This window comes from Burkholderia sp. 22PA0099, from assembly GCF_047497165.1.
Lineage (GTDB): Bacteria > Pseudomonadota > Gammaproteobacteria > Burkholderiales > Burkholderiaceae > Burkholderia.
The window spans coordinates 3,089,429-3,204,771 of the sequence record NZ_CP163164.1 but is presented as its reverse complement, the minus strand read 5'-3'; the positions used below and the strand labels follow the sequence as shown (position 1 = coordinate 3,204,771).

The following is a 115,343-nucleotide window of genomic DNA, read 5'->3' as shown; positions in this document are numbered from 1 at the left end:
CCGCGCGCTGTTCACGCGGCGGCTCGGCGATGCGATCGAGCACGCGCAACCCGCGCGCGGCGGCGTGGCCGTGATGTTCATCGATCTCGACCGCTTCAAGGACATCAACGACACGTTCGGCCACCATGCCGGCGACGGGCTGCTGCGTTCGGTGTCGCGGCGGCTGATGCAATCGGTGCGCGGCGGCGACACCGTGAGCCGGCTCGGCGGCGACGAGTTCACCGTGCTGCTGACCGGCGCCGGCACCGCCGCCGACGTGCAGCGTCTGATCGACGAACGGCTGCTGCCGCTGATGCGCGAGCCGCACAGCATCGGCGGCATGACGCTGCAGGTGGCGTGCAGCATCGGCATCGCGATGTATCCCGACGATGGCGAGGATATCGAAACGCTGATGCAGAACGCCGACGCCGCCATGTACCGCGCGAAGTCGAGCGGGCGCAACCTCGTCAAGTTCTTCTCGCGCGAGATGGCCGAGAACACGCGCCACCGGCTCGAACTCGAAACGCATTTGGGGCAGGCCGTGGAGAACGGCGAGCTGTGGCTGGCCTATCAGCCGTGCGTGCAGGCCGAAACCGGCGAACTGTTGAGCGTGGAGGCGCTGCTGCGCTGGCAGCATCCGCATCTCGGCACCGTACCGCCGGGCAAGTTCATCCCGATCGCCGAGGAGACGCGGCTGATCGTGCCGATCGGCGCGTGGGTGATCGACGAGGTATGCCGCCAGATCGCGAGCTGGCGCGCGGACGGGCTGCCGGAGTTGCGCGTGTCGCTGAATTTGTCGGTGGTGCAGTTACGCGACGATCCGCAACTCGTCAACCGGCTGCGCGAGAGCCTGGCCCGGCACGCCGTGGATGCCGGCAGCCTCGAACTCGAGATCACCGAGACGGTGCTGATGGAAAGCGTCGACCGCTATCTGGATGTGGTCAAGGCAATTCGGGAGATCGGCGTGAAGCTCTCGCTCGACGATTTCGGCACCGGCTATTCGAGCCTCAGCTATCTGCATCGTTTTCCGCTCGACCGGCTCAAGATCGATCGCGCGTTCGTCAACGGGCGGCTCGATGCGCTGGCCGATATCGCCGTGATCCGCGCGATCGTCGAATTGGGTCACGAGCTGGGCTTGCGCGTGGTGGCCGAAGGCGTCGAACAGGCCGAGGAGGCCAGCGCGCTTAAGCGCATTGGTTGCGACGAGTTGCAGGGCTTTCTGTATGCGCAGCCGTTGCGGCCCGAGGGGCTGGCGCCGTGGATGCTGGCGCGCGATGCGGCCTGCGTGGGGGAGGCGGTTTAGGGCCGCGTTGCATCCCAAGATAGAGGAATCGATTGGCTGGGAGACGACGAAGCATCTTTTCGTTGGGGGCGACAGCCTTGAGATCCTCGATCTGCTTCAGAAGCCATGCCATGGGAAAGTTCGGCTAGTCCACATCGACTGCGATCGGAAGGTGAAATATCTCTGCGAGTTCCGAAGAGGATTCAAGATCTAAACCGTTCCATGGCGCTACAATCCCGATCCGGCTGTCGGGGTGCACGATTGCCGAGCGGTCAATTCGATATGTGAAACCAAGAGCAAGCTTGAATCGAGAGGGCGTTCATTGTGCTCTTTGTGTTATGCCAATTTCATGAGATTTCTTGCCATGAATTACTATAAATCCAATGCGGTTTACAAAGAACTCGAGCAATCCGACAATCATCCGTTCGTGTGGGTTTCTGGAAATGCGTGGATGCTTGTGTATGCCAACGAATGGTCGGTGCCCCGATTAATGGTTCTGGCTCATGGCGCGTCGTGGGAGCCGGAGCCGATGGCAATGCGTGTCTGCGACGCAATCGCCACTTCGGCAGGCTTGCCGGTCATCCGAGTCGAATTCGACGATACGGCCGATTCGATTGACGACGTGCGTTACGCCAACAGCCTTGGCGGTCAGGCAACCACGCTCTCCCTCGTCGATCTGAAGGCGCAATTCCATGCGTTCGGCCTCCCAGTCACAAGTGGTGCATGCGGGAAAAGCGTCAACGACTCCAGCAGCAGCGCCTACCACAATTGGCAACGCGACAATCTTGGCGCAATCAAGGTCACCGATATCGATCTTGTAAGAATAAATAGCACCGGGATGCCGCGCGAGATCATTGAGCTCAAGCGCTCCTATATTCCGCTAGACCAATGGTCGCCATTCTCGAACGACTTCGTGAACTTCAACGTTCTCCACCATGTCGCAAGACGGGCAGTTTTGCGGTTCACTATCGCGTACAACGTTCGACAAACCAATCCTTTTCGGGACGACGCATCGTGGCTTTCGCTTTTCGACTACCCGACTCCAGGTCGCCCTGAATCCCTTGGGCAGTTCGCATTCGGAGATTTCGTATGGGGGAAATACTGAAATCAAGTATCGGGATGGGGGCTTTGGCGGTGTCGATTTCGACGCCGCGATTCACCCCCCCACCTCCGGCACATACCCCGCCACCGCCTCCTCATACAACGCCCCCATCGTCACCGCCGCCGCAATCCCCGCCTCATCACGCTCCCCGGTCAACATCCCCCAGCGCCGGTACTGCGCCATGAACCACATCCCATCCTCGGCCAACGGCCGATTCGTCTTGCCGCCATCATGAAACCGCACCGGCGCAGGCGTTTCCGCAAACGGCCCCACGCCATAGTCACCCAACAACCGAGGCAGAATCTGCGAAACCGGCACCCCAAGCGCATCGGGTTCCGACAGCCACTCGGCCGCCCGCGCGCGATTGCCCGGCAGATCGAGCCATGCACAGGCATCCACCAGCGTGCGAATCAACGCCCGCGCCGTGTTCGGATACAGCGCCGCGAATTCGCGCCGGCACGCCAGCGCCTTCTCGGGGTGATCGCGCCACACCTCGCTGGTCGCGGCCACGGTGCGGCCCGCGCCTTGCGCCTCGGCCACGGCGTTCCACGGTTCGCCCACACAGAAACCATCCAGTTCGCCGCACGCGAGCGCGTCGGCCATCCCCGGCGGCGGAATCACGATGCTGCGGATGTCGTGCAACGGGTCTACCCCATGCGCGGCCAGCCACGCATACAACCACATAGCATGAGTGCCGGTCGGAAACGTCTGCGCGAACACCGGCTTGCGGCCGAGCGTGGCGAGCGCGGCGCGCAGATCGCCGCCAGCGTGCCACGCATCGGCGAGCCGGTTCGAGAACGTGATGGCCTGCCCGTTGCGGTTCAGCACCGACAGCACGGCCAGGTCGGCGCGCGGCCCGCCGATGCCGAGCTGCACGCCATACACAAGGCCGTAGAGCGCATGCGCGGCGTCGATCTCGCCCATCAGCAGCTTGTCGCGGATGCTGGCCCACGACGGCTGGCGCTCCAGCGTCAGCGCAAGGCCATGCCGTTCGCCGAGCTTCAGGCGTTGCGCGACGACCAGCGGCGCGGCGTCGCTCAAGGCGACGAAGCCGAGCCGTACTTCGTGGCGTTCGGGCGGCGGAAAAGTCGGTTGGTTCATGCTTCACCATCGGGATTGCGTGATGCGACGAGCAGCTGACGCGCCGCTTCGACGATCTTGATGCCCTGATCCATCGCGCTACGGCGCAGCGTGGCATAGGCATCGTGTTCGGAGAGCCGGCGCGTTTCCATCAGCAGGCGCTTGGCGCGGTCGATCAGCTTGCGGTCGGCCAGTTCGTTCTCGACCTCGGCCAGCCGGCGGCGCAACGCTTCGTCGTGCGAAAAGCGCGCGAGCGCGACCTCGATGATCGGCGCGAGCCGCTCGGCCGACAAACCCTCGACAAGATAGGCGCTGACGCCGGCGCCCACGGCCGCGCGGATCAACTGCTGATCCGAATCGGGGCTGAACATCAGCACCGGGCGCGGTGCACGCGCGTGCATCACGGCCAGTTGTTCGAGCGTGTCGCGCGACGGCGATTCGGTATCGATGATGACGACGTCGGGCCGCTCCTTCTCGACCACGGCGGGCAGCCGCGCCGGCGTGGCGACCTCGTCGAGCATCTCGTAGTGGAGCCGCGCAAGCGTGTCGCGCAACTCGCCGATCGGCTTGTCCGTATCGGTGACGAGCAGCACGCGCAGCGGGCGGGTGGCGTCGTTCAGTCCCATGAGGCGTGCGCGGAGTGAAGCCGCGCCGGCGACGGCGCGTGAAACCGGGCGAACCGCGCCGCACAGCACATGGCGAAAGCGGCGAACGCGGCGAGGGCGACGAAACGAAACTCAGGCCGCATCGGACAGCGCCCCCGGAGCCTGCGTTCCGAGCGATCGTTGCGCATCGACGGCAACCGGCGGCAGCATCGCCAGCGCCTCGCCGATCGCCTGCCCGACGAGGATCACGGCCGGGCTGCCGAGCCCGGCCTCGACGGGGTCGCTGGCGAGTGCGGCCAGCGCACCCGTCCAGTGACGTGCCCGCGCGGTGCCGGCCCATTCGACGACGGCGGCCGGCGTGGCGGGGTCGAGCGCGGCGAGCAGCCCGGCGGCCACGCTGGTGATACGGCTCATGCCCATGTAGACGACCAGCGTGGTGCCGCTGGCCGCGAGCGCGGCCCAATCGGGCTCGCCGTGATCCTGCAGATGCGCGGTGACGAACGTGACGCCCTGGCAATGGCGGCGATGCGTGAGCGAGACGCCGAGTTCGGCGGCGGCCGCGAAGCCCGACGAAATGCCGTTGATGATCTCGATGCGAATGCCGGCCGCATGCAGCGCGCTCAATTCCTCGCCGGCTCGGCCGAACAGCAGCGCGTCGCCGCCCTTGACGCGCACCACCTGCAAGCCGCGCAGCGCATAACGGCGCATCAGCTTCTCGATGAACGCTTGCGGCGTGGAGCGGCAGCCGCCGCGCTTGCCGACGCGCACGATGCGCGCCTGCGGGGCCAGCTCGGCGACGGCGGGATCGACGAGGTCGTCGATCAGCACCACGTCGGCGGCGGCCAGCGCGCGGGCCGCCTTGATCGTCAGGAGATCGGGGTCGCCGGGGCCGGCGCCGAGCAGCGTGACCTTGCCAGTGGGGTTCGTCATGTTCGTATTGCGTTCCAGTGAGGCGCACGACGCGGCGCGCGCCGCCGGAACCGCACGGCGTCGCGCGCCGGCCATGCGGCCGGGCGTTGGGGACGCCATTGTCCGGAGAGGCCGCTGCGTTGCCGCGCGGCCCGAATCGTCGGTATTGCGGGCGCCGACATCGTTGCCGGCGCGTGCTCTTTATTGCAATAAGCGCGCCAGCTCGATCGGGCTGGCCGATGCGCCGCCTTTCGCCATGGCGCGCCACACCGCGCAGCCCCATCCGAGCGAGGCCGCGCGGCATGCCCGGCATCGTGCAAGCGGGCCGCCGTCGCTTCGCCTCGACGTGCATCCGCACCCGCTTGCGGTGCATCGCCGCCGCACGCGCACAGTGCTGCGTCGCACCAAGTCTGTGCGACGGTGCGTCACGACGCGACGCACCGCGATCGCGCCTCGACCGGCAAAATCGCCGCAAACCCTTGCCAGCGTTCAATCACTCCGTTCTGGCACGGCGCTTGCAATGCAGGGTCGAGCGCATCAACGGCGATGTGCTCCGCAATACGGCATCACTGCAACACCGAATACTGAGCGGCCCGGCAACGGGCTTTCTGGGCAACGGCGTCCTGTGCATCCGGTCTTTCGACCGGGTTCTCAGGGCGCCGTTTTCGTTTTTGGGTTACCCACATGATCAACAAGGCCACCCGCATCGACCTGTTCAGCCTGCGCACCGTGCAGATGCGCGCGTTCCATCTGACCTGGATGGCGTTCTTCGTCTGCTTCTTCGCGTGGTTCGCCTGCGCGCCGCTGATGCCGCTGATCGCCAGGCAGTTCCACCTGAATGCCGGCCAGGTCGCCGACATCAATATCGCGGCCGTGGCCGCGACCATCCTGGTGCGCCTGCTGGTCGGGCCGCTGTGCGACCGCTTCGGCCCGCGACGCGTCTATACCGGCCTGCTGGTGCTCGGCGCGATTCCGGTGATCGCGGTGGCGTTCAGCCACGACTACTGGACGTTCCTGATCTGCCGCCTCGGCATCGGCGCGGTGGGCGCGAGCTTCGTGATCACGCAGTACCACACCTCGGTGATGTTCGCGCCGAACGTGGTGGGCACGGCCAACGCCACCACCGCGGGCTGGGGCAATGCCGGCGCGGGCGCGGCGCAGGCGCTGGTGCCGCTGCTGGTGTCGGCCGCGCTGATGCTCGGCTTCGGCGACGGCTCGGCCTGGCGCGCGGCGCTGGTGGTGCCGGGCATCGCGATGCTGCTGATGGCGGTGGTCTACTGGCGCGGCACGCAGGACACGCCGCGCGGCGACGTGCTGGCGCTGCGCGCGCAAGGCGAAACCGTGGAGAGCGGCAAGAAGGGCGGCTGGGGCAGCTTCGTCGCGGCCTCGCGCAACTACCGCGTGTGGATGCTGGCGATCACCTACGCCGCCTGCTTCGGCGTGGAAGTGTTCATCCACAACATCGCGTCGCTGTACTACGTCAATCACTTCCAGTTGTCGCTGAAGGATGCGGGCTTCGCGGCCGGCATCTTCGGCTTGCTCGCGCTGTTCGCGCGGGCGCTCGGCGGCGTGCTGTCGGACCGCTTCGCGGCGCGTCGCGGCCTGGCCGTGCGCTCGCTGCTGCTGGCGGTGCTGATCGCCGGCGAAGGCCTCGGCCTGCTGGCGTTCGCCCATGCGGGGCAGGTGGGCACGGCGGTGCTGGCGATGGTGGCGTTCGGCCTGTTCACGCACATGGCCTGCGGCGCGACCTACGCGCTGGTGCCGTTCATCGATCGCAATTCGCTGGGCGGCGTGGCGGGCATCGTCGGCGCAGGCGGCAACGTGGGCGCGGTGGCGGCCGGCTTCCTGATGAAGGGCGTGGGCGACGTGCAGACCACGCTGTCGGTGCTCGGCGCGGTGGTGCTGGTCACCTCGCTCTGCGCGATCGCGGTGCGCTTCAGCGCCGAACACATGGCCCGCGAGGCGGCGCTGCGCGCCAGCGCGCTGGCCGCGAACGCCGTCAACTGATCCGGGCTTACGGGAGAACCCATCATGAACATCGTCGTCATCGGTCACGGGATGGTCGGCCACAAGCTGCTCGAATGCCTCGCCGCGCAGGCTCACGCCACCGCACCGCGCGTCACGGTGCTCTGCGAGGAGCCGCGCCCGGCCTACGATCGCGTGCATCTGTCGGCCTTCTTCTCGGGCAAGTCGGCGGACGAGCTGTCGCTGGTCGCGCCGGGCTTCTTCGAGGCGCATCCGCATCTCGCGCTGCGCCTGGGCACGGCCGCCGCCTCGATCGACCGCGCCGCGCGCACGGTCACGCTGGCCGACGGCGAAACGCTCGGCTACGACAAGCTGGTGTTCGCGACCGGCTCGTCGCCGTTCGTGCCGCCGGTGCCGGGCCGCGAGCGCGACGATTGCTTCGTCTACCGCACCATCGAGGATCTGCTCGCGATGCAGGCATGCGGCGCGCGCGCCAGCTCGGGCGTGGTGGTGGGCGGCGGCCTGCTCGGCCTCGAATGCGCGAAGGCGCTGCGCGACATGGGCCTCGACACGCACGTGGTGGAATTCGCGCCGCGCCTGATGGCGGTGCAGGTGGACGACGGCGGCGGCAGCATGCTGCGCGGCCGCATCGAGGCGCTCGGCGTGCAGGTGCATACCGGCAAGAACACGCTGGAGATCGTCGATGGCGAGGCGGGCACGCATCGCATGAAGTTCGCCGACGGCACGCACCTCGACACCGACATGATCGTGTTCTCGGCCGGCATCCGCCCGCGCGATCAACTGGCGCGCGACTGCGGCCTGGAAATCGGCCCGCGCGGCGGCGTGGCGATCGACAGCGCCTGCCGCACCAGCGATCCGGATATTTACGCGATCGGCGAATGCGCGGCCTGGAACGGCCAGACCTTTGGCCTGGTCGCGCCGGGCTACGACATGGCGCGCGTGGTGGCCGCGCAACTGGCGGGCGGCGACGGCACGTTCGCCGGCGCGGACATGAGCACCAAGCTCAAGCTGATGGGCGTGGACGTGGCCAGCATCGGCGACGCGCACGCGAAAACGCCGGGCTGCCGCGTGGTGCAGTACGCGGACGGCCGGCGCGAGGTCTACAAGAAGCTGGTGACCTCGGCCGACGGCAAGCAGTTGCTCGGCGCGGTGCTGGTGGGCGACGCGGCCGAGTACGGCACGTTGCTGCAAATGATGCTGAACGCGATCGAGCTGCCGGCCGAGCCGGAAACGCTGATCCTGCCGCAATCGGACGGCGCGGCCAAGCCGGGCCTGGGTGTCGACATGCTGCCGGCCGGAGCGCAGATCTGCTCGTGCAACAACGTCTCGAAGGGCCAGCTGTGCGAGGCCGTGGCGAACGGCGCGACCAGCATCGGCGCGCTGAAGAGTTGCACCGGCGCGGGCACCTCGTGCGGCGGCTGCGTGCCGCTCGTCACGCAGGTCATGAAGGCCGAGATGAAGAAGCAGGGCCTGGCCGTCAACAACCATCTGTGCGAGCACTTCGCGTATTCGCGCCAGGAGCTGTATCACCTGATCCGCGTGGAAGGCATCCGCAGCTTCGGCGAACTGCTCGCGAAATACGGCACGGGCCTTGGCTGCGACATCTGCAAGCCGACCGCCGCCTCGATCCTGGCCTCGTGCTGGAACGAGTTCGTGCTGAAGACGGAACACGCGAGCCTGCAGGATTCGAACGACTACTACCTCGCCAATATCCAGCGCGACGGCACCTATTCGGTGGTGCCGCGCATGCCGGGCGGCGAGGTCACGCCGGAAGGGCTGATCGCGGTCGGGCAGGTGGCGAAGAAGTACAAGCTCTACACCAAGATCACGGGCGGCCAGCGCGTGGACCTGTTCGGCGCGCGCGTCGAGCAACTGCCGCTGATCTGGGAAGAGCTGATCGAGGCCGGCTTCGAATCGGGCCACGCCTACGGCAAATCGCTGCGCACCGTGAAATCGTGCGTGGGCTCGACCTGGTGCCGGTTCGGCGTGGGCGATTCGGTGGGCCTCGCGATCGATCTGGAGAACCGCTACAAGGGCCTGCGCGCGCCGCACAAGATCAAGTTCGGCGTGTCGGGCTGCACGCGCGAGTGCGCCGAGGCGCAGGGCAAGGACATCGGCGTGATCGCCACCGAGAAGGGCTGGAACCTGTACGTGTGCGGCAACGGCGGCATGAAGCCGCGCCACGCCGAGCTGCTGGCCTCGGATCTCGACCGCGACACGCTGATCCGCTACATCGACCGCGTGCTGATGTTCTACGTGCGCACCGCCGACCGGCTGCAACGCACCAGCACCTGGCGCGACAACCTCGAAGGCGGCCTCGATTACCTGATCGACGTGGTCGTCAACGACACGCTCGGCCTCGGCGAAGAACTCGAAGCGCAGATGGCCCACGTGGTCGCCACCTACGAATGCGAATGGAAGAAGGCCGTGACCGATCCCGCCACGCGCCGCCGCTTCCGTCACTTCGTCAACAGCGAATCGGCCGACGCGACCATCGCGTTCGTCGAGGAGCGCGGGCAGATCCGCCCGGCCAACGAGGCCGAACGCGCCGCCGCCGCGCTGGAAGCGGCCGCCGCTGCCGCAGTCGAACCCGCGACGGCCTGAGCGCCGCAGCACGCCTGACCCGAATCGAGGAATACGCAATGCAAACCCAATCGACCCCGACGTCCCCCGCCGCGAACTGGACGCCCGTTTGCCCGCTGCACGACATCGTGCCGAACACCGGCGTGTGCGCGCTCGTGAACGGCGGCCAGGTCGCCGTGTTCCGCGTGGAAGGCCGCGACGGCGCGACCGGCATCTACGCGATCGACAACATCGATCCGCTGTCGCGCGCCGCGATCCTGTCGCGCGGCCTGGTGGGCAGCCTCGGCGAGCGCGTGGTGGTGGCCTCGCCGCTGTTCAAGCAGCACTTCGACCTGCGCACCGGCGAATGCGTCGAGGCGCCGGAGAAATCGGTGGCCGTCTACGCCTCGCGCGTCGAGGACGGCTTCGTGTGGGTCGGCACGGCCTGACCCGCGACGCCATCGTTACGGAGTGCGCATGACCAGCACAGGCGGCACGAGCGTCAAGACGGTTTGCCCGTATTGCGGCGTGGGTTGCGGGATGGTGCTGCACGTCGAGGCGGGCGAGGTGGTCAAGGTGTCGGGCGACACCGAGCACCCGTCCAACTTCGGCCGGCTGTGCACCAAGGGCTCGTCGGCGCACGTCGCGCTGCGTCACGCGGGGCGGCTCGAAACGGCCTACCTGCGAGAGGCGCGCGAGCACGATCCGGCGCCGCTCGCGATGGACGACGCGATCCGCGAAACCGCGCGCCGCCTGCGCACGCTGCTCGATGCGCACGGCCCGGACGCGCTGTCGTTCTACGTGTCGGGGCAGATGTCGATCGAGGCGCAATACCTCGTCAACAAGCTCGCGAAGGGCTATATCCGCACCTCGCACGTCGAATCGAATTCGCGGCTCTGCATGGCGAGCGCGGGCAGCGGCTACAAGCTCTCGCTGGGCGCGGACGGCCCGCCCGGCTCGTACCAGGATTTCGATCGCGCGAACCTGTTCTTCGTGATCGGCGCGAACATGGCCGACTGCCATCCGATCCTGTTCCTGCGCATGATGGATCGCGTCAAGGCCGGCGCGAAGCTGATCGTGGTCGACCCTCGCCGCAACACCACCGCCGACAAGGCCTCGCTGTTCCTGCAGATCAAGCCCGGCACCGATCTCGCGCTGCTCAACGGCCTGCTGCATCTGCTGCACGCGAATGGCCGCACCGATGCCGCGTTCATCGACGCGCACACCGAAGGCTGGGACGCGATGCCGGCGTTCCTCGCCGACTACACGCCGGAGAAGGTCGCCGCGATCACCGGCTTGCCCGAGGACGAGATCCGCCGCGCCGCGCAGATGATCGGCGACGCGCCGGACTGGATGAGCAGCTGGACCATGGGCCTGAACCAGAGCACGCGCGGCACCTGGCACACCAACGCGATCTGCAACCTGCACCTGGCGACCGGCGCGATCTGCCGCCCCGGCAGCGGGCCGTTCTCGCTGACCGGCCAGCCGAACGCGATGGGCGGGCGCGAGATGGGCTACATGGGGCCGGGCCTGCCGGGCCAGCGCAGTCTGCTCGACGCGTCCGACCGCGCCTTCGTGGAATCCATCTGGCAACTGCCGGCCGACACCTTGCGCCCCGAGGGCGGCGGCGGCACCGTCGACATGTTCAAGCAGATGGCGGCCGGCGAGATCAAGGCCTGCTGGATCATCTGCACCAACCCGGTGGCGACCATGGCGAACCGCGCCAACGCGATCGCCGGCCTGCAGGCGGCCGAGCTGGTGATCGCGCAGGACGCGTTCCTCGACACCGAAACCAACCGCTACGCCGACATCCTGCTGCCGGGCGCGCTGTGGGCCGAGGCCGACGGCGTGATGATCAACTCCGAGCGCAACCTCACGCTCACGCAGCAGGCCATCGCGCCGCCCGGCGACGCGCGCGCCGATTGGGCGATCGTGGCCGCCGTGGCGCGCGAGATGGGTTTTCGCGAGGCGTTCGACTACACGTCGGCCGAGCAGGTGTTCGACGAGATCGTGCGTTTCTCGAACCCGAAGACGGGCTACGACCTGCGCGGCGCGAGCCATCGCGCGCTGCGCGCCACGCCGATCCAGTGGCCGTGTCCGCCCGAGGACGCCAACGACCGCCATCCCGTTCGCTACCGCAACGACGGCGTCAGCCAGCCGCTGCTGACGCACGAGGACGGCACCACGCCCGCGCTCGCGTTCCCCACGCCGAGCGGCCGGGCGCGGTTCTTCGCGCGCCCGCACGGCGACGCGGCGGACCTGCCCGACGCCGAATTCCCGATCGTGCTGAACACCGGCCGCCTGCAGCACCAGTGGCACACCATGACCAAGACCGGCAAGGTGGCGATGCTCAACAAGCTGAACCCCAAGCCGTTCGTCGAGGTGCATCCCGAGGATGCGGCGGCGCTCGGCATCGCCGCCGACGACAGCGTCGAGCTGCGCTCGCGGCGTGGCCGCGCGGTGCTGCCGGCGGTGGTGACCGACCGCGTGCAGCCGGGCGCGGCGTTCGCGCCGATGCACTGGAACGACGTGTACGGCGAGGCGCTGTGCGTGAACGCGCTGACCAGCGACGCCGTCGATCCCGTTTCGCTGCAACCCGAACTGAAGTTCTGCGCGGTCTCGCTGACCCGCGTGGACACCGCGCCGCCGCCCCTGCCGCCCGAGGCCGGCGGCGCGGCCCCTGAACCGAACCCGCAGGCCGCGCGCGAAGGCGCGACGGCCACGCACCAGGAATCGACCATGTCAGCCGCTCTCGATACGTTTTCGGCCGCGCTCGGCCTGCACGACCTCGCCGCGCCGCGTCTCAGCGACGCCGAACGCGTCTACGTGGCCGGCTTCGTCAGCGGGCTGCGCGCCGCGCCGGCCGACGGCGTGCCGGTGCTGCCGGCTAGCGCGCCGTGCGCGCCCGCCACGCGGCTGTGGCTCGACGGCATGCTGGCCGGGCTGTACAGCCGCGCGCCGCGCGCCGGCGCGCCTGTGTTGCCGGGCGTCGCCGGTGCCGCGGCCCTGGCGGATGGCGCGGCCGACGCCCACGATGCGGCGGCCGGCGTGCGGATCGTCCACGCGCGGCCCAAGGTCGTGCTGCTGTGGGCCTCGCAGACGGGCAACATCGAATCGCTGACCGAGCTGTACGCCACGCTGCTGATGAACGCCGGTTTCGAGATCCGCATCGCCTGCATGGCCGACGCCACGCCGGCCGTGTTTGCGAACGCGCAATACGCACTGCTGATGACCAGCACGTTCGGCGACGGCGACGCGCCCGACAACGGCGCGGCGTTCTGGGACGCGCTGTCGGCGGCCGGCGCGCCGCGCCTCGACGGCCTGCGCTTCGCCGTGCTCGCGTTCGGCGATCGCAACTACGACGCGTTCTGCGGCCACGGCCGCCGGCTCGATGCGCGCCTGGCCGAACTGGGCGGCGAGCGGCTGGCCGAGCGTGTGGATTGCGACGCGGAATTCCAGCCGGCCGCCGATAGCTGGCTCGAACGCACCATCGCGCGGATCAAGCGTGTCGACGCCGCGCTGCACGCCGTGCCCGACGGCGGTGCGATCCCGTCGCTGCTGCCGACCAAGGCGCGGCCCGCCGCGTCGCGGCTGGTGTCGAACCTGAAGCTGAACCAGCCCGGCGCCTCGAAGGACACGCGCTACCTGTCGCTGTCCGCTGAGGGCGCAGCGCTCGAATACGAAGCCGGCGACGCGCTCGGCATCTGGCCGACCAACTGCCCGGCGGTGGTGGACGAACTGCTGGCGCTGACCAAGCTGTCGGCCGACACGCCGGTGGCGGTGGCCGGCGTGGGCGACGTGCGGCTGGCCGATGCGCTCGGCAAGCATCTCGACATCACGCGCCCGCACCCTGATGCGCTTGCGCTGATCGCCGAGCGCAGCCGCAACGGCGCGCTCAAGTCGCTGCTGGCCGACGAGCGCAAGGGCGATCTCAAGAACTGGCTCTGGGGCCAGCAACTGGCCGATGTCCTGCACGAATTCCCGGTGGATCTGTCGGCTGCCGACCTGGTCGGCATGCTCAAGCGAATCCAGCCGCGCCTGTATTCGATCGCATCGAGCCCGGCCGCGCATCGCGACGAAGTGCACCTGACCGTGTCGGCGGTGCGTTACAGCAACGGCCGCCGCGACCGCAAGGGCGTGGCCTCGACGTTCCTGGCCGACCGCGCGACCGACGGCGGCGTGCCGGTGTTCGTGCAGAAATCGGCGCATTTCCGCCCGCCCGCGCATGGCGAGACGCCGATCGTGATGGTCGGCCCCGGCACCGGCATCGCGCCGTTCCGCGGCTTCCTGCACGAGCGGCGCGCGCGCGGCGCGAGCGGGCGCAATTGGCTGTTCTTCGGCGAGCAGCATGCGGCCACCGATTTCTACTATCGCGACGAGCTGACCGCGATGCGCGACGACGGTTTTTTGACCGAACTCGACGTGGCGTTTTCGCGCGACCAGGAGGAGAAGGTCTACGTGCAGGACCGCATGCGCGAGCGCGGTGCCGAGCTGTGGTCGTGGCTCGATGCGGGGGCGCATTTTTACGTGTGTGGAGATGCGTCGCGGATGGCGAAGGATGTCGATGCGGCGCTGAAGGCGGTGGTGGCCGCGCACGGCGGGATGGACGAGGCGCAGGCGGGTGAGTATGTGGCGAGGATGGCGAAGGAGCGTAGGTATTTGCGTGACGTGTATTGAGTGGGGCGGGGGAGCCCTTGATTTTGTAGTCCACCTATCAAACAACATCCAATCGCCGAATTGGGCGGCGAGGCGCTGGCGCTGAAAGCGGCAATGCGCCGCAGCACGCCCAGCTCGGCGACCTGCTGCGCAACGTCGTGCGACATCGACGCGGACCGCCCACGCGGGCCTGGCGACGGCCAAACGTGCTACCGGTAATACCTCTATAAAGCGCAACGGGAAATCACCCGGCCTGCCGCTGATCCAATCGCTGACAACCCATGAACTTCGCCGACGGGCGGCTCGATGCCGAATCGCTCGCCGAGATGCCGTTGTCGCGCCCGCCAGAAATTCAGAAACATCCAATTTTCATCAGCCCCCACTTTTTATACACTCGCGACGACTTGAAATAAGACGCGCAACTGCAATGGATGCGCAAATAAAGGGAGACGATGAGCACTTGCAGCCGGCACGGGCAGTTATCAGGGGGCATGTCACGGGAATCCAATCATAGGGTCGAGCGTCGTCGGCGCGCTGCGCGCAACGCGCTGAAGGCAATGTCCAGCGTTCTGATGGTCATCTCGGCGACGGCTGCCAACGCGTCGAGTCTGGCGAGTCTCGCCAGCGAGGCGCTCGCTCACGATGCCGCGTTCAAAAGTGCCGAGGCGGCCTGGCGGGCGGGCATCGAAAAAGCGCCCCAGGGGCGAGCGGGGATGCTGCCGCAAGTTGGCATCCAGCAGGTTCTCTATCGCAATGGCATCAGGATTCCAGGGCAGACCATCCCCGGCTATTCGACCAACGGCTTCACGCTCACGTTGAATCAGCCTCTCTTCAACTGGGCTGCGTGGGAAAACTGGCAGCAAGGCCAGCTCCTCGCGATGGATGCCGATCTTGCGTTGGCACAAGCGAAGCAGGACCTGCTGCTTCGCGTTGCTCAAGCCTATCTGGCCGCACTGAATGCGCAGGACGACTTTGCGCTCGCCATCGGCCACCGCAAGGCCGTCGCGGAGCAACTGGCGCTCGCGAAGCGCCGCTTCGCGCTGGGCGATGCGACCATCGTGGATACCAACGAGGCACTGGCCAGCTTCGATGCCGCACGGGCCGATGAAGTCGCTGCGCAAACGCAACGCGATACCCGCTACGCGGCGCTCGAGAAGATGGTCGGCCATCCTGTCGACAGGGTAGATGGATGGCGCGACGACGCGCGTTTGCCACCCGTGTCTCCCGCGGACCTGCAACCGTGGATGGACACGGCCGCCACCGCCGACTACGGGGTGCGTCGAAAATTGATCGCGATCCAGCTCGCCAGCCGGGAGCGGAACAAGGCGCGCGCCGGCGACTATCCCACCGTCGCGCTGGTCGGCAACGCCAGCAACGGCAACGCGGCGTATATCAACGGCCAGACGAACTTCTACACGGGCGCGAACCGGGGCAGCTCCGGCTACATCGGCATCCAGATCTCGTTGCCGCTGACCGACGGCCTGATGACCCGCAGCAAGATTCGCGAAGCGCTCGCGCTGGAAGACAAGGCTCGCGACGATCTCGACGACGCCCAACGCAGCGCCCGACTGACGGCCCACGACGCCTATCTGGGCGTTACGCGAGGTTTGGCGCAGACGGAAGCGCTGGCGAGCGCGGTGCGCTCGGCCACCGTCGCGTGGCGCTCCAATCAAACCGGCTACCGGGTCGGCGTTCGCGTGAACGCCGATGTGCTCGACGCGGGAGACAAACGCTACCGGGCACAGCGCGACCTGGCGCGCGCCCGTGCGGAAACGCTCGCCCAAGCGCTGAAGCTGAAAGCGAGTACCGCCGATCTGAGCGAGGCCGACCTTGCCGCCCTCGACGCACTGCTGATCGAGCCCACGCCCGCTGCTGCACGGAGCCTCGGTGCATCGGGAGCACATTGATGTATCCACTCGTCAAACGCCATCTGCTGATCGCAGCCGCATTCGGTATCGCGTCGAATCTGTTGCTGCTGACGCCGACCCTCTATCTGCTCCAGGTGTATGACCGCGTGCTGCCGAGCCAGAGCATTCAAACGCTGCTGATGCTGATGGCCTTCATGGCGATCGCACTCGGGATGAACCTGGGTGTCGATCTCGCCCGCAGCCGGATCTTGTCGGACCTGGGCGTGCAGATCGGCAACCGGCTTGAAGCACTTGCGTTGCAGGCGCAAATTGCCGCTCACGCTCATCGGCAGCCTTCACGCGCCATCGCGAGCCAGGGCGATATCAATACGCTGCGGGCGTTTCTCGCGGGGTCCGGTGTCATCGCGTTTTTCGATGCGCCGTGGCTGGTGGTCTACGTGGTCGTCATCGGCTTGTTTCACTGGTCGCTGGCGCTGATTGCGGTGATCAGCGCGCTGTTGTTGATTGGCGTCGCGCTGGTCAACGACCGGCTCACGCGCAAGGGCATCGAGTCTTATCTCGCGCGGCAGCGGGAGACGGACTCGTTTTACCAACAGCTCATTCGCAATGCCGAAGTCATGACCGTGCTGGGCATGGCGGATAACCTGGTGGGCGCCTGGGATGCGCGCAAGCGCGACTACATCGCCGCGCAGCGCGACGTGTCGGATCGCAGCGCGTTCTACCGCGACCTGACCAAAGGGCTGCGGCAGGCGATTCAGGTGATCACGATGGCTGCGGGCGCGTGGCTCGTGATTGCGGGCCATGCGACACCGGGCGTGATGCTTGCCACGACCATCCTGCTCGGCAAGGCGCTGGCGCCGATCGAACAATTGATCGGCAACTGGAAGCAGGCCGGCGAACTGCGTGAGGCGTGGCCTCGTCTGGAGGCGCTGCTCGCCGCTCAGGCCGAGGCGGAACCGATCGCGCTGCCACCACCGACGGGTGAAATCCGGGTCGAACAGATCGCGTTCAGTGTGCCGTCGCGAACGCCGGGCCTGGGAAGGCTGCTGCTGCGCGGCATCCATTTCACGCTGGCTGCGGGCCAGACCTTGGTGATCACGGGGCCCAGCGCGTCCGGCAAGTCGACGTTGCTGCGAGTCATCGCCGGGCTCTGGCGCCCGCAGGCGGGTGCGGTGCGGCTCGACGGCGCCGACGTGGCGCAGTGGCCTCGATCTTCCTTGGGCCGGTATCTCGGGTATGTGCCGCAAGACGTCGAGTTGTTCGCGGGCACCGTCGCGGAAAACATCGCGCGAACTGCCAAGCCCCTCCCGCTCGATTCGGCCGCAATCGTCCGGGCCGCCCAGCGGGCGGAGGTCCACGACATGATCTTGAATCTCCCCGACGGTTACGAGACGCCGATCGGCGACGCCGGGGAACGGTTGTCCGGCGGACAACGTCAGCGCATCGCCCTCGCGCGCGCCTTGTACGGGGAGCCCGCCGTGCTGCTGCTGGATGAACCCAACGCGAGCCTGGACACGCGGGGCGAAGCCGCGCTCGAGCGCGTGCTGCGCCGGCTGAAGGCCGATGGGATGACCCTCATCGCGGTGACCCACCGGCCGTCACTGCTCGCGCTGGCCGACCGAATCCTGAGGCTGAAGGATGGGCAAATGGAACAGGTCGACACCCCGTCCAGACCAGAGAAGGTCGACAGCGGCTCGCGCCCAGGGGCCGGCCAGACCGACGACGCCAGCGGCGTGCCGCCCGATATCGATCTTGCTGCGATGCGGGCGAGCCGATCCACGCTGCAGGCGGTCCAGGTACCGACGCTTGAATCGACGACGGAAGGCAAGCGATGAGAACGTTCGTGTCCTTGCATCGCGTGAGCGAAACCCTGAAGCGCTGGTGGCCTGATTCCGGCGTATCCAACGAACGCGTGCTGCCGCTGCCGCGCCGGTTGATCGGCTTGGGTGTGGCTGGTGTCGTCGTGGGCTTGGGTTTGATGTGGGGGTGGGCCGCGCTCGCGCCGCTTTCCGGTGCCGTCGTCGCGGAGGGCTCGGTGCGCACCGAAGGCGAACGCAAGACGGTGCAGCATCTGGAAGGCGGGATCGTGAAACAGATCCTGGTCCGCGATGGTGACCGCGTGACGGCCGGCCAGGTGCTGATTGTGCTGGACAACGTCGGCCCGGCGTCCGAACTGTCCGCGTTGCAGGCGCAATCCGATGCGGAACAGGCGAAGATCGCGCGACTGTCGGCCGAGCGCGAACTGAACGATACCGTGACGTTTCCGGCTGCGCTCGAAAGCCAGCGCAACCATTCGCGCATCGCCGAATTGCTGGCGCGCGAATCCTCGCTTTTCATCGCGCGCCGGCGTGCGTTCGTCGACCAGAGCGCGATGCTGCGCACCGAGCTGGCTCAGACCCGCCAGGAAATCGCCATCAGTTCGCAACTGATTCAGACGATGAACCGCAGTTACGACATGGCGCGTCAGCAGCGGAGGACCAACGAAACCTTGCAGCGGGAGGGGTTCGTCGCTCAAACGAAGGTGCTCGACTTGCAGCGGACCGAGGCCGACGCACTCTCGCGCGTCCAGTCCGGCGCCGCCGATTTGAGCCGCGCGAAACAGCGGCAGACCGATCTCGAACTTCGCATTGCCGGGCTGCGTCACGACTACGTGAAGGCGGCCGACGACGAACTCAAGGACGCCACCGCGCGCGCGGTTCAGATCGGTGAGCGGCTTTTGCCGGCCCGCGATCAGTCGGCCCGAACCCGCGTGAGCGCGCCGGTCGCGGGGGTGATTGTCGGCCTGAAGGTGCACACGATCGGCGCGGTGATCGCGCCGCGAGAACCGATTGTCGATGTCGTGCCCGACGGCGCGCCGCTGATCGTGGAAGCGAACATCCGGCCGGACGATGTTCGCGAGATCGCGCCAGGAAGCCATGCGGACGTTCGCTTGACGGCCTACAACTCGCGCACCACGCCGATGCTCGACGGCAAGCTTACCTACATTTCCGCGGATGCCCTGACCGACAGCGACAAGCGCACGCGTTTCTACGTGGTGCGGGTCGAGGTGCCGGCGCAAGCACTGGCGAAAGCCAACCGGCTTGCCAAAGAACCGATCGCACTTGGGCCAGGGCTTCGGACCGAGGTGTATATCCGCACGCATGCGCGTTCGGCATTTGATTATCTGCTTGAGCCGGTCAGGGATGGGATTCGTAAATCGATGCGGGATTAACTTGGCGACCCAATGCCGGGACGTGGATTTCGTATTTGCAGGATGGCGATCGGGACTAAATCGATTTTAAAGCTGGTTGCCATGCATTCAGGAGCTTGGATCAACGTTCCAGCCCGGTTGTTAAACGCTGTTTTCGTGAGGAGCAATACCGATGAAAGCCATGACAGTAGCCGCAGTGGCGACCGCCACCGTGGCAAGCAACATAAGTTACGCGCAGCCGGCGCCGGTGTTCCACATGCCGACCGCATTGCCGGGGAGTTTGCGTTATTTTCAACCGGAAGATGCGCCGCAGATGAAGCCTGCATTGACGAGTCATTTGAATTCTGCGCAGCAAACGAGCCCACCGGAAAACCAGTCTATTTCTTCGAAAGGCGGAAAAGGGGTGGCGCGGATGATATCCAAGCCGAAAACTCCCATTGAATTTGTTCGGAATTTTAAGGTCATTTTTGACAATGATCTCCTGTTGCAAGATGCGTTCTACGCCGAGGTAAATTTAAAAGATATTTTTAATCTAGAGAGTTTGAAAGTTAGTAACAGAATCGATGGCTCTGGGAAAAGTATCTCGATAGTTGGGCGCGTATCCGAAGAAATTTTCCCGAGAATAAAAGCATCCGAATTTTTCGGTGGATCGACTTCAGGGGCGGATTTTGTTGGTGGAAGGACTGACCAATTAGAGTCAATCAGAGGTGGTTTGAACTTTGGAATGTACGAAGGCGGCCCGGATTTTGATGCTGCGATGAAAATATTTGGAAAAAGATTTTTTCTTGTTCCGCCTCAGCCATCTCCGCATGGCGGCCCTAGCGCAGCGACGGCCTCTCATGGAAACGAAACGTGGAAGTTTGAGCAGGTAGACGAACGAACGGATAGGGCAATTACCATCGGTTTTAACCCCGCTGGAAGTCTTTCCAGTGTTCTTATTCAAGTCAAAAAAACTAAAAAATAAGGTCGTGAGGAGCAATGCCGATGAAAGCCATGAAAGTAGCCGCAGTGGCGACCGCCACCGTGGTAAGCAACATAAGTTATGCGCAGCCGGCACCGGCGTTGGATATGCCGGCGACGTTGCCGGGAAGGCTTCATTTTGTGCAACCGGAGGATGCGCCGCAGATGATTCCGGCATTAACGAGCCATTTGAATTCTGTACAGCAAACGAGTTCGCCGGCAAATCAGTCTGTTTCTCAGAAGGGCGGAGAACGGGGGGCGCAGATGATATCGAGACCGAAAAATCCTACCGAGTTTGCTGAGAACCTCAAGGTGATTTTTGACGGCGATCTCCTGCTGCAGGATGCGTTCTATACCGACGCCAATCTGAAAGATGTTTTTAATCTGGAAGAAGTCAGCATATTCGATGATGCCGACAGTGGGGAGCGTCAGATTTCGATTATGGCCAGCGTTCCCGCAGCAGCGATTCCAAGAGTAAAAGTGTCGGAATCCGTGGGAGAGTCGATAGCTGGCGCGAATTTTGTGGGTGGGAAAAAATTCCTTAAAAATGGTTCAATTTCTGCGGGATTGAATTTTTCCCTTTATGGCGAAGGGCCGGATTTTGGTGCGACCGAAAAAATATTCGCCGAGAAATTTGTTCGTCTTCCGGACGAGCCATCTCCCCATGGCGGCCCGCCTGCTGCTACGGCCCCACATGGAAACGAAACATGGAAATACCGGCAGGTAGGCTGTCAAATGGAAAAGGAAGTGATCATCGGTTTCAATCCGGCTGGTGTGCTTTCCAGCGTCCTTATTGAGATCAAGAAAAATAATAATCAGGGTTGTGAAAAATGACGGTGGCTCTTAATGAAAAGCGCGTTCGGCTTTCGATTATCTGCTTGAGCCGGTCAGGGATGGGATTCGTAAATCGATGCGGGATTAGGTGGGTGGTGAGGTGCGGGAAAGCGGATTGATTTGCCGCCGGGTGGCAGCTGAGATTCGAGCGGTTCGGTAAGAGAGGTTTTTTAATCGATTCGGGGCGGATTCTATTAGCTCCGTAGCCTGGTTGTTAAACGCTGTTTTTGAGAGGAACAAGACCGATGAAAGCCTTGACAGCAGCCGCAGTGGCGACCGCCACCGTGGCAAGCAATATAAGTTACGCGCAGCCGGCGCCGGTGTTCCACATGCCGACCGCATTGCCGGGGAGTTTGCGTTATTTGCAACCGGAAGATGCGCCGCAGACGGCTCCTGCTTTAACGAGCCATCTAAATTCCGCACGGCAAGTCGTTTCGCCGACAAACCAGTCCGTTTCCCCGCAAGGCGGAAAAGAGGTAACGCAAATGATACCCAGGCCGAAAACTCCCGTCGAGTTTGCTAAAAATCTCAAGGTTATTTTTGACAGCGATCTCCTGCTGCAGGATAAGTTCTATACCGAAACCAATCTGAAAAATATTTTCAACCTAGAAGAGGTGAGCATATCCGATGACGTTGATGGCGGGGTGCACCATATTTTGATTATGGGTAGCGTGCCAGATTCGATAATTTCAAGAAGAAAAGTATCAGAGGATTTCGGTGGAACGGTTCCCGGAGCTCAGTTTGTGGGAGGGAGAAAAGTTCATTCGTCGGGATTTTTTTCCGCAGCGCTGAATTTTAACCTTGATAAAGATGGGCCGAATTTTGATGACGCGATAAACATATTCGCGAAAAAATTTATACGTCTCCCGCCCCAGCTATTTTCCCACGGCGGCCCGGCTAAAGCGACAGAGCCTCACGGAAACGAAAACTGGAGATACCAGCAAGTAGACGATAAGGGGTGCAAGATCATAACCATCAGTTTTGATCCGACCGGCAACCTTTCCAATATTGTCATTGAACTCAATAATAATTAAATGTGGTGGAAAAAATGACGATTGCTCTCGGAAATAATGCTCTTAAAAAATTGGCTAAAGGATTTGGTCTAAATTCTGCGAAGTATAACGCGATTGTTGCGGCAGCAGAAAAATCACCGTTCCTGGCTGACGAACTGAATACCTATGGAAATCACGATGACTGGTATTTCAAAACTGGAAAAGAAAATTATGGGGTGTATACTGATTTTTCTAAAAAGACTATTTTTTTCGACCCTGCGTGGAACGAATCGGAAACCTTATTCGTAACTACGCTCGCGCATGAACTCGGACATGCATTACTACCGGGTGGGATAGGTGGTTCGCTCGCATTGAGTCCTGATCAAGCCGTCGCAAATGGCTTGACCAATGAAGGGGTGGCGCTGCTTTCCGAATACATCGTTGCCTTTCAGTTGGGGTTGACCGGTGGCGCGGCCGGTCACATGCATTCTGACTTATTCGACAGTCGATTGACGCTGCAACTGAATAAACTAGCGCAGTCGGCCGGCATCGACGTCAAAAATATAACGTGGGGATCCGCAACTGCTCAGATACTTACCAATCCAGGCACGGCATTTGTTGATGCTGCGGGCAAGTACTATGGAATGCTGCCGCCGTCCATTGCCAAACACCTGACATATACACAGTACTATGCGGATTGCTGGATTCTCCAGCAATCCGGCATGGACGCGAATCTCGTCGACTGGCAGAAGGTCCAGGGCGACATGATCACGTACACCAACTCCACGGTTGATGGCCAGCCGGTATTCACGATTGATACAAAAGCCATTCCGCTGCTGAACGGCGGATGGGTCATGGTAAATGGCGAGCTTTCGTTGAAAGGCACAGTGACGACGTCCCTGTTCGATCCCGACGGTCAAATCCAGGAGCAAGCAAAATTCGATCACACCGGGTTCAAACTCCAGGACGTATTTTTTGGAGCCGATGGCAAGGAAACCCAGCGCTACGATTTCCGGCCCGACAATAGCCACACGAAGTACGACTTCAGCCCCGATGGCTCGCAGACTGCGACGCTGTATGGCGTGAATGGCAAGATCAACGAATACGCGAAGTTCAACGCCGCAGGCTTTAAGACGCTGGACACCTTCTATGGCGCCGACGGCAAGGCCACGCAACAATACAACTTCAACCTCGACGCGAGCTATACGAAGTACGACTTTGCCACCGATGGTTCTCAGACAGCGACGCTGTACGGTCCGACCGGCCAGATGACCGAGTATGCGAATTTCAATGCAAGCGGCTTCAAGACGCTCGATACCTTCTACGGCGCGAACGGCAAGGTCACGCAGCAATACAACGTCAACCTCGACAACAGCTACACGAAGTACGACTTCGCCATTGATGGCACCCAGACAGCGACGCTGTACGGCACGACCGGCCAGATGACCGAGTATGCGAAGTTCAATGCCGACGGCTTCAAGACGTTCGATACCTTCTACGGCACGAATGGCAAGGCCACGCAGCAATACAACTTCAACCTCGACAACAGCTACACGAAGCACGACTTCGCCGCCGATGGCACTCAGACAGCAACGCTGTACGGCACGACCGGCCAGATAACCGAGTACGCGAAGTTCAATGCCAACGGTTTCAAGACGTTCGATACGTTCTACGGCGCGAACGGCAAGGCCACGCAGCAATTCAGCTTCAACCTCGACAACAGCTACACGAAGTACGACTTCGCCATTGATGGCACCCAGACCGCGACGCTATACGGCACGAGCGGCCAGATGACCGAATATGCGAAGTTCAATACCAACGGCTTCAAGACGCTCGATACCTTTTACGGCACGAATGGCAAGGCCACGCAGCAGTACAACTTCAATCTGGACAACAGCTACACGAAGTACGACTTCGCCGCCGATGGCACCCAGACAGCGACGCTGTACGGCACGACCGGCCAGATGACCGAGTACGCGAAGTTCAATGCCAGCGGCGTCAAGACGCTCGATACCTTCTACGGTGCCGACGGCAAGGCCACGCAGCAATACGACTTCAACCTCGACAACAGCTACACGAAGTACGATTTCGCTGCCGATGGCTCACAAACCGCGACGCTGTTCGGCGTCAATGGCCAGGCCACCGAGCATGCGAAGTTCAATACCGCCGGTGTCAAGACGCAGGATATCTTCTTCGGCGCAGATGGAAAAGCGAACAAGCAAATCGACTTCAATGCTGACGGCAGCTACGCCTCTCACGTATTTAATAGCGACGGCTCGCAATTTGGAGCGTTGTTTGGAGCGAATGGACAGATGACCGAATATGCAACCTTCAACACCAGCGGCTTCAAGACACGGGATATCTTTTACTCGAACGGAACGGCGACGAAACTGTACGACTTCGCGGTCGATAATAGCTTTATCGCACATACGTTCGACGGGGCGGAGGAAATGGTCGCGCTTTTTGGTGTCAATCATATCGTCTACGACTATTATCAATATTCGTCAGGAAAGCTGTTTGAGCGTGATTTCTTTGATGGCCTTGGGCGTCAGATCGAAGCTGATCGATTTAGCACGAGAACGGGCAACCTTACGGGGTTCTCAAAGTTCTCGTACAACAACGATGGTTCATATAACGCCAAGAATTATGATTCGTCTGGGTATCTGACAGCGAGTTCCAAATACACTGGCGACGGACACTTGATCCAAAACAATGCCATCTATATTCCTGGCGGCAGTGGCTTCCCCGTTGCCCACGCGATTTGGAGTTTTCAAGTCTAATCGCGTCAATGCGTTTGAAGAAGGCATGTCTCGGGCTGAACGCTGACCTGTGTTGAAGGTCGATCGGCTTACACCGGTAAATCGCATCCCCGAGGCGAGGTGGGCGGGCGGCGCGGTGCTTGTCGTCTGACAGGCACCGCGCCCCGTTTCACATTCACCGCGTAAACGTATCCCCAAGCACCACGCCCTCACGGCGCGGATCAGTCCCACCTTGCAGCAACGCCACGCCGTTCTGCTGAATCCGCAGCACGGTGTTCACGCCGCTGGCCTGCGCAGACGTCGACACGGTGTGACCCAGCGCCTTCAGCCCCACGAGCAGCGCATCGTTCGCACCGCCGTTGCTGGTGTCGACGTTCGGATGCTCGCCGCCGACCGTGGTGGTCGGGCTGTTGCTCGCGCCGAAATCGATCAGCCCGGCCGACTGCTGCGCGTCGAGGCCCCAGTCGAGCGTGCCGACCAGCGTCTTGAGCACGTACTGCGGGATCGTGCCGCCGCCCGGCGAGCCGGTCGCCATCAGGAAATCCCCCTTCGAGCCGTCCGCCGCGACCTTGAACACGATGGTCGGCGCCATCGAGCTGCGCGGGCGCTTGCCCGGCTGCACGCGGTTCGCCACCAGCGCGCCGCCGGTATCGGTGGGGCTGGCCGAGAAGTCGGTCAACTGGTTGTTGAGCAGGAAGCCGTGGGTCATGTGGAACGACCCCATGCTCGATTCGACCGTGGTGGTCGCGCTCAACACGCTGCCGTCGCCGTCGACGATGGTGAACTGGTTGGTGCCGTGCTCGATCAACGTGGTGTCCACGCCGAGCGGGATCGCGCCGAGGTCGCCGGGCAGCGCGGTGCCCATGCTCTTGGCGGTGCTGATCAGGGCCGCGCGCTGCTTCAGGTACGGCTTGTTCAGCATCGTGTCGGCGCTGCCGCCGGGCAGCGGGATGAAATCGGTGTCGGCCACGTACTTGTCGCGGTCGGCGTAGGCGAGCCGCTCGGCTTCGGTGATCAGGTGCACGGCCTGCACGCCCGGTTTGCCGCCCTCGAGATCGAGCGCCGTCGGCCCCATCGATTTCAGGTCGAAGTTCTCGAGGATGCCGAGCGCCGAGGCCACCGCGATGCCGCCCGAGGACGGCGGCGGCATGCCGCATACCCAATACGCGCCGCGATAGGTCGTGCAGATCGCGTCGCGGCGCTTGGCCTGATAGGCGGCGAGGTCGGCCAGCGTGGTCTTGCCCGGGGTGATCTTCGAGCCGTCCGCGCCGGTGGTGGTGGCGATCTTCGCGACGATGTCCTGTGCGATCGCACCCGTGTAAAGCGCGTTCGCGCCGTTTTGCGACATCTGCGTGAGCGCATCGGCATAGGCCGGGTTCTTCAGCACGGTGCCGAGCGCCTTCGGCGTGCCGTCGGCGTTCAGAAAGTAGGCGGCGGCCTCGGCGTCGCGCTTCAGGCTCGCGGTGTTGCCCGAGATCGCGGCGGCCAGCCGCCCGCCGATCGGGAAGCCGTTGGTGGCCAGCGAGATCGCATCGCCGAACAGGTCGCGCCATGGCAGCTTGCCGTGGTCGCGCTGCAGCAATTCGATCAGGCGCGGCACGCCGATGGTACCGATCGAGCGGCCGCTGGCGCGTGCGCTCGGCACCGGGACGGTCTGGTCGCTGGTGTCGTCCACGTAGCGCAGGTAGTTTTCTGTCGCGGCGGCGGGCGCGGTTTCACGGCCGTCGTAGGCTTGCAGCGTCTTGGCGCGGCCGTCGTAGTAGAGCAGCACGCCGCCCGACCCGAGCCCCGTGGCTTCCGGCACGGTCAGCCCGAGCACGGCCTGCACGGCCACCGCCGCGTCGGCCGCCGAGCCGCCCTTGCGCAGCACCGCACAGCCGGCCGCGCTCGCATAGGCGTTCGAGGTGGTGACCAGGTAGGTTTTCGCGACGATCGGCTTGAGCCCCTTGCGATAGCCCGAGGCCGGCTCCGGCAGCGACGGGTCACCGGGCTGGTTCGAGCCGACCACCGAGGTCGAGCCGCTGCTGTCGATCGCGAGGCAGGTGGTGTCGGTGGAAGTGGTTTGGGACGGCGCCGGCGCGGCGGTTTCGGTGTCGCCGCCGCAGGCGCTCATCAACGCGGCGGCCAACACGGCGGACACGTACGGCAGAAGTTTGGGAGGGGTCATCGGTTCGCGGTAGGAAATATCGTTGGAATGGCGCGTGTTCGCCGTGGCAATCGGCCTCACACGCGAATCGATCCTTACCGGAAATATTTCAATTTGCAATCGGGCAGTTTTCCGTATTCCAACATGGGCTTACGGATGCGACACGATTTTTGCGATGGCTTGGCCCGCCGCCGATAGATGAATGCGTGGCACCGCACGGTGCGCGTTTTGGCCTCGCGTTAAACGATGTTGAGCACTAAATATCGCGTGAATCCGGCAATGCAGTTTTGCAGGGCGGCTCATCTATGCGTGCAGGGGCCTCTGCGATACTGCCCGGCGTGTCCTGCCCTCGGCCCGCTGTCGCAAGCCGCCAGGCCACGCGCCGCTTCCGAGACACCCCGCCGCGGCGCCGCTCGACGCGATACCAATACACCCCCGTTCGAATCTCGCCATGTCCACATCCCGAATCCACGCAGAATCCCTGCGCTCGCTGGTGCGCACCGCCGATGAAGCCGCCGCGCTGATCGCCCCGAACATGACCGTCGCCATGAGCGGCTTCACCGGTTCCGGCTACCCGAAGGCCGTGCCGACCGCACTCGCCACGCGCATCTCGGCCGCGCACGCACGCGGCGAGGATTTCCGGATCAACGTGCTGACCGGCGCCTCCACCGCGCCCGAACTCGACGGCGCGCTGGCCAAGGCCGACGGCATCTCGATGCGCCTGCCGTATCAATCGGACCCGATCCTGCGCGAGAAGATCAACGCCGGCGAGCTCGACTATCAGGACATCCACCTGAGCCACGTCGCCCAATACGCGTGGTTCGGCCTGTTCGGCGAAATCGACGTGGCGGTGGTGGAGGTGGCCGGCATTCGCGAGGACGGCTTGTTGATTCCGTCCGCTTCGGTCGGCAACAACAAGACCTGGCTCGATCAGGCCAAGAAGGTGATCCTCGAAGTCAATTCGCGCCAGCCGCTCGGCCTCGACGGTATGCACGATATCTATTACGGCACCGCGCTGCCGCCGAACCGCAAGCCGATTCCGCTGGTGTCGGCCGACGACCGCATCGGCGAGCCGTACCTGCGTTGCGCGGCCGAGAAGATCATCGCGATCGTGGAAACCGACGCGCCCGACCGCAGCAACGCGTTCAACGCTCCGGACGACGCCTCGAAGCTGATCGCGAGCCACCTGATCGATTTCCTGCGCCACGAAATCGGCCGCGGCCGCCTGCCGGCCAACCTGCTGCCGCTGCAATCGGGCGTGGGCAACATCACGAACGCCGTGCTGGCCGGGCTGGGCGAGGGTGGCTTCACGAACCTGAGCGCCTACACCGAGGTCATTCAGGACGGCATGCTCGACCTGCTCGCGAACGGCACGCTGAGCTTCGCCTCGGCCACGGCGCTTTCGTTGAGCCCCGACGCCGTGAAGCGCTTCGCCGACGATATCGCGCTGTTCCGCTCGAAGATCCTGCTGCGCCCGCAGGAGATCAGCAATCACCCCGAACTCGTGCGCCGCCTCGGCTGCATCGCGATGAACGGGATGATCGAAGCCGATATCTACGGCAACGTGAATTCCACGCACGTGATGGGCACGAAGATCCAGAACGGCATTGGCGGTTCGGGCGACTTCGCGCGCAATGGTTATTTGTCCTGCTTCATGTCGGCCAGCACGGCCAAGGGCGGCACGATTTCTCGGATCGTGCCGATGGCCAGCCACGTGGACCACACCGAGCACGACGTGGGCGTGGTGGTGACCGAGCAGGGCCTGGCCGACGTGCGCGGGCTGTCGCCGCGCCAGCGCGCGCGCAAGATCATCGACACCTGCGCGCACCCGGATTTCCGCCCGATGCTGGCCGATTACTTCGAGCGCGCGAGCCGCGAGAGCTTCGGCAAGCACACGCCGCACTTGCTCGGCGAGGCGCTGTCGTGGCACGAGCGCTTCGTGCGCACCGGCACGATGAAGCCGTAAGGCTGGCAGACCGCCGGAACCCCGGGCGGACGGCGCAATGCCGTTCGCCAGCGGGCCGGCTCCATCGGCAAAAGGCCGCCGCGCAACCTGAAGGTTGCGGGCGGCCTTTGCGTTTATTCGCTGCCGGTTTCGAGCGCTTCGCCCGTTTCGTCTTCGGCACGCTGCGCGCCGCGATACGCCGTGACGTGACGCGCGTGCCGTGCCGGCTCACCAATCACGAACGCGCGCCGCCGCAACGCGCCGCTGCCGCGCGAGGCCGCGGCGGTGGCCGCCGAGATGCGCCAGCCGGCGCTCGGCTCAACGGGCCGCATGATGGGCCAGATGCTGGCGAATCAGCGCCAGGTAGTGATCGCCGACCGAGTGATCGGTGGCGGCGCGGCGCGCGGGCCGCTGGATCGTGACCGGCGGGCGCAGGCCGAGATAACGGCACAGTGCCGATACGTAAGGCTTACGCGTGCGCCCGAGCTGGTGGAGCGCCCGTGCGACGCGTTCGTCGCCGGCCTGGCTGCGCAGCCACGCAAGGATCTGGCGATCGGTATCGTTGACGATTCGAACCCGATGTTCCATTGCTCACCTCGATACTGGTTATCAGTACAGTGCTGTAAATATATCCAGTATTTTGAGGCGACACAACCCGGAACAAACGGGGGCGGATGAAACTGGCCGAACGGCCGATCCCGCACCCTCGGCGAGCCGCCCGAGCGCCGCGCAAAGCCTTGCCGCACGCGGCAAACCGCAGGTGCGGCAGCCCCGGGCGGTTGCCAATTCGGGCGGCACCTAATATCATTCGCGCGTTGCAAATAAGAATCATTATCGCGATGAGGCGCCGGCAAGGCGGCAGTAGGCCGGGCGGCGCGGCCGGCAAACGAGAGCGGTTCGCACCGGTCCGGCATCGCGGTAGGCTGTGCCGCAGGCCCGTTCGGCGGGCGTCGGCCGGCTCCTGTTCGCCGGCGTCGCCACCCACGCCGCGCCGGCTCGCATCACACACCCGAGGAACTACCGATGACTGGCGACAAGCGCGGCACCCCGCGCGAACATTACGGCGGCACCTTGCTGCAATTGCTTCGGCCGTACCTGCCGATCACGCTCGGCGCGACGCTGCTGGGCATCGCGGGCGGCCTTTGCACGGCCTGGCTGCTGTCGGTGATCAATGCCAGCCTGCATGCGCCGGGCGGCCTCGGCGAGAAAACCGCCGTTACCTTCGTCGCACTCTGCGTGATCACGCTGCTGTGCAACGGCATCGCCGGGATCGGCAACAGCGTGACGGGCCAGCGCATCATCGCCGCGCTGCGCAAGGACATTTCGGCGCGCATCGTGTGCGCGCCGGTGGCCGAGCTCGAACGCTACAAAACCCACCGTCTGCTCTCGACGCTGAACAGCGACGTGGAAACCGTCAGCGCGATGACCTTCAGCTTCCCGAACGTCGCTGTCGCAGCGGCGGTGGCGGCGGGCTGCGTGGCCTACATGCTGGTGCTGTCGGTGCCGCTGTTCCTGATCGCGCTGGTGGCGATCGTGATCGGCGCGTTGATCAACCAGTACGCCAGCCTCAAGTGGGGGCAGTACTACCGGGGCGTGCGCGGCGCGCAGGACGAGCTGCAGAAGCAATACCGCGCGATCACCGAGGGCGCGAAGGAGTTGCGCATCAACCGCGACCGCCGCCAGCGCGTGTTCGGCACGCGCCTGGCCGGCGCGGCCGACGAGGTGGCCGAACTGAAGATCAAGGCGATGCGGCTGTATTACGGCGCGAGCGCGTCGGTCACCACGCTGTTCTTCGTCGTGATCGGTGTGCTGCTGCTGTTGCAGCAGCGTCTGGGCGTGTCGCCGGAAGTGGTCAGCGGTTTCGTGATCGTGCTGCTCTACGTGCGCGGTCCGGTGGAAACGCTGGCAAGCAGCCTGCCGGCGTTGAGCCAGGCGCGCATCTCGTTCCAGCGCATCGCCGAACTGACGGCGCAATTCGCGAATCGCGAAGCGCGGCTGCTCGACGGCACGCCGCCCGCGCCGTTCGCCGACCTGCGCGAGATCGAACTGCGTCAGGCCGCCTGGGAATTCCCGCCGGTCGGCGGCCAGCCGCCGTTCCGGCTTGGGCCCATCGACCTGAAGATCGAACGCGGCGACATGGTGTTCGTGATCGGTGAAAACGGCAGCGGCAAGACCACGCTGATCAAGCTGCTGCTGGGGCTGTACGAAGCCGGGCAGGGCCAGTTGCTGCTGAACGGCGAGCCGGTGCCGGCCGAGCGCATGGATGCCTACCGCCAGCTCTATTCGGCGGTGTTCGCCGATTACCACCTGTTCGAGGATCTGGTGGTGCACGACGCGGCGCTGATCGCACGCGCGCAGGCCTACCTGGAGCAACTGGAGATCGCGCACAAGGTCAGGATCGAGAACGGCGTGTTCTCGACCATCGATCTGTCCACGGGCCAGCGCAAGCGGCTCGCGCTGGTGCACGCGATGCTCGAACAGCGCCCGGTGATGATGTTCGACGAATGGGCGGCCGACCAGGACCCGACGTTCCGCCGCGTGTTCTACACGGTGTTCCTGCCGGAACTGAAGCGCCAGGGCAAGACGCTGATCGTGGTGTCGCACGACGACCGTTATTTCCACGTCGCCGATCGCGTGATCCGTATTGAGCGCGGCCAGATCATCCAGTCGTCGAAGGGTTCGGAGTTCGTCTACGAGGATCGCGGCACGGCGGCCGAGCGCCTCGAAGGCGTGGCGGCCGTCGAAGGCGGCGCACGCGCGCACTGACCCAAGCGAAACGGCCCGCCGGGGTGACCGGGCGGGCCGTGGCTTTATGGTGCGAACCGGGCCGCGCCTGCGGCTCCGGTCATCAGTCGAAAACGATCAGATCGATGCGCGGCCGAGCCACTCGCGCACATGGTTCGCGCGCGACGGGCGCGGCGGCGGCGCATCCTGCGAGGCCGGCGTGCCGACCATCAGGAAGCCGAGCAGGCGGTCGGTCGGCTCGAAATCGAGCGCGAGCGGCAGCTTTGGATCGTAGGCGTCGTCGCCGGTGATCCAGAACGCGCCGTAGCCCAGTGCGTGGCAGGCGTTCAGCAGGTTCATGGTGGCAGCGCCCGTCGAGAGCAACTGTTCGACTTCCGGAATGCCCGCATCGTCGCGGATCGCCACGGCCACCGCGATGATCAGCGGCGCGGCCTGCGCGGCGTTGCCGCGTGCTTCGAGATCGGCCGGCGACAGTTGCGGCTCGCGGGCCGCGGCCAGCTCGATCAATACCTCGGCCAGCTCGATGCGAGCTTCGTCGCGGATCAGCGCGAAACGCCACGGACGCAGTTGCGCATGGTCGGGCGCGCGCATCGCGGTGTCGAGGATCAGGTCGAGTTCGTGGCCGCCCGGCGCGGGCTCGGTCAGGCCGTAGTGCGATTGACGCGACAGCAGCGTGTCGATGAAGGCAAGGCCGGGGTTCGATGCGGTGGTGTTCATGCTGGCTCCGTTGGGCAAGATCGCAACATGATGCGCAAGTGTTGCGATTTGTGCAAATGATTCTCATTCGCATTTTTGTCGGTTATTGTGGCGAGGGTGCGCGTGGCGCCATGCGCCGGCCGTTTCAGTGCGGGCGGCCGGTCATCTCCGAACCTTCGACAATTTGCCTATGCCGACGCAGGTACTCGAACAATTGCAGGGAGCAGGCCTGCGCGCGACCTTGCCGCGCGTGAAGGTGCTGGAATTCTTCGCGGCGGCCCGCCCGCGCCATGTCAGCGCCGAGGATGTGTATCGGCATCTGGTGGCCGAGAAGATCGATATCGGGCTCGCCACGGTGTACCGCGTGCTGTCGCAGTTCGTCGAGGCCGGCATCCTGACGAGCGGCACGCTCGATTCGAATCGTCATGTCTACGAACTGAACGACGGCAAGCGGCACGACCACATCATCTGCCTGAGCTGCGGCCAGGTGGACGAGTTTTCGGACCCGCTGATCGACGGCCGCGAGAAGGCGGCGGCCGACGCGCTCGGCTATCTGCTGACCGGCCATCACCTCGTGCTGCACGGCTATTGCGCGCAGTGCCGGCCGAAGCCGAGGCCGGTGCTGGCGGGCGAGGCCGCGTGGGACGGTGCGGACGATCTCGACGCGGCTCGGCACGAGTGATACGGCGCGGCTGGGACGGCGCGGCCGATAGGCACGACGGATTACGGCCCGCCACGAGCAATACGGCACGGCTGGGACGGTGCAGCCGACAGGCATGCCGGATCGCGACCCGGCACGATCAATACGGCACGGCTTGAGCGGTGCAGCCGATACGCCAACGCGGATACGGCACAGCTACTGCCGCCAGCCACGGCGCAGGCCGCGCGAATGCGACATCGTTGCGACCACAACGAAGCGCACGGCCTGCCCGCCGCGTCACCGCCGCGCCTCGCATGTCCGGCATGTCTGGCGAGGCACCACAACAATCGACGTCGATCGACGTGTTCCGAATCGGGGGTAGGGCGAAGTTGGCCGGTCCGGCGTTCCTTCACGGTGCGCCCGGGATCGACGGGATCGCGTTCGCATGCCGGCGCTTCGCAATCGACATCACCGGCTCCGGGCCGCATGTCGCGCGGCGAGGGCGTTGCGCGGCGGCTGGCTCCGAGCCTCAAGCAATGGATTGAACAGCATGGTGTTTTCAGTTTCGACGAAGTGGCGCGCAGCAGCCGGCCGATCCCGCCGGACGTGGCGCGCAGGCATCACGGCGCTTGCGGCGGCGGTCGGCCTTGCCGGTGCGCTGGGCCAGGCAGGGTGCGCCGCGCCGGGTTCGACCACGCCGCAGGCGGCCGCCTCAACCGCCTCAACCGCCCAGGCCGGCAAGGACACGGTGCTGATCCGGCGCACGGCCGATGGCATTCCACACATCGAGGCCGCCGACTGGCAGGCGCTCGGCTACGGATACGGCTACGCGCAGGCGAGCGACAACCTCTGCACGATGGCCGAGGCGTTCGTGACCTATCGCGGCGACCGCTCCCGGTATTTCGGCGCGAGCGCCAAGCCGGCCACGCGCTCCACGCTCGGCGCGCCGAGCAATCTCGATTCCGATTTCTTCTTCCGGCTGGTCGATTCGGCCGGCACCATCGAGCGCTACCGCCACAGCCAGCCCGACGCGCTGCAACGGATGATTCGCGGCTTCGCGGCCGGCTACGACCGCTATCTCGACGAAGTGCGCGCGGGCGATGCGCCGGGCCGGCATCTGGCCTGCCGCAACGCACCGTGGCTGTCGTCGATTACGGACGCCGACATCTATCGGCGCCTCTACGCGGCGAACCTGGCCGGCGGCGAGGCGCATTTCGTGTCGGCGATCGCGAGCGCGCATCCGCCCTCGGCCGACGCGCCGCTGCGTGCGGACGGCAGCACGCGCGCCAACCCGGCCAGCCACTCGACGAACGCGCATGCCGAGGTGGCCACGGCCAACCCGGCCAGCCACCCGCCCAGCGCGCATGCCGAGGCCGCCACGGCCAACCCGGCCAGCCACTCGACGAACGCGCACGCCGAGGCGGCCACGGCCAACCCGCCCAGCCACTCGACCAACGCGCATGCCGAGGCGGCCACCGCCAACCGGGCCAGCCACCCGACGAACACGCATGCCGATGCCGCCACCGCCAACTCGCTCGCCGCGCTCGATCCCGACGCGCTGCACGTCGGCGGCCATTACGGCATCGGCAGCAACGCGCTCGCGTTCGGTCGCGACGCCACGGGCGGCGCGTCGATCCTGTTCGGCAATCCGCACTGGTTCTGGAGCGGCCCGGACCGCTTCTATCAGGCGCAACTGACGATTCCCGGCAAGCTGAACGTGGGCGGCGCGTCGTTCCTCGGCGTGCCGGTGATCATGATCGGCTACAACGACGAGATCGCCTGGACCCACACCGTGTCCGGCGCGCGACGCTTCGGCCTGTTCCAGTTGAAGCTGGCCGCCGACGACCCCACCGCGTATTGGGTGGACGGCCAGCGCGAAACGATGCGCCGCGTGCCGCTGACGGTGTCGGTGCGCAAGCCCGACGGCACGCTGGCCACCGTCGCGCGCACGCTCTATGCGACGCGTTACGGGCCGGTGGTGGATCTCTCCGGGTGGTCGCCGAAGCTGGCCTGGACGCACACCCAGGCCTTCGCGATTCGCGACGCCAACAGCAGCAACGATCGCATCTTCCGCACCTTTCTCGATTTCGGCCGCGCGCGTTCGCTGCCCGATTTCATCGCCACGCAGAAGGCGTCCGCCGCGATGCCGTGGGTCAACACGCTGGCGATCGGCCGTCGCGATCCGCAAGTCTGGTTCGCCGATATCGGCAACGTGCCCGACGTGCCCGATGCGCTGGCCGACCGCTGCACGCCGCCGATCGGCAAGGCGGTGGACGCGAGGCTGCCCGGCGTGCCGTTCCTGGATGGTTCGCGCGGCGAATGCGACTGGCAGCGCAGCGGCGCGTCGGCGCAGGCCGGATCGCTGCCGGCTGCCGCGATGCCGGGCCTGCTGCGGCGCGATTTCGTCGCGAACATGAACAACAGCTACTGGCTCGCCAATCCTGCCGAGCCGCTGACGGGCTTCCCGCGCGTGATGGGCACAGGCGTCGCGCCGCTCGACATGCGCGCGCGGCTCGGGCTGGCGCTGGCCGAGCGCACCGCGCCGGGCGAAGAACTGCGGCCGGGTCAAGTGCGCACGCGGCTGACGGCAACCGACGTGCAACGCTTCACACTCGACGGCGACACGCTCGGCGCCACGCTGTTCAAGCGGCCGGTGCTCGATCGCGTGTGCGCGAGCGGGCGCTTGCGTGTGGACCGCGATCCGCTGACGGGGCAGGTGTTCCATCCGGCGCGCATGGCCGACACGGCCGAGGCCTGCCGCACGCTGCGCGCCTGGAACGGCGTGGCCGACCGCGACGCGCGCGGCGTTTATTTATGGGATCAGTTCTGGGCGCGCGCCGAGAAGATCGACGCGGCGAAGCTGTACGCGAAGCCGTTCGACCCGGCCGATCCGCAGAACACGCCGGCCGGCTTGCGCGCCGACGAACCGGCCGTCGCGCAGGCGTTCGGCGCGGCGATCCTGGCCGTGACCGACGCGGGCTACGCGCTCGACGCCACGCGCGGCGAAACGCTCTACCTGACGCGCAACGGCGAACCGGTGCCGTTGTACGGCGGCTGCGCGGGCGTCGGCTATTTCGCGTCGATCTGCGATTACGGCAAGCGCCGCGCGCGCGACCCGATCTCGGCCGACACGATCGGCGGCAACAGCTATCTGCAGGTGGTGACGTTCGGCGCGCAGGGCGCGGAGGCCCATACGCTGCTCGCGCATTCGGAATCGGACGATCCAGCGTCGCCGCACTTCGCCGACGGCACGCGCCGCTACGCCGAGCGGCGCTGGCTGCGCATGCCGTTCGAGGCGGGGGAGATCGCGGCGGACCCGGCGTTGACGGTGACGCGGTTGGTGATGCCGATCGAGCGCGATGGGGTGCACGAAAGCCAGGTCGGCCGATAGCGCAACGAAGGGCCGGCCGCGCGAGATGCGCAACCGGCCCGCCTCGCGGCCTAGATCACCAGCCGCGAATGCCCGATCCCGCCGCCTTTTTCCACGCGGATCTGCGTGGCGATGCGATCCTTGAGCCCCTCGACGTGGCTGATCACGCCGATCATCTTGCCGCTCGCATTCAACGCGTCGAGCGCATCGAGCGCAATCTCCAGCGTATCGGCGTCGAGCGTGCCGAAGCCTTCGTCGAGAAACACCGAATCGATCGAGGTCTTGTGGCTGACCAGGTCGGACAGCGCCAGCGCGAGCGCCAGGCTGACCAGGAAGCTCTCGCCCCCCGACAGCGTGCGCGTGTCGCGCGTGACGTCGGCCTGCCAGAGATCGACGATCTCCAGTTCGAGTTCGCCGCTGGCCTTGCGCCGCAGCAGGTAGCGCGCGTGCAGGCGGTCGAGATGGCGGTTCGCCAGCATCAGCAGATGGTCGAGCGTCAAACCCTGCGCGAACTTCCGGAACTTGTCGCCCCTGGCCGAGCCGATCAGCGCGTCGAGGTGCTGCCAGACGTCGGTGTCGCGCGCCTGCGCCTCGATCTGCGCGAACAGGGCCTGCTGGTTGCGGCGCAGCGTGTCGTCGCGGTTGAGCCGCTCGCGCTGGCCGCCCAGGTTGCCGTTCAGTTCGGCGGTTTGCGTGTTGATCGCCTCGATCTGCATGGTCAGTTCGTCGAGCGACAACTCCGATTGCGCCGATTGCGCGGTCAGCGCCGTCAGTTTCTCCTGTGCCGATTGCACCAGCGTTTGCGCGGTTTGCCGTGCCTGCTCGGCGGTTTGCTTCAGCGCTTGCAGGCGCTTGCGCTCGTCGGGCGGCAGCAGGGCGGCGAGGAACGCCGGCAGGTCGGCGAACGGGCTGGCGGCCAGCGCGGCGCGCCATTGCGTGTCGGCTTCGGTGAGCGTGGTGCGCTGCTGGGTCTGGAGGCCGTCGAGCTGGCCGATGCGGCCTTCCAGTTGGCTCAGTTCCTGGGTCAGCGTATCGATACGATTCGTGCAGGCCGACAGTGCCTGCGCGGGATCGCCGTCCGGCGCGGTATCGGCTTCTTCCTCGGATAAGGGCGTATCGGCGTCGCGATGCTGCGCTTCGAGCGCTTGCAGGCGCGCTTGCCAGTGTGTCAGCACCGCCGCTGCGGCCTCGCAGTGCGCGCGCTGCTCGATGCGGCCTTGCGTCAGCGTTTGCACGCGCTGCTGCGTGGTTTGCCACGCCTGCCATTCATCGACACGAGCGGCCAGCCAGGTTTCGGCCTCGGCGGGCAGCCCGGTGGCGTCGAACCCGGCTTCGACGATCGCGGCCACTCGCGCGGCATCGTCATGTTCCAGCGCGGTGCGTTGCGCCTTCAGCTCGTTGTCGATTTCGGTCTGGCGTTCGACGGTGCTCGCGATCGTCTGCTCGATGGCGGCCTGCAGCGTTCGGGCGCGGTGCCAGGCCTCGATGGATTCGGCGTCGGTCTTGCGCAGGCGTGCCAGCGTGTCCTCGGCTTCCTCGATGACGTTGAGCGTCTGCTTGAGTTGTGCCGACGCCCGATCGGCCGCCACGCGGCCCGCTTCGAGGCGGCCGGCATGTGCCCAATCGTCCGGGCCGATCGCTTCGCCGTCGAGCGTGGCCGCGAGTTCGCGCCAGTCGCGCAGGCCTTGATCGATCTGCGTGGCGAGCCGCGTCAGGCGTTCCTGCGATTGCTTCTGCGTCGCGCCTTGGGCCGCCAGTTCGCTGGTCAACGCGTTGATCTGCTGGTTGGCCGTGCGGATGTCCTCATCCAGCGCACGCAAGCTTCGCGCGGTGGCCGACACGTCGATCGCGCCATACGCGCCGATCGCCGGATGCGCGTGCGAGCCGCACAGCGGGCAGGCCTCGCCGGGCTGCAAGCGCTCTCGATGCTCGCTCAGGCTGCGGATGACCTGCTCCTGTTCGAGCAGCTTCTGCTTGTCGGCTGCTTGCTCCTTGAGCTTGGCGAGCGCGGTTTGCTGGCTGGTCAGGCGCGTGCCGTGGGCCGCGATGTCGGCGTCGAGCTGCTTCAGTTGCGCGACGAGCGCGTCGCGTTCGGTGGCGCGCTCGCGCAGGGCCGCCGCGCGCGTGTCGAGATCCTTCCACGCCGTGACGCTCTGATGCGCGGTTTGCCAGCGCTGCCGCCATTCGGGCAGCGAGCGGCCGTCGAGACGCGTTTGCTGCGCATCGTGCAGCGTCGCGATGCGCGCGGCCGAATCGGTGCGGGCCTTGTCGGCCAGCGCGACGGCTTCGGCCTGGCGCGTCAGCCTGGCACGTTCGTCCACGAGCTTGCGCGCGAGTTCGCCGGCAGCTTTCTCGCGTTGACCGATACCGGCCACGGCCTGCCCGCGATGCGCGAATTGCTGCCGCCAGATGCCGATCCGTTCGCCGAGCACGGCGTGATGGCGCAGCGCCTCGGCGCGTTCGTTCAACTGCTGGAGCTGGGCGTCGAGCGCGCCGAGCTTGCGCTGCGCGTCGTCGCTGACACGCGCGGCCAACCGCACCGCGAGCCGGTGTTCGGCGCCATGCCGGGCGGCGCGGGCCGTCTGGCGGGTGCGCTGTTCGGCCAGTTGCGCGACGGTTTGCCGGCAGGTGGCATCGGCCCGTTGCAGCGCGTCGTGCAACGGACGCAGCAGTTCGGCCGGCTCGCTCGCCGCCAGCCGCGCCAGTTCGTCGGCCGCCGCGTCGAGCGCGGCGACGGCCTTCTCCAGCCCGGCCTGAGCCTGCTGCGCGGCCTGTTGCGCCGCCGTCAGATCGACACGCCATTGGCGCTGCACCTGCAGCGTCTTCAGTTGCTTGCCGAGCGCGTCGAGCTGCACGGCCAGCGCCGTCATTTCGCGCTGCATCGCCTCGCGCTGCTCGGCGTTCAGCAGATCCATGCCGTCGGCCTGTGCGCGCAGGGTCTTGAGGATGTCGCGGGCTGCCGCCGCGCGTTCGTAGACGCGCCGCGAAATCTCGCCGTAGATCTCCGTGCCGGTCAATTCCTCCAGCAACTCGGCGCGGTCGTTCGACGGCGCGTTCAGGAACACGGCGAAGCCGCCCTGCGCCAGCAGCATCGAGCGCGTGAAGCGCGCGAAATCGAGCCGGGTGATCTCGGCCACCAGCCGCAGCTTCTCGGCGATCTGGCTGCTCAGGATGGTGCCGTCGCCTTTCGCCAGTTCGACCTTGGGCTGCTGGAGCGCGCCATCCACCTTGTTGCGCGCGCGATGCTGGCTCCAGAACGCCCGATAGACCTGGCCCTTCACCTCGAATTCGACTTCGGCGAAACAGTCGGACGTGTGGCGCGTCATGATGTCGTTGACCGACGCGGACACGGTCTTCAGGCGTGGTGTTTCGTGATACAGCGCCAGGCAGATCGCGTCGAGCAGCGTGGATTTGCCCGCGCCGGTCGGGCCGGTGATCGCGAACAGCCCGTGGTCGGAAAACGGCGGCTTGGTGAAATCGATGAACCATTCGCCCTTCAGCGAATTGAGGTTCTTCAGGCGCAGCGTGCGGATCTTCATGCGTCGTGCTCCCCGGTGGCGGCGACGATTTCCCGGTAGCGCTCGGTCAGCGACGCGCGCAGGTCGTCGGGCAGCGTTTCCTGGCCGAGGCGGCGCGCGAATACATCGAGCGGATCGAGTTCGTCGAGCGTGACGCCGGTTTCAGCCGTCAACTGCGCGGCCGTGTTGGTGCGCTCGCGGCGAATCCGCAGCACTTCGATCGGCAGGCCTTCCGCGAGCGCCTGGATGCGCGCGGGCAGATCGGACAGGTAGTCGTCCTCGGTCACGGTCACTTCCACCCACACCGGCTGCTCCGGCGTCGCGCCTTCGGCGAGGCGCGGCAGCGTGTCGGCCAGCGCTTTCAGGTTGCCGTTCAGCGTGGCCAGCCGCCGGAATACCGGCACCGGCACGGGCGTGACCGCGCGCAGCCCGGTGTCGTCGAGTTCGACCAGCAGCATTTCCTTTTGCTGGGCCGCCTCGTCGAAACTCAGCGCGATCGGCGAGCCGCTGTAGCGGATATGTTCCAGGCCGCCCACCTTCTGCGGACGATGGATATGCCCGAGCGCCAGGTAATCGACCGGCGGGAACGCCGCGGTCGGGAACGCCTCGAGCGTGCCGACGTAGATCTCGCGCACCGATTCGGTGGCGCTGGCGCCCACCGTCGTCAGATGGCCGGTGGCGATCAGCGGCAGGCGGCGGCCGGTTTCCTCGTGCAGCGCGTCGCGCACCGCCTCGGCCGCGTCGTAGCAGGCCTGGTAGTACGCCTGGATCGACGCCATCAATTGCTGGCGCTTCTCGTCGGCCGTTTGGCCGGCTTCGCTCAGGGTGACGTCGCGCGGGCGGATGAACGGGATCGCGCACACCACGCAGCCGGGCACGCCGGCCTTGTCGTCAGCCGTGCCGCGGCGCAGCGGCAGCACGCGCACCTGATCCTCGGGCACGTCGGCGTGCGGCACCACGGTGGCCGACAGGCGCGCGAGCAGGGCGCTGCTTTCGCGCAAGGTGGCGACCGAATCGTGATTGCCGCCGAGCAGCAGCAGCGCCACGCCGGCTTCGTGCATTCGTACCACGAGCTGGCTGTACAGCTCGCGCGCGTAGCTGGGCGGCGTGCCGGTGTCGAAGATATCGCCGGCGATGACGACGGCGTCGACGGCCAGTTCCTGGACGCGCAGCATGAGCCAGTCGATCAGCGCCTGATGTTCGGCTTGACGGCTCTTGCCCATGAAGCTCTGGCCCAGATGCCAATCGGAAGTGTGGAGAAGACGCATGACGATGAGTGAGGGCGGGGTGCCGACGGTGCACAGCGGCGATGGCCGCCGTGGGGAGGGCGGTTTGGCGAAAGCGCCTAGTATAAAGCGCCGCCTTCAATATCGAGATGGGATGGGGCGGGATGAGAGAGGGGTGCGCCGGCCGGAGTGGGCGGCCGGCGCACGAGGCCCGCAGGGAGCGCGGGCGGCTGAGGTGAATCCGGCGCGCGTCGAGTGATCGAACATCTCGAACGCCTCGAGCGCGGCTTGGAAGCGAGCCGCTTAGAAGCGGTGACGCACGCCGAACGTCGCGCCGACCTGATTGCCGGTGCTGGAAGCCGCAAGCAGGCCGCCAACCGACGCGGTGTTGTCGACCCGCACGCCCCGGCCGTTGTCGTACAGCGTGCCCGATGCATGCTGATAGACGGCGGCCAGATACACGTCGGTGCGCTTGCTCAGCGAGTAGTCGGCCGCGAGCGTGGCCGAGTGCCACTTCGGGCTGCCCGACGCCGAGCCGGCCCCGGACGTCTTGCCGAACGTGTAGGTGTAGCCGCCGAGCAGCGCGAGCGACGGCGCGAGCGCGTAGGTGCCGTTCAGTTCGACGTTGTCGAAACGGATGTCGTTCGGCACGCCGGCCAGACGGGAATCCTCGACTTTCGAGTGGGTCCACAGCACGCCGACGGTGGCCGGGCCGTACACGTAATGCGCACCGACGCCGAACGTGCGATGCACGCCGGCCGGGATCGAATCGTCGGCCGCGGCCCCGTTCGGGTTCGTCAGCGCGCTGTTGTTCGATTGGTCGTAGGCGGCCCCCACGCTGAGCGGGCCGTTCTCGTAGCCCGCGCCGACGCTCCATGCGCGGCCGTTCGAGAAGTTCGTATCGTTGCTGAAGCCGAACGAGCCGCCGAAGTGGAAGCCCGCGTAGTTGGCGCTTTCGAACTTCACGGCATTGGCCGTCGAACGCTGCGTGCTGAGGCTGTCGTTGTCGAGCGGATGCAGCGCGAGATTGACGCCCGAGGCGGTGCCCGACAGCGACAGCGGGGTCAGGTAATCGACGATCGAATCGAACTGGCGGCCCACGGTGAGCGTGCCGTAGACGTTGTCCTGCAGGCCCACGTAGGCCATCCGGTTGAAGCCCGATTCGTTGCGCGCGAACGCGCCGTTGCCGAGCGAGAACGCCGATTGCAAGCGGAAGATCGCCTTGCGACCGCCGCCGAGGTCTTCCGCGCCGCGCAGGCCGAAGTACGTGTTCGACAGCCCGCCGTTGTTCTGCAGCCATTGGTTGTGGCCGCCGGCGTTGTTGACGTAGAGCACGCCCGCATCGAGCGATCCGTACAGCGTGACGCTGCTCTGGGCATGCGCCACCGGGGCGAATGCGCCGGCCAGTGCGAGCGCGATCAAGGGATGAGTGAGCGTTTTCTTCATGCGGTACCTCTGGTGTGACGCGTGGGTGGGTGGATGGGCCGCGGCGGCCTCGTCGAGCGGGGGGCTGCGGAGCGATGAATATAGTGAAAGCGGTATCGGCCGCACTTGTCCTCGAATAAGCAATGCACGGTTCGTGTGCGGCATATCGCCCGGGCTTGCCAAAGCGCCGAAAAGCATTTCTTGATTGATTGGTTCGGCGCCCGGGCCCTTGCTGCTATCGTTTTTTGCTGCACGCGGCGCACCGGTTCGTCGATCTTCCGGTGGCGGGCCGCGCCCGTGGTTTCTTGTCCCGGAGATCCGATTTCATGACCCGACGCACCGGCCGGCTGAGTCTCGGCGCCTTCCTCTATCCCACCGGCCACCACATCGCGGCCTGGCGTCACCCCGACACGCAGGCGGACGCGGGCGTGGATTTCCGTCATTACGTCAAACTCGCGCAAACCGCGGAGGCCGCGAAATTCGACCTCGTGTTTCTGGCCGACGGCGTGGGCACGCGCGGCGACGATGTCGAATTCCTGAGCCGCACCGCGCACAGCTACAACGCGCAGTTCGAGCCGTTGACGCTGCTGTCGGCGCTGGCCGCCGTGACCGAGCGGATCGGCCTGGTGGGCACCGCGTCCACCAGCTTCAACGAGCCGTATCACGTGGCGCGCAAGTTCGCCTCGCTCGACCACATCAGCGGCGGGCGCGCGGGCTGGAACCTGGTCACGTCGTCGAACCGCCACGAGGCCGAGAACTTCAATCGCGACGAGCACATCGCGCACGCCGACCGTTACGAGCGCGCCGAGGAATTCGCCGACGTGGTGCGCGGCCTCTGGGATAGTTGGGACGACGATGCATTCGTGCGCGACAAGGCGTCGGGGCGCTTCTTCGATCCGGCCAAGCGCCATGTGCTGCGGCATCGCGGCAAGTTCTTCCAGGTGCGCGGGCCGCTGAACGTGGCGCGCGCGCCGCAGGGGCACCCGGTGGTGGTGCAGGCCGGCTCGTCGGACGCCGGGCGGCGGCTCGCGGCGCGCACGGCCGAGGTGATCTTCACGGCGCAGCAGACGCTCGACGACGCGGTGGCGTTCTACGCCGACGTGAAGGGCCGCATGGCCGAATGGGGCCGCCATCCCGACGAGCTGAAGATCATGCCGGGCGTGTTCCCGGTGGTGGGCCGCGACGAGAGCGAGGCGCGCGAGAAGTTCGAGGCGCTCCAGCAATTGATCGATCCGGTGGTGGGGCTCGCGCTGGTGTCGGGGTTGACGGGCGGCTTCGACCTGTCGCCCTATCCGTTCGACGGGCCGATTCCCGAGTTGCCGGAAACCAATGCGAGCAAGAGCCGCCAGGCGCTGACGCTCGATCTCGCGCGCCGCGAAAACCTGACGATCCGGCAACTGGCGCTGCGCGTGGCCGGTGCGCGCGGCCACTGGCAGTTGATCGGCACGCCGAAGCAGATCGCCGACGCGCTGGAGGAGCGCTTCGTCAACTATGGTGCGGACGGCTTCAACGTGATGGCGCCGACGCTGCCGGGCGGGCTGGAGGATTTCGTCACGCTGGTGCTGCCCGAATTGCGGCGGCGCGGCCTGTTCCGCGACGAATACGAAGGCACGACCTTGCGCCAGCATCTGGGGCTGGCGCGGCCGGCGCGCGTGGAACGGGTGAGCGAGCCAGGGGTGGTGGCGGCCTGAGCCAAGCCGATATTTTCCGGGTGCTGGCCCCGAACCGGCCCCGGAAAATGCCGATGGGTCGCCCACCCGCCACACCATCGAAACCGCCATCGCAGCGCCACCCTCGGTCACCGCAACAGACAATTCCTCGCTCCATACCCCTCCGCCCGAAAAGCAAACCCGAATCGCTTATTTGTCGTGGCGAAATCGACCGGCTCTAATAACGAACCGACACACCGCATGCGGTGGCGCCCCCCAACGCCGCCGCCTGCACGATTTCGCGAAGATGCCCATGACCGATCTGACTTCATCCCTCCCGGCGAGCGTGCCTGCCGACGCGCGGCGTCGCGGCCTGTCCCGGGCGGCGCTTTACTGGTGGCTGTCCTGGGCCGTTCCCCTGGTGCTGGTGGTGCTCTGGGAAATTGGCGCGCGCACCGGCCTGATCGACCCGCAAGTGCTGCCCGCGCCGAGCCGCGTGGCGGACACCGCCTGGGGCTTGATCGAATCGGGCGCGCTGTTCGTCCATCTCGGCGTGTCGCTGCTGCGTGCGGCCACCGGCTTCGTGATCGGCGGCACGGCCGGCTTCGTGCTCGGCGTGGCGGTGGGCTTCTCGCCGCTCACGCAGGCGCTGCTCGACCGCTCGATCCAGATGCTGCGCGCGGTGCCGTTCCTGGCGATGCTGCCGCTCGTGATCGTCTGGTTCGGCGTGGGCGAGACGGCGAAGATCTTCCTGGTGGCGCTCGCGGTGCTGTTCCCCATCTATATCAACACGGTGCTCGGCATCCGCCAGATCGACCCGAAGCTGATGGAACTCGGCAAGGTGGTCGGGCTGTCGTGGCCGGCCGTCGTGCGCCGCATCATCCTGCCGGGCGCGATGCCGTCGATCCTGACCGGCGTGCGCTATGCGCTGGCCCACGCATGGCTGGCGCTGGTGATCGCCGAAACGCTGGCGACCACCAAGGGCATCGGCTTTCTCGCCATGGACGCACGCGAATTCCTGCAGACCGACATCATCGTGTTGACGATCGTGATCTACGCCGTGATCGGCGTGGTGGCCGACGCGCTGGCCCGTGCACTCGAAACGCGCCTGCTGGCCTGGCATCCGAATTTTGCGAAGGAGTCCCGTTGATGAGTACCGCCGATTTCGCCACGCCGGTGGCAGCCGCGCCGGCGCGGGACGCCGCCGACGACCGTTTCGCGGGCGAGCCGCTGGCGGTGTCCGTCTCGGGGCTGCGCCGCCGGTATGGCGCGCGCGTCGTGATCGACGCGCTCGATCTGCAGATTCGCGAAGGCGAGTTCGTCGCGCTGCTCGGCGAAAGCGGTTGCGGCAAGACCACCTTGCTGCGTGCGCTGGCCGGCCTCGATGCGGCGGATGCGGGCCGGATTCATACGCCGCGCCGCGCGGCCGTGGTGTTCCAGGAGCATCGGCTGCTGCCGTGGGCGCGCGTGCACGAGAACGTCGTGCTGGGCAACGAACGCACGGTCGGCCGTGCCGGCGCGGATCGTGCGCTGGCCGAAGTGGGCCTGGCCGGCCGCGAGGAAGATTGGCCGTGCAACCTGTCGGGCGGCCAGGCGCAACGCGTCGCGCTGGCCCGCGCGCTGGTGCACGACCCGAAGCTGCTGCTGCTCGACGAGCCGTTCGCCGCGCTCGACGCGCTGACCCGCATCAAGATGCATGCGTTGGTCAAGGAACTGGTCGCACGGCACCGGCCGGGCGTGCTGCTCGTCACGCACGACGTGGACGAAGCCGTGGCGCTGGCCGACCGCATCCTCGTGATGCGCGCCGGCCGTATCGCCGACGTGCATGTGCCGGCGCATACCGAGCCGAAAGCGTTGCGCGAGGCGCTGCTGGCTTCGCTCGGCGTGCACCTGCACTGACGCCCGCGCGCCGCACATCGCACACCGCGGCGCGCTCCCCGAATGTCATCGAAGCACGGCCCCTTGCGGCCGAGCGGCGAGCTGCGCCTTGCGTATCCGCACGGTGTGGCCGCCCGAACCCGATATCGCAACACGCATCCGAGTAGACCAAGGAAACACGCATGAACGACTTCACGTTGAGCCGCCGCCATCTGCTGCGCACCGCGGGCGGCCTGCTGGCCGGCGCGGCCACCGGCATCCTGCCCGCCGCCGCGTTCGCGGCAGCGCCCGCCAAGCTGACCCGCAACACCGACACGGTAAGGATCGGCTGGGGCCACGGCAGCCTGTCGCTGCTGGCCAAGCAGAGCGACACCTTCTCGAAGACGCTGGCCGGGCAGGGCATCAAGGTCGAATGGGTCGGCCCGTTCCCGAACCACGCGCCGTCGCTGCAGGCGGTGATCGGCGGCAGCGCCGATTTCGGCTTCTGGGGCTCGACGACGCCGGCTCTCGCCGCGATGCTGGCCGGCGCGCCGCTGGTATTCAACGAGTTCAACATCTACTCGCCGCGTTCGACCGCGATCATCGTGAAGAAGTCGAGCGGCATCCATTCGGTGGCCGACCTGGTCGGCAAGAAGGTGGCGATCAACCGTTCGGGCCTTGGCGAATTCCTGCTGGTGGCGGCGCTGGAGCAGAACCACATCGACCGCAGCAAGGTGGAGTTCGTCTATCTGAACCCGCCCGACGCGGGGCCCGCCTTCGCGCAAGGCAAGGTGGATGCGTGGTCGATGTGGTCGCCGGCCGTCGATATCGCGCGTTTCGCGACCGATTCGAAGGACATCTTCAACGAAGGCCGCGACCTGAATTTCCTGATCGATTTCAATTCGCTCGTCACGCGCCGCAAGTTCAGCGAGGAGAATTCGGCGCTGGTGCGCGCGGTGATCGACGCCTACGTGAGCGTGGGCAACTGGCAATCGACGCATGCGGTGGAGTCCGAAAAGATCGCCCAGGAGGACGCGGGCTATCCGAACCCGGTGCGCGACTACCTGACGAGCCTGAAGCGCCAGAACAAGTTCTACGAAGCCGACGACACCGAGTTCCGTGCCCGCTTCCAGCGCGCCGCGGATTGGCTGGCCGAGCGCCAGATCATTCGCTCGAAGGTCAATGTCGGCGATTACTGCGTCCGCGTCTGACCGGGAGATCACCATGACCGCACCTCGCCATCTGCGCCTCGGCGTCAACGTCCTCGCCTCGGGCCGCCACGACGCGGCCTGGAAGACCTTCGACGACAAGCGCCACCTGTCGACCGACATCGATCACTTCGTGACGATCGCGAAATCGGCCGAACGCGCGCTGCTCGACGCGATCTTCCTGGCCGACGGCCCCGGCGGCCTTGTATCGGAATCCTACATACGGCCGTGGCGCGCGCTCGATCCGGCGGTGCTGATCGCCCATCTGGCCGCGCACACCCGCAACATCGGGCTGGTCTGCACGACCACCTCGCTGTTCGGCCATCCGTATACGATCGCGCGGCAGATCGCGTCGGTCGATCACATGAGCCGCGGCCGCGCGGCCTGGAACGTGATCACCTCGCAAAACCCGCCCGCGCTCGACGCGTATGGCGTGGAGCACGGCTGGAATCAGGAAGTGCGTTACCAGCGCGCCGAGGAGTTCGTGAAGATCGTCACGGCGTTCTGGGACAGCACACCCGACGAGGCCGTGGTGGCGGACCCTGACACCACCGTGTATCTCGACCCGTCGAAGCTGCGCAAGCTCGATTTTCGCGGCGAGCATTTCTCGGCGCGCGGCGCGCTGTCGGTGCCGGAAACGCCGCAGGGCCGCCCCGTGATCTTCCAGGCCGGGCAGTCGGCCGACAGCCGCGCGTTCGGCGCGCGCTATGCCGATGCGCTGTTCACGGGCCAACGGATCATCGAGGGCGCACGCACGTTCTACCGCGAGGTCAAGACGCTGGCGGCCGGTTATGGCAGGAATCCCGATCATCTGCTGGTGATGCCGGGGCTGTTCCCGATCCTCGGCTCGACCGACGAAGAAGCGCGCCGCCACAAGCGCGGGCTCGACGACCTGCTCGATTCGGTCGCGCTGCGCAAGGAGCTGGCGCGCCATCTGGCCGTCGATCCGGCGCTGCTGGCCGACCTCGACGGGCCGATCCCGTACGCGGCCACCGAGGCGAACGCCGACCAGGTGCCGGTGGCGTCGCGCTGGCATCGCAACGAGATGCTCAAGGAAGCGAAGCAGAACGAATGGAATATCCGCGAGCTGCTGTTCTCGAACATCACGGGCGGGCACCGGATTTTCGTCGGCACGCCTGAAGGTTTCGCGCACGACATGGTGCACTGGCTCGACACGCAGGCCACCGACGGCTTCAACCTGAACATCGACGTGCAGCCCACCGGCCTCGACCTGATCGCCGACGAGGTGATTCCGGTGTTGCAGAAGCTCGGCCGCTACCGTACCGCCTACGAAGGCACGACGCTGCGCGACAACCTCGGGCTGCCGCGCTACGACGCGCGGGTGGGCAACGGCGCGCTCGACGCGGCCGCCTGAGCGGCCGCCGCTCTCATATTTCACGGAGACCGATCGATCATGTCCGATACCGATTTCACCGCCGATCTTGAACGGCCCGGCGTGCAGGCGACGCAGCCGCAGGCAGAACCGGCGGCCTCGCGCGTGGCGGATGCCGCCGCGAGCGTGCCGCCGTACCTTTCTGCGCTGTCCGTGCGGCTCGGCTTCGCCGCGCAACTGGCCGAGATCGGCCGCACCGCCGCCGCGCGCGATCTGACACAAACGCTGCCGCATGCCGAGATCGCCGCGCTGAAGGCGGCCGGCGCGGGTGCGCTGCGGCTGGCCACGGATGCCGGCGGCCACGGGCTGTCGCTGACCGAGCTGTTCGCGGTGGCGCGCGACATCGCCGCGGCCGATTCGAACATCGCGCACGCGTTCCGCAATCACTTCTTCCAGATCGAGGCGGCGCTGCGCCGGCCCGCGCATCCGTTCCACGCGCAGGTGCTCGGCATCGCCGGGCGGCGGCAGACGGTGGGCCTGAGCTTTACCGAAAGCGATGTCAAGGAAGCCGGTGCGCGCCCGACGCGGGTGCTGAACCGCCTCGAATGGGACGCGCAGCGCGACGCCTATATCGGCTCGGGCGACAAGGTATACGCCACCGGTAATCTGTACAACGATGCGTTCGTGGGCACGGCGGTCGAAAGCCGGCGCGGCGAGACGGTGCAGTACGTGCTGGCGCGCGGCGAGGGCGTGGCGAACGACGACGACTGGCAGGGCTTCGGCCAGCGTCTGACCGGCTCGGGCACGGCGCGCTTTCGTGAGGTGGCGGTGCCCGCGTCGAACGTGCACCCGCTCGATCCGCCCGATCGCGACGGCGCCGCGCCATGGAAATTCACGTTCCACCAGGTGTATCTGACGAACTGCATCGCCGGGATCGTGCGTCGCATCGCGGCGGACGCCACCGACGTGCTGCGCAGCCGGGGCCGCAACTTCTATCACGGCGAGGCCGCGCATCCGTCGGACGAGGCCGTGTTGCAGGCGCAACTCGGGCGGATTCGCGCGTATGCGGCGAGCGTCGAGGCGACCATCGATCGCACCATCGCGAAGCTCCAGCAGGCGTGGGATGCGATCGGCACCGATGCCGAATACGACGCGGTGCTGGCGGCTTCGCTGTCGGCTGCCGAGGCCAAGGTGGTGATCGACGAACTGGCGCCGCAAATCGCGAGCTGGCTGATCGATCTCGGCTCCGGCTCGGTGGTGTCGCGCCGCAACGGACTGGACCGCCACTGGCGCAACATCAAGGTGATCGCTTCGCACAATCCGCGGCTCTACAAGGAGCGCTTTCTCGGGCAGAACCAGTTGAACGGCGTGCTGCCGCCGACCGGCGCGTTTTTCTGATCGAGTGAATCGAGGCGCGCATCGCGCGTGCCTCGATGCCGGGTCATCGAGTCAATCGGTCAGGTCAATTCAACGCCACCGCGGCGGCGGCGCCCACCGGCGTGCCCTCGATCGCCACCGAGGCCCGCCCGTCCGGCCCCACCGGCACGTCGCCCACCAGCGTGGTGCGATACAACTGCCGGTCGAAGTCGAGATCGAAAATATCGGTCGGCGCGAGATGCGCGGTCGAGCGGTTGTCCCAGAACGCCAGGCTGCGCGGCTCCCACTTGAAACGCACCGTGAACTCGGGCCGCGTGACGTGCTCCCACAGCAATTCCAGCAGCGCCTGGCTTTCGCGCGCGCTCACGCCGACGATCGACTTGAGGAAACTCGGGCTGACATACAGCGCGCGCTCGCCCGTTTCCGGATGAATCCGCACCAGCGGATGCTCGGTCACGAGCGCACGCCGCTCGACCGCCTCGGCGTAACCGGCCGTGGCGCTGGCGCCGGCCGGCGGGGTGAAGCGGTGGATGCCGCGCAGGCCGTCCACGAGGCGCTGGATCGGCGCGGACAGCGTTTCGTAGGCGCGCACGAGGTTGGTCCATTGGGTGTCGCCGCCGTACGGCGGAATCGTCACGCCGCGCAGGATCGACGCCCAGGGCGGGTTGACGGCGGCCGTCACGTCGGTGTGCCAGCCCGTCCACGGGCGGCGCACCGGCTGCCCCTCGAAACGCGTCGACTGGCGATGCTTGCCGATCGAGTAGACCTCGGGATGCCCATCGACATGACCGAACACCGGGTGGCCAAGCGTCAGTTCTCCGAACTGTGCGGAGAACGCCACGTGCTGCTCGTGCGTCAGGAACTGCTCGCGGAAAAACACCACGCGCCACTTCAGCAACGCGCCGCGAATCGCGGCGATTTCCAGCGCCTCCAGCGGGCGGGTCAGGTCGACGCCGCGAATTTCCGCGCCGATATGCGCGGACAGCGGAATCACGTCGAGCGACGACGATACGGCCTGGTTCATGCGGATTCTCCGTTCGGGGCGGGGCGGACAGGCGGCGTCGGGATCGGCGTCGCCAGACAATTCAGTCAACCGAAACATCATGCGGCGGCCCGCCGTGGTACGGCAGCGGGCCGTCGCGCCAACGCGCGGCAAGGGCGGATGCCGCCGCGCCGGCCCGGCGCGGCTGGCGGCCGAATCGCGCGCACGCGTCATTGCAGCGTGGCGTCGCGGCCCTTCAGCACGACGCTGCGGCGGCCGTCCACGCTGACCGGCACGTCGCCGTGCACGGTGGCGCGGCGCACCACGCGGCGCGCGTCGCCGTAGTCGTTGATCGCGTAGTGCTGGGTGGCGCGGTTGTCCCAGATCGCCACGTCGCCTTCGCGCCAGCTCCAGCGCACGGTGTTTTCCAGGCGCGTCACGTGTTCGTGCAGCACTTGCAGCAGGTGCGCCGAATCACTGGCGGATAGGCCCTTGAGGCGCTGCACGAAGTGGCCGAGCACGAGCGTGCGCTCGCCCGTGACCGGGTGCACGCGCACCACCGGGTGCTCGGTTTCGTAGACGGTGGACGTGAACACCTCGCGGTAGCGCTTGAGCTGGTCCGGATCGGCGTTCACATGCGAGGCGGCGTAGTCGTAGGCGTTGGTGTGCAGCGCCCAGAGCGTGTCCACCAGCTCGCGCAGCGCGGCGGGCAGGTGGGTGTAGGCGGCGGCCGTGTTGGCCCACACGGTGTCGCCGCCGGCCGGCGGAATCACCACGGCGCGCAGGATCGACACCTTCGGGTAGGCGTCGACGAACGTCACGTCGGTGTGCCAGGAATTGGCGCGTGCGCCGTGGGCCGAATCGAGTTCGAGCAGGCCGGCGCTGCCGTCGACCGACGGCACGGTCGGGTGCGCCACCGTCTCGCCGAAGCGGCGCGCGAACGCTTCCTGCGCGGCGTCGTCCAGATGCTGCTGGCCACGGAAGAACAGCACCTTGTGCGTGTGCAGGGCATCGAGCAATGCGTCGAACGTGGCGTCGTCGATTTCGCCCGACAGTTTGACATCCGAAACTTCCGCGCCGATCCGGCCGGCGACGCGCCGCAATTCGAGCAGCGAGGCCTGCGTGCGGGCAGTGTGGTGGGGGGCGGCGTGTTGCGACGAGGGGGCGATCTGAACGTCGGACATCGGGGTGTCTCCTTCGGTGGGGAAAGCGGTTCGGATATTCAAGCAGCGCGCGCGGCAAACCGGAACTGACGATTCGTCGTATCGATAGACGCCGGCGCGCGAACGAGCGGCTGTGCGCAGCGGGCGGCGCTCACCAGGCCAGCCGCCAGTTGCCGGCCGGCAGCGGCGGGGCGGCCACGGGCGGCGTGATGCGCGCGGTGGCGTCGTCGTCGCCGAGATCGCTGAGGATCGCGTCGCGCAGTTGCGCGAACGCCGCGCCATTGCGGTCGCGCGAGCGCGGCAGGCCGACGTCGACGATGCGCGCGATGCGGCCCGGGCGCGGCGCCATCGTCACGACGCGATCGCCGAGCCAGACGGCTTCGTCCACGTCGTGCGTGACGAGAATCATGGTGATGCGTTCCTGCTGCCAGATCCGTTGCAATTCGTGCTGCATGCGCGTGCGGGTTTGCGCGTCGAGCGCGCCGAACGGCTCGTCGAGCAACAGCAGCCGCGGCCGGTTCACGAGCCCGCGCGCGATCGCCACGCGCTGCGCCATGCCGCCCGACAACTGGCTCGGGTAGGCCTGCTCGAAGCCGTTCAGACCCACCAGCGCGATGTGCTCGGCCACGGCCGCGCGCCGCGCCTTCGCGTCGAGCGGCGAATTGCGCAGCGCGGCCTCCACGTTCTGCGTGACGTTCAGCCAGGGAAACAGCCGGTGATCCTGGAATACGATGCCGCGCTGCAGCGAGGTGTCGCGCACGCGCTCGCCGCCGGCGCGGATCTCGCCGTCGTAATCGACGTCGAGCCCGGCGATCAGGCGCAGCAGCGTGGATTTCCCGCAACCGCTCGCGCCGACGATGCTGACGAATTCGCCGCCGCGCACGTGCAACGAAATGTCGTCGAGCACGTCGAGCGCCCGGGTGCCCGCGCCGTGCGGCGCGTAGCGTTTGCGGACATGCTGGATGTCGAGCGAATCGAGCGAATCGAGCGAATCGGACAGGTCGAGAGTCATGCGGCTTCCCTGAGTGGCGAGGACGAATCGATGGCGGTGCGGGCGGCCCGGCCGCGCGCGAGCAGCCGGCGCTCGATGGCGCGTGCGCCCGCATTGAGCGCCCAGCCGGTGATGCCGACCACGAGGATGCCGAACAGCACGAGATCCATGCGGAACTGCTCGCTGCCGTCGATCAGCGTGTTGCCGATGCCGCTGCCGGCCACCAGCAGGTATTCGGCGCCGAGCGTGGCGAGCCACGAATAGATCAGGCCCAGATAGAGGCCGGTGGAGATCGACGGCAGCGCGGCCGGCACGATCACATGGCGAATCAGTTGCCAGCGCGAATAGCGCAGCGTGCGCGCCACTTCCACGTAGGCGCGCGGCACCGCGTGGATGCCGTCGCAGGTGTGCGCGGCCACCGGCAGCAGCGCGGCCAGCGACAGGAACACCACCTTGGCGGTGTCGCCGAGCCCGAACCACACGGAAATCAGCGGAATCCATGCGAACAGCGAGATCTGCTTGAAGGTATCGAAGGTCGGGCCGATCACGCGCGCGGCGAGCCGCGACAGGCCGAGCGCCGTGCCGAGCAGCAGGCCGGCGGCCGTGCCGATCGCGAAGCCCGCGAACTCGCGCGCGAGCGACGCCGACAGCGCCCGCGCCAGCGCGCCGCTCGCGATCTGCTCGCGCGCGGCGCGCAGCACATCGGCCGGGCTGACCAGCAGGCCCGCGTGGCCGCGATGCGTGGCGGCGATCAGCCACCAGGCGGCGAGCGCCGCGAGCGGCAGCACCAGGCCGCGCAGGTCGGGCACGCGCCAGCGGCCCGGCGAAGATTTGAGGAATGCGAACGACGTCATGACACGAGGCTCCCGGCCTGGAAAACGGAACGATTCGATGCGGGCGCGATTCAGGCCCGGAACGCGGAGGCTCGGCCACGCCGCAGCCGTGCTTCCAGCGCATCGAGCAGGCGGTTGATCGCATAACCGATCGCGCCGACGATCACCACGGCCGCCATCACGAGATCGAGCTGGAACAACTGCCGCCCGTACACGATCAGGTAGCCGAGGCCTTCCGAGGACGCCACCAGTTCGACCACCACCAGCGCGAGCCAGGCCTTCGTGAATCCGAGCCGCACGCCGGTCGCCAGCGTGGGCACGGCGGCCGGCAGCACCACGTGGACGATGCGTTGCAGGCGGCTGTAGCCGAACACGCGTGCGGCCTCGTCGAGCGCGGGCGGCGTTTCGCGAAAGCCCTGCAGCGTGCTCATTGCCACCGGCACCAGCGCCGCGTGGGCGATCAGGATGATCTTGAGCGGCTCCCCCACGCCCACCAGCAACAGCAGGAACGGCAGCCAGCCGAGCACCGGAATCTGCACGATCGCGTTGAAGCTCGGCAGCACGTAGGCCTCGGCGGTGCGCGACAGCCCGAGCCACGCGCCGATCGCGAAGCCCGCCAGCGAGCCGGCCGCGAAGCCGAACAGCACGCGTTGCAGGCTGATCCAGGTGTTGCTCAAGAGGTCGCCGCTGCGCGCGAGTTCGGCGAGCGTCTGCCACACCGCCTCGGGCGGCGGCAGGATTTGCGGCGCGATCCAGCCGCGCTCGCAACCGATCGTCCACAGTGCGAACAGCACGGCCGGCAGCAGCCACGGCGCGATGATCCAGCCGAGCGCGGCGGCACGGCGGCGCAGGCCGGCCTTCGCGCGCGGGGCATCGGCGGAGACGGCGGCCTGGTCGCCGCGCTCGCGTATCGAAATCGCGGTATCGCTCATCACGGCTCCCGGGGGTGTGCTCAGGTTTGCGGTTTGCCCGACGCGTCGTAGCTCGGCCAGTAGTGTTCGAGATGCTGGGCCTTGAGCGCCTGGTCGAGATACTTCGGTTCGATCCAGCCGTTGACATCGGCAGGATGACGAATCAATTTGAGCTTCAACGCGTCCTGCGCGACGGCCGTGTAGCGCGCCACGAAGAACGGGTCGAGCAGCGGCGACTCGCGCGACTTCAGCGTGCCGGCCGGGAATTCGGCCGCCCACGACGATACGGGGATGCCGGTCTTCGCCCAGGTGTTCAGCAGTGCGTCGCGATTGCCTTCGTCGGACGCCCAGCGCGCGGCGGTCACGAACACGTTGACCACGCGCTGCACGATGTCGGGGTGCGCCTGCTCGAAATCGTCGAGCACCAGCAGATGCGATTGGCGCGTGAACTGCAGGCCCTGGTCCTGCGATTGATAGATGATCTTGGCCAGCCCCGAATCGACCAGCTTCGACAGGTGGTAATCGGTGACGGACGCGTCGATGCCCTTCGAGGCCAGCGCGGCCAGCGCGCTCGACGTATCGAGGTTGATCACGCGCAGGTCGCGCTCGTCGAGGCCGTTGGCGGCCAGCACGTTGTCGATCACGAGTTGCAGGTTGGTGCCCCGGAAGATCGCGACGCGCTTGCCCTTCAGGTCCTTCACGGTGTGGATGTCGGAGCCGGTCGGCACGCCGATCTTGATGCCGCTGCGCACGCCCACGGCCGCGATCAGGTGCGTCTTCAGCCCGTTGGCGCGGGCCAGCACGGCCGGCAGGTCGCCTTGCAGCGCGAAGTCGATCGACTTGTCGGCGATCGCCTCGTTGACGGCCGGCCCCGCGCCCTTGAAGAACAGCCACTGGATGCGGATGCCCTCGCGCGCGAACTCCTTTTCGAGCAGCTTCTGTTGCTGCACGACCGCGCCGGGGTTGCTGCCGAAGGTGGGCGGATCGCCCGCGCCCTGTTCGGCGACGCCGATGCGGATGGTGTCCGGCGCGGCGGCGTGGGCGGTGGCGGCGCTCAGGGTCAGGGCGGTGGCCAGCAGCACGGGGCGCAGCAGCAGGCGGATCAACGAACGGGCTTGAAGGCGAGGCGTGGAAAAGAGCGGCATGGGTCCTCGTGGCGGCGGTGGAGCCGGATGCGGAATGGGGAGGAAGTCGGATCGATTCGCGGTGTCGATCAACCGCGACGAATCATTCTTGTCGAGCGTTTGCCCGATCGCAAACAAGCATTTCTGATTTGCTTTCGCGCCGGGAAATGCAGAAAAGCGCAGGAGAACTCAACGAAATGCAGCGAGCCGGCGCGATTGCGCCGGCTTGTCTGTTCGCTTAGAACTTCACGCGGATGCCGCTGAATACCGCCACCTGGCGGTTGTTCGACGAGGCCGTGCCCGCGTCCGCGATCGCCGCGATCGACTGATAGCCGTTGCCCGCCACCGCCGTGCTTCCACTTCCGGACGCCAGTTGGTAGACGCCCGACAGATACAGCTCGGTGCGCTTCGACAGCGCGTAATCCACGCCCAGCGTGAACTGGTGCCAGCGCGGCTTGAGCGTGCCGCCGCCCGAGCCGGGCAGGCTGCTCGCGCGCCCGTCGGTGAACGTATACACGCCGATCAGCGTGGTGGCCGGCGTGACGCGGTAGCGCGCGTTGACGTCGTAGTTGTTGAGGCGGCGGGAAGAGCCGTCAACATAGTTCAGCTGCGTGTGGCTCCACGCGAAACCGAGGATCGTCGCGCCGAACGTGTAGTTTGCGCCGGCCACCGTGATCTGCTGCTTGGCCACGCCGCCGTTCAGGCCGTAGAAGAACCCGCCGCTGTAGTCGTCGCCCGCGGTGGTGCTGGCGCCGCCCACGGCGCCGCCGGTATTGCTCGTCGAATTCGGATGGTTCAGCACCACGTAGCCCGCGCCGAGCGAGAGCGGGCCGTTCGCGTAGTTGGCGGCGATGCCCCACGCGCGGTTGTTGCCGAAGCCGGTGCCCGCACCCGAGCCGGGCTGGTTGCTGAACGCATACAGGCCGTCGACGGTGAAGCCGGCGATCGTGTCGCTGCGGAACTTCACGGCGTTGTTGATGCGGAACGTCTGGTTCAGGTTGTCGTTGTCGCCCACGTGGGTGGCCGGCGACCAGAAGCCCGAGCCCGAGTATTGCGCGACCAGGTCGGACAGCGGCTCGTATTGGCGGCCGAACGTCAGCGTGCCGATGCCTTGCTTCGCAATCCCGACGAATGCCTGGCGGCCGAAGATGCGGCCGCCCTGGCCCAGCGTGCCGTCGTTGGTGCGGAAGCCGCTTTCCAACGTGAACACGGCCGACAGGCCGCCGCCGAGATCCTCGGTGCCCTTCAGGCCCCAGCGGCTGCCCGACAGCTTGCCGCTCGACTGCTGGATGTTCGAGCCGCCTTTCTGGTTATTGGTATACGCAATGCCCGCATCGACGATGCCGTACAGCGTGACCGAGCTTTGCGCATGCGCGGCAACGGAAGTGGCGGAGACGAGGCCGAGCGCCAGGGTTTTCTTCAACATACGATTCCTTTTGTCTTGATCGCGAGTGGGAAAGGAACCCGATGCTAGGGACGCGCCGCCGCTGCACGAAGCAATGTTCCTGGAATAGCAAAGCAGAATTTCATGGTTGTGGGCATGCTTCTCGCAGCGCTCGCGCGGCGCCGGATAAAACGTATGGATGCCGAATGAAATGATTGCGCCCGCATCGATAATGGAAATCGAACATCCGCTTCCGAAGGTCTTGAGAATTCCTTATCGAAAACACAATGAAGCGAAACGCGGCGCGTTGACGTTTTTATGCGACGGGCGTACGTGGCGCGGCTGGCGCGCCGCATAACCTTAGGCGAATTGATTGGTTCGCGGTCACCACGGCGCGTCATATCGTGATGGCGTGACGAAGCGTCGAGGCATCGAGGCGGCCGTGGCCAGGGCCGCGCGGCGTTTCGTACGTTGCTGCTTTGGAAATGACAATTGATTGGTTCTCATCCGGCGCGGTGCGATAGCACAGTGGCGTTGACGGCTATAGACGGCAGCGATGCCGCACCCGGACCGTCACGTTGCCGTGCGACAGCACGGAACCGGACCGCAAGGAGGAACCCATGACATTGACGACCGAAGCGCACGACATTCTTGAACAAGCCCGCACGGCGGCGCATGAGCAGGGCCTGAGCTACGGCGGCGGCATTGCCCCGGCGCAGGCCTGGGCGCTGGCCACCGCCGGCGAGGCGCTGCTGATCGACGTGCGCACCGGCGAGGAGCGCAAGTTCGTCGGGCATGTGCCCGGCTCGCAACACGTGGCCTGGGCCACCGGCACCAGCCTGACGCGCAACCCGCGCTTCGTGCGCGAGCTGGAAGCGAAGGCCGGCGGCAAGGACGCCGTGATCCTGCTGCTGTGCCGCAGCGGCAAGCGCTCGGCGCTGGCGGCCGACGCGGCGGCCAAGGCCGGCTTCACGCAGGTCTACAACGTGCTCGAAGGCTTCGAGGGCGAACTGGACGACGCGCAGCGGCGCGGCGCCCACAACGGCTGGCGGTTTCGCGGCCTGCCGTGGATACAGGATTGATGAACCCGCGCAGATCGCGCATCTGATTGAACGAGGATCCCAACGTGGCAGCATTCGACATCGACGACGTGGTCCGCTCGCTGCACGCGGCGCGGCATGGCTGGCGCGAGCGCCAGCGGCGCCTGATCGAGCCGGGCGGCCGCGATCTGCCGTCGCGCGAGGCGCTCGGCGGCATCGTCGACGCGCTCAAGGGCGTGCTGTTTCCGATGCGGCTCGGGCCGCCCGACCTGCGCCAGGAAAGTGAGGACCTCTACGTGGCGCACGCGCTCGACGCGGCGCTGAACGCGCTGTTCTCGCAGGCGCGGCTCGAACTGCGCTACGCGGCGCGTTACCGCGACAGCGGCGACGCCACCGAGGCCGCCGCGCGCGCAGCCGTGCAGGCGTTCGCCGAACAGTTGCCCGAGATCCGCACGCGTCTCGACGAGGATGTGCTGGCCGCCTTCCACGGCGATCCGGCTGCCGGCAGCGTGGACGAGGTGCTGCTCTGTTATCCGGGCGTGCTCGCGATCCTGCATTACCGGCTCGCGCACGAACTGTATCGGCTCGGCCTGCCGCTGCTCGCGCGGATGCTGGCCGAGCGCGCCCATGCCGACACCGGCATCGACATCCACCCCGGCGCGCGGATCGGCGCGGGCTTCTTCATCGATCACGGCACGGGCGTGGTGATCGGCGAGACGGCCATCATCGGCGAGCGCGTGCGCATCTATCAGGCGGTGACGCTCGGCGCGAAACGCTTTCCGCGCGACGCGGCCGGGAACCTCGAGAAAGGGCTGCCGCGTCATCCCTTGGTGGAAGACGACGTGGTGATCTATGCCGGCGCGACGATTCTCGGGCGCATCACGATCGGGCGCGGCTCGGTGATCGGCGGCAACGTCTGGCTCACGCACGACGTGCCGCCGGGCAGCCATGTGACGCAGGCCGTGCCGTCCACCGATGTGTCGCGGCCGGCGCCGAAAGCCGCTCAAGCTGCTCAGGCTACGCAAGCCGCCACGTCGGAGGTCACCTCATGACGCAACTGGTCCGGCAATTCGGCGCTGCCGTGCGGCGCCTGCGCGAGACGCGCGCGTGGTCGCAGGAGCTGCTGGCCGAGCACGCGGGCCTGAACCGCTCGTATGTCGGCGAGATCGAGCGCGGCGAGGTGATCGCCTCGCTGGTCACGGTCGAGAAGCTCGCCAACGCGTTCGAGGTGCCGATCGCGTTGCTGCTGCGGCCGGCCGCCGACGAACTGACGGCCTGAGCCTCGCCTTGCATCGCGCGGCACGACCGTGCCGCGCTTCCCGTTCTCTTCTCGTTTCGCCGCTCCGAGCCGCCACGCCCGGTGCGCGTCTGACGCCTATAGCATGTTGAGCGTCGATGGGCTGCGTCCCCATAATCGCCGCGCGTCATAAGCATTCCCGATTTTCTTCTAAACCCGGAGCCCGACATGTCGACCGTAGCAAACGGCCCGACCACGCTGAGCGATCACGCCGCACGCCAGCTTGCGAATGCCACCAAGACCGTTCCCCAGCTTTCCACCATCACGCCGCGCTGGCTGACCCATTTCCTGCAATGGGTGCCGGTCGAGGCCGGCATCTACCGCCTGAACCAGGTGAAGGACCCCGAAGCCGTGCGTGCCGCCTGCACGCAGTTGGAGGACGAGCGCGAACTGCCGAAGACGTTCGTGCCGTACGAGGAACAGCCGCGCGAGTATTTCCTGAACGCGGTCAGCACCGTGCTCGACGTGCATACGCGCATTTCGGACCTTTACAGCAGCCCGCACGACCAGATCAAGGAACAACTGCGCCTGACGATCGAGACGATCAAGGAGCTGCAGGAAAGCCAATTGATCAACAATCCTGACTATGGCTTGCTGGCGAACGTGGCCGAGGAACAGCGCGTATTTCCGCTGACCGGCGCGCCCACGCCGGACGATCTCGACGAGCTGCTGACCAAGGTCTGGAAGGAACCGGCGTTCTTCCTGACGCACCCGCTGGCGATCGCCGCGTTCGGCCGCGAATGCACGCGGCGCGGCGTGCCGCCGCCCACGGTCAGCCTGTTCGGCTCGCAGTTCATCACGTGGCGCGGCATTCCGCTGATCCCGTCGGACAAGGTGCCGGTGGCCGACGGCAAGTCGAAGATCCTGCTGCTGCGCGTGGGCGACAAGCGCCAGGGCGTGGTCGGCCTCTACCAGCCGGGCGTGGCCGGCGAACAGGGCCCGGGCCTGTCGGTGCGTTTCATGGGCATCAACAACCAAGCGATCGCGTCGTACCTGATTTCGCTCTACTGCTCGCTGGCCGTCCATTCGGTGGACGCGCTCGCGGTTCTCGATGACGTGGAGATCGGCAAGTACCATGACTACCCCGACACCTACCGCTGATCTGGCGGCCCCGGGCGCTCGCGCGCCCATCGGGCTGCCCGATCCGGCGGCGCTCGCGCAGTTGGCGAACGCGTTCTTCTCGGCGTTGCCGGGGCGCGCGGATGCGCCGGGTGCGGCGCTCGGCAGCGGCGCGGCCGGCATCGCGCCCGCCGCCGCGCCGGCCCTGGCGCTGGCCGCCAACCCCGCGCCGGCCGGTTCGCCGCTCGCCGGGCCGGGCGGCACGGGCACCGGCGTGCCGTCGCAGGGCGTGCCGGCCGGCAAGGCGCCGGGTGCAAACCTGTTGCCGGCCGCGCCCACTCAGGTGCTGTCGCTCGGCAACCGCGCGCCGGCGCTCGCGCCGCACGCGGCGGCGGCCAACGGCCTGCCCGATACGGCCACGGTCGCCGCGCCCGCGCTCGAACCGCGCGGCGGCGGTGCGCTGCTCGGCGTGCCGCCGGTGTCGTCGGCAGGCCCGGCGCGTGCGGCGGCTGCGCCGGGCGCATCGCCGTTCTATTTCGTCGACGATGCCGCGCACGGCTGGCATGCCGCGCCGCAGCCGGTCGCCACGCCGGTGTCGGGTGCGCCGTCCGCGCAAAGCTACGGGCTGCCCGATGCCGACGCGCTGCGTGAGCTGCTGTCGTTGCACGATGCAGGGAAAGCACCGGGCGGCAGCGGCGCGCGTTATTTCGTGAGCGACGGTGCGCCGGCAGCATCAACGAGCACGTCACCGTTCGCTGGCGCGCATCCGCCGTTCGACGTCAATGCGATTCGCCGCGATTTCCCGATCCTGGCCGAACGCGTGAACGGCAAGCCGCTCGTCTGGTTCGACAACGCGGCCACCACCCACAAGCCGCAGGCGGTGATCGACCGGCTCGCGCATTTCTACGCGCACGAGAACTCGAACATCCACCGCGCGGCGCACGCGCTGGCGGGCCGCGCCACCGACGCCTACGAGCACGCGCGCGACACGGTGCGGCGCTTCATCGGCGCGGCGTCGTCGGACGAGATCATCTTCGCGCGCGGCGCGACCGAGGCGATCAACCTGGTCGCCAAGACCTGGGGCGTGCAGAACGTGGGCGAGGGCGACGAGATCATCGTCTCGAACCTCGAGCACCACGCGAACATCGTGCCGTGGCAGCAACTGGCCGCGCAGCAGGGCGCGACGCTGCGCGTGATTCCGGTGGACGATTCGGGCCAGGTGCGGCTCGACGAGTTCCGCAAGCTGCTGAATGCGCGCACGCGGATCGTCGCGGTCACGCAGGTGTCGAACGCGCTGGGCACGGTGGTGCCGGTGGGCGAGATCATCGAGCTGGCGCATCGCGCCGGGGCGGTGGCGCTGGTGGACGGCGCGCAGTCGATCTCGCACATGCGGGTGGACGTGCAGGCGCTCGACGCCGATTTCTTCGTGTTCTCGGGCCACAAGATCTACGGCCCGACCGGGATCGGCGTGGTGTACGGCAAGCGGCGCATTCTCGATGCGATGCCGCCGTGGCAAGGCGGCGGCAACATGATCGCGGACGTGACGTTCGAGCGCACGGTGTTCCAGCCCGCGCCGAACCGCTTCGAGGCCGGCACCGGCAACATCGCCGACGCGGTGGGCCTGGGTGCGGCGCTGGAGTACGTGGAGCGGGTCGGCATCGAGCGGATCGCGCGCTACGAGCACGACCTGCTCGCCTACGCCACCGAGAAGCTCGCGCCGGTGCCGGGCGTGCGGCTGGTGGGCACGGCGCGCGACAAGGCCAGCGTGCTGTCGTTCGTGCTGAAGGGCTATGAGACGGAGGAAGTGGGGCGTGCGCTGAACGAGGAGGGCATCGCGGTGCGCTCCGGGCATCATTGCGCGCAACCGATCCTGCGTCGCTTCGGCCTGGAGGCGACCGTGCGGCCGTCGCTGGCGTTCTACAACACCTATGGCGAAATCGATCTGTTCGTCGACGTGGTGAGGCGGCTCGCCGGGCGTCGCTGACGCGTGTGCGTCATGAGCCGGTCAAACGCCGCGCGGGCTACCGGCCCGCGCGGCGTTGTCGTTGACTTGACGTTTCGGGTTCAGGCGGCGGCCAGCGCCGCCAGGAACGGCCACGGGAAAATGCCGCGATCGTGGCCGTCGTCGAACACCAGTTGCACGCCATAGCCCATCGGGCGGATGTCGGTCACGCTCACTTCGGGGTGCGTAACAACCGGCTCGCCGGCCAGCCGCCGCGCGCGGCAGCCCGCGCATGGGCAGGCGTCGCGCAGCGCGGCGTGAGCGAGCGTGCCGAGGCGGCCGTCGGCCCAGCGCAGCGTCAGCGTGCGGCTGGCCGCGTCGCTGCGCAGTTCGAGCGGCGCGGCGCTCATGCGCCCGCTTGCTCGATCTGGCCGATCGCGATCCGCACGGCCTTGCGCACTTCGGGATCGGCGTCGTCGAGCGTGCTGCGCAGCGCGTCGAGCGCGGCCGGGTCGCGCAATTCGCCGAGCGCGAGCGCCGCTTCCTTGCGCAGGTTGCTGATCGAATGCACGAGCAGCGCGGCGATCTTCGGGCCGGATGCACGTTCGCCGATCAACCCGAGCGCGCAGGTCGCGCGCAGCCGCACCTGCCAATAGGGGTCGTCGAGCGCGTGCTCCAGCGCGGCCACGGCGGCCCTGGCACGCAGCCGGCCGAGCGTGACGGCCGCGGCTTCGCGGACCTGCCAGGCGTTGTCGGCCAGGGCAGCCAGCAGCGCGGCGGCAACGGGCGCGGCCGTGTCGTCGGCGTCCACGCCGAAGCCCAGCGCCCCGGCCGCCGCGCGCCGTACCTCGGCTTGCGCGTCGCCGGTGGCGAGCGCGGCCAGCCTCGGCAAGGCCCTCGCATCCTTGAGCCAGCCGAGCACGGCCACCGCTTCGAGCCGCACGCCGGCATCGTCGGCGTCGAGCGCGGCCAGCGCGGGCTGCCACGCATCGGCGTAGCGCAATTCGCGCAGGCCGCGCAGCACCGCGCGCACCACGAACGGCTCGGGGCGCTCGGCCCAACGGCGCAGCGTGGCGCCCGATGCCGGCTCCTTCAGTTCGGAGAGGCTTTGCGCGGCGGCGTCGCGCACGCCGTCGTCGGTGTCGAGCAGCGCGGCGCACAGAGCGTCCACGGCGTCGTGCTGCTCCCAGGCGGCCAGCGCGAGCGCGGCCTCGCGGCGCACCTCGGCGGCCGGGTCCGCGCCCAGCGTGGCGACGAACACCGGCACCAGTTCGGGGTCCTCCAGATCGGCCAGTTCGAACATCGCGATGCGGCGCACGGCGGCGTCGGCATCGGTCAGGCGCGCGAGCAGCGGCAGCGCATCGGGATCGACGGCCGACAGGTCGAGCAGCGCCGGCAATTCGGGCAGTGCAGGCGGCGCGGCGGGCGGGGAAAGGGCGGTCATCTATCGGTCTCTCGGGACGGATCGTAAAAGGGGGAAGCGAAACGTTTCGTGCATGCGATTCAGGCGGCTTCGCGCAGCAAGGCCAGGCAGCGCCGCTTCAGGTCGACGAAGACCGGATCGATGGTGCTGTCGTCGCCGCGCGGGCGCGCCAGCGGCACCGGCAGGTCGGCGACGATGCGCGCCGGCCGTGCCGACAGCATCACGATCCGCCCGCCCAGAAACAGCGCCTCGTCGATGTCGTGCGTGACGAACACCACGGTGGTGCGCACCTGCGCCCACACGTCGAGCAGCAGCGCCTGCATCATGCGGCGCGTTTGCGCGTCGAGCGCGCCGAACGGCTCGTCCATCAGCAGCACGCGCGGCCGGTTCATCAGCACGCGGGCGATTTCGACGCGCTGCTGCATGCCGCCCGACAACTCGGCCGGGTAATGCGCCTGGTAGCCGGCCAGGCCCACCAGCGCCAGCATCTCGGCCGCGTCGCGGCGGCGGGCCTCGGCCGACACGCCGCGCATCTTCGGGCCGAACGCGACGTTGTCGAGCACGCGCTTCCACGGAAACAGCGTGTGTTGCTGGAACACCAGGCCGCGCTCGGGCGACGGCGCTTCGACACGCGCGCCATCCACCTCCACCGCGCCGTGCGCGCCGCGCAGGTGGCCGGCGATCGCGCCGAGCAGCGTGGATTTTCCGCAGCCGGACGGCCCGAGCACGCAGACGAACTCGCCCGGCGCGATGCTCAGATCGAGCGTGTCGATGGCGGCCACGCGCGCTTGCGGCGGGCCGACCTCGACGGTCAGGCCACGCACCTCGATGCGGCCGGCGGCGGTGTCGAACGATGGGGCAGCCAAGGTGGCGGCGGGCAGCGCGGCGTTCATCGCAGGCCTCCGCGCTGGCGATACCACGGCGTGAGCGCCGTGCCGAGCCGCTTGACCAGCAGGCTGCTGCCCATGCCGAGCACGCCGATCAGCCCCATCCCGACCACGATGTCGGCATAGTTCTGCAACGTGTAGGACTCCCACGTGAAATAGCCGATGCCGTATTGCCCGGCGATCATCTCGGCCGTCACGAGGCAGAACCACGCGGTGCCCATGCCGATCGACAGGCCGGTGAAGATCGCCGGCGCCGCGCCGGGCAGCACCACTTCGAGATACAGCGCGAACGAACGCGCGCCCAGCCCGCGCGCGGTGGCCACCAGCCGCCGGTCGAGCGCCTCGACGCCGTGCACGGTGTTCAGCAGGATCGGGAACAGCGCGCCGATGAACGTGATGAACATCATGCTCAGTTCCGACGACGGGAACATCAGGATCGCGAGCGGAATCCACGCCACCGCCGGAATCGGCCGCAGCACTTCGAGCGGCGTCAGCAGCACGTCCTCCAGCAGCCGGTAGCGGCCGATCGCGAGGCCGAGGCCCACGCCCGTCACGGCCGCCGCGCCGAAGCCGGCCAGCACGCGCGTGAGGCTGGCGGCCAGGTGCATCGGCAGCTTCGGCGATTGCAGCAGCGCCCACAGCGCGGGCAGCACATCGGCCGGCGACGGCACGTTGGCGAACGTGATCAGCCCCAGCGACACGCGGAAGTGAACGGCGGCCTGCCACAGCGCGATGCACGCCGCGAGCGAGGCGGTGCGGATCGCGCGGCGTCGCCACGCCACGCGGCGGCCGGGCGCCTGCGCGGCGGGCCGCGCCTCGGCGCGTGCCGGTTCGGAAACATCGAAGGTGACGGCCATGCGGGCTCCTCTGCGGATACGAAGGTGCGGAGATACGAAGATGCGAAGGAAAGGCGGAACGCGTGCGTTCAGCGTTCAACGCGCGGCGGTGGTGGCCGTGGCCGCGCTCGTGCCCGCGAGGCCCGAGACGGCCGCGTAGTCGGCCACGGTGCCGGCGGCGCGCTGCGCATAGGTTTCGGCATCCGATTTCAGCAGGAACGCGGCGATCTCGCCGTGCGTGCCCTTCACGTACCAGGCCTGATTGGCGAACAGCTTCAGCCCGCTGTCGTGATCGCGCACGAACAGCGCGCGCGGCTTGCCGCCGCCCTGCTCGATGCGGCGCGCCTCGGCGAACGCGTCGGCCGGTTGTGCGTAGTTGCGGATCGGTGCGTCGCCGGCCGGCCACAGCTGGGCCAGGTCGCGCGCATCGCGCAGCGGCTTGCCGGTTTTCGCGTCGTTGGCCGCGAGCGGGGTGGGCGCGGTGTTCTTGAGCGCCGCCGCGTAGTCGAGGCCCGATTGCTTGAACGCCTCGCGGATGTACCGGTCGTCGATGAAGGTGGCCGGATCGGGTTCGCTATCGCTTTTCTTGAGCAGCTTGAGCGTGTCGATCGCGGTGGCCACCGCCTGCCGGTAGGCCGGCTTCCAGCTGAGATCGCGCGTCTGCAGGCCGAGCGGGCCGAGGTACAGGTAATCGACCGGCGCTTCGATGCCCGTCACCTTCTCGATCAGCAGCGCCGTTTTCTCCGGCTCGCGGTCGAGCCGCTGATTGGCCTCGATTGCCGCGCGCAGGTAGGCCACCACCACCTCGGGGTAGCGCGCCGCGTAATCGGCATCGACCAGCGTGCCGTGGAAGGTCGGCGCGTGCGCCTGCGAGCCGTCGTAGATCTTGCGGGCGATGCCGCGATACGGGAACAGGTCCGCGTAGGGCACGAAATCGGCGTGCGCGGCGATCTTGCCGGCCTTCAACGCACTGCCGGCCACTTCGGGCGCCTGCGTGATGATGTTGACGTCGGTATCGGGGTTCCAGCCCTGGGCGCGGATCGCACGCAGCAGCATGCCGTGCGCGGTGGAGGCGAACGGCACCGAGATCGTCTTGCCCTTCAGGTCGGCGATGCCGCGCACCGGCGAATCGTTCGGCACCACGATGCCGTTGCCGCTGCCGTCCACGCTGCCCGACAGCACCGTGATGAACTCGCTGCGCTTGCCGGCCTTGCGGAACGCCGCGCCGTTCAGCGCGCCGGGGAAATCGGCCATCACGCCGAAATCGAGCTTGCCGGCCACCATCTCGTTGGTGATCGGCGCGCCGGACGTGAAGTCCTTCCACTCGATGTCGTATTTGACGTCGGCGTACTTGCCGGTGTGCGGCAGGTATTTGTCGAGCAGATGCAGCTCGCGGATCAGCAGGCCGCCGGCCGCGCAATTGATGGTGGTGTCCTGCGTGCCGATCGCGATGCGGATGGTGTCGGCGTGTGCCGCGGCGGCGGCTGCGAGCAGGGCCGGCGCCGCGAGGCGGCGCAGGAATCGTGAGGAGAGCGACATATCGTTTTCGTTTGGGCGTAGGTGTGGGGAGCGGCGGCGAGCCGGGCGTCAGCGCAGCAGGTACGGGATCGCGACCGTGACGGCGCCGGTCGGGCAGTCGCGTTCGCAGGGCATGCAGTACCAGCATTCGTCGAACTGCATGTAGGCCTTGCCCTTCGAGGTGTCGATCGCGAGCAGGTCGAGCGGGCAGACATCGACGCAAACGGTGCAGCCCTTTTCGGCGATGCACAGCGATTCGTCGATCGTCACGGGCGCGCTGCTGCGCTGGAGAATGTCGTGCGGGGTGGTCGGCATGGTTCGGTATCCTCAGAGAGCGGTAGCGGTGTCGGCCGCTTGGGCGTTGCCGGGTTCGCGCACGCGCAGCCGCGAATACGCGCCCAGCTCGAGGTCGGACACCGGCACGCAATACGGTTCGATCTCGCGCTTCTCGCTGGTCATGCGGCCGTCGGCATCCTTGCTCAGGTGCGTGTGGCAGAACCAGTCGCGGTCGTTGCGCTCGGGGAAATCGACGCGATGGTGATACAGGCCCCAGCGGCTTTCGGTGCGGAACAGCGACGCGCGCGCGGCCATCTCGGCGCAATCGCGAATCACGCTGACCTCGGCCGCACGCATCAGTTCGTGCGGGTTGGCCGCGCGAATCGCGCCGATGTCCTCGCCGATCTCGCCGAAGCGCTGCAGGCCGATTTCCATCTTGCGCGTGACCTTCGGCGGCTGCAGGTAATCGTTGACCATGCGGCGCAGCTTGTATTCGACCTGCGACGGCGCGAGGCCGTGCTCGCGTTCGAGCGGCGCCAGCACGCGCGCGCGCTCGGCGGCCACCTGCTGTTCGTCGACCGGCGACAGCTCGCGGCCCGCGATGTCGTCGGCCGCGTGCTCGCCCGCGAACCAGCCGTAGGTGAACGCGCCGAGCATGTAGTTGTGCGGCACCGCCGCCATGTCGCCGGCCGCGTAGAGGCCCGGCACGGTGGTCAGGCCGTGTTCGTCCACATACACGCCCGAGGCGCTGTGGCCGCTGCAGAAGCCGATCTCGGAGATATGCATCTCCACCATCTGTTGCCGATAGTCGGTGCCGCGCCCGGCGTGGAAGCGGCCCCGGCTCGGCCGCTCGTTGGTGTGCAGGATCTCCTCGATGGTGCGGATGGTTTCCTCGGCCAGGTGGTCGAGCTTCAGGAACACCGGGCCGCGCCCGCCTTGCAGCTCCTGGTAGAACTCCCACATCATCTGGCCGCTCCAGTAGTCGCACTCGATGAAGCGTTCGCCGTTGCCGTTGGCCGTGAAGCCGCCGAGCGGGCCGGTCACGTAGGCGCAGGCCGGGCCGTTGTAGTCCTTGATCAACGGGTTGATCTGGAAGCATTCGAGGTTCGCGAGCGCCGCGCCGGCGTGATAGGCCATGGCGTAGCCGTCGCCGGCATTGGTCGGGTTCTCGTAGGTGCCCATCAGGTAGCCCGACGAGGGCAGGCCGAGCCGGCCGGCCGCGCCGCAGCACAGGATCACGGCCTTGGCGCGGAGCACATGGAACTGCGCGGTGCGGCAGTCGAAGCCGAGCACGCCGGCCGCGCGGCCTTGCGCGTCGGTCAGCACGCGGGTGGCGACGATCCGGTTGGTGATCGCGATGCGGGCGCGCTTCAACTGGCGGTACAGGATCTTCTTGATGTCATGGCCTTCCGGCATCGGCAGCACGTAGGCGCCCATGTGGTGGACCTTCTTGACCGCGTATTCGCCGTTGCCGTCCTTCTCGAACTTCACGCCCCAGCGGTCGAGCTGCTCGATGGTCGCGAAGCTGTGCTTCGCGTAGGCGTACACGGCCGATTGATCGACGATGCCGTCGTTGGCCACCGTGATCTCGCGCGTGTATTGCTCGGGCGTGGCGTGGCCGGGGATCACGGCGTTGTTCAGGCCGTCCATCCCCATCGAGATCGCGCCGCTGCGCTTGACGTTGGCCTTTTCGAGCAGCAGCACCTTCAGCGCGGGATTGCGTTCCTTCGCCTTGATCGCGGCCATCGGGCCGGCCGTGCCGCCGCCGACCACGATCAGATCGTAGTCGAGCACTTGGGTATTCATCGCGGGGTCCTCCGGTGGGCGCGCGGTTTTTGACGGTCGACGCGCAGCCGGTACTGGAACGCGTCGCCACGGAAATACAGGTATTCATAATCGACCGGCCGGCCGGCCTCGTCGTGCGTCAGGCGCTCGATGCGCAGCACCGGGCTGCCGTCTTCCACGCGCAGCGCTTCGACGATCTCGTCGTCGGCGAGGATCGCGTCGATCGACAGGTCGGCATGGCCGAGCGGCACGCCGCAGTCGTTTTCGAGGATCAGGAAGATGTCGCGGGTGCTCAGGTCGGTGTTGGCGAGGCGCTTGCCGAGCGCCTCCGGCACCCAGGTGATTTCGAGCGACACCGGCTCGCGGTTCAGCAGCCGCACGCGGCGGATCTCGGTGACGTCCGATCCTTCAGGCAACTGAAGTTTCGCCGCCACGTGGCGATCGGCCTTGACGGTGCGCAGGCTGCGCAACTGGTTCAGGATTTCATAGCCCATCGACGACATCGCCTCGGCGAAGCCTTGCAGCCACGCCACGTTCTGGAACGCCTTCGGCTTGGCGACGAAGGTGCCCTTGCCGTGAATGCGGAACACCAGGCCTTCCTTCTGCAGGTCGCCGAGCGCCTGCCGCACGGTGATGCGGCTCACGCCGAACAGCGCGCAGAGCTCGTGTTCCGAAGGCATGCGCGCGTGGGGCGCGTAGGTGCCGTCGAGGATGCGCGCGCGCAGCGCGTCCTTGATCTGTTCGTAAAGCGGCTGCGGGGACAGCGGGACGATATTGGTATTGGGCATGATCCACTTGTCATGACAAGACATGACGAGTGTAGTGACCGGGCCCGGGCCGCCAAACCAATCAATTCTGCTAAGAATTTCGGGTTTGGCGGGGGTGGCGTTGTGGTGGCGGAATGGGCGTTATCGCGCCGGGGCGTGCCGGTAAGCCGCGCCCGCGTGGGTTGGCGGCAAGGTCGCGGCCCCGCCGAACAGCTTTTCGCGCAGCGTGCCCGCTTCGTAGGCCGTCTTGTATCGGCCGCGCGCCTGCAACTCCGGGATCACCAGGTCGATGAAATCCTCGTAGCTTTCCGGCGTGACGGTGCGTGCGAGGTTGAAGCCGTCGATGTCGGTGTCGTCGATCCAGCCCGTCAGCGCGTCGGCCACCTGCACCGGGTCGCCGACGATCGTCGCGTAGCGCCCGCCCAGCGCCATCTGGCCGAGCAGGTCGCGCACCGTGAAGCCCTGGCGGCCATCCGTCACGCGCTGCACCGACGATTCGATGCCGCGCGGCTTGGGGCTGCCGTTGGCGGCCAGTTCGTCGTCGAGGTCGAGGCTCGCGTAGTCGATGCCGGCGCCGGCCGAGAAATGCGCGAGGCCGGCCTCCGGGCTGGCGTAGCGCGCGTATTCGGCGTATTTCTCGCGCGCTTCGGCCTCGGTGCGGCCGACGATTACCGTCACGCCCATGAAGATCTTCAGGCTGGCCGGATCGCGCCCGGCTTCGGCTGCCTGACGGCGCAGCGCCGCCACCAGCGTGCGCGTGCCGTCGCGGCTGCCGCTCGACACGAACACGCATTCGGCGTGGCGCACCGCGAACTGCTGGCCGCGCCCCGACGAACCGGCCTGGAACAGCACCGGCGTGCGCTGCGGCGACGGCTCGGCCAGGTGGTAGCCATCCACGTCGTAATAGCGGCCCTGATGGCGGATGCGATGCACCTTGGCCGGATCGGCGAACACGCGCGCCTCGCGGTCGCGCCGCACCGCGCCCGGCTCCCAACTGCCTTCCCACAGCTTGTAGGCCACTTCGAGATATTCGTCGGCGCGGTCGTAGCGCTCGTCGTGCTCGATCTGGCCGGCGAGGCCCATCGCGCGCGCGGCGCTGTCCAGGTAGCCGGTCACGATGTTCCAGCCCACGCGGCCCTGCGTCAGGTGATCGAGCGTCGAGAAGCGGCGCGCGAGCAGGTAGGGCGCTTCGTAGGTCAGGTTGACGGTGATGCCGAAGCCGAGGTGCTGCGTGGCGGCGGCCATCGCCGACACCAGCATCATCGGGTCGTTGACCGGCAACTGGATCGATTCGCGCAGCGTCAGGTCGGTGGAGCCGCCATATATGTCGTACACGCCGACGATATCGGCGATGAACAGCCCGTCGAACAGCCCGCGTTCGAGCAGCCTGGCGAGGTCGGTCCAGTAGGACAGCGTGTTGTAGTCGGCGGACCGGTCGCGCGGGTGCGTCCAGAGGCCGTGGTTGATGTGGCCGACGCAATTCATGTTGAACGCGTTGAGGCGGATCGGCTTGCCAGTCATCGTCGGAGCGGGGCGGCGGGGGGCGCCGCGTGCGGGTGGTCGAAACCGGTTAGCGTCGCATGGCCGGGGGTGGGGGGACAACGAAGGAATTGGGGTTTGCTTTGAAGGGAAGGCGCGACGGGAGGGAAAGCGCGGCACGCGGTCCGCCGCAGCCTTATCCGTTTTCCTGCTTAGATCAGGAGAATTGATCGCTTCGCACCAGCGCGGTGCAATGCTACTTTTGCGCCCCATCGGGTCGCCGGATCGCCTGCCCGCATCGACACGATCGGCGCGCACGCAGCGGTCGCGGCCCGGTACGACCACCGCACACGGAACCTCCAATGAAAAAGACTCTGCTCGCCGCCACGCTCGTCAGCCTGACCAGCCTCACCGCCCTGTTCCCGGCGCTCGCGCACGCCGATCGCCTCGACGACATCAAGAAGGCCGGCGTGCTGCGCGTCGCGACCTTCGACAGCAATCCGCCGTTCGGCTATGTCGATCCGACCAGCAACAAGACGGTCGGCCTCGACGTCGACTACGCGAAGGCGCTGGCCGACAAGCTCGGCGTGAAGCTCGAACTGCAATCGACCAACCCGGCCAACCGGATTCCGTTCCTGACCTCGCGCAAGGTCGATCTGGTGCTCGCCAACTTCACGATCACCGACGAGCGCGCCAAGCAGGTGGATTTCAGCATTCCGTATTTCTCGTCGGGCCAGCAGTTCCTGGCGAAGAAGGGCGTGCTGACCTCGAAGGATCAGATCAGCGGCCTGCGCATCGGCGCGGACAAGGGCACCACCAACGAGATCGCGGTGCGCGAGCAGTTCCCGAAGGCAACCGTGGTGGCCTATGACGACACGCCGTTCGCGTTCGCCGCGCTGCGCGCCGGCAACGTGCAGGCGATCACGCAGGACGGCCCGAAGCTGGTCGGCCTGCTGGCCAACGTGCCGGACAAGCAGAAGTACGAAATCCCGGCGTTCACGATCACCAACGACTACATGGGCGTGGGCATTCCGAAGGGCGAGCCGCGCCTGGTGTCGTTCGTCAACGACACGCTGAAGGGGCTGGAGGCGAACGGCCAGGCCACCGCGATCTACAACCGCTGGTTCGGTCCGACCACCAAGACGCCGCTCACGCGCACCTTCAAGATCGGCGACAAGACCTGACGCACCGCGGTTCGAGACGATGATCGACAGCTTCCTGGCGCCGAAATACCTGCTGTGGCTCTGGCAGGGTTTCGGCGTGACGGTCGGCCTGGCGTTGAGCTCGGCCGTCGCGGCCACGCTCGCGGGCGCGGGGCTGGCCTTGGCCGGCCGGGCTCGGCGCGCTTGGGTGCGCCGCGCTGCGGGCCTCTACATCGGCGGCTTCCGCAACACGCCGCTGCTCGTGCAACTGTTCTTCTGGTATTTCGGCGCGGCCACGCTGCTGCCCGATGCGGCGGTCGCGTGGCTCAACGCGCCGCACGCGCTCGGCGTGCTGCGCTGGCCGTCGTTCGAATTCCTGGCCGGCTGGTTCGGCCTGACCTGCTACAGCTCGGCGTTCATCGCCGGTGAATTCTCGGCCGGCATCGCGGGCGTGCGCGAGGGCCAGTGGCAGGCCGCCGCCGCGCTCGGGCTGACGCCGTGGCAAGGGTTTCGCCATATCGTGCTGCCGCAGGCGGTGCGGATCGCGCTGCCGCCGCTGTTCGGGCAATACATGAATCTCGTGAAGAATTCCTCGTTGACGATGGCGATCGGACTGGCCGAGCTGTCGTACGCGTCGCGGCAGGTCGAGACGGAAACGTTCAAGACGTTTGCCGCGTTCGGCGTGGCCACGCTGCTGTATATCGGCGCGATCGCGGTGCTGGAAGCGGCGCTGCATGCCGTTCGCCACCTGCGCGACGCCAGCCCGGGAGCGCCGCGATGATGCCCTGGGAGATGTTCACCGGCAGCCTTCGCTACCTGATGATCGGCGCGTTTCCCGACGGCCCGCTCGGCGGCGCGGCGCTCACGCTGGTGCTGGCGATCGCGTCGGCGCTCGCATCCGGCGTGATCGGCTTCGCGGCCGGCATTGCGCTGGCGATGGCCGGGCGGCCGGTGCGCGCCGTGCTGCTCGTGACGATCGGCTTTTTCCGCGCGATTCCGGTGCTGATGCTGATTTTCTGGACGTATTTCCTGCTGCCGATCCTGTTCCATGTGGACGTGCCGGGGCTGGTGGCCGTGGTGTGCGCGCTGTCGCTGATCGGCGGCGCGTATCTGGCGCATTCGGTGCATGCGGGCATCGTGGCGGTGGGTGCGGCGCAATGGCAGGCGGGGCTGTCGCTCGGCCTGACGCGCTGGCAGACGCTGCGCGAGGTGGTGCTACCGCAGGCGGTGCGGATCATGGCGCCGTCGTTCGTGAACCAGTGGGTGTCGCTGGTCAAGGACACCTCGCTGGCCTATATCGTCGGCGTCAACGAGCTGTCCTTCGTTGCGACGCAGGTCAACAACCGGCTGATGATCTATCCGATTCCGGTGTTCCTGTTCGTCGCGTTCCTCTACCTCGTGCTGTGCACGGCGCTCGATCGCGTGGCGATGGCGGCGCTGGCGCGCCGGCGGCCGGACGCCGCGCCCGATACAGCCAAGGCGCGGGCGGCGGCTGTCTGACGTGCCGGCGGCTCAGGTGCCGGTGTGTTCGAGGATCGCCTTGGCCGCGCTCACCACGGCCTCGACGGTGATGTCGAACTTGCGATACACCTCCTCGAATTTGCCCGACTCGCCGAAGCTGTGCATGCCGACGAAGCGGCCTTCGAGGCCGAGATAACGCTCCCAGCCCAGTTCGACGGCGGCCTCCACGGCCACCCGCGCCGGCGTGTCGTCGAGCACGGCGTGTCGGTATTCGGCGTCCTGCTCCTCGAACAGCAGGCGGCACGGCATCGACACCACGGCGGTCGGCACGCCTTCGGCCTGCAGGATCTCGCGCGCCTTCACGGCCAGATGCACCTCCGAACCGGTCGACAGCAACGTGACGCGGCGCGGGCCGCCCTCGGCCGCGAGCAGCACGTAGGCGCCGCGCGCCGAACGGTTTTCGTTGCCGGCTTCGGTGCGCAGCAGCGGCAGCGGCTGGCGCGACAGCGCGAGCAAGGCCGCGCGGCGCGGCTGGTCGAGGATCAACTCCCAGCATTCGGCCGTTTCGACGGCATCGGCCGGCCGGTACACGCCCAAGTGCGGAATCGCGCGCAGCGCGGCCAGATGCTCGACCGGCTGGTGGGTCGGGCCGTCCTCGCCCAGCCCGATCGAATCGTGCGTCATGACGAAGGTGGTGCGGATCTGCATCATCGCGGCCAGCCGGATCGCCGGGCGGCAGTAATCGGAGAAGCACAGGAACGTGCCGCCGTACGGGATCAGGCCGCCGTGCAGTGCGATGCCGTTCATCGCGGCGGCCATGCCGTGCTCGCGCACGCCGTAGTGCACGTACGAGCCGTCGTAGCGGCCCGGCGCGATTTCGGTCTGGTGCTTGGTCTTGGTGTTGTTCGACGGCGTGAGGTCGGCCGAGCCGCCGAGCAGTTCGGGGATCATGTCGAACAGGCGCTCGAGCACCGCGCCGCTGGCCTTGCGGGTGGCCATCTCTTCACCGTCCTGCACGAACGCGGCGCGCGCGTCGGCGATCGCCTGCCGCCAGCCGTCCGGCAGCTCGCCACGGTTGCGCCGCTCGAAATCCTGCCGCAGCGGCGCCGGCGTGGCCTTGACGCGCGCGGCCCAGCCGAGCCGTGCGTGGCGGCCCTTCGCACCGATCTCGCGCCATTCCTTCAACAGCGGCTCGGGGATCTCGAACGGCGGCGATTTCCAGTCGAGCAGCTTGCGCGCGCCGGCGATTTCCTCGGGGCCGGGCGCGTCGCTGTGCGCCTTCTGCGTGCCGGCGCGGGTCGGAAAGCCGAAGCCGATGATGGTGCGGCAGGCGATCAGCGTCGGCTGGCCGGTGCCCTGGCGCGCGGCCGTGATCGCGTCGCGGATCGCATCGGTGTCGTGGCCGTCGATCTCGATCACGCGCCAGCCCGACGCGCGGAACCGCTCGATCTCGTTGTCGGACACGGCGAGGCTCGTGGGGCCGTCGATCGAGATCGAGTTGTTGTCCCAGAACGCCACCAGGCGGTCGAGCTTCAGATGCCCGGCCAGCGAGATCGCTTCCTGGCTGATGCCTTCCATCAGGCAGCCGTCGCCGAGGAACACGTAGGTGTGGTGATCGACCAGCGCGTCGCCGAACTTCGCGTTGAGGATGCGCTCGGCCAGCGCCATGCCGACCGATTCGGCGATGCCTTGGCCGAGCGGCCCGGTGGTCAGCTCGATGCCGTTCGCATGGCGGTATTCGGGGTGGCCGGCCGTCTTGCTGCCGACCTGGCGGAACTGCTCGATCTGGTCGATCGTCATGTCCTCGTAGCCGGTCAGGTAGAGCAGGCTGTACAGCAGCATCGAGCCATGGCCGTTCGACAGCACGAAGCGGTCGCGGTCGAACCAGTGCGGATCGGCCGCATCGAACTTGAGGAAATCGCGGAACAGCACCGTGGCGATGTCGGCCATGCCCATCGGCGCGCCGGGGTGGCCGCTGTTCGCTTTCTGCACCGCGTCCATCGACAGGAAACGAATGCAGTTCGCCATCTCGCGCAAATGCGGGTCGCGCGGGGCGGGGACGGTCTTGGGCGTGGCGGTGGATGCGGTGGACGAATCGGATGTCATGTCGGGAAGCCCTCTCTCGGTGTCGGTGAATGACCTGCACGTCGGGTAATCGGTCACGCTAGCACGCGGGGCCGGATGAGGCGACGAGCGGCCTGGACGATTCGCCGCCATGGCGTGCTGCGCCCTGCGTGTATGTGGAAACGGCGCAAGCGGCGTGCCTGCGGAGCAGCGAATTGCGGGCCGGAGCGCGGCGTTTCCCGTGGCCTGTCGGGCGAACGAGCCGGCCGTATATCGGGTTGTATCCCGTGTTGAGCCGCCGCCGATCCCGCTAGAATCGGGACGTTCCCCACTCTCGCGGCCCACGCCGCCACCGACCGTGACCACCACCGTCGATCAACTGAAGGCCGGCAAGCTTGCGGGGGCACAGCACCTGAAGCTGTCCGGCGGCCTCACCGAATTCCCGCGCGAGATCTTCGATCTGGCCGATACGCTCGAAGTGCTCGACCTGTCGGGCAACGCGCTGACCCGCCTGCCCGACGACCTGCCGCGCCTCGCCAAGCTGCGCGTGCTGTTCGCCTCGAACAATCCGTTTACCGAATTGCCGCCCGTGCTCGGCCGATGCGCGCAACTGAGCATGGTCGGCTTCAAGGCCAACCGCATCACCGACGTGCCGGGCAGTGCGCTGCCGCCGCGCCTGCGCTGGCTGATCCTGACCGACAACGCGATCGAGGCGCTGCCGCCCGAGCTGGGCGGCTGCCCCGATCTGCAAAAGCTGATGCTGGCCGGCAACCGGTTGAGCGCCTTGCCGAACGAGATGGCCGCCTGCACGCGGCTCGAACTCGTGCGGCTCGCGGCGAACCGGTTCGAGCGGCTGCCCGACTGGCTGCTGCGCATGCCGCGGCTGGCGTGGATCGCCTACGCCGGCAACCCGTTTGCCGCCACGATCGAGGCCACGGCGGAGGCCGACCGCTCGGTGGGCGACATCGCCTGGAGCACGCTGGCGCTCGGGCAGAAGCTGGGCGAGGGCGCGTCGGGCGTGATCTACCGCGCGAACCGGCTGTCGGCCGATCATCATCCGCAGCAGCCGGTGGCCGTGAAGCTGTACAAGGGCGCCGTCACCAGCGACGGCCTGCCCGATCGCGAAATGGCCGCCTGCCTGCATGCCGGCACGCATCCGAACCTGATCGGCGCGCTCGGCCGGCTCACCGGCCATCCGATCGGTGAGCAGGGGCTGGTGATGCCGCTGATCGAACACGATTTCGAGAACCTCGCCGCGCCGCCGAGCTTCGATTCCTGCACGCGCGACGTGTACGCCGAGGACGTGCGCTTCAACCTGAGCACCACGCTGCGGATTGCGCACGGCATCGCGTCGGCCGCCGCGCATCTGCACCGGCGCGGCATCGTGCACGGCGATCTGTACGCGCACAACATCCTGCACGACGGTGCGGGGCACGCGCTGCTCGGCGATTTCGGCGCGGCTTCGCTGTACGGCGACGACGCGGCGCACGGTGCGTTGCTGCAGCGCATCGAGGTGCGTGCGTTCGGCTGCCTGCTGGAAGAACTGCTGGCACGCAGCGAGCCCGGCAGCTCGTCGGCCACGGCCACGCTGACCGCGCTCGCTGCCGCTTGCCTGAGCGTGGGCGTCGAGCGCCGGCCGGCGTTCGACGAGATCGTCGAGCGCTTGAAGGCGCATCTGAATTGATGTCGTTGCCGGTTGCTTGAAACCGGAAGACGGGCGGCGAACGTCCGCTCCCGGCCAGCGCCGGCTGGCCTTCGTCGATATCGCCGCGCCCGGCTTCGACCCGACGCCGCTCGGCGTCGATCAATTAGGCGTTGTGAAATAACGCCCGAAAATTTCAATACTTCAACCTCGCCGAAAGCGAAGCTCAAGAGAACGGGTTCCTGGGCCATGTTCGATGCCGAACAACTCGGCATCGTGAAAGCCAGGGGAAATCTGCAACGCTTCGAATATCAAGGTAGGTGGTTGTATTGCAAATACTCACGGAAACAGGCGCTGCGCGAGGTGATGCAGCGCTGAACCCGCGCGACCGGCTTCGGCTCAGACGCCGACAAGCAGCGCGACCAGCGCCAGCGCGGCCGGCAGCGCCTGCACGAACAGGATGCGGCGGTTCGCCGTGGCCGCGCCGAACACGCCGGCCACGATCACGCAGATCAGGAAGAACAGCTTGAACGCGTAGCCGTCGGCGGCCGAGGCGAGGCCGTAGATCAGGCCTGCCGCCAGGAAGCCGTTGTAGAGGCCCTGGTTGGCGGCCAGCACGCGCGTCTGCTGCGCGAAATCGGCGGTCAGCCCGAACACGCGCCGGCCTTTCGGCGTGGTCCAGAGAAACATCTCGAGCACCACGATATAGACGTGGATCAGGGCAACCAGGCCGATCAGGATAGTGGCGATCATGGATGGGGCGACTCGGTGTCGTGTGTGGTTGCGATTGGCGTCGTCGATGCGACGGATTGGCGGCCCGCGAGCCGGGCGCTGGGAGCGTAACACGAGCGCGGGGCCGGACCGGGTCGGTCGAAGGGCGTCGAGCCTTGGGGGTTTCCCGGGGTTGCGCGGGAATCTTGCGATGCCGGGCTCGACAGGCTCCGCGTGCGGCGCCTGCCGAGCCCGGCCGGTCACGGTGTCGTCAAACGGCCGGCTGGCGGTGCATCTGCGCCGCGGCGAGCGCTTCGGCGTCCTTCGTGAAGCCCGAGACCATCTGCTTCGTCGCCTCCGCCACGGCCGGCGGCGCGGTTTGCAGCGAGCCCGAGTTGAACGGCGGCTCGGGGTCGTATTCGATCAGGAGCTGCGAGCACTCCGCGTAAGTCCGGTCACGCAATTCCGCCACCATCGTCAGGCCGAAATCGAGCCCCGACGTGACGCCCGCGCCCGTGACGCGATTGCGGTCGTGCACCACGCGCGCCTCGGTCGGGATCGCGCCGTATTCGGCCAGTACGTGGCGCACCGACCAGTGCGAGGTTGCCTTGTAGCCGTCCAGCAATCCGGCGGCGCCGAGGATCAGCGAGCCGGTGCAGACGCTGGTCACGTATTTCGCGCGCGCGCCGCGATCGCGCATGAAGGCGAGCGTCTCGGGGTCCCGGACGGCGGCCAGCGTGCCGTCGGTGCCGCCGGGCGCGAACAGCACGGTGAGATTGCGCGGACAGGTGTCGAAGGTCGCGGTCGGCGTGACTGTCACGTCGGAATCGCTCGTCACCGGGTCGAGCGTTTTCGCGACGAGATGGATCTTCGCGCCCGTCAACGAGGCGAACAGGCATTGCGGCCCGATCAGATCGAGCACGGTCATGCCCGGATACATCAGCATGGCGATTTGTTCGTTGCCTTCCCCAGGCATGCCGGGGTTCGTGCCGGGCATCGTTGCGTCGGAGGCGAGGCCGGATGTCTGCGCGGAGGCGGAGCACGCGGCGAGCGGGGCGAACAGGGTCATCAGCAAGGCGTGGCGGCGATTGATATCGGTCATGGCAGTGTCCTTAGATCAGGGCTTTGAGCGTCACGTAGACGGTGCGCGGTTGCACCGGCATCACGACGGGGGAGGAAAGGTATTGATAGGGGGCGTACACATGACGGTTGGCCAGGTTCAGCACCGAAAGGCCGATCGTGTAGTGGCCGAGGCGGTATTCGGCCTGCGCGTCGAACAGCGCGTAGCCGGGCACGGACACGCTGTTGGGCAGCGTGATCTCGCGCGCGCCGAACGCGGTGACGCCGGCGCCGACCGACAGCCCGCTCGCCGGGCCGCTCGGCACGCGGTAGCGGAACGCCACGCGCCCGCTGGTGTTTCGGCACGCGCGCGAGCGTGTTGCCCACCGGGATCGTGTTGTCCTCGGTGACGGTTGCGCGCGTGTAGGCGTAGTTCACGAGCAGCGAGAACGCCGGCACGGGCTCCCACGTCAGATCGGTCTCGATGCCGCGCGCGCGTTCCCGGCCCGTCTGGATGCTGAACAGCGGATGGGTTGGATCGGGCGTGGAGACGTTCTCGCGCGTCTGATCGAAGACGGCCAGCGTGCCCGACAGGCCGAGGCGGTTCAGGGCCAGCTTCAGGCCGGCCTCGACGTTGCGCGAGGTTTCGGGCTTCGGCGCGGACAGCCCGACGAAGCCGAACGCGGCGCGAAACGCCGTGGCATAGGCGGCGTAGGCGGCGACGCCGGGCGCCAGATCGAAGGTCGCGCCGATGCGCGGCGAGACGCGGTGGTAGGTCGCGTTCGTGCCCAGCTCGGCCTCGCGGAAACGCAGCTGCGTGTAGCGCAGCGAGCCGGTCAGGTGGAGCCGGCCGTAGGTGGCCTGGTCCTGCAGGTAGGCGGCGAGCGTTTGATAGCGGTCGGTCATGGTGAGCGAGAGCGGCGCCGGCGTGCCGTACGCGACGTTGTACGCCGGCCGCGCCAGATCGAGCATGCCGATCGGCGCGTCCGTCAGGCCCATGTCCGAGGAGAAATCGGTGTGGTCGTAGCTCACGCCGGCAAGCAGCAGGTGCTGGCCGCCGAGCGCATCGACATCGGCGGCGAGGTTCGCGTCGAGCGTGGCGTTGCGGGTGCGCGTCAGCATGTCGAACCCGAGGATCGGATAGGTGGTCGGCGTGGCCGGGTCGGGCGGATAGCGGCCCGGATCGACGAAGCTGCCGTATTCGGGGATGCGGCTCTGGTAATACCGGCCGCTGACGGTCAGGCGCAGGCGGTCGTTGAACGCGTGCTCGAGCCGGACCGTCGCCAACTGGCTGTCGAAGGAGGTGCGCGGCTGGCCCGTCGTCGCGCCGGGGAACGCGTAACGGTCGAGCTGGCCTGCCAGCGCCTGGGCCGCCGGCAGGCCCGAATACTCGCGCTGGCTGCGGTGGTTGAACTGCCCTTGCACGAGCAGGACCGTCCTGGGCGCGAGCTTGAACGACACGCTCGGCTTGAGCGCCCAACGCTCGCCCTTGACCTGGTCGATCGCGTTGCCGTCATGCGCGTATTCGCCCGCGAGCCGCGCGTCGATCGACGGAGCCAGCGCCCCGGTCATGTCGAAATACGGGTTGAGCGTGCCGTCGCTGCCGGTGCGCATGGCCACGTACCCGCCGCGCTTCGCCTTCGGCCGCTCCGTTTCGATATCGATCAGGCCGCCGAGCGGCGCGCCCAGGCCGCCGCCGTACAAGGTGGATGCCGGCCCCTTCAGCACCTCGATCCGTTCGATGCCGATCAGGCTCGCGGGGCTGCTGGTGGCGTTCATGCCGGTTGTCGGCAGGCCATCGAGGTAAACGTCGGCGGGGAAGCCGCGCACCAGATCGCTGACGATGGTGCTTTCCGCCGGCTCGCTCGGGACCACGCCCGAGACGTTGCGCAGCGCGTCGGCGAGCGTGCGGGCGTCCTGCTCCTCGATCCGCTGGCGCGGAATCACCTGCACGGATTGCGGCACTTCGATCAGCGGCGTGTCGGTGCGCGTCGCCGAGACGGAATCGAGCGCGGTGTCGGACTGCACGAGGCCATCCGGATGGCTCGTGACGCCGACGGCGGGCAGCGCCACCGTGACCGGCGGCTTCGAGTCGGGCGTGGGTTGCCCGACCGTTGTCGCGGCGTCGGGTGGAATCGGTTGAGCTTGCGCCGAGAGCGCGAAGGCGGCCAGTGCGGCGGCCGCGATCCGTTTCAAATTGAGCATGGTGCGATGGGCTGCGAAACCCTGCGAGATCTCGCGCGTCGCGTCGGGACGTGCGCGAACATCGGCCAAGTGAAGCCGATCCGCGCCAGACGATCGAGGCGGAGACGATGGATGCGGCGGACGCGACGGCCCGTCGCGCGGCGATCAAACGCGCGCGAAGCTACGGGACGGTCGAGGTCCGGACAGTGGGCTCAGGAATGCAGCGGGTGGGGCGCGGGCGCCGAGCGGGCCGCGGGCGGGGTCGTTGCCCGGGCGGATGGGCTGGGCCAAGCGCGGCGGGTGGTTGCCGGTGGCGATGCGCAGCCAGTAGGCCGGCATCGGCAGCACCGTGGCCAGGCCGATGCCGAGCGCCGCGCTGAACGGGCAGAGATCGCTGCCATGTGGGTGGGCCGACGGCGGCGGGGAGCCGGTCAGCGCCGCGGCCAGATCGGCGGCAGCAGCCTGCGCGGCGTGATCGACGCTGACGCCGCGTGGGGCCGCATCGTCGAACAGCGCGCCATGACCGCCGCAGATCACGAACCCGGCCGTGCTCGCGCGCGTGCTCGTGGCGAGCATCAGGCCGGGCGGAAGCAGCAGGCGGAACGCGACGATCAGCAGCAGCAACGCGGCCACTGCCGGATTCGTCACGCGCCGCGCGAGCAGATGGCGAAGTCGAATCATGGCCGCGTATTGTAGATAGATCGAAAGCTCGCAGAAAAGAAGTAGTTGGGTTGGCTTTGCGCGAAACGTACTTAGCCTTATGCGTCACATCGACGCATCCATTCGCGGAATCGGGCATGATTCCGCGCAAATCACCCTTCAACGAGGTAGCGATGGAATACGTGAAATTCGGCCGGACCGGCCTGGAAGTCTCGAAACTGGTGCTCGGCTGCATGACCTTCGGCGATGCGACGCGCGGCAATCACGCCTGGACGCTGTCCGAGGACGACAGCCGCCCGATCATTCGCCAGGCGATCGAAGCCGGCATCAACTTCTTCGACACCGCCAACATGTACTCGGACGGCACCTCGGAGGAGATCGTCGGCCGCGCACTGCGCGAATACACAAAGCGCGACGACGTGGTGATCGCCACCAAGGTCTACAACCGCATGCGCCCGGGGCCGAACGGCGCGGGCCTGTCGCGCAAGGCGATCCTCTCCGAGATCGACCACAGCCTGAAGCGGCTCGGCACCGATTACGTCGACCTGTACCAGATCCACCGCTTCGATCCGGGCACGCCGATCGAGGAAACGCTCGAAGCGCTGCACGACGTGGTGAAGGCGGGCAAGGCGCGCTATATCGGCGCGTCGTCGATGGCGGCGTGGCAGTTCGCGAAGGCGCTCTACCTCTCGCGCCAGAACGGCTGGACCGAATTCGTCGGCATGCAGAACCACCTGAACCTGCTGTACCGCGAGGAAGAGCGCGAAATGATGCCGCTGTGCGTGGATCAGGGCGTTGCGGTGATCCCGTGGAGCCCGCTGGCGCGCGGCCGCCTCACGCGCAACTGGGACGAAAGCTCGGCGCGCCAGGACAGCGACAACGTCAGCACCCGCCTGTACGCGGCCACGGCGCATGCCGACCGCGCGGTGATCGAGGCCGTGGCCGAGGTGGCCGCCGCGCGCAACGTGCCGCGCGCGCAGGTCGCGCTGGCCTGGGTCTCGCAGAAGCCGGGCGTGACCGCGCCGATCGTCGGGATTTCGAAGCCGCATCATCTGACGGACGCGCTGGCCGCGCTCGAACTGAAGCTGACCGACGCCGAGATCGCCACGCTCGAAGCGCCGTATGTACCGCACGCGGTGGCCGGCTTCACTGCCTGATTTCACGGCCTGATTTCACGGCCTGAGCGGCACTGTTGTGTCGGCCCCGTGCGTTCGCGCCGGGGCCGCGTTCGCTTGCCGCGGCGGCCCCGATCGGCTCGTGCTTCCGAGCCGCCACCGTGGCGCCCCGCTTATCGCCGTCCGCGATAACGATACTTCCGCGCTTTCATATCCATCCGCGTATCCGTTATTGGATCGGTGAACGCCCCGTTTTTATACTGGGCCTCATCAGCACTCGCCCATGACGAGTGCCAAACCCACCGCATCCAACCGAGAGGAACGCAACGATGAGTCTTCGTCCGCTGCATGATCGCGTGATCGTCAAACGGCTCGACCAGGAAACCAAGACGGCGTCGGGCATCGTGCTGCCCGACAGCGCCGCCGAGAAGCCGGATCAGGGCGAAGTGATCGCCGTCGGCCCGGGCCGGCGCGACACCGACGGCCGCCGCATCGAACCGGATCTGAAGACCGGCGATCGCGTGCTGTTCGGCAAGTACGCCGGGCAGACGGTCAAGGTCAACAACATCGAACTGCTGGTGCTGCGCGAGGAAGACATCGTCGCGGTCGTCAACGTCTGAACCTGAGAGAAACCCATATGGCTGCAAAAGAAATCGTATTCGGCGACGTCAACCGCGCAAAGCTGATCGAAGGCGTCAACGTGCTGGCGGATGCCGTCAAGGTCACGCTCGGGCCGAAGGGCCGCAACGTGGTGCTGGAGCGCAGCTTCGGCGCGCCGATCGTGACCAAGGACGGCGTGTCGGTCGCCAAGGAAATCGAGCTGGCCGACAAGCTGCAGAACATCGGCGCACAACTGGTCAAGGAAGTGGCTTCCAAGACCAGCGACACGGCCGGCGACGGCACCACCACGGCCACCGTGCTGGCGCAGGCGATCGTGCGCGAAGGCCAGAAATACGTGGCGGCGGGCCTGAACCCGCTCGACCTGAAGCGCGGCATCGACAAGGCCGTGCTGGCCGCCGTCGAGGAACTGAAGAAGATCAGCAAGCCGACCACCACGAGCCTCGAAATCGCGCAGGTCGCGACGATCTCGGCCAACGGCGAGGAATCGATCGGCCAGCGCATCGCCGAGGCGATCGACCGCGTGGGCAAGGAAGGCGTGATCACCGTCGAGGACGGCAAATCGCTGGCCGACGAACTCGACGTGGTGGAAGGCCTGCAATTCGATCGCGGCTACCTGTCGCCGTACTTCGTCAACAACCCGGATCGCCAGGTCGCGATTCTCGACAACCCGTACATCCTGCTGCACGACAAGAAGGTGTCGAACATCCGCGACTTGCTGCCGGTGCTTGAACAGGTCGCCAAGGCGGGCCGTCCGCTGCTGATCATCGCCGAGGACGTGGAAGGCGAGGCGCTGGCCACGCTGGTGGTCAACAACATTCGCGGCATCCTGAAGACGGTGGCCGTCAAGGCGCCGGGCTTCGGCGACCGCCGCAAGGCGCTGCTCGAGGACATCGCGATCCTGACCGGCGGCCAGGTGATCGCAGAGGAAACCGGCCTGACGCTGGAGAAGGCGACGCTGGCCGAACTGGGCCAGGCCAAGCGCATCGAGGTGGGCAAGGAAAACACCACGGTGATCGATGGCGCCGGCGACAAGGCGTCGATCGAGGCGCGCGTCAAGCAGATCCGCATCCAGATCGAGGATGCCTCGTCCGACTACGACCGCGAGAAGCTCCAGGAACGCGTGGCCAAGCTGGCCGGCGGCGTGGCCGTGATCAAGGTGGGCGGTGCGACCGAGATCGAGGTCAAGGAGAAGAAGGACCGCGTGGACGACGCGCTGCACGCCACGCGCGCGGCCGTCGAGGAAGGCATCGTGCCGGGCGGCGGCGTGGCGCTGATCCGCGTGCGGCAGGCGATCCGCGAGGTGCGCGGCATCAATGCGGACCAGGACGCCGGCGTGAAGATCGTGCTGCGCGCGCTGGAGGAACCGCTGCGCCAGATCGTGGCGAATGCCGGCGAGGAAGCCAGCGTGGTGGTGGCGAAGGTGGCCGAGGGCTCGGGCAACTTCGGCTACAACGCCGCGACCGGCGAGTACGGCGATCTGGTCGAATCGGGCGTGCTCGATCCGACCAAGGTGACGCGCACGGCGCTGCAGAACGCGGCTTCGGTGGCGGGCCTGCTGCTGACGACCGACGCCAGCGTGTTCGAAGCGCCGAAGGCGGCCACTGCGCCGGCCGGCCACGGCGGCGCGCCGGGCGGCCCGGATCTCGGGTTCTGAAGCACCGAACGCCTGAAGGTTCGAACGTTTGAACCTTCGGGCAAGCGATCCGCCACGGGCGGCTGGCCGATACGGCCGGCCGCCCGTGTTGCATTTCGGGCCGCGATCAGCTTGCGATCCGGGCCACGGGCGGGTTCTCCGTCGTGGCTGCCGCCGGGTTGGCGGGTTGCCCCAGCAGCCGCACGATTTCGGCCTCGGTCTGCTCGTAATCGCCCTCGCCGAAATGGCGATAGACGATCTTCCCCGATTGGTCGATCAGGTAGAACGCCGGCCAGTACTGGTTGCCGTAGGCGCGCCAGGTGGCGTAGTCGTTGTCCTGCGCGACCGGATAGGTCAGCCCGAAGCGGCCGATCGCGTCGCCCACGTTCGCGGTGCTGCGCTCGAACGGGTATTCGGGCGTATGCACGCCGATCACCGCCAGCCCCTGCGAGCGGTATTTCTCGTACCACGCTTCGACGTGCGGCAGCGTGTGGATGCAGTTGATGCAGGTATAAGTCCAGAAATCCACCAGCACCACCTTGCCGCGCAGGCTCGCCAGGGTCTGCGGCGGGCCGTTGAGCCAGTGGCCGATGCCGGCCAGCTCGGGCGCGGTGGTGGCAATGCCGGCCGGCGCGGCGAGGCCGGTGATTCCGGTGGTGCCGGGGTTTCCGGCGGCAAGCGCCGGCGCGCGGCTGGCCGCGATCACGGCGAAGCAGGCGGCCAGGGCCGCGGCGAAGGGCCAGAAGCGGGTGAGCGGTCGCATGACGGGGAGCCTCCTTGGGCGTCGAGTGGCGATGAAGCCATTGGAACGCCCGGTTGTATCGGCCATGTTTGCGCCGCGCCACGCCCGTGCAATGTTGTGTGTCGGAGCGGAATTCAGATACATTGCGACACAAAACGCAGCGCGCGATCGGCTATAAATCGGTCCATTCCCGATCGCCAAGGAGTGCACACGATGAATACCGAGTCTCACGCCGAACCCCATGTCGAAACCTATCTGGGCGCCTGCCACTGCGGCACGGTGCGTTTCTCGGTGCGCGCCGCGCTCGATCCGGCCGTGCGCTGCAATTGCAGCCTGTGCCGCCGCAAGGGCGCGCTGATGTCGTCGATGGTGGCACGCGAGGACCTGACGATCCTGGCCGGCGAGGACGCGCTGACCGAATACCAGTTCAACACCCGCGTGGCGAAGCATTACTTCTGCCGCCATTGCGGCATCTACCCGTTTCACCAGACGCGCCTCGATCCGCTGCGCTGGCGCGTGAACATCGGCTGCCTCGACGGCGTCGATCCGTACGCGCTGGCATTCAGCGTGGCCAACGGCGCGGCGCAATCCGTCGTGGAGGACGCATGAAACCCGCCCGTCACCCGTTGCAGCGCCTGCTCGCGATCGTCGTGTTCCTGGCCGGCGGGTTCGCCGCCGAGCTGGCGCATCCGCTCGCGTGCCACACCGTCGGCGCGCGCGGCCCGGCCGTGACGCGCCGCCGCGAGGCCCGCGCATGAACACCGAGCGCCCGGACCACGTGCTGATCGTCGACGACGATCGCGGCATCCGCGAACTGGTCGGCCAGTATCTGGAGAAGAACGGCATGCGCATTTCGCTGGCCGCCAACGGCCGCGAGATGCGCGCCGCGCTGGAAAACGGCGCGCCGGACCTGATCGTGCTCGACGTGATGATGCCCGGCGACGACGGCCTGGTGCTGTGCCGCGAACTGCGCGCCGGCAAGCATCGTGCCGTGCCGGTGGTGATGCTGACCGCGCGCGACGAGGAAACCGACCGCATCGTCGGCCTCGAAATGGGCGCGGACGATTACCTGACCAAGCCGTTCGCGGTGCGCGAGCTGTATGCGCGAATCCGCTCGGTGCTGCGCCGCACGCGCATGCTGCCGCCCGGCATGCAGGTCAGCGAGGCCGCGCAATGGCTGGCGTTCGGCGATTGGCGGCTCGACACCACCGGCCGCCATCTGCTCGACGAGGCCGGCACGATGGTGGCCCTGAGCGGCGCGGAATACCGGCTGCTGCGCGTGTTCCTCGACAACCCGCAGCGCGTGCTGACGCGCGATCAGTTGCTGAACCTCACGCAGGGCCGCCAGGCCGACGCGTTCGACCGCTCGATCGACCTGCTGGTCAGCCGCCTGCGCCAGCGCCTGCGCGACACCGCGCGCGAGCCGCGCTACATCAAGACGCTGCGCAGCGAGGGCTATGTGTTCTCGTCGTCGGTCACGTCGATCGACGAGCCCGCATGAATCCGCTCCACGGTTTCCGCCGCCTGGGCCGCCTGCACGGGCCGCGCTCGATGTTCGCGCGGCTCGCGCTGATCCTCTGCGTGGGCCTCGCCGTCGCGCAGATGCTGTCGTTCTGGCTGACGCTGACCGAGCGCGATCAGGCCACCACCACGCTGATGATGGGTTACATCGAGCGCGAGGTGGTGGCGTCGGTGGCGCTGCTCGACCATCTGCCGCCCGACGAGCGCGCCGCCTGGCTGCCGCGCCTGGCGCGCCGCAGCTACCGCTTCGAACTGGGGCCGGGCGAGCCGGGCGGCCCGGTGGACGCCGCGCTGTCGGCGCGCGTCGAGCGCTCGATCACCGATGGCATCGGCCGCACCTATGCCGTCACCGCCAACGAGATCCCCGGCGACACCGAACACATGCAGGTGCACCTGAAGCTCAGTGACGGCACGCCGCTGACGATCGACATGCATCCGATGTCGGGCATTCCGCTGTCGGGCTGGCTGCCCGTGGTGCTGCTGTTGCAGCTTGCCGTGCTGGCCGCCTGCTGCTGGCTCGCGGTGCGGCTCGCCACCCGGCCGCTGCACGCGCTGGCCGACGCCGCCGATGCGCTCGGCCCCGACCTCAAGGGCGAGCGCCTGCCCGAATCGGGGCCGTCCGAGGTGGCGCGCGCCGCGCGCGCGTTCAACGCGATGCAGGACCGCATCGCCACGTATACAGCCGAGCGCATGCAGATCCTGGCCGCGATCTCGCACGATCTGCAGACGCCGATCACGCGCATGCGGCTGCGCGTCGACGTGATGGACGACGAAACGCAGGCGGCCAAGCTGCGGCAGGACCTGGAGGAAATGGGCCAGCTCGTGAAGGAGGGCGTGGCCTATGCGCGAACCGTGCACAGCACGTCCGAGGCGGCGCGCCGCATCGACCTCGACGCGCTGCTCGACAGCATCGTGTGCGATTACCTCGATGCCGGGCAGGACGTCGATTTCGCGAAGCGCGCCGACCTATCGCTCGATGCGCCGCCGCAGGCGCTGCGGCGCGTGATCGGCAACCTGGTCGACAACGCGCTGAAGTTCGGCGGCGCGGCGCAGGTCGAGTTGACCTTGACGCCTGCCGGCGGCGCGGAGATCGCCGTGCTCGATCGCGGGCCGGGCATCCCCGAGGCGTCGCTCGACGCCGTGTTCGAGCCGTTCGTGCGGATCGAGACGTCGCGCAATCGCGGCACCGGCGGCACCGGGCTGGGGCTGGCGATCGCGCGGCAACTGGCGCAGGCCATGAACGCCACGCTCACGCTTCGCAATCGCGACGGCGGCGGCCTCGCCGCGCGGCTGACGCTGAAGCCGCGCGCCTGAGCCGGCTCGCGGACCTCCTGCACGATTTTCCGAGTTGCGCTAGGTTTACAGCCCCGGCGACGGCAGCCTGCCGTCGCCCGCTCGTCCACCTCTCACCATTCGGGAACTGGCATGGAATATCGACATCTCGGCGCATCAGGTTTCAAGGTTCCGGTACTGAGCTTCGGCACCGGCACGTTCGGCGGCTCCGGCGAATTCTTCGAGGCATGGGGCGCGACCGACGTGGCCGAAGCCCGCAAGCTCGTGGACATCTGCCTCGACGCCGGTCTCACTATGTTCGACAGCGCCGACATCTATTCGAAAGGCGTATCCGAATCGATTCTCGGCGAGGCGCTCAAGGGCCGCCGCGACAAGGTGCTGATCTCGACCAAGGCGACGTTCCGCTTCGACGACGGCCCGAACAACGTCGGCTCGTCGCGCTTCCATCTGATCAAGGCCGTCGACGCCGCGCTCACGCGCCTTCAAACGGATTACATCGATCTGTTCCAATTGCACGGTTTCGACGCGCGCACGCCGGTACAGGAAGTGCTATCGACGCTCGACGATCTGGTGCGCGCGGGCAAGATCCGCTACACGGGCGTGTCGAACTTCTCGGGCTGGCATTTGATGAAATCGCTCGACGTGGCCGACCGCTACGGCTACCCGCGTTACGTGGCGAACCAGACGTATTACTCGCTGATCGGCCGCGATTACGAATGGGAACTGATGCCGCTCGGCGCCGATCAGGGCGTGGGCGCGGTGGTGTGGAGCCCGCTCGGCTGGGGCCGCCTGACCGGCAAGATCCGTCGCGGCCAGCCGCTGCCGGCCACCAGCCGCCTGCACAAGACGGCCGACGCCGGCCCGCCGGTGCCGGACGAATACCTGTACCGCGTGATCGACGCGCTCGACGAAGTGGCCGAGGAAACCGGCAAGACGATCACGCAGATCGCGCTGAACTGGCTGCTGCAACGCCCGACCGTGGCGACCGTGCTGATCGGGGCGCGCAACGAGGAGCAGTTGCGGCAGAACCTGGGCGCGGTGGGTTGGAATCTGACGCCGGAGCAGGTCAAGAAGCTCGATGAGGCGAGCCGCACGCGGCCGGCTTATCCGTACTGGCATCAGGAAGGGTTCGCGGAGCGCAATCCGTCGCCGGTTTGAGGCGGGTTGGGGCGGTGTAAAAACGCCCCGTTCAGGGAATAACGCGGGGCGCTCGAGCGTTCAGAACAGACGAGGCGCGCCACCTTGCCGGCGCGCCCTGTCGATCCACGAACAGGGACACCCCGCGCTCATGATTCCGCTTCGTCAAGCCATCGTCCGCGCCGTGCTGGTTTCGGCGCTGGCTGCCGCCGCCAGCCCGGCCTTCGCGTTCAACGAGCAAGCCAACTACGACGCCTGCATCCTGCGTTCGCTGTCGACTTCCTGGAACCGCAACGTCGTCGGGCTGCTGCGCAATTCCTGCGACCAGCTTTACCGCCAATGGAGCATGTTGACGCCCACCGAGCAGGCCTATCACAGCTGCCTGCTGCAATACCTGCCCGGGGTGCAAAGCTCGGCGGCGATCGGCCCGATCCTCTCGGCGTGCCGCCGGCAAAGCGCGGATTCGGTGCACTTCGATTGAGCGACCCGGCCCGGGCCGCCGCCAGCGAACGCACGAAATCGCCGCCGGCGGCGCGCAGCCGAGATGCCCGCGCCTCCTACAACCCGTTCGCCGCGATCCACCGCGCCAGCGCCGCGCCGATTTCCTCCGGCGAATCCTCCTGGATGAAGTGCTTGCCGGCCACCGTCACCTCGGTCTGGTTCTTCCAGCTTCGGCAGAATTCGCGCGGCGCGCGCGTCAGCACCACGCCCGGCTCGGCGTTGACGAACAGCTTCGGCAGCGCGTTCTCGGCCATCCACGCGGCGTAATCATCGACGATCGCGACGACCTCGGCCGGCTTGCCGCCCAGCGGGATCTGGCGCGGCCAGTCGAGCGTCGGCCAGCGATCCTGCGGCGTGGCGAACGGCCGGCGGTATTCGGCCATCTCGGCATCGGACAGCGTGCGCAGCGTCAGCTTCGGCAGCAACTGCTCGACGAACACGTTCTGTTCGAGGATCAGCGCCTCGCCGTCGGGCGAGCGCAGCGCCATCAGCGTCGGGCCGAGTTCGGACGAGCCGTCGGCCGGCGTGAACGGACGCACGATCGCCTCCATGTAGGCGATGCCGCGCACGCGCTCGCGATGGCGGTTGGCCCAGTCGAACGCGAGCGCCGCGCCCCAGTCGTGGCCCACCAGCAGCAGCTTTTCGTCGGGATCGCACACGGCGGCGATGAACGCGGCGAGGTGGTCCCGATGCGTGACGAAGCCATAGGTGCCGGGCGCGGGTTCCCGCAGCTTTTCCGAATCGCCCATCCCGATCAGGTCGGGCACGATCACGCGGCCGAACCGTTCGAGCGACGGCACCACGTTGCGCCAGATATAGGACGAGGTCGGGTTGCCGTGCAGCAGCAGGATCGGCGCGCCCGCGCCGCGCTCGTGATACGCGATGCGATGCCCGAGCGCGAGGGCGGTTTTCTTGTCGAGCGGACGGTCGGTCATTCGGGAATCTCCAGCCATCATTCGAACGCCGCGCGATGCTGCTCGACGAACGCCGCCACCGACATCGGCTTGCGGCCGGTGAGGCGCTCGATGATGTCGTTGGTGCCGGCCATCATGCCCTGGCGATGATCCTCGGTGATGCCGTTCAGGTGCTGCGCCAGGAACGGAATTTCCTGGCCGGCCACTTCCTGCACCCACTGCTCGGCGGTGATCCGTTCATAGCGGATCTCGCGGCCGAGCACCTGGCTTGCGATCGCGGCCAGCTCGGGCGGCGACAGTTCTTCCGGCCCGTAGAGCGGATAGGTCTGGCCCAGATGCGCGGCCGGCTCGGCCAGCACGGCGGCGGCCACGCGGCCCAGATCCTCGGCTGCCACGGTGGCGAAGCGCCCTTCGGGATCGAACGGCACGCCGTAACGGCCCGCGCGCACCATGTTGCGCATGTACAGGAACCACTCGGCGAACGCGGTCGGGCGCAGATGCACGGCCGGCACGCCGCTGCGATCGAACAGGCGCTCGGACATCCAGTGCTGCAGCGCCGACGTGCTGATCGCGTCCGGGCGCGCGGTGCGTTGCGACATGTTGACGATCACCTCGGCTCGGGTGTCGAGCGCCGCCTGCGCGAAGTTCGCGGTGGCTTCGAGCAGGCCGGGCCGCATCGGATACACGAAATAGCCGCGCTGCGCCCCGTCGAACGCGCGGCGCACGGCGCGGAAATCGAGCAGATCGGCTACGACGATCTCGGCGCCCAGCGCCTGCAGCTTCTCGGCGCGGGCGTCCTGGCGGCGCACCAGCGCGCGCACGGCGAAACCTTTCTCCAGCAGCTGGGCGGTGGCGACGCGGCCGGTCGAGCCGGCGGCGCCGGCAATCAGGATCGTGGTGTTCATGCGGGGGAATCTCCTCGAAAGATGGGGCCGGGCGGTGTTCAACGCGCCGTGCGTTCGATCTTGAAATCGTCCAGGCTGGCCGAAATCAGCAGCTTGTCGCGCATCGGCTGGCCGTCGGGGCCGCGCAGGTAGATGCGGCGCTCGGTGGCGAACATGAAGCCGTCGAATTCGCGGTAGCCGTCGATGTAGTGGCTGGCGCTGAGGTCCTGGCGCACGTCGACGCTGTAGTCCTGGCGGCGCATCATGCCGGTCGCGTCGAAGTAATGGATCTGCTCGGTCGAATGCGAGGGGAACGAGGCCGGGTAGGTGACCTTCAGCGCGCGCCAGGTTTCGCCGTTTTCGATCAGCGGCTCGATTTCCTCGCACTGCACGCCGTCCATCAGGAAGTTGTACGGCAGCGTCAGGTACATCCACAGCGAATAGCCGACGAAATACAAAAGCTGCGACGCCGACCAGGGCGTGCCCGGCACCAGTTGCGCGAGCGAGCCGCGCGGGTCGTCGAGCGCTTCCAGCAGCGTGCCATCCATCGATTCGACCGACGTGCGGCCGGGCAGGTAGATGCCGCGCTGCTCCGGTGCGATGAACGGCGCGAACGTCATCTTCTGCATGCGCGTGTCGATCGCGACGCGGCCCGGCAGTTGCGTAAACGCTTCCGCGACCGGCCCGCGCTGCTTGAGGCTCACGCCCGAGGCGCGGAAGTTCGCGGAAACCCGCTCGACGCCCCGCCAGGCGTCGAGGCCGCCGTGCGCGGCAATGGTGGTGCTGACGAGATCGGTCATGGTGGCTCCTTGAATGCGGGCCGCAGCGGAATGTGCGGCTCGGAATGGAGGCCAGTATAGGCAGCGGGGCACTTCGCTGGTACAGTCACAAACGCCAACTTTGGAGGTATTTACGCCATGCGCATCGCCGTGCTCGCCCTCGATGGATTGTTCGATACGGGGCTGTCCGTCACGCTCGACGTGTTTCTCGTCGCCAACAAACTGTCGGCCCGCTTGATGGGCGGCACGCCGAGTTTCGATGTGTCCGTGGTGGGGATGCGCAAGAAGGTGCATTCGCGCCACGGGCTGGCGGTGCCGGTGCAGCCGATCGGGGATCGGCCGAAGCCCGATTGGGCGATCGTGCCGGCGCTGGCCACCACCATGCCCGACGAGCTGATCGAGTCGCTGTCGCGGCCCGACGTGCTCGATGCGCGTGCGCAACTGCTGGCGTGGCACGCCGATGGCGTGCGCCTGGCGGCCTCGTGCCTCGGCACGTTCATCGTGGCGGAAGCGGGGCTGCTCGACGGCCGCGAGGCCACCACCAACTGGGGGCTCGCGCCGCTGTTCCGGCAGCGCTATCCGGCGGTGCGGCTCGACGAATCGCGGATGCTGGTGCCGACCGACATCGGCGCGACGGCCGGCGCGGCGCTGGGGCACCTCGATCTGGCGCTGTGGCTGGTGCGCACGGTCAGCCCCGAGCTGGCGACGCTGGTGTCGCGCTATCTGCTGGCCGATATCCGGTCGTCGCAGGCCGCGTACATCATCCCGAACCACCTCGCGCAGGCCGATCCGCTGATCCAGCGCTTCGAGCAGTGGTCACGCCAGAACCTGCGCACCGGCTTCTCGCTGCAGGAGGCGGCGAGCGCGCTCGCGATCAGCACGCGCTCGTTGCAGCGCCGGTGCCAGGAAGTGCTGGGAAAGTCGCCGCTCGCGTATTTCCAGGACCTGCGCGTGGAGCACGCGCAATCGCTGATTCGCGGCGGCAACGCCGACCTCGAGGCGATCGCGGCCGAGGTCGGTTACGGGGATGGCGCGACGCTGCGCTCGTTGTTGCGGCAGCGGCTCGGGCGCGGCGTGCGGGAGTTGCGCGCCGATTTGTTGTGAGGGCGGTGGTGGGGCCTGACGGGCCTGCCGCTACTTAGATCGAGGCCCGGGGCATTCGCAAGTGTGGCACCGAACACCAACAGGCTCAGGATCGACAGCGCGGCGAACCCCGCGCGCCAGCCGGCGTGCTCGTCGAGCCAGAGGCCGGCCGGAATGCCGGGCACGGTCTCAACTCAAGCGGCCAGCGCGAGCCAGTCGGCCGGCGCGTGAAATACCGCCGTCGGCTTGGCCGCCAGCAGCGCGTCGAGCTTCGTATAGCCCCACGCCACCGCGCCGAAGCGCAGCCCGGGGATGCCGGCGGCCGCTTCGGCGTCGCGCACTTCGTCGCCGATGAAGATCGCCTGCGTGGCGTCGATGCCGGTCGCATCGAGCACGGTACGCAGGCGCTGCGATTTGCCGAACAGCGACGAGCTGCATTCGACGGCCGCGAAACGGTCGACCAGCGCGTCGCCGAGCACGGCGCGCACGTTCTCGACCGAATTCGAGGTGGCCACGGCCACCGCGACCTGCCGGTCGATCAGCGTGCCGAGGGTGTCGATCACGGTGGCGACCGGCGCGACTTCGCCGATCCGCTCGGCCATCCGCTTGCGGGCATCGCTCAGGACGGCCGGCGCTTTCCAGAACGGCAGCGCGAGTTCGCCGAGCACTTCCATCGCGCTCATGCCGCGCATCCGGTCGAGCGTGGCGGCGTCGGGCGCGCGAAAGCCGTGCTGTTCGGCCAGGCCGTTGAGGGCATCGGCGAACACGGGGTAGGAATCGGCGAGGGTGCCGTCGAAGTCGAAAATGGCAAGGCGAAGCGTCATGGCGGGAAGGGCAAAAGCGGGGCGAACAGCCGGGGCGGGGTGGCCGCGGCCGGCGAGAGCCGGTATCTTCCGGTGCGCGGCGCGCTTCGTCAACGTCGCTCCACGCCACTTTCGACGTCACGTCAGCGCCGCGCTGGCCCGCCCGCCGCGCATGACGGACAATGCGCGGCGCACGACGCGACTCTCTCACCATCTCCAAGGGCAACCGAGTGGCCTCGACTTCCCGCAGCACCGGCATCGATCTCCTGCGCGGCATCGCGATCCTGACGGTCCTGCTGCTGCACTTCCATCTGACGTACCGGCTCGACGTCACGCCGTTCGACGCGCCGTGGCTGTCGGCCGCGATCCGCGCCGTCGCGCGCAACGGCAATTACGGCGTGACGATGTTCTTCGTGGTGTCTGGCTATCTGATCACCACGACCTCGCTGCGGCGCTTCGGCTCGCTCGGCGCGGTGCGCCCGCTCGCGTTCTATCGCACCCGCGCCGCGCGCATCCTGCCGTGCCTGCTGCTGGCGCTCGCGATCATGGCGACGCTTGGCGCGCTCGGGCTGCATTCGTTCACCAACAAACCCGGCACGGCGAGCATGGCGCTGGCCGTGCTGTCGGTGCTGACGTTCTGGCACAACGTGCTGATGGCGAAGCTCGGCTATTTCAACTACGCGATGAACATCCTCTGGTCGCTGTCGGTCGAGGAGGTGTTCTATCTGGCGTTTCCGCTGCTTTGCGTGTTGCTGCGCCGGCGGCGCTTCATGCTGCCGTTGCTCGTCGTGCCGATGCTCGTCGGGCCGGTGTGGCGATGGCTGCATGCCGGCGACGAGATCGTCGCGTTGTATGGCTATCTGTCGTGCTTCGATGCGATCGCGATCGGTTGCGGGGTGGCCCTGTTGCCGGCGCGGCCGTTGTCGGCGAGCGGGTTTGGCCGGCTCGCGTGGGGCGCGGCGCTCGTCATGGCGGCCACCTGGCTGTCGGGGCCGATCATGCGGCAGGTGGTGTGGGGCGTGTCGGTGATCGCGCTCGGCACCGGCGCGTTGCTGTACGGCATGGCGAACCGCGTGGTGAGCGCAAGCGCGCCGGCTTCGGGCATCTATGGCGACGAGCACGGCGGCGTGTCGAACTTCATCCGCTTCTTCGGCGTGCGCAGCTACGAGCTGTATCTGTTCCATATCGTCGTGCTCGGCGTGCTGCGCGAGACGCTGACGCGCGCGAACATAGTCACGGCCTGGAAGCCGGTGTGGCTGCTGCTCTACGTGGCGGTGGCGAGCGTGGTGGCGCAACTGGTGTTTCGACGGTTCTCGGAGCCGCTGAACGCGCGGCTGCGCGGCGCGCGCGCGCGCTTGCCGAAATCGGGCGATTGAACTGACGAGCGGCGTTGTTCACACCGCCATCGTTCACACCGCATTGGCCGCGCGCGTCGAATACACCTGCGTGAGCCCCTGGATCGGGTCGCGCATCGCCGCGTCGAACGGGTTCATCTGCGGCCCGAGCAGGTCGGCCTGGCGCTTGAGCAATTGCACGACGGTCGGCAGCCGTTCGTCGGTCAGCCGCGTGGACAGCGTGCCGACGCTGAGTGCGCCCACCGCCACCCGGTTCTGGTCGAAGATCGGCACGGCCACCCCGGCCATGTCCTCCAGCACGCCGCTGTTGCGGCCCGCGTAGCCGAGCGCGCGCACGCGGTCGATCTCGGTGCGCAGGTACACCTCGTCGAGCACGCCGTAGCCGCGCATGCGCGGCACGTTGAAGCGGATGATTTCCTCGCGTTCGGCCTCGGGCTGGAACGCCAGGATCGCCAGGCTGCCCTGGCCGACGCCGAGCGCCACGCGCCCGCCGATCGTGCCGGTGAACGAGCGGATCGGGAACGGCCCTTCGCAGATGTCGAGACACACCGCATCGAAGCTGCTCTTGACCAGCAGGAAGATCGTGTCGCCGAGGCTCGCGCACAACCGCAACAGGGCCGGGCGGCACAGCGTGCGCATGCCGTTCGGGTTGCCGGCCTGCGCGGCCATCGCGAAGAACACCACGCTGAGCCGGTAGCGCTTGGTGCGCTCGTCCTGCTCGACCACCTGTTCGGCGATCAGCCCTTGCAGCAGCCGGTGGACGGTGGCCTGCGTGAGCCCCACGCTGCGTGCCAGTGTGGTGACGCGGCTGCCCTCGACCTGGTGCGCGCCGAGCGCGCGGATCAGCGCGAACGCGCGTTGCAGCACGCCGGGGCCGCACGAATTCTCGCCGGGCGCATCGGCCGGCGCGCGGGCCGCGCCGTCTTCTGTCGCACCGCTCGCCGCCGTGTCGTTCGCCGTTCCGTTTTCCTGCTTCCGTGCTTTCACTTTCGCCTCTCCGTATTCCACTCTTCGGAATCCCGCCCGAACCATGCCGGGCGCGGCACCGACTCTACCGCGTCGCGGCCCGGCGCGCATCGGTGGTGACCATCCGGGATGTCCCTGAACCCGTTCAGCGAAACATCACGCGTCAATCAAACGGTAAATATTCTATTCAATGGAATAAGTAGAAAATTAATGTCGTTGTCCGGAATTCTGCGTTGACGTCGAAAAAATTGGCCGGATAGAGTCGGCAGCATCGAATGCAATCGCTTCAGGCGGTGCCGATGCACCGAAGGGCCAGATCATGTCGTTCCTCACGTTGACGGATGTTTCGAAATCGTTCGGCGAGCTGCACGCCGTCGCCGGCATCAGCCTGTCGGTCGAGAAGGGCGAGTTCGTCTCGCTGCTCGGCCCGTCGGGCTGCGGCAAGACCACCACGCTGCAGATGATCGCGGGCTTCATCGAAACCACGCGCGGCACCATCACGCTCGACGGCCGCGACATCACGCGCATGGCGCCGAACCGGCGTGGCCTCGGCATCGTGTTCCAGAGCTACGCGCTGTTCCCGCACATGAGCGTCGAGCAGAACGTGGGCTTCGGGCTGGAGATGCGCGGCGTGGGCAAGACGGAGCGCGCCGAGCGGGTGCGCGAGGCGCTCGCGCTGGTGCGGCTCGACAAATACGCGCAGCGCTTTCCGCGCGAGCTGTCGGGCGGCCAGCGCCAGCGCGTGGCGATCGCCCGCGCGGTGGTGATCGCGCCGCCGGTGCTGCTGCTCGACGAGCCGATGTCCAACCTCGACGCCAAGCTGCGCGAGGACATGCAGTTCGAGTTGCGCGAGATCCAGCGCAAGCTCGGCACCACCACCGTGATGGTCACGCACGATCAGTCGGAAGCGCTGTCGATCAGCGACCGCGTGGTGGTGATGGAAGCGGGGCGCATCACCCAGGTCGATACGCCGTATCGCGCCTACGAACATCCGGGCAACGCGTTCGTCTCGCAGTTCATCGGCAAGACCAATCTGCTGAACGGCACCGTGCTGGCGCAGGAGGGCGGCCAGATCCGCGTCGATCTCGGCAGCCGCTTGCAGGAAACCGGCGCGACCGCGCAGGCCGACGCCGCCGCGATGCGTGCCGGCGATGCGGTCACGCTGTGCATCCGGCCGGAAAAGCTGTCGCTCGGCGCGCCGGGCACCGGCCGACTGGCCGGCCGCGTGACGAGCCGCTTCTTTCTGGGCAGCCAGTGGCTGTACCGGCTCGACAGCGATGCCGGCGAAATGCTGGCCTGCTGCCAGAACGAAGGCGGCGAGCCGCTTGCGGAAGGCGCGGCGGTGGGCATCGACTGGCGCAGCGAGGCGGTGCGCGTGATTCGCCAGGAGGCCGCCCGTGGATGACGCACTGAGCACGGTTTCGCCCGGCGACGCACGGGACAGCGACGGCGGCGCACCGCGCCCCGCCGCCCGGGCACGCTGGCGCGCCTGGCTGCCGATGTGGCTGATGAGCGCGCCGGCCGCGCTGCTGTTCGTCGCGCTGGTGCTGGTGCCGCTCGCGATGACGCTGGCGCTGTCGTTCTACCGTTTCGATCCGTCGGTCGGCCCGATCCCGGCGTTCGATCCGCATCACTACCTGGACGTGCTCGGCCAGACCTACTTCCACACCATCTTCCTGCGCACCTTCGGCATCGCCGCGCTGACCACGCTGCTGTGCGTCGCGATCGGCACGCCCGAGGCCTACATCCTGTCGCGCATGCGCGATCCGTGGCGCTCGCTGTTCCTGCTGGTGATCCTCGCGCCGCTGCTGGTGTCGGTGGTGGTGCGTGCGTTCGGCTGGAGCATGCTGCTCAATACCGGCGGCCTGGTGAACCAGGTGTTCGCGCTGTTCGGGCTCGGGCCGTTCAAGCTCGAATACACCACGTTCGCGATCGTCATCGCGCTGGTGCACGTGATGCTGCCGTTCATGGTGATTCCGGTGTGGACCTGCCTGCAACGGCTCGATCCGCAGACGGAGAACGCGGCGCTGTCGCTGATGGCGTCGCCCGCCACCGTGCTGCGCCGGATCGTGCTGCCGCAACTGATGCCGGGCGTGCTGTCGGGCAGCTTGATGGTGTTCGGGCTGTCGGCCAGCGCGTTCGCGATTCCGGGGCTGCTTGGCGGGCGCCGGCTCAAGGTGGCGGCCACGGCGGTGTACGACCAGTTCCTCAGCTCGATGAACTGGCCGCTCGGCGCGACCATCGCGATCCTGCTGCTGGTTGCGAACCTGATCGTGATGCTCACGTATTACCGCGTGCTCGAACGGCGCTACACGCGCAGCCTCGGCTGACGCCGCCCCGTTCCGGCCCACTTCCTCACGCTTCCACGACCATCCGACATGCGCAAAAACGGCCCGCTCGCTCTCGCGTTCCACACGCTCGTGATCCTGTTCATGCTCGCGCCGCTCGCGATCGTGGTGCTGGTGGCGTTCACGCCCGACGAGACGCTGACGCTGCCCACCCACGGCCTGTCGCTGCGCTGGTTCCGCGCGATCCTCGACTACCCGGACTTCATCGCGGCGTTCGGCAACAGCCTGAAGCTGGCGGTGGCCTCGGCCACGATCTCGCTGGCGATCGCCTTGCCGGCGGGCCTCGCGATCGGCCGCTCGCGCTTTCCGGGCCGCGCATTCCTCAACGCGCTGCTGCTTTCGCCGCTGGTGATTCCGGGCCTGGTGCTCGGCATCGCGCTGCTGCGCTTCTTCGCGCTGATCGGCGCGACCGGCTCGTTCGCGTGGCTGGTGGCGGCGCACGTGATCATCGTCACGCCGTTCGCGATGCGGCTGGTGCTGGCCTCGGTGGCCGGGCTGGATCGCAGCGTCGAGCACGCGGCGGCCTCGCTCGGCGCCAATGCCTGGACCACCTTTCGCCGCATCACGCTGCCGATGATCGTGCCGGGCATCACGGGCGGCTGGCTGCTGGCGTTCATCAACAGCTTCGACGAACTGACGATGTCGATCTTCGTCACCTCGCCGCAAACCGTCACGCTGCCGGTGCGCATGTACATGTACGCGACCGAATCGATCGATCCGATGATGGCGTCGGTGTCGACGCTGGTGATCGCCATCACGGCCGGCGCGATGCTGATCCTCGATCGCGTCTATGGCCTGAACCGGATCCTGATCGGACAGCACTGAGCATGCACACCCGTTCCACGCGCCTCGCACCCTCTACGATGACCGACCGCCCGACGCCGCATTCCACGCCGCAACTCGTGCGCGTGGCCGAAACCACCCGGGCGCCCCTGCCGTTCGTGCTCGACGGCGCGCCCGTCGCGGCGCTGGCCGGCGATACCGTGCTGACCGCGATCCTCACGCAGCAGCGCCGCCTGCGCGTCAGCGAATTCGGCGACGGGCCGCGCGCCGGCTTCTGCCTGATCGGCGCATGCCAGGATTGCTGGGTGCGCGAGGAGAGCGGGGCGCGGCTGCGCGCGTGCTCCACGCCGCTGCGCGCCGGGATGCGGATCGTGACGCGCGCCGCGACGGCCATCGGCGGCGGCGAGACGGCCGACGCGGCGCACGGGAGCGCGGCATGAGCCCCAACAGTTGGCTCGACGAACCGGACTCGGGCGCGATGACGAACGAACCGCACGTGGTGATCGTGGGCGCGGGGCCGGCCGGGATTCGCGCGGCCGAGGTGCTGGCGGCGGCCGGCATCCGCCCGGTGGTGATCGACGAAAACGCGCGCTGGGGCGGCCAGATCTATCGGCAGCCGCCGGCCGATGCCGGCTTCACGCGCACGAAATCCACGCTGTACGGCTTCGAGGCCGGCAAGGCCGACGCGCTGCACCGTTGCATGGCGGCGCTGCTGCCGCAGATCGATTACCGGCCCGACGCGCTGGTCTGGTCATGCGAGCCGGGTGTGCTCGACATGATGCGCGCGGGCCGCGAGGCGCGCCTGCGCTGGACCCACCTGATCATCGCCAGCGGCGCGACCGACCGCATCTCGCCGGTGCCGGGTTGGACCCGCCCGGGCGTCTACACGCTCGGCGGCGCGCAGGTCGCGCTGAAATCGCAGGGCTGCGCGATCGGCCGGCGCACCGTGCTCGCGGGCACCGGGCCGCTGCTGTATCTGGTGGCCTATCAATACGCACGGGCCGGCGCCGAGGTGGCGGCCGTGCTCGACATCAACCCGCTCTCGCGGCAGGCCGCCGCCGCGCCGAAGCTGCTGCGCCAGCCCGGCACGTTCGCCAAGGGCATGTTCTATCTGGGCTGGCTGCGCGCGCATGGCGTGCGCGTGGAACGCGGCGTGACGCTCGATGGCATCGACGGCATCGGCAGCGATGCCGACCAAGATGGTGTCGCCGCGATCCGCTGGCGTTCGGCCGGCGGCGCGGTGCATCGGCTCGATTGCGATGCCGTGGGCCTGGGCTTCGGGCTGCGCCCCGAGACGCAACTGGCCGATCTGGCCGGCTGCAATTTCACGTTCGACACGGTGAACCGCTGCTGGCTGCCGGAAAAGGACGTGGCGGGCCGCAGTTCGGTACCGGGCGTGTATCTGGCCGGCGACGGCGCGGGCATCGCCGGCGCGGATGCGGCCGAGCTGGCCGGCCGGCGCGCGGCGCTGGCCTTGCTGGAAGATCTGGGCGCAGGCATGCCGCGCGGCCTCGACGGCCCCGGCGCGGCGGCCATCGACGCGCAACTGGCGCGCATCCGCGTGTTTCGCGCCGGGCTCGAACAGGCCTTCGCGCCGCCACCGCCCGAAGCCGCGGCCGGCTGGCCCGACGATCTGCTGGTGTGCCGCTGCGAAGCGGTGACGGCCGGCACGCTGCGCGCATGCATCCGCTCGGGGCTGGCCACCGAGGTGAATCGGCTGAAAGCCCTGACGCGGATCGGCATGGGCCGCTGCCAGGGCCGCATGTGCGGCGAATCGGCGATGGCGCTGCTGGCCGCCGAAACCGGCCGGCCGCTCCATGAAGTGGGCCGGCCGCGCGGCCAGGCGCCGATCAAGCCGATCCCGATCTCGCCGATGCTGTTCGACGACGCGGTACCGATGCACGAAGCGGAGGCCCACGATGAGTGACGTGCGTCATGTGCAGGTGGCGATCGTCGGCGGCGGGCTGGTGGGCGCGTCGGCCGCGCTGGCGCTGGCCAGCCAGGGGGCGAGCGTGGCGCTGTTCGAGCGGCGCTATTGCGGCGCGCAGGCGAGCGGCGTCAATTACGGCGGCGTGCGCACGCACGGCCGTCCCGAGGCGCAACTGCCGCTGGCGATGCGCGCGCGCAAGATCTGGGATCGCCTGCCGGCGCTGATCGGCAGCGACGGCGAATTCGTCGTGTCGGGCCATTTGCGGCTGGCGCGGCGCGAGGCCGATCTCGACGTGCTCGAGGCCTGGGCCGCGATGGCGCGCAGCCACGGCGCGCAATCGGTGGTGATGTCCGGGCCGGCGTTCCGCCGCCGCTATCCGTGGCTCGGCCCGGCCGCGATCGGCGGCGCGTTGTGCGCCACCGACGGCCAGGCCAACCCGCGGCTCGTGTCGCCCGCGTTCGCGGCCGCCGCGCGCCGCGCCGGGGCGCAGGTGTTCGAGCAGACCGAACTGACCGATATCGCGTTCGACGGCCGCCGCTTCACGATGCGCGCGGGCGGGCAGGCGTTCAGCGCCGACTGGCTGATCAATTCGGCCGGCGCGTGGGGCAATACCGTGGCCGGCCGCTTCGGCGAGGCCGTGCCGCTGCGCTCGATCTATCCCAACATGTGGGTCACCGAGCCGCTGCCGAGGTTCGTCGAGCACAACCTCGGCGTGGTCGGCGGCGGCATCTACGCACGGCAAGTGGAGCGTGGCAACTGCGTGATCGGCGGCGGGCGCGGCCAGGGCGACGGCGAATACGCACGCCCGTCCAGCGACACCACGCGCGCCGTGATGCGCGACGCCTGCGCGCTGCTGCCGGCCCTGCGCGACGCGCTCCTGATCCGCACTTGGAGCGGCGTCGAGGGCGAGACGCCCGACAATCATCCCGTGATCGGCCCGAGCGGCACCACGCCGCGCCTGTTGCACGCCTTCGGCTTTTCCGGCGGCGGCTTCCTGCTCGCGCCCGGCGTGGGCGAGGTGCTGGCCGACCTCGTGCTGCGCGGCGCGACCGACACGCCGATCGACGCGTTTTCCATCGCACGCTTCGCGACCGGCGACAGCCGCGACGCGTTCGCGGCCGCCTGAGGCGAGGCCCGCATGCACCCGCCGTACCGTTTCCGTTCCCAGTCCGACACCCCACGCAAGCTCCAAGGAAGAACCACGATGAAACTGTCACGCACATTCGCGTCGCTCGCGGCGCTGTTCGCCATCGGCCTGGCTTCGCCCGCCTTCGCCCAGACCAAGACGATCTACATCGGCATGAACGGCGGCCCGATGGAGAAGGCCTACACCGGCCAGGTGCTGCCCGATTTCGAGAAGGCCAACAACGTGCACGTGGTGGTGGTGCCCGGCACCTCGTCGGACGTGCTGGCCAAGCTGCTGGCGAACCGCGATCACCCGCAGATGCACGTGGTGTTCCTCGACGACGGCGTGATGGCGCGCGCCGTGAGCCTGGGCGTATGCCAGAAGCTCGACGACGCGCCGGTGCTCAAGGAACTGTATCCGTTCGCGCGCATGAAGGGCGACATCGGCGCGGGCGTGCAGCTCGGCATGACCGGCATCGGCTACAACACCAAGGTGTTCAGCGCCAAGGGCTGGGCGCCGCCGACCTCGTGGATGGATTTCGCCGATCCGAAGTACAAGGGCAAGGTGGTGTTCCAGTCCGCCTCCAGCAGCACGTTCGGGCTGCACGGCTTCCTGGCGATCAACCGGATCCTCGGCGGCAGCGAAACCAACGTCGAGCCGGGCTTCTCGAAGTGGGCCACCACGGTGGGGCCGAACGTCGTCGAATACATCCCGAACTCGGCCAAGCTCTCGGAAATGATCCAGACCGGCGACGCGGCGATCTTCCCGCTGACGCCCACCGGCGTGGGCGACCTGAAGGACAAGGGGCTGCCGGTGGCCTACGCCGCGCCGAAGGAAGGCGCGGTGCTGCTGCTGGTGGATCTGTGCGTGGTCAAGAACAACCCCGATCCGGCGCTCGCGCAGAAGCTCGCGCAGTTCCTGCTGTCCGCACCGGCGCAAACCCAGGCCGCGGTGGCCGGCAAGCAGATCCCGACCAACCGCCAGGCGACCATGCCGGCCGACATGCAGAAGAACCTCGGCGATCTCGACCAGCTCGTGAAGAAGGTCACGGTGGTGGATTGGGATGCGATCAACGCCCGCCGCGCGCAATGGGATGCGCGCTGGAACCGCCAGATCGAGCAGTAAGCCGGGAGAGGTGGCGCTACCCCGTTGCGGCCCGCCGGAGCGATTCTCATTTACGTGCGTGCGGGCCTGACAACATGTCGAAATAAATGGCCCGGTTCCGCTCCGGAAGCGCCTGAGCGCGTCGCAACCCCAAATGATCCTATGGTGCACCGTGCGCGCCAGCGTTTCGTCTGGCAAACTGACCCCCGATCCGCGACGGCTCGAACGTTCCGTCACGTGGAATCGGGTGCGCTCGCGCCCCGTTCGCGTGCCTCGGTGGCGCTCAAGGGAACGCGGATCGTTGCCGTTAAAGGGTAGTGGTTTGTCGACTAGCGACGCGCCGGAACGCCGTTGCGGTTTCCGCGCGAGACGCAGTCGCTTCTCTCAGATATGAATGCATGAGCACGAGTCATTTTGTCCGGCCTGAAGGCAAGGTCTACGAGCGCATGATCCGGAGCATCGCCGATTATGCAATTTACATGCTCGACATCGATGGCTATGTGACCACCTGGAATGCGGGCGCACAACGCGCCAAGGGCTATCTGGAGCACGAGATCGTCGGGCGCCATTTTTCCTGTTTCTATACCCGTTCCGACCGCGCGCGCAGCCTCGCGGAATTCAATCTGCAGATTGCACGCAACGAAGGGCGTTTCGAGGATCACGGCTGGCGGGTGCGCAAGGACGGCACGATTTTCTGGGCGCATGTGGTGATCGACGCGTTGCGCAACGAAGACGGCGAGATTTTCGGGTTCGCCAAGATCACGCGCGACTGCACCGAGCGGCGCATGGTCGAGACCCAGTCGCGCCAGCGCGAGCAGAGCTTCCGGTTCCTGGTGCAGAGCGTGACCGATTACGCGATCTACATGCTCGACGTGAACGGCATCGTGTCGAACTGGAACGCCGGGGCGCAGGCCGCCAAGGGCTACTCGGCCGACGAGATCGTCGGGCAGCACTTCAGCCGCTTCTACACCGACGAGGATCGGGAAGCCGGTGCGCCGGCGCGCGCGCTCGACACCGCGCTGCGCGAGGGGCGCTTCGAAACCGAAGGCTGGCGCGTGCGCAAGAACGGCGAGCGCTTCTGGGCGCACGTGGTGATCGATCCGATCTTCGACGACATGGGCGAGCTGTTCGGTTTCGCCAAAGTCACGCGCGACCGCACCGAGGCGCGCCGGCTCCAGCAGCAGACCATCGACCAGGAGCGCCGCTTCCGGCTGCTGGTGGAAGGCGTGACCGATTACGCCATCTACATGCTCAACGTCGACGGCATCGTCTCGAACTGGAACGCGGGCGCGCAGCGGGCCAAGGGCTACACGGCGTCGGAAATCATCGGGCGGCATTTCTCGGTGTTCTTCACCGAGGAAGACCGCAAGGCGGGCCTGCCCGCGCGCGGCCTGCAGACAGCCCGCGAAACCGGCAAGTTCGAGGCGCAGGCCTGGCGCATGCGCAAGGACGGCCAGCGTTTCTGGGCGCACGTCGTGATCCATCCGATCTACGACGACGACGGCGAGCTGTACGGCTATTCCAAGATCACCCGCGACTGCACCGAGCAGCGTCAGGCCGCGCTGGCGCTCGAAGCGACCACGCGCAACCTCGATCTCGCGCTCGACAACATGCTCCAGGGCCTGTGCCTGTTCGATCGCAACGGCCGGCTGGTGTTGAGCAACCGCCAGTTTTCCCATCTGTTCGACCTGTCCGAAACACTGCCGTCCGGCATCGAGCCGAGCCGGCTGCTGCGTCTGCTGGGCCGGCCGGTGCGGTTCGCCGGGCGCGCGCGCGCGAGCATGGCCGCGCAGTTCCGCCAGGCCGTGATGTCGGGGCATACGGAGGAAAAATCGCTGGTGGTGGGGTTTCTCGACCGCTACGTGTCGGTCGTGACGCGCCAGTTGTCGCACGGCGGCTGGGTCACCACGTTCGAGGACGTCACCGAGCGCCGCCATGCCGAGGCGCAGATCCACCATCTGGCGCACCACGATCCGCTGACCGGGCTGCCGAACCGGCTGGCGTTCCAGGAGCGCCTGCACCGGATGCTGGAGCGGGCGCAGCCGGGGCACCAGTTCTCGCTGCTGTATCTCGATCTGGACCGCTTCAAGGCCGTCAACGACACGCTCGGCCACCAGGCCGGCGACGAGCTGTTGCAGGCCGTGGCGGCCCGCCTCAGCGCGAGCCTGCGCGAATCGGACCAACTGGCCCGGCTCGGCGGCGACGAATTCACGATCCTGCAAAGCCGCAGCCGCGGGCTGGACGAGGCGATCGCGCTGGCCGAGCGGTGCATTCGCACGCTGGCCGATTCGTTCGTGATTCGCGGCGCGGAGGTGTCGATCGGCGTCAGCATCGGCATCGCGGCGCTGCCGTGCGGGTTGGCCAGCGCGGAAGTCGCGCTGCAATGCGCCGATATCGCGCTGTACGCGGCCAAGCAGGGCGGCCGCAACGGCTACCGCGTGTACCGCGACGAGATGCACGGCCCGATCCGCGAGCGCAACGAACTCGAAGTGGACTTGCGCCGTGCAATGGCCAGCAACCAGCTTCGGCTGCACTACCAGCCGATCGTCGATGCCGTCACCGGGCGTACCACCGCCGCCGAGGCGCTGCTGCGCTGGACCCACCCGGTGCGCGGCCCGATCACGCCGGCCGCGTTCATCCCGCTGGCCGAGGAGCGCGGCCACATGCCGGCGCTCGGCGCGTGGGTGCTGGTGCAGTCGTGCCGCGACGCGATGAGCTGGCCCGACGAGATCCGCATCAGCGTGAACGTGTCGCCCGCGCAGGTCGTGCATCCGGACTTTCTCAACACGGTGATCTACGCGTTGAAGGTCAGCCGGCTGCCGCCGCGCCGGCTGGAGCTGGAAATCACCGAAACCGCGCTGCTCGAATCGTCGGCCCGCTCGCGCGCGGTGCTCGGCACGATTCGCTCGATGGGCGTGGGCATCGCGATGGACGATTTCGGCACCGGTTATTCGTCGTTGAGCCTGCTGCAGGATTTTCCGTTCTCGCGCATCAAGATCGACCGCAGCTTCGTGCAGAACATCGGCAAGAAGCGCAAATCCACGGCGATCGTCAGCGCGATCGCGGGGCTGTGCCAGCGTCTCGACATCCCGGTGATCGCCGAGGGCGTGGAAACCGACGAGCAGCGGCTCGCGCTGCTGGCCGAACGGTGCAGCGAATTCCAGGGCTTCCTGTTCGCGCGGCCGATGCCGGTCGAGCAGTTGCCGTGGTACAAGGCAGCGGTGGCCTGAGCCGCGCGGGCGGGGCCGGGGTATGCCGAGGTTGACGCGGCGGCCCCGGCAACCGCTCGGCGTTCGCCCCTGAGCGGCGCGGCTGCGGCCCGGAACCTGCCCACCGGAACAAGGAGTTCGCCGTGAATCCCACCGCAGCCGACCTCGGCAGCCTCTACCGCCGTTACCTCGATTGCCTGAACCGCCGCGACTGGCCGGCGCTCGGCGAATTCGTGGCCGACGACGCCACCCACAACGGCCAGCCGTTCGGCCTGGCCGGTTACCGCCGGATGCTGGAACGCGACGTGCTCCAGATCCCCGATCTGCGCTTCGAGATCGACCTGCTGGTGGCCGAGCCGCCGATGGTGGCCAGCCGCCTGCGCTTCGACTGCACGCCGCAGGGCGATTTCCTCGGCGTGCCGGTCAACGGCCGGCGCATCGTGTTCACCGAAAACGTGTTCTACCGGTTCCGCGACGGCAAGATCGCCGAGGTGTGGTCGCTGCTCGATCGCGCGGCCGTCGAGGCGCAGTGCCAGGCGGGGCGGTAGCCGACGTGGACGAACTGCGCGCCATCGCCACCTTCATCCGTGCGGCCGAACTCGGCAGCTTCCATCGCGCCGCGCAGGCGCAGGGCAGCACGCCGCAGGCCGTCAGCAAGGCGATCCGTCAACTGGAGGCGCATCTCGGCGTGCGCCTGTTCCATCGCACCACGCGCAAGAACGCGCTGACCGACGAGGGCACGCGGCTGCTCGACGCGGTGCGCGGCAACCTCGACGGCATTCGCAGCGCGATCAACGAGGCGCGCGGCGCGGCCCATCAGGATCAAGGGCGGGTGCGCGTCAGCGCGGGCGGCGCGGTGGCGCGCAAGGTGCTGATGCCGGTGATCGCCGAGTTTCGCGCGATGTACCCGGAGGTCCAGTTCGAGCTGGTGCTGGAAGACCGCTATACGGACGCGGTGGACGAGCGCATCGACGTCGGGTTCCGGGCCGGCAATGCGCCGGTGGCGCAGGTCGTATCGCGCCGGCTGTTTCCGATCCAGTTGCTGGTGTGCGCCACGCCGGCCTACCTGGCCGCGCACGCCGCACCGCGCCGGATCGACGATCTCGCCGCGCATCCGCTGATCGGCTATCGCCAGCCCGGCGCGGGACAGCCCACGCCGTGGGAATTTCGCGTGAAGGGCGAGACGGAATTCCGCAGCCTCTCGTACGCCGTGTGCTGCAGCGACCCGGAGGCGGAAATGCACGCGGTGCTGGCCGGCATCGGGATCGGCCAGATCGACAGCATCAATGCCGCCGCGCCGCTGCGCGCGGGCGAGCTGGTGCCGCTGCTGCCCGGCTCCACCAGCGAGCGCATGGGCCTCTACCTGTTCTACGCGCAGCGCAACAACATGCCGCGCCGCGTGCGCCGCTTCATCGATTTCTCGGTCGAACGGCTGCACGGCACGACGCAGTTCCATGTGCCGCCCGCCGCGCTGAAGGCGATGGCGCGCTGACGCTGACCGGCTGGCGTCCATTTGCCAACCGACGGTTGTGAATCAAACACCCGGTTCGTGACTACTGCGCGGCGTGCCGCATCGACACAATGGCTCCACGTTCAACCGAAACAGGAGCCCGACATGACCACGCTTTCTCTCGTTACCGGCGCCAGCCGCGGCCTCGGCCGCAACTCCGCGCTCCATATCGCGCGCCAGGGCGGCGACGTGGTGCTGACCTACCTGGGCAGCCGCGAGGCCGCCGATGCCGTCGTCGCCGAGATCGAGGCGCTCGGCCGCAAGGCGGTGGCGCTGCAGCTCGACACCGGCCGCGTGTCCGGCTTCGCCGATTTCGTGCAGCGCCTGCGTGGCGCGCTTCAGGCCACCTGGCAGCGCACCACGTTCGACCATCTCGTCAACAACGCGGGCCACGGCGATTTCGCGCCGATCGCGGACACCACCGAAGCGCAGTTCGACCGGCTCGTCGACGTGCATTTCAAGGGCGTGTTCTTCCTGACGCAGGCGTTGCTGCCGCTGCTCGCGGACGGCGGCCGCATCGTCAACCTGTCGAGCGGGCTGACGCGGGTGAGTGCCGAGGGCTGGGCCGCCTACGCGGCCGTGAAGGGCGCGGTGGAAGTGCTGACCGTCTATCTGGCCAAGGAACTCGGTTCGCGCGGCATCGCCGTCAACGTGGTCGCGCCCGGCGCGATCGAGACGGACTTCTTCGGCGGCGCGGTGCGCGATACGCCCGAATTCAACCGCTTCTTCGCGAGCATGACGGCGATGGGCCGGGTGGGCGTGGCCGACGACATCGGCCCGATGATCGCGAGCCTGCTCGGCGAGGGCAACCGCTGGCTGACGGCGCAACGCATCGAGGTGTCGGGCGGGCAGGCGATCTGAGGGGGAGCGGGGAGGTGGAAGGGCTGCCGCGATATACCGCCTTTGGCCGATCCGCCTGAAGCCCGAACGCGAGTAGAGCGGGAATTTCAGGCGCCGCCGCGCGATCTGCCCGCGGCTGGGCGCCCTGATTGATCTGACGCAGGCCAGCGTGCGATGGCACGCCGTACTATCCGCGGTCGGCTTTTTCATGTCCGTGACGCGGAGAACCCTGTATTGGCCACTCGAGAACGCATCCTTTCCCCCACGATCGCCGCCGACGGCTCGGTCCATTTTTCATCGATCACCTCTGCGCCGGATGACAGCAAGGCGGTCTGCTATATGGTTCCGCGGCGTGTCATTCCAGTGGTCTTCGTGCCGGGCGTCATGGGCACGAACCTGGAAACCAACGGGCCAACGGGGCCGAAACCGGTCTGGCTTCTCAACGACACAAAGTCGGTGATGCCCTGGATGGCAAGAAAGCCGAAGGAGCGCAAAGCGCTGCTCGATCCAGGCAAAACCCGGGTCCACACGGGTGGCAATATCCTGCCCGGCACCGCGCAGACCAAAGCCGAACTGCGCCGCCGAGGCTGGGGCGAAGTGGGCTGCATGAGCTATGGCGAGTGGCTGGTGTGGCTCGAAAACGCGCTGAACGATGTGCATGCGGGCACGGACTACGGCCGCAAGGGATTGCGGGAGAGTCTCTGTCATCTCGCCACGCCCGGCCTCGATAAACTGGCGCGCGACGAAGTGGCGCTCTCGTACAAGTACCAGTTTCCCGTGCATGCGGTCGGCTACAACTGGCTGCAATCGAACGCGGTATCGGCGCGGCGCCTGGCGACCCGAATCGATGAAATCACGGCCTGGTATCGCAAGCAGTTCAACTACCGATGCGACCGGGTGATCCTGGTCACCCACTCGATGGGCGGGCTGGTGGCCCGCTACTACTCGGAAGTGATGGGCTTGCGCGACAAGGTACTGGGCATCGTGCACGGCGTGATGCCCGCCACGGGGGCGGCCGCGACCTACAAGCGGATGAAGACCGGCACGGAGGGCATTGCCGGGTTGGCGCTGGGCCCGACCGCCGCAAGCATGACCGCCGTGGTGGGCAGTGCACCCGGGCCCTTGCAGTTGTTGCCGAGCCCCGATTACGGCGTGGGCTGGCTGCAGATCCGGGACGGCGAGCGGTTCGTCGCGCTGCCTCAACCGGACAAGAACAATCAAGTCGATCCGTATAGCCAGATCTATACCGTGCGCAGCACCTGGTGGGGGTTATGCGACGACACGCTGTTGAATCCGCTCGATCCGGAAAAGAAAACCATCGACAAGGATTGGAGTGATTTCGAAGACTTGATTCAACGCCAGGTTCGACCTTTTCACGAAGATATCAGTGGCAAGTATCACGCCAACACCTATGTCTTTTACGGCGACGACGAGACGCACAAGGCATACGGCAACGTCACGTGGGCGCAGCAAACGCCACCGCGGTTTCGCGGCGGCACTCCACCGATGGCCGATCTTCTCGAAACACGCGGCAGCGACGACCCTGCGACCGCCGGGCAACTGGTCACGGTAATGCTCGATGGAAAAGCCTCGTTCGCCACATTCGTTCTGCGTGACGCCGACGAACATGGCGATGGCACCGTGCCGGTGCGTTCGGGTCGTGCGCCAGCTCATCACGCCAGAGCCTGCGTCTCCTTCGCGGGTATCGAGCACGAAGGCGCCTACAAGCTGGACGCAACCCGACGTTTTACGCTTCACGCCATTACCCGCATTGCGCAAAGCGTGAAGGGCACGACGCTGGACTACAAGGCATGAGGAAAACGCACGCAACATTCGCGGTCGTCTGCCTGATATCGACCGTTGCCGGGTGCGATTACAAACCCGCACCGATGAGCCCAATGGAAAAGCAGATCGTGACCGAACTGACTACGAACCTGAAAACGCGGTGTGTGGGACGCTATCTGATCGACATGCCAGGGGAGGTTCAGGAATCCGGCCGCGCGAAGATTCACGGGGTCGTCATCAGGGCGAAGGAGATGACGGAAGATGCCTGGCGGCAGGAGATCGCGCAACGCGAGGCCGAATTGAAGGCAACCAGGAGCAGGGATGCCTATCCGTTCCTGTACGAAGCCGGGAAGGCGCGTGGAGACAACACCTACTACTTTATTCATCGAGGCTCCATCTACGATGATCCTGCCACGCGACATATCGAGGGCTACAAGTGGGACAACGGCTATCAGCTCCTGCTAGAGATCGAAACCTACGACTACCTCCACCCCGACCAAACCGACGAACCGATCGTCAAGCGTTTCGAGCTGAAGAACAAGGTGCCCCAGAAAACAGCGGTGGTGTTCAACCTGCTGGAAAAGCTGCGTGGGCGCTCTCCGGACGACATTCCGACGGAAGCCGGCGTGTGCTTCGCGGGCGGCTTCCTGCCTGCCGCAGTGGGGTACGACGAAGAAGTGAACGCCACGTTTGTCAACCTGACTCAACGGCAAGACGTCATCTGGAGCATGTTCACGTTGCCGAATTTCCTTGACGATACGACCGTATCGGAGCACGCCGATAGCGCCGAAGCGCGCGAGGCGCTCAGGGGCATGGACGGCAAGGATGTCCGCAAGGGGGCCTGGGAATTGTCGGGAATGAAGGCCACGGAATGGCTGTACGAAAGTGCGATGCCGGGTGGCGGACGTGGCGACACCTTCTCGATGGCCGTCAACGAAACCACGAGCAAGCCGGCCACACCGTATTTCTCGATGGAGTTCAGTACCGGCGGTCAGTACACGGTTCAGGGGCAGCTCGTGAAATTCGACCCGCCGTCGCTCGCCACCGGTGCAGCCGTCGTGCTATGGGACGCCGTGTCGAGAACACTGAGACTCAAGCCGAGCGCAGGGTGAGCCTGAGCCACCCGGCGTTCGCGGAGCGTCATGCTGCCCGAGCCGCCTTCCGCCGCCACACCCGCAACCGAAACAGCACCGCGATAAACCCCACCGACACCAGCCCGCTGACGGCCTGCACCGTCACGCTGTTGCCGACCGGGTCGTCGAAGCCGCCGGCCACCAGCGCGCTGGCTGCGATCGCCAACGGGCCGAGCCACGCGGCCCAGGCCGGGCGCCGCGCCGGCAGCAGTTCGGCGCTGCCGGCCACCAGCGCTTCCAGGCACACCACGGCGGCCACGAACGCCGACGCCAGCATCCCGGCCCTTGCTGCATCCAATAGAGCAACGGCGCGAGCATGGCGAACACCCGCAGCAGGTATCCCCACACCGCGCCGCGGCTCGCCGCGCTCGATCAACTGAAGCGCGTGATCTACGTCGGTTCGTTCTCCAAGACGCTGCCCGGCAGCGTGCGCGTGGGCTATCTCGCCGCCGCGCCGGAGATCGCCGAAGGCTTGAACGAGATGAAGGTCATCACCATCGTGTCGACCTCGGCGCAGAACGAGCGGCTCGTGTATTCGGTGATCGAGGGCGCGCATTACCTGAAGTTCCTGCGGCGGCTGCGCGAGCGAATTCAGGATGCGACCGAGGCCACCGTGCGCGGCATCGAGGCTGCCGGCTTCGAGGTGCCACGGCCGTTCGGCGGCGGGCTGTATGTGTGGATCGCGATGACGGCGGGGATGCAGGCGATCGACCTGGCCGCCGACGCCGCGCAATCGGGCATCTTCGTGGCCCCGGCGGCCGCGTTCGCGACCTCCGATACGCCCACGCCGGGCATGCGCGTGAACGTCGCCTACGGGCACGATCGGACGTTTCTCGACTGGCTCGGGCGGTTTCGTTGAAGGCGGGGCAGGCAGACGCGGGTGATAAGTTTTCCGGCGAGGCCATTAATTCGACGGCGTCCGCATTTACCCTTATCGCGTTAACCCTCATGCTTCGAGCTCAGACACTTGCCCTCGAGGATCGCGATGAAATTTGCTGCCCCCCACCGTATCGTTGCGCTGGCCGCTGCCGGCGTGTTTGCCGTCTTGAGCATGGCGTCGGCGCCCGCGTTCGCCGATGGCGCGAATCACGCGATCACGCGCGCCGAAGTGCGGGCGGAGCTGGTCGAGCTGGAGCAGGCGGGGTATAACCCGGCCGGGTATGACGGGCGGCTGCATCGGCGGATGGAAGAGGCGGAGGCAGTGATTGCGCAGCGTCGGGCGGCGGCCGCTGCCGACAAGGTGATGGCGCTGGAGCCGGTTTCGACGTCGCAAGCCGGCGTGATGTTGCAGGCTTCGAAGTAAGGCATCGCCTTGCAGGCCATCACGCGCCCTGAATACCGCATCGCCTGAACCCGCACGGGCAGGCGTCAACACAGGCAGCCCGGCTCCATTCCCCGAAGCCGGGCCACCTCGACCCATCCCCCGCCTTACCGCAAATCGGTAATCGTTGAATTGAACACCTGCCCGGCGATCGTCACGTTCTGCAGCGCGATGCCGTTCACGTTCCACGCATAGATCGGCCCCGGCGTTTGCGCGCTGGCCGGCCCTGCCGCGGTCGGCGTGCCGAAATCGCAGTTCGAGATTGTCACGCCGGTGATCGCCGGAATCGCGGGCGTCGGCGCCGGGCCGTTGTAGTCGAACGCCACCGGCCCCTGCGCGACGATCGCCTGGAAGCACGAGCCGGTCGCGCTGCCGAGGGTGACGTTGC

100 protein-coding genes (2 of these 100 running past the window's edge) are annotated in these 115,343 nt (G+C 67.4%); 61 read left to right on the top strand and 39 right to left on the bottom strand.

What is annotated here, in order from left to right; genetic code table 11:
- A protein-coding gene (locus AB4851_RS14115; protein WP_414447723.1) for an EAL domain-containing protein crosses the window boundary here: on the top strand, positions 1-1,282 show its 3' portion. Its footprint begins 1,916 nt before the window's first position; only the last 1,282 of its 3,198 coding nucleotides appear in the window; its start codon lies off the left edge, out of view; its stop codon occupies positions 1,280-1,282.
- A 343-nt stretch (positions 1,283-1,625) separates the two neighbouring features.
- Positions 1,626-2,366: a hypothetical protein gene (locus AB4851_RS14110; RefSeq protein ID WP_414447722.1), complete on the top strand. Its 741-nt coding sequence runs from the start codon at positions 1,626-1,628 to the stop codon at positions 2,364-2,366.
- 51 nt (positions 2,367-2,417) lie between these two features.
- Here AB4851_RS14110 and AB4851_RS14105 read toward each other — a convergent pair whose 3' ends face one another.
- The 3 genes from AB4851_RS14105 to cobA all read right to left on the bottom strand — a co-directional run bounded on the left by AB4851_RS14105 (position 2,418) and on the right by cobA (position 4,978).
- Positions 2,418-3,464, bottom strand: a complete 1,047-nt coding sequence (locus AB4851_RS14105; protein WP_414447721.1) for a CmpA/NrtA family ABC transporter substrate-binding protein — start codon at positions 3,462-3,464, stop codon at positions 2,418-2,420.
- Complete coding sequence (locus tag AB4851_RS14100) at positions 3,461-4,069, bottom strand: ANTAR domain-containing response regulator (protein ID WP_414441826.1); 609 nt, start codon at positions 4,067-4,069, stop codon at positions 3,461-3,463. Before AB4851_RS14100 ends, AB4851_RS14105 begins: the two co-directional genes overlap by 4 nt.
- Before the next feature lie 111 nt (positions 4,070-4,180).
- Entirely contained in the window at positions 4,181-4,978 is a 798-nt protein-coding gene (gene cobA / locus AB4851_RS14095) for a uroporphyrinogen-III C-methyltransferase (protein WP_414447720.1), read from the bottom strand.
- 663 nt (positions 4,979-5,641) lie between these two features.
- Here cobA and AB4851_RS14090 point away from each other — a divergent pair.
- From AB4851_RS14090 to AB4851_RS14035, 12 genes are all read left to right on the top strand, one after another.
- Positions 5,642-6,964, top strand: a complete 1,323-nt coding sequence (locus tag AB4851_RS14090) for an MFS transporter (protein WP_414447719.1) — start codon at positions 5,642-5,644, stop codon at positions 6,962-6,964.
- Positions 6,965-6,988: 24 nt separating this feature from the next.
- Positions 6,989-9,547 carry a nitrite reductase large subunit NirB gene (nirB, locus tag AB4851_RS14085; RefSeq protein WP_414447718.1) on the top strand — a complete coding sequence of 853 codons (2,559 nt, stop codon included), beginning with the start codon at positions 6,989-6,991 and terminating at the stop codon, positions 9,545-9,547.
- 38 nt (positions 9,548-9,585) lie between these two features.
- The gene (gene nirD / locus AB4851_RS14080) at positions 9,586-9,954 is read left to right on the top strand and encodes a nitrite reductase small subunit NirD (protein WP_414441830.1); all 369 of its coding nucleotides are present in this window, start codon (positions 9,586-9,588) and stop codon (positions 9,952-9,954) included.
- 28 nt (positions 9,955-9,982) lie between these two features.
- Complete coding sequence (locus AB4851_RS14075) at positions 9,983-14,182, top strand: molybdopterin-dependent oxidoreductase (RefSeq protein ID WP_414447717.1); 4,200 nt, start codon at positions 9,983-9,985, stop codon at positions 14,180-14,182.
- 260 nt (positions 14,183-14,442) lie between these two features.
- Positions 14,443-14,574, top strand: a complete 132-nt coding sequence (locus AB4851_RS14070) for a hypothetical protein (RefSeq protein WP_414447716.1) — start codon at positions 14,443-14,445, stop codon at positions 14,572-14,574.
- A gap of 144 nt (positions 14,575-14,718) precedes the next feature.
- The gene (locus tag AB4851_RS14065) at positions 14,719-16,068 is read left to right on the top strand and encodes a TolC family protein (RefSeq protein WP_414447715.1); all 1,350 of its coding nucleotides are present in this window, start codon (positions 14,719-14,721) and stop codon (positions 16,066-16,068) included.
- Complete coding sequence (locus AB4851_RS14060; protein ID WP_414447714.1) at positions 16,068-17,864, top strand: type I secretion system permease/ATPase; 1,797 nt, start codon at positions 16,068-16,070, stop codon at positions 17,862-17,864. The genes AB4851_RS14065 and AB4851_RS14060 overlap by 1 nt, the downstream gene beginning before the upstream one ends.
- Positions 17,861-19,240, top strand: coding sequence for an HlyD family type I secretion periplasmic adaptor subunit (locus tag AB4851_RS14055; RefSeq protein ID WP_414447713.1), 1,380 nt, complete (start codon positions 17,861-17,863; stop codon positions 19,238-19,240). The genes AB4851_RS14060 and AB4851_RS14055 overlap by 4 nt, the downstream gene beginning before the upstream one ends.
- Positions 19,241-19,391: 151 nt before the next feature.
- Entirely contained in the window at positions 19,392-20,183 is a 792-nt protein-coding gene (locus tag AB4851_RS14050) for a hypothetical protein (protein ID WP_414447712.1), read from the top strand.
- A gap of 20 nt (positions 20,184-20,203) precedes the next feature.
- Entirely contained in the window at positions 20,204-21,013 is an 810-nt protein-coding gene (locus AB4851_RS14045; RefSeq protein ID WP_414447711.1) for a hypothetical protein, read from the top strand.
- A 245-nt stretch (positions 21,014-21,258) separates the two neighbouring features.
- Positions 21,259-22,047: a hypothetical protein gene (locus tag AB4851_RS14040; RefSeq protein ID WP_414447710.1), complete on the top strand. Its 789-nt coding sequence runs from the start codon at positions 21,259-21,261 to the stop codon at positions 22,045-22,047.
- Positions 22,048-22,061: 14 nt separating this feature from the next.
- The gene (locus tag AB4851_RS14035) at positions 22,062-24,785 is read left to right on the top strand and encodes a hypothetical protein (protein WP_414447709.1); all 2,724 of its coding nucleotides are present in this window, start codon (positions 22,062-22,064) and stop codon (positions 24,783-24,785) included.
- A gap of 154 nt (positions 24,786-24,939) precedes the next feature.
- Here the strand turns inward: AB4851_RS14035 and AB4851_RS14030 are convergent, their stop codons facing one another.
- Positions 24,940-26,931 carry a gamma-glutamyltransferase family protein gene (locus AB4851_RS14030; RefSeq protein WP_414447708.1) on the bottom strand — a complete coding sequence of 664 codons (1,992 nt, stop codon included), beginning with the start codon at positions 26,929-26,931 and terminating at the stop codon, positions 24,940-24,942.
- A gap of 430 nt (positions 26,932-27,361) precedes the next feature.
- Here AB4851_RS14030 and AB4851_RS14025 point away from each other — a divergent pair, with 430 nt between their 5' ends.
- Positions 27,362-28,876, top strand: coding sequence for an acetyl-CoA hydrolase/transferase family protein (locus AB4851_RS14025; RefSeq protein ID WP_414447707.1), 1,515 nt, complete (start codon positions 27,362-27,364; stop codon positions 28,874-28,876).
- A gap of 113 nt (positions 28,877-28,989) precedes the next feature.
- Here the strand turns inward: AB4851_RS14025 and AB4851_RS14020 are convergent, their stop codons facing one another.
- Positions 28,990-29,187 (bottom strand): hypothetical protein, encoded by a 198-nt coding sequence (locus AB4851_RS14020; protein ID WP_414447706.1) that lies wholly within the window; start codon positions 29,185-29,187, stop codon positions 28,990-28,992.
- The gene (locus AB4851_RS14015; RefSeq protein WP_414441842.1) at positions 29,174-29,443 is read right to left on the bottom strand and encodes a hypothetical protein; all 270 of its coding nucleotides are present in this window, start codon (positions 29,441-29,443) and stop codon (positions 29,174-29,176) included. The genes AB4851_RS14020 and AB4851_RS14015 overlap by 14 nt, the downstream gene beginning before the upstream one ends.
- A 435-nt stretch (positions 29,444-29,878) precedes the next feature.
- Here AB4851_RS14015 and AB4851_RS14010 point away from each other — a divergent pair, with 435 nt between their 5' ends.
- A complete protein-coding gene (locus AB4851_RS14010) occupies positions 29,879-31,621 on the top strand; it encodes a cyclic peptide export ABC transporter (RefSeq protein WP_414447705.1) in 1,743 nt (580 codons plus the stop codon).
- A gap of 96 nt (positions 31,622-31,717) precedes the next feature.
- On the opposite strand, the gene AB4851_RS14005 is transcribed toward AB4851_RS14010, so the two are convergent.
- Complete coding sequence (locus AB4851_RS14005) at positions 31,718-32,317, bottom strand: nitroreductase (RefSeq protein ID WP_414447704.1); 600 nt, start codon at positions 32,315-32,317, stop codon at positions 31,718-31,720.
- 169 nt (positions 32,318-32,486) lie between these two features.
- Here AB4851_RS14005 and AB4851_RS14000 point away from each other — a divergent pair, with 169 nt between their 5' ends.
- Together AB4851_RS14000 and AB4851_RS13995 are read left to right on the top strand one after the other, a co-directional pair.
- Complete coding sequence (locus AB4851_RS14000; protein ID WP_414447703.1) at positions 32,487-32,978, top strand: Fur family transcriptional regulator; 492 nt, start codon at positions 32,487-32,489, stop codon at positions 32,976-32,978.
- A gap of 508 nt (positions 32,979-33,486) precedes the next feature.
- The gene (locus tag AB4851_RS13995; RefSeq protein ID WP_414447702.1) at positions 33,487-36,327 is read left to right on the top strand and encodes a penicillin acylase family protein; all 2,841 of its coding nucleotides are present in this window, start codon (positions 33,487-33,489) and stop codon (positions 36,325-36,327) included.
- 50 nt (positions 36,328-36,377) lie between these two features.
- Here the strand turns inward: AB4851_RS13995 and AB4851_RS13990 are convergent, their stop codons facing one another.
- The 3 genes from AB4851_RS13990 to AB4851_RS13980 form a co-directional block, all read right to left on the bottom strand.
- Entirely contained in the window at positions 36,378-39,845 is a 3,468-nt protein-coding gene (locus AB4851_RS13990) for an AAA family ATPase (RefSeq protein ID WP_414447701.1), read from the bottom strand.
- Positions 39,842-41,092 carry an exonuclease subunit SbcD gene (gene sbcD, locus AB4851_RS13985; protein WP_414447700.1) on the bottom strand — a complete coding sequence of 417 codons (1,251 nt, stop codon included), beginning with the start codon at positions 41,090-41,092 and terminating at the stop codon, positions 39,842-39,844. Before sbcD ends, AB4851_RS13990 begins: the two co-directional genes overlap by 4 nt.
- Before the next feature lie 261 nt (positions 41,093-41,353).
- A complete protein-coding gene (locus tag AB4851_RS13980; protein WP_414447699.1) occupies positions 41,354-42,496 on the bottom strand; it encodes a porin in 1,143 nt (380 codons plus the stop codon).
- Between the two features lie 305 nt (positions 42,497-42,801).
- Between AB4851_RS13980 and AB4851_RS13975 the strand changes: the two genes are divergently transcribed.
- From AB4851_RS13975 to AB4851_RS13950, 6 genes are all read left to right on the top strand, one after another.
- On the top strand, positions 42,802-44,166 hold the full coding sequence (locus AB4851_RS13975) for an LLM class flavin-dependent oxidoreductase (protein ID WP_414447698.1): 1,365 nt from the start codon (positions 42,802-42,804) through the stop codon (positions 44,164-44,166).
- Positions 44,167-44,437: 271 nt separating this feature from the next.
- Positions 44,438-45,274, top strand: a complete 837-nt coding sequence (locus tag AB4851_RS13970) for an ABC transporter permease subunit (protein ID WP_414447697.1) — start codon at positions 44,438-44,440, stop codon at positions 45,272-45,274.
- Complete coding sequence (locus tag AB4851_RS13965) at positions 45,274-46,023, top strand: ABC transporter ATP-binding protein (RefSeq protein ID WP_414447696.1); 750 nt, start codon at positions 45,274-45,276, stop codon at positions 46,021-46,023. The genes AB4851_RS13970 and AB4851_RS13965 overlap by 1 nt, the downstream gene beginning before the upstream one ends.
- 161 nt (positions 46,024-46,184) lie before the next feature.
- Positions 46,185-47,192, top strand: coding sequence for an NrtA/SsuA/CpmA family ABC transporter substrate-binding protein (locus AB4851_RS13960; protein ID WP_414447695.1), 1,008 nt, complete (start codon positions 46,185-46,187; stop codon positions 47,190-47,192).
- A 13-nt stretch (positions 47,193-47,205) separates the two neighbouring features.
- Complete coding sequence (locus AB4851_RS13955) at positions 47,206-48,564, top strand: NtaA/DmoA family FMN-dependent monooxygenase (RefSeq protein ID WP_414447694.1); 1,359 nt, start codon at positions 47,206-47,208, stop codon at positions 48,562-48,564.
- Between the two features lie 39 nt (positions 48,565-48,603).
- Positions 48,604-49,920, top strand: a complete 1,317-nt coding sequence (locus AB4851_RS13950; RefSeq protein WP_414447693.1) for an acyl-CoA dehydrogenase — start codon at positions 48,604-48,606, stop codon at positions 49,918-49,920.
- Positions 49,921-49,984: 64 nt separating this feature from the next.
- Here AB4851_RS13950 and AB4851_RS13945 read toward each other — a convergent pair whose 3' ends face one another.
- The 7 genes from AB4851_RS13945 to AB4851_RS13915 form a co-directional block, all read right to left on the bottom strand.
- Positions 49,985-50,923, bottom strand: coding sequence for a TauD/TfdA dioxygenase family protein (locus tag AB4851_RS13945; protein WP_414447692.1), 939 nt, complete (start codon positions 50,921-50,923; stop codon positions 49,985-49,987).
- Between the two features lie 188 nt (positions 50,924-51,111).
- Positions 51,112-52,065, bottom strand: coding sequence for a TauD/TfdA dioxygenase family protein (locus AB4851_RS13940; protein WP_414447691.1), 954 nt, complete (start codon positions 52,063-52,065; stop codon positions 51,112-51,114).
- A gap of 130 nt (positions 52,066-52,195) precedes the next feature.
- Positions 52,196-53,056 (bottom strand): ABC transporter ATP-binding protein, encoded by an 861-nt coding sequence (locus AB4851_RS13935; protein ID WP_414447690.1) that lies wholly within the window; start codon positions 53,054-53,056, stop codon positions 52,196-52,198.
- Positions 53,053-53,889 carry an ABC transporter permease gene (locus tag AB4851_RS13930; RefSeq protein ID WP_414447689.1) on the bottom strand — a complete coding sequence of 279 codons (837 nt, stop codon included), beginning with the start codon at positions 53,887-53,889 and terminating at the stop codon, positions 53,053-53,055. The genes AB4851_RS13935 and AB4851_RS13930 overlap by 4 nt, the downstream gene beginning before the upstream one ends.
- A gap of 50 nt (positions 53,890-53,939) precedes the next feature.
- Positions 53,940-54,800 (bottom strand): ABC transporter permease, encoded by an 861-nt coding sequence (locus tag AB4851_RS13925; RefSeq protein ID WP_414447688.1) that lies wholly within the window; start codon positions 54,798-54,800, stop codon positions 53,940-53,942.
- 20 nt (positions 54,801-54,820) lie between these two features.
- Positions 54,821-55,924: an ABC transporter substrate-binding protein gene (locus AB4851_RS13920; protein ID WP_414447687.1), complete on the bottom strand. Its 1,104-nt coding sequence runs from the start codon at positions 55,922-55,924 to the stop codon at positions 54,821-54,823.
- A 217-nt stretch (positions 55,925-56,141) separates the two neighbouring features.
- Entirely contained in the window at positions 56,142-57,329 is a 1,188-nt protein-coding gene (locus AB4851_RS13915; RefSeq protein ID WP_414441862.1) for a porin, read from the bottom strand.
- A gap of 578 nt (positions 57,330-57,907) precedes the next feature.
- On the opposite strand from AB4851_RS13915, the gene AB4851_RS13910 reads away from it, so the two are divergent.
- From AB4851_RS13910 to AB4851_RS13890, 5 genes are all read left to right on the top strand, one after another.
- Positions 57,908-58,369, top strand: a complete 462-nt coding sequence (locus AB4851_RS13910) for a rhodanese-like domain-containing protein (protein WP_414447686.1) — start codon at positions 57,908-57,910, stop codon at positions 58,367-58,369.
- A gap of 44 nt (positions 58,370-58,413) precedes the next feature.
- On the top strand, positions 58,414-59,379 hold the full coding sequence (gene epsC, locus AB4851_RS13905; protein ID WP_414447685.1) for a serine O-acetyltransferase EpsC: 966 nt from the start codon (positions 58,414-58,416) through the stop codon (positions 59,377-59,379).
- Complete coding sequence (locus AB4851_RS13900) at positions 59,376-59,606, top strand: helix-turn-helix domain-containing protein (RefSeq protein ID WP_414441865.1); 231 nt, start codon at positions 59,376-59,378, stop codon at positions 59,604-59,606. Before epsC ends, AB4851_RS13900 begins: the two co-directional genes overlap by 4 nt.
- A 186-nt stretch (positions 59,607-59,792) precedes the next feature.
- Positions 59,793-60,725: a family 2A encapsulin nanocompartment shell protein gene (locus AB4851_RS13895; RefSeq protein WP_206127357.1), complete on the top strand. Its 933-nt coding sequence runs from the start codon at positions 59,793-59,795 to the stop codon at positions 60,723-60,725.
- Positions 60,700-62,667 carry a family 2A encapsulin nanocompartment cargo protein cysteine desulfurase gene (locus AB4851_RS13890; RefSeq protein ID WP_414447684.1) on the top strand — a complete coding sequence of 656 codons (1,968 nt, stop codon included), beginning with the start codon at positions 60,700-60,702 and terminating at the stop codon, positions 62,665-62,667. Before AB4851_RS13895 ends, AB4851_RS13890 begins: the two co-directional genes overlap by 26 nt.
- 80 nt (positions 62,668-62,747) lie before the next feature.
- Here the strand turns inward: AB4851_RS13890 and AB4851_RS13885 are convergent, their stop codons facing one another.
- From AB4851_RS13885 to AB4851_RS13845, 9 genes are all read right to left on the bottom strand, one after another.
- Positions 62,748-63,035, bottom strand: a complete 288-nt coding sequence (locus AB4851_RS13885) for a gamma-butyrobetaine hydroxylase-like domain-containing protein (RefSeq protein WP_414447683.1) — start codon at positions 63,033-63,035, stop codon at positions 62,748-62,750.
- Positions 63,032-64,069, bottom strand: coding sequence for a HEAT repeat domain-containing protein (locus AB4851_RS13880; RefSeq protein WP_414447682.1), 1,038 nt, complete (start codon positions 64,067-64,069; stop codon positions 63,032-63,034). Before AB4851_RS13880 ends, AB4851_RS13885 begins: the two co-directional genes overlap by 4 nt.
- Before the next feature lie 59 nt (positions 64,070-64,128).
- Positions 64,129-64,941, bottom strand: a complete 813-nt coding sequence (locus tag AB4851_RS13875; RefSeq protein ID WP_414447681.1) for an ABC transporter ATP-binding protein — start codon at positions 64,939-64,941, stop codon at positions 64,129-64,131.
- Positions 64,938-65,792, bottom strand: a complete 855-nt coding sequence (locus tag AB4851_RS13870) for an ABC transporter permease (RefSeq protein WP_414441870.1) — start codon at positions 65,790-65,792, stop codon at positions 64,938-64,940. The genes AB4851_RS13875 and AB4851_RS13870 overlap by 4 nt, the downstream gene beginning before the upstream one ends.
- A 75-nt stretch (positions 65,793-65,867) precedes the next feature.
- Positions 65,868-67,310: an ABC transporter substrate-binding protein gene (locus tag AB4851_RS13865; protein ID WP_414447680.1), complete on the bottom strand. Its 1,443-nt coding sequence runs from the start codon at positions 67,308-67,310 to the stop codon at positions 65,868-65,870.
- Between the two features lie 48 nt (positions 67,311-67,358).
- Entirely contained in the window at positions 67,359-67,604 is a 246-nt protein-coding gene (locus AB4851_RS13860; RefSeq protein ID WP_206128487.1) for a ferredoxin family protein, read from the bottom strand.
- Between the two features lie 12 nt (positions 67,605-67,616).
- Complete coding sequence (locus AB4851_RS13855; protein ID WP_414447679.1) at positions 67,617-69,371, bottom strand: fumarate reductase/succinate dehydrogenase flavoprotein subunit; 1,755 nt, start codon at positions 69,369-69,371, stop codon at positions 67,617-67,619.
- A complete protein-coding gene (locus AB4851_RS13850; protein ID WP_414447678.1) occupies positions 69,368-70,138 on the bottom strand; it encodes a GntR family transcriptional regulator in 771 nt (256 codons plus the stop codon). Before AB4851_RS13850 ends, AB4851_RS13855 begins: the two co-directional genes overlap by 4 nt.
- Before the next feature lie 120 nt (positions 70,139-70,258).
- The gene (locus AB4851_RS13845) at positions 70,259-71,638 is read right to left on the bottom strand and encodes an LLM class flavin-dependent oxidoreductase (protein WP_414447677.1); all 1,380 of its coding nucleotides are present in this window, start codon (positions 71,636-71,638) and stop codon (positions 70,259-70,261) included.
- Positions 71,639-71,958: 320 nt separating this feature from the next.
- Between AB4851_RS13845 and AB4851_RS13840 the strand changes: the two genes are divergently transcribed.
- From AB4851_RS13840 to AB4851_RS13830, 3 genes are read left to right on the top strand one after another with little or no spacing between them, the layout of a single operon-like run.
- Positions 71,959-72,780 carry an ABC transporter substrate-binding protein gene (locus AB4851_RS13840; protein ID WP_414441880.1) on the top strand — a complete coding sequence of 274 codons (822 nt, stop codon included), beginning with the start codon at positions 71,959-71,961 and terminating at the stop codon, positions 72,778-72,780.
- Between the two features lie 22 nt (positions 72,781-72,802).
- Positions 72,803-73,519, top strand: a complete 717-nt coding sequence (locus AB4851_RS13835; RefSeq protein WP_414449193.1) for an amino acid ABC transporter permease — start codon at positions 72,803-72,805, stop codon at positions 73,517-73,519.
- Positions 73,519-74,238 carry an amino acid ABC transporter permease gene (locus AB4851_RS13830; protein ID WP_414449192.1) on the top strand — a complete coding sequence of 240 codons (720 nt, stop codon included), beginning with the start codon at positions 73,519-73,521 and terminating at the stop codon, positions 74,236-74,238. The genes AB4851_RS13835 and AB4851_RS13830 overlap by 1 nt, the downstream gene beginning before the upstream one ends.
- A gap of 12 nt (positions 74,239-74,250) precedes the next feature.
- Here AB4851_RS13830 and tkt read toward each other — a convergent pair whose 3' ends face one another.
- On the bottom strand, positions 74,251-76,305 hold the full coding sequence (gene tkt, locus AB4851_RS13825; protein ID WP_414447676.1) for a transketolase: 2,055 nt from the start codon (positions 76,303-76,305) through the stop codon (positions 74,251-74,253).
- 316 nt (positions 76,306-76,621) lie between these two features.
- Between tkt and AB4851_RS13820 the strand changes: the two genes are divergently transcribed.
- The 3 genes from AB4851_RS13820 to AB4851_RS13810 all read left to right on the top strand — a co-directional run bounded on the left by AB4851_RS13820 (position 76,622) and on the right by AB4851_RS13810 (position 78,283).
- Positions 76,622-77,947 (top strand): leucine-rich repeat-containing protein kinase family protein, encoded by a 1,326-nt coding sequence (locus tag AB4851_RS13820; RefSeq protein WP_414447675.1) that lies wholly within the window; start codon positions 76,622-76,624, stop codon positions 77,945-77,947.
- A gap of 16 nt (positions 77,948-77,963) precedes the next feature.
- A complete protein-coding gene (locus tag AB4851_RS13815; protein ID WP_414447674.1) occupies positions 77,964-78,089 on the top strand; it encodes a hypothetical protein in 126 nt (41 codons plus the stop codon).
- 65 nt (positions 78,090-78,154) lie between these two features.
- Positions 78,155-78,283, top strand: coding sequence for a hypothetical protein (locus tag AB4851_RS13810; protein WP_414447673.1), 129 nt, complete (start codon positions 78,155-78,157; stop codon positions 78,281-78,283).
- 21 nt (positions 78,284-78,304) lie between these two features.
- Here AB4851_RS13810 and AB4851_RS13805 read toward each other — a convergent pair whose 3' ends face one another.
- The 4 genes from AB4851_RS13805 to AB4851_RS13790 form a co-directional block, all read right to left on the bottom strand.
- Positions 78,305-78,658, bottom strand: a complete 354-nt coding sequence (locus AB4851_RS13805; protein ID WP_414447672.1) for a DUF1304 domain-containing protein — start codon at positions 78,656-78,658, stop codon at positions 78,305-78,307.
- 229 nt (positions 78,659-78,887) lie between these two features.
- Positions 78,888-79,718 carry a DJ-1/PfpI family protein gene (locus tag AB4851_RS13800; RefSeq protein ID WP_414447671.1) on the bottom strand — a complete coding sequence of 277 codons (831 nt, stop codon included), beginning with the start codon at positions 79,716-79,718 and terminating at the stop codon, positions 78,888-78,890.
- A complete protein-coding gene (locus tag AB4851_RS13795) occupies positions 79,715-81,949 on the bottom strand; it encodes a TonB-dependent siderophore receptor (RefSeq protein WP_414447670.1) in 2,235 nt (744 codons plus the stop codon). Before AB4851_RS13795 ends, AB4851_RS13800 begins: the two co-directional genes overlap by 4 nt.
- Before the next feature lie 75 nt (positions 81,950-82,024).
- Positions 82,025-82,540, bottom strand: a complete 516-nt coding sequence (locus AB4851_RS13790) for a hypothetical protein (protein WP_414447669.1) — start codon at positions 82,538-82,540, stop codon at positions 82,025-82,027.
- A 152-nt stretch (positions 82,541-82,692) separates the two neighbouring features.
- Here AB4851_RS13790 and AB4851_RS13785 point away from each other — a divergent pair, with 152 nt between their 5' ends.
- The 3 genes from AB4851_RS13785 (at position 82,693) to groL (ending at position 85,909) form a co-directional block, all read left to right on the top strand.
- Positions 82,693-83,676, top strand: coding sequence for an aldo/keto reductase (locus AB4851_RS13785; protein ID WP_414447668.1), 984 nt, complete (start codon positions 82,693-82,695; stop codon positions 83,674-83,676).
- A 287-nt stretch (positions 83,677-83,963) separates the two neighbouring features.
- Positions 83,964-84,254 (top strand): co-chaperone GroES, encoded by a 291-nt coding sequence (locus tag AB4851_RS13780; RefSeq protein WP_414441888.1) that lies wholly within the window; start codon positions 83,964-83,966, stop codon positions 84,252-84,254.
- A gap of 17 nt (positions 84,255-84,271) precedes the next feature.
- Positions 84,272-85,909: a chaperonin GroEL gene (groL, locus tag AB4851_RS13775; RefSeq protein WP_414447667.1), complete on the top strand. Its 1,638-nt coding sequence runs from the start codon at positions 84,272-84,274 to the stop codon at positions 85,907-85,909.
- Between the two features lie 106 nt (positions 85,910-86,015).
- Here the strand turns inward: groL and AB4851_RS13770 are convergent, their stop codons facing one another.
- Positions 86,016-86,651, bottom strand: a complete 636-nt coding sequence (locus tag AB4851_RS13770) for a thioredoxin family protein (protein ID WP_414447666.1) — start codon at positions 86,649-86,651, stop codon at positions 86,016-86,018.
- 192 nt (positions 86,652-86,843) lie between these two features.
- On the opposite strand from AB4851_RS13770, the gene AB4851_RS13765 reads away from it, so the two are divergent.
- The 6 genes from AB4851_RS13765 (at position 86,844) to AB4851_RS13740 (ending at position 91,062) form a co-directional block, all read left to right on the top strand.
- Positions 86,844-87,239: a GFA family protein gene (locus AB4851_RS13765; protein WP_414441891.1), complete on the top strand. Its 396-nt coding sequence runs from the start codon at positions 86,844-86,846 to the stop codon at positions 87,237-87,239.
- Positions 87,236-87,388, top strand: a complete 153-nt coding sequence (locus AB4851_RS13760) for a hypothetical protein (RefSeq protein ID WP_414447665.1) — start codon at positions 87,236-87,238, stop codon at positions 87,386-87,388. Before AB4851_RS13765 ends, AB4851_RS13760 begins: the two co-directional genes overlap by 4 nt.
- Positions 87,385-88,131, top strand: a complete 747-nt coding sequence (locus AB4851_RS13755) for a response regulator (RefSeq protein WP_414447664.1) — start codon at positions 87,385-87,387, stop codon at positions 88,129-88,131. The genes AB4851_RS13760 and AB4851_RS13755 overlap by 4 nt, the downstream gene beginning before the upstream one ends.
- On the top strand, positions 88,128-89,465 hold the full coding sequence (locus AB4851_RS13750; RefSeq protein WP_414447663.1) for an ATP-binding protein: 1,338 nt from the start codon (positions 88,128-88,130) through the stop codon (positions 89,463-89,465). The genes AB4851_RS13755 and AB4851_RS13750 overlap by 4 nt, the downstream gene beginning before the upstream one ends.
- A gap of 111 nt (positions 89,466-89,576) precedes the next feature.
- A complete protein-coding gene (locus AB4851_RS13745) occupies positions 89,577-90,602 on the top strand; it encodes an aldo/keto reductase (protein WP_414447662.1) in 1,026 nt (341 codons plus the stop codon).
- 130 nt (positions 90,603-90,732) lie between these two features.
- The gene (locus AB4851_RS13740) at positions 90,733-91,062 is read left to right on the top strand and encodes a VF_A0006 family four-cysteine protein (RefSeq protein WP_414447661.1); all 330 of its coding nucleotides are present in this window, start codon (positions 90,733-90,735) and stop codon (positions 91,060-91,062) included.
- A gap of 76 nt (positions 91,063-91,138) precedes the next feature.
- Here the strand turns inward: AB4851_RS13740 and AB4851_RS13735 are convergent, their stop codons facing one another.
- Genes AB4851_RS13735 through AB4851_RS13725 form a run of 3 tightly spaced genes read right to left on the bottom strand, consistent with a single transcriptional unit; the run spans position 91,139 to position 93,680 of the window.
- Positions 91,139-92,017, bottom strand: coding sequence for a haloalkane dehalogenase (locus AB4851_RS13735; RefSeq protein WP_414447660.1), 879 nt, complete (start codon positions 92,015-92,017; stop codon positions 91,139-91,141).
- A gap of 17 nt (positions 92,018-92,034) precedes the next feature.
- Complete coding sequence (locus tag AB4851_RS13730; RefSeq protein ID WP_414447659.1) at positions 92,035-92,901, bottom strand: NmrA family NAD(P)-binding protein; 867 nt, start codon at positions 92,899-92,901, stop codon at positions 92,035-92,037.
- A gap of 38 nt (positions 92,902-92,939) precedes the next feature.
- Positions 92,940-93,680: a hypothetical protein gene (locus AB4851_RS13725; RefSeq protein WP_414447658.1), complete on the bottom strand. Its 741-nt coding sequence runs from the start codon at positions 93,678-93,680 to the stop codon at positions 92,940-92,942.
- A gap of 117 nt (positions 93,681-93,797) precedes the next feature.
- Between AB4851_RS13725 and AB4851_RS13720 the strand changes: the two genes are divergently transcribed.
- A complete protein-coding gene (locus AB4851_RS13720) occupies positions 93,798-94,763 on the top strand; it encodes a GlxA family transcriptional regulator (RefSeq protein WP_414447657.1) in 966 nt (321 codons plus the stop codon).
- A gap of 173 nt (positions 94,764-94,936) precedes the next feature.
- Here AB4851_RS13720 and AB4851_RS13715 read toward each other — a convergent pair whose 3' ends face one another.
- The gene (locus AB4851_RS13715; RefSeq protein WP_414447656.1) at positions 94,937-95,566 is read right to left on the bottom strand and encodes an HAD hydrolase-like protein; all 630 of its coding nucleotides are present in this window, start codon (positions 95,564-95,566) and stop codon (positions 94,937-94,939) included.
- 209 nt (positions 95,567-95,775) lie between these two features.
- Between AB4851_RS13715 and AB4851_RS13710 the strand changes: the two genes are divergently transcribed.
- Positions 95,776-96,921, top strand: a complete 1,146-nt coding sequence (locus AB4851_RS13710) for an acyltransferase family protein (protein WP_414447655.1) — start codon at positions 95,776-95,778, stop codon at positions 96,919-96,921.
- Between the two features lie 33 nt (positions 96,922-96,954).
- On the opposite strand, the gene AB4851_RS13705 is transcribed toward AB4851_RS13710, so the two are convergent.
- Positions 96,955-97,887, bottom strand: coding sequence for an IclR family transcriptional regulator (locus AB4851_RS13705; RefSeq protein ID WP_414447654.1), 933 nt, complete (start codon positions 97,885-97,887; stop codon positions 96,955-96,957).
- Between the two features lie 298 nt (positions 97,888-98,185).
- Between AB4851_RS13705 and AB4851_RS13700 the strand changes: the two genes are divergently transcribed.
- From AB4851_RS13700 to AB4851_RS13640, 13 genes are all read left to right on the top strand, one after another.
- Positions 98,186-99,271, top strand: a complete 1,086-nt coding sequence (locus tag AB4851_RS13700) for an ABC transporter ATP-binding protein (protein ID WP_414441904.1) — start codon at positions 98,186-98,188, stop codon at positions 99,269-99,271.
- Between the two features lie 4 nt (positions 99,272-99,275).
- The gene (locus AB4851_RS13695) at positions 99,276-100,196 is read left to right on the top strand and encodes an ABC transporter permease (protein ID WP_414449191.1); all 921 of its coding nucleotides are present in this window, start codon (positions 99,276-99,278) and stop codon (positions 100,194-100,196) included.
- Positions 100,197-100,244: 48 nt separating this feature from the next.
- Entirely contained in the window at positions 100,245-101,039 is a 795-nt protein-coding gene (locus tag AB4851_RS13690; RefSeq protein WP_414447653.1) for an ABC transporter permease, read from the top strand.
- A 38-nt stretch (positions 101,040-101,077) separates the two neighbouring features.
- On the top strand, positions 101,078-101,437 hold the full coding sequence (locus AB4851_RS13685) for a (2Fe-2S)-binding protein (RefSeq protein WP_414449190.1): 360 nt from the start codon (positions 101,078-101,080) through the stop codon (positions 101,435-101,437).
- A gap of 38 nt (positions 101,438-101,475) precedes the next feature.
- Positions 101,476-102,924, top strand: coding sequence for an FAD-dependent oxidoreductase (locus AB4851_RS13680; RefSeq protein WP_414449189.1), 1,449 nt, complete (start codon positions 101,476-101,478; stop codon positions 102,922-102,924).
- Positions 102,917-104,053: an NAD(P)/FAD-dependent oxidoreductase gene (locus tag AB4851_RS13675; protein WP_414447652.1), complete on the top strand. Its 1,137-nt coding sequence runs from the start codon at positions 102,917-102,919 to the stop codon at positions 104,051-104,053. The genes AB4851_RS13680 and AB4851_RS13675 overlap by 8 nt, the downstream gene beginning before the upstream one ends.
- A gap of 78 nt (positions 104,054-104,131) precedes the next feature.
- The gene (locus AB4851_RS13670; protein WP_414447651.1) at positions 104,132-105,178 is read left to right on the top strand and encodes an ABC transporter substrate-binding protein; all 1,047 of its coding nucleotides are present in this window, start codon (positions 104,132-104,134) and stop codon (positions 105,176-105,178) included.
- A 377-nt stretch (positions 105,179-105,555) separates the two neighbouring features.
- Positions 105,556-108,387 (top strand): EAL domain-containing protein, encoded by a 2,832-nt coding sequence (locus AB4851_RS13665; RefSeq protein ID WP_414447650.1) that lies wholly within the window; start codon positions 105,556-105,558, stop codon positions 108,385-108,387.
- Positions 108,388-108,509: 122 nt separating this feature from the next.
- Positions 108,510-108,914, top strand: a complete 405-nt coding sequence (locus AB4851_RS13660) for an ester cyclase (protein WP_414441909.1) — start codon at positions 108,510-108,512, stop codon at positions 108,912-108,914.
- 5 nt (positions 108,915-108,919) lie between these two features.
- Positions 108,920-109,858, top strand: coding sequence for a LysR family transcriptional regulator (locus AB4851_RS13655; protein WP_414447649.1), 939 nt, complete (start codon positions 108,920-108,922; stop codon positions 109,856-109,858).
- Between the two features lie 123 nt (positions 109,859-109,981).
- Complete coding sequence (locus tag AB4851_RS13650) at positions 109,982-110,737, top strand: SDR family oxidoreductase (protein WP_414447648.1); 756 nt, start codon at positions 109,982-109,984, stop codon at positions 110,735-110,737.
- A 153-nt stretch (positions 110,738-110,890) separates the two neighbouring features.
- Positions 110,891-112,531: a hypothetical protein gene (locus AB4851_RS13645; RefSeq protein ID WP_414447647.1), complete on the top strand. Its 1,641-nt coding sequence runs from the start codon at positions 110,891-110,893 to the stop codon at positions 112,529-112,531.
- An 83-nt stretch (positions 112,532-112,614) separates the two neighbouring features.
- Positions 112,615-113,613 carry a T6SS immunity protein Tli4 family protein gene (locus AB4851_RS13640; protein ID WP_414447646.1) on the top strand — a complete coding sequence of 333 codons (999 nt, stop codon included), beginning with the start codon at positions 112,615-112,617 and terminating at the stop codon, positions 113,611-113,613.
- A gap of 28 nt (positions 113,614-113,641) precedes the next feature.
- Here AB4851_RS13640 and AB4851_RS13635 read toward each other — a convergent pair whose 3' ends face one another.
- Positions 113,642-113,911, bottom strand: a complete 270-nt coding sequence (locus AB4851_RS13635; RefSeq protein ID WP_414447645.1) for a hypothetical protein — start codon at positions 113,909-113,911, stop codon at positions 113,642-113,644.
- A gap of 39 nt (positions 113,912-113,950) precedes the next feature.
- Between AB4851_RS13635 and AB4851_RS13630 the strand changes: the two genes are divergently transcribed.
- Both AB4851_RS13630 and AB4851_RS13625 read left to right on the top strand, forming a co-directional pair.
- Positions 113,951-114,493 (top strand): aminotransferase class I/II-fold pyridoxal phosphate-dependent enzyme, encoded by a 543-nt coding sequence (locus tag AB4851_RS13630; RefSeq protein ID WP_414447644.1) that lies wholly within the window; start codon positions 113,951-113,953, stop codon positions 114,491-114,493.
- Positions 114,494-114,619: 126 nt separating this feature from the next.
- Positions 114,620-114,937: a DUF4148 domain-containing protein gene (locus tag AB4851_RS13625; RefSeq protein ID WP_414447643.1), complete on the top strand. Its 318-nt coding sequence runs from the start codon at positions 114,620-114,622 to the stop codon at positions 114,935-114,937.
- A gap of 125 nt (positions 114,938-115,062) precedes the next feature.
- Here the strand turns inward: AB4851_RS13625 and AB4851_RS13620 are convergent, their stop codons facing one another.
- On the bottom strand, positions 115,063-115,343 hold the final stretch of the coding sequence (locus AB4851_RS13620) for a glycoside hydrolase family 28 protein (RefSeq protein WP_414449188.1). Its footprint extends 1,678 nt past the window's final position; the window shows 281 of its 1,959 coding nt (coding positions 1,679-1,959); the start codon falls outside the window, past its right edge; the stop codon is at positions 115,063-115,065.

Bases quoted from the DNA above. Each gene is read 5' to 3' on its own strand.
- AB4851_RS13850 (WP_414447678.1), bottom strand. From the start codon at position 70,138: ATGCCCAATACCAATATCGTCCCGCTGTCCCCGCAGCCGCTTTACGAA.
- AB4851_RS13965 (WP_414447696.1), top strand. From the start codon at position 45,274: ATGAGTACCGCCGATTTCGCCACGCCGGTGGCAGCCGCGCCGGCGCGG.
- AB4851_RS13845 (WP_414447677.1), bottom strand. From the start codon at position 71,638: ATGACTGGCAAGCCGATCCGCCTCAACGCGTTCAACATGAATTGCGTC.
- AB4851_RS13745 (WP_414447662.1), top strand. From the start codon at position 89,577: ATGGAATATCGACATCTCGGCGCATCAGGTTTCAAGGTTCCGGTACTG.
- AB4851_RS13640 (WP_414447646.1), top strand. From the start codon at position 112,615: ATGGAAAAGCAGATCGTGACCGAACTGACTACGAACCTGAAAACGCGG.
- AB4851_RS13865 (WP_414447680.1), bottom strand. From the start codon at position 67,310: ATGTCGCTCTCCTCACGATTCCTGCGCCGCCTCGCGGCGCCGGCCCTG.
- AB4851_RS13805 (WP_414447672.1), bottom strand. From the start codon at position 78,658: ATGATCGCCACTATCCTGATCGGCCTGGTTGCCCTGATCCACGTCTAT.
- AB4851_RS14040 (WP_414447710.1), top strand. From the start codon at position 21,259: ATGAAAGCCTTGACAGCAGCCGCAGTGGCGACCGCCACCGTGGCAAGC.
- AB4851_RS14015 (WP_414441842.1), bottom strand. From the start codon at position 29,443: ATGGAACATCGGGTTCGAATCGTCAACGATACCGATCGCCAGATCCTT.
- AB4851_RS13725 (WP_414447658.1), bottom strand. From the start codon at position 93,680: ATGACCGATCTCGTCAGCACCACCATTGCCGCGCACGGCGGCCTCGAC.
- AB4851_RS13875 (WP_414447681.1), bottom strand. From the start codon at position 64,941: ATGAACGCCGCGCTGCCCGCCGCCACCTTGGCTGCCCCATCGTTCGAC.
- AB4851_RS14000 (WP_414447703.1), top strand. From the start codon at position 32,487: ATGCCGACGCAGGTACTCGAACAATTGCAGGGAGCAGGCCTGCGCGCG.
- AB4851_RS14030 (WP_414447708.1), bottom strand. From the start codon at position 26,931: ATGACCCCTCCCAAACTTCTGCCGTACGTGTCCGCCGTGTTGGCCGCC.
- AB4851_RS14050 (WP_414447712.1), top strand. From the start codon at position 19,392: ATGAAAGCCATGACAGTAGCCGCAGTGGCGACCGCCACCGTGGCAAGC.
- AB4851_RS14035 (WP_414447709.1), top strand. From the start codon at position 22,062: ATGACGATTGCTCTCGGAAATAATGCTCTTAAAAAATTGGCTAAAGGA.
- AB4851_RS13960 (WP_414447695.1), top strand. From the start codon at position 46,185: ATGAACGACTTCACGTTGAGCCGCCGCCATCTGCTGCGCACCGCGGGC.
- AB4851_RS13895 (WP_206127357.1), top strand. From the start codon at position 59,793: ATGTCGACCGTAGCAAACGGCCCGACCACGCTGAGCGATCACGCCGCA.
- AB4851_RS13980 (WP_414447699.1), bottom strand. From the start codon at position 42,496: ATGAAGAAAACGCTCACTCATCCCTTGATCGCGCTCGCACTGGCCGGC.
- AB4851_RS13720 (WP_414447657.1), top strand. From the start codon at position 93,798: ATGCGCATCGCCGTGCTCGCCCTCGATGGATTGTTCGATACGGGGCTG.
- AB4851_RS13755 (WP_414447664.1), top strand. From the start codon at position 87,385: ATGAACACCGAGCGCCCGGACCACGTGCTGATCGTCGACGACGATCGC.
- AB4851_RS13625 (WP_414447643.1), top strand. From the start codon at position 114,620: ATGAAATTTGCTGCCCCCCACCGTATCGTTGCGCTGGCCGCTGCCGGC.
- AB4851_RS13855 (WP_414447679.1), bottom strand. From the start codon at position 69,371: ATGAATACCCAAGTGCTCGACTACGATCTGATCGTGGTCGGCGGCGGC.
- AB4851_RS13700 (WP_414441904.1), top strand. From the start codon at position 98,186: ATGTCGTTCCTCACGTTGACGGATGTTTCGAAATCGTTCGGCGAGCTG.
- cobA (WP_414447720.1), bottom strand. From the start codon at position 4,978: ATGACGAACCCCACTGGCAAGGTCACGCTGCTCGGCGCCGGCCCCGGC.
- AB4851_RS13970 (WP_414447697.1), top strand. From the start codon at position 44,438: ATGACCGATCTGACTTCATCCCTCCCGGCGAGCGTGCCTGCCGACGCG.
- AB4851_RS13665 (WP_414447650.1), top strand. From the start codon at position 105,556: ATGAGCACGAGTCATTTTGTCCGGCCTGAAGGCAAGGTCTACGAGCGC.
- AB4851_RS13675 (WP_414447652.1), top strand. From the start codon at position 102,917: ATGAGTGACGTGCGTCATGTGCAGGTGGCGATCGTCGGCGGCGGGCTG.
- AB4851_RS13950 (WP_414447693.1), top strand. From the start codon at position 48,604: ATGTCCGATACCGATTTCACCGCCGATCTTGAACGGCCCGGCGTGCAG.
- AB4851_RS14060 (WP_414447714.1), top strand. From the start codon at position 16,068: ATGTATCCACTCGTCAAACGCCATCTGCTGATCGCAGCCGCATTCGGT.
- AB4851_RS13770 (WP_414447666.1), bottom strand. From the start codon at position 86,651: ATGCGACCGCTCACCCGCTTCTGGCCCTTCGCCGCGGCCCTGGCCGCC.
- AB4851_RS13975 (WP_414447698.1), top strand. From the start codon at position 42,802: ATGACCCGACGCACCGGCCGGCTGAGTCTCGGCGCCTTCCTCTATCCC.
- AB4851_RS13920 (WP_414447687.1), bottom strand. From the start codon at position 55,924: ATGCCGCTCTTTTCCACGCCTCGCCTTCAAGCCCGTTCGTTGATCCGC.
- AB4851_RS13870 (WP_414441870.1), bottom strand. From the start codon at position 65,792: ATGGCCGTCACCTTCGATGTTTCCGAACCGGCACGCGCCGAGGCGCGG.
- AB4851_RS14005 (WP_414447704.1), bottom strand. From the start codon at position 32,317: ATGAACACCACCGCATCGAACCCCGGCCTTGCCTTCATCGACACGCTG.
- AB4851_RS13780 (WP_414441888.1), top strand. From the start codon at position 83,964: ATGAGTCTTCGTCCGCTGCATGATCGCGTGATCGTCAAACGGCTCGAC.
- AB4851_RS13715 (WP_414447656.1), bottom strand. From the start codon at position 95,566: ATGACGCTTCGCCTTGCCATTTTCGACTTCGACGGCACCCTCGCCGAT.
- AB4851_RS14065 (WP_414447715.1), top strand. From the start codon at position 14,719: ATGTCCAGCGTTCTGATGGTCATCTCGGCGACGGCTGCCAACGCGTCG.
- AB4851_RS13810 (WP_414447673.1), top strand. From the start codon at position 78,155: ATGTTCGATGCCGAACAACTCGGCATCGTGAAAGCCAGGGGAAATCTG.
- nirB (WP_414447718.1), top strand. From the start codon at position 6,989: ATGAACATCGTCGTCATCGGTCACGGGATGGTCGGCCACAAGCTGCTC.
- AB4851_RS13990 (WP_414447701.1), bottom strand. From the start codon at position 39,845: ATGAAGATCCGCACGCTGCGCCTGAAGAACCTCAATTCGCTGAAGGGC.
- sbcD (WP_414447700.1), bottom strand. From the start codon at position 41,092: ATGCGTCTTCTCCACACTTCCGATTGGCATCTGGGCCAGAGCTTCATG.
- AB4851_RS13900 (WP_414441865.1), top strand. From the start codon at position 59,376: ATGACGCAACTGGTCCGGCAATTCGGCGCTGCCGTGCGGCGCCTGCGC.
- AB4851_RS14045 (WP_414447711.1), top strand. From the start codon at position 20,204: ATGAAAGCCATGAAAGTAGCCGCAGTGGCGACCGCCACCGTGGTAAGC.
- AB4851_RS14025 (WP_414447707.1), top strand. From the start codon at position 27,362: ATGTCCACATCCCGAATCCACGCAGAATCCCTGCGCTCGCTGGTGCGC.
- AB4851_RS14020 (WP_414447706.1), bottom strand. From the start codon at position 29,187: ATGCGGCCCGTTGAGCCGAGCGCCGGCTGGCGCATCTCGGCGGCCACC.
- AB4851_RS13925 (WP_414447688.1), bottom strand. From the start codon at position 54,800: ATGAGCGATACCGCGATTTCGATACGCGAGCGCGGCGACCAGGCCGCC.
- AB4851_RS13995 (WP_414447702.1), top strand. From the start codon at position 33,487: ATGGTGTTTTCAGTTTCGACGAAGTGGCGCGCAGCAGCCGGCCGATCC.
- AB4851_RS13650 (WP_414447648.1), top strand. From the start codon at position 109,982: ATGACCACGCTTTCTCTCGTTACCGGCGCCAGCCGCGGCCTCGGCCGC.
- AB4851_RS13840 (WP_414441880.1), top strand. From the start codon at position 71,959: ATGAAAAAGACTCTGCTCGCCGCCACGCTCGTCAGCCTGACCAGCCTC.
- AB4851_RS13630 (WP_414447644.1), top strand. From the start codon at position 113,951: ATGGCGAACACCCGCAGCAGGTATCCCCACACCGCGCCGCGGCTCGCC.
- tkt (WP_414447676.1), bottom strand. From the start codon at position 76,305: ATGACATCCGATTCGTCCACCGCATCCACCGCCACGCCCAAGACCGTC.
- AB4851_RS13670 (WP_414447651.1), top strand. From the start codon at position 104,132: ATGAAACTGTCACGCACATTCGCGTCGCTCGCGGCGCTGTTCGCCATC.
- AB4851_RS14075 (WP_414447717.1), top strand. From the start codon at position 9,983: ATGACCAGCACAGGCGGCACGAGCGTCAAGACGGTTTGCCCGTATTGC.
- AB4851_RS14010 (WP_414447705.1), top strand. From the start codon at position 29,879: ATGACTGGCGACAAGCGCGGCACCCCGCGCGAACATTACGGCGGCACC.
- AB4851_RS14110 (WP_414447722.1), top strand. From the start codon at position 1,626: ATGAATTACTATAAATCCAATGCGGTTTACAAAGAACTCGAGCAATCC.
- AB4851_RS13860 (WP_206128487.1), bottom strand. From the start codon at position 67,604: ATGCCGACCACCCCGCACGACATTCTCCAGCGCAGCAGCGCGCCCGTG.
- AB4851_RS13790 (WP_414447669.1), bottom strand. From the start codon at position 82,540: ATGATTCGACTTCGCCATCTGCTCGCGCGGCGCGTGACGAATCCGGCA.
- AB4851_RS13785 (WP_414447668.1), top strand. From the start codon at position 82,693: ATGGAATACGTGAAATTCGGCCGGACCGGCCTGGAAGTCTCGAAACTG.
- AB4851_RS13690 (WP_414447653.1), top strand. From the start codon at position 100,245: ATGCGCAAAAACGGCCCGCTCGCTCTCGCGTTCCACACGCTCGTGATC.
- AB4851_RS13945 (WP_414447692.1), bottom strand. From the start codon at position 50,923: ATGAACCAGGCCGTATCGTCGTCGCTCGACGTGATTCCGCTGTCCGCG.
- AB4851_RS14055 (WP_414447713.1), top strand. From the start codon at position 17,861: ATGAGAACGTTCGTGTCCTTGCATCGCGTGAGCGAAACCCTGAAGCGC.
- AB4851_RS13735 (WP_414447660.1), bottom strand. From the start codon at position 92,017: ATGACCGACCGTCCGCTCGACAAGAAAACCGCCCTCGCGCTCGGGCAT.
- AB4851_RS13955 (WP_414447694.1), top strand. From the start codon at position 47,206: ATGACCGCACCTCGCCATCTGCGCCTCGGCGTCAACGTCCTCGCCTCG.
- AB4851_RS13740 (WP_414447661.1), top strand. From the start codon at position 90,733: ATGATTCCGCTTCGTCAAGCCATCGTCCGCGCCGTGCTGGTTTCGGCG.
- AB4851_RS13800 (WP_414447671.1), bottom strand. From the start codon at position 79,718: ATGACCGATATCAATCGCCGCCACGCCTTGCTGATGACCCTGTTCGCC.
- AB4851_RS13940 (WP_414447691.1), bottom strand. From the start codon at position 52,065: ATGTCCGACGTTCAGATCGCCCCCTCGTCGCAACACGCCGCCCCCCAC.
- AB4851_RS13880 (WP_414447682.1), bottom strand. From the start codon at position 64,069: ATGACCGCCCTTTCCCCGCCCGCCGCGCCGCCTGCACTGCCCGAATTG.
- nirD (WP_414441830.1), top strand. From the start codon at position 9,586: ATGCAAACCCAATCGACCCCGACGTCCCCCGCCGCGAACTGGACGCCC.
- AB4851_RS13760 (WP_414447665.1), top strand. From the start codon at position 87,236: ATGAAACCCGCCCGTCACCCGTTGCAGCGCCTGCTCGCGATCGTCGTG.
- AB4851_RS13935 (WP_414447690.1), bottom strand. From the start codon at position 53,056: ATGACTCTCGACCTGTCCGATTCGCTCGATTCGCTCGATTCGCTCGAC.
- AB4851_RS13890 (WP_414447684.1), top strand. From the start codon at position 60,700: ATGACTACCCCGACACCTACCGCTGATCTGGCGGCCCCGGGCGCTCGC.
- AB4851_RS13910 (WP_414447686.1), top strand. From the start codon at position 57,908: ATGACATTGACGACCGAAGCGCACGACATTCTTGAACAAGCCCGCACG.
- AB4851_RS13645 (WP_414447647.1), top strand. From the start codon at position 110,891: ATGGCACGCCGTACTATCCGCGGTCGGCTTTTTCATGTCCGTGACGCG.
- AB4851_RS13930 (WP_414447689.1), bottom strand. From the start codon at position 53,889: ATGACGTCGTTCGCATTCCTCAAATCTTCGCCGGGCCGCTGGCGCGTG.
- AB4851_RS13730 (WP_414447659.1), bottom strand. From the start codon at position 92,901: ATGAACACCACGATCCTGATTGCCGGCGCCGCCGGCTCGACCGGCCGC.
- AB4851_RS14100 (WP_414441826.1), bottom strand. From the start codon at position 4,069: ATGGGACTGAACGACGCCACCCGCCCGCTGCGCGTGCTGCTCGTCACC.
- AB4851_RS13915 (WP_414441862.1), bottom strand. From the start codon at position 57,329: ATGTTGAAGAAAACCCTGGCGCTCGGCCTCGTCTCCGCCACTTCCGTT.
- AB4851_RS13635 (WP_414447645.1), bottom strand. From the start codon at position 113,911: ATGCTGGCGTCGGCGTTCGTGGCCGCCGTGGTGTGCCTGGAAGCGCTG.
- AB4851_RS13830 (WP_414449192.1), top strand. From the start codon at position 73,519: ATGCCCTGGGAGATGTTCACCGGCAGCCTTCGCTACCTGATGATCGGC.
- AB4851_RS14090 (WP_414447719.1), top strand. From the start codon at position 5,642: ATGATCAACAAGGCCACCCGCATCGACCTGTTCAGCCTGCGCACCGTG.
- AB4851_RS14105 (WP_414447721.1), bottom strand. From the start codon at position 3,464: ATGAACCAACCGACTTTTCCGCCGCCCGAACGCCACGAAGTACGGCTC.
- AB4851_RS13680 (WP_414449189.1), top strand. From the start codon at position 101,476: ATGACGAACGAACCGCACGTGGTGATCGTGGGCGCGGGGCCGGCCGGG.
- AB4851_RS13885 (WP_414447683.1), bottom strand. From the start codon at position 63,035: ATGAGCGCCGCGCCGCTCGAACTGCGCAGCGACGCGGCCAGCCGCACG.
- AB4851_RS13685 (WP_414449190.1), top strand. From the start codon at position 101,078: ATGACCGACCGCCCGACGCCGCATTCCACGCCGCAACTCGTGCGCGTG.
- AB4851_RS13765 (WP_414441891.1), top strand. From the start codon at position 86,844: ATGAATACCGAGTCTCACGCCGAACCCCATGTCGAAACCTATCTGGGC.
- AB4851_RS13750 (WP_414447663.1), top strand. From the start codon at position 88,128: ATGAATCCGCTCCACGGTTTCCGCCGCCTGGGCCGCCTGCACGGGCCG.
- AB4851_RS14070 (WP_414447716.1), top strand. From the start codon at position 14,443: ATGAACTTCGCCGACGGGCGGCTCGATGCCGAATCGCTCGCCGAGATG.
- groL (WP_414447667.1), top strand. From the start codon at position 84,272: ATGGCTGCAAAAGAAATCGTATTCGGCGACGTCAACCGCGCAAAGCTG.